The 112724-nt window shown below is 64.7% G+C and carries 98 protein-coding genes and 3 pseudogenes (2 of these 101 only partly in view); 55 read left to right on the top strand and 46 right to left on the bottom strand.

The genetic code is table 11. The annotated features are described in order from the left end of the window. Both ACYVB7_RS09480 and ACYVB7_RS09475 read right to left on the bottom strand, forming a co-directional pair. Positions 1-687: the 5' portion of a YecA/YgfB family protein gene (locus ACYVB7_RS09480; RefSeq protein ID WP_460506743.1), read on the bottom strand. Its footprint begins 9 nt before the window's first position; the window shows 687 of its 696 coding nt (coding positions 1-687); the start codon lies at positions 685-687; its stop codon lies off the left edge, out of view. A 16-nt stretch (positions 688-703) separates the two neighbouring features. Beyond that, positions 704-925 (bottom strand): DUF350 domain-containing protein, encoded by a 222-nt coding sequence (locus ACYVB7_RS09475; protein WP_460506740.1) that lies wholly within the window; start codon positions 923-925, stop codon positions 704-706. Between the two features lie 125 nt (positions 926-1050). On the opposite strand from ACYVB7_RS09475, the gene ACYVB7_RS09470 reads away from it, so the two are divergent. Then, positions 1051-2751 (top strand): alkaline phosphatase D family protein, encoded by a 1701-nt coding sequence (locus tag ACYVB7_RS09470; protein ID WP_460506737.1) that lies wholly within the window; start codon positions 1051-1053, stop codon positions 2749-2751. Positions 2752-2769: 18 nt separating this feature from the next. Here ACYVB7_RS09470 and ACYVB7_RS09465 read toward each other — a convergent pair whose 3' ends face one another. Both ACYVB7_RS09465 and ACYVB7_RS09460 read right to left on the bottom strand, forming a co-directional pair. Beyond that, positions 2770-4302 (bottom strand): DUF4178 domain-containing protein, encoded by a 1533-nt coding sequence (locus ACYVB7_RS09465; protein ID WP_460506734.1) that lies wholly within the window; start codon positions 4300-4302, stop codon positions 2770-2772. A 71-nt stretch (positions 4303-4373) separates the two neighbouring features. Continuing rightward, on the bottom strand, positions 4374-5438 hold the full coding sequence (locus ACYVB7_RS09460; RefSeq protein WP_460506732.1) for an SPFH domain-containing protein: 1065 nt from the start codon (positions 5436-5438) through the stop codon (positions 4374-4376). A 215-nt stretch (positions 5439-5653) separates the two neighbouring features. On the opposite strand from ACYVB7_RS09460, the gene ACYVB7_RS09455 reads away from it, so the two are divergent. The 3 genes and pseudogenes from ACYVB7_RS09455 to ACYVB7_RS09445 all read left to right on the top strand — a co-directional run. Continuing rightward, on the top strand, positions 5654-7975 hold the full coding sequence (locus ACYVB7_RS09455) for an NADP-dependent malic enzyme (RefSeq protein ID WP_460506729.1): 2322 nt from the start codon (positions 5654-5656) through the stop codon (positions 7973-7975). A 163-nt stretch (positions 7976-8138) separates the two neighbouring features. Continuing rightward, positions 8139-8540 (top strand): guanyl-specific ribonuclease, encoded by a 402-nt coding sequence (locus tag ACYVB7_RS09450; protein ID WP_460506727.1) that lies wholly within the window; start codon positions 8139-8141, stop codon positions 8538-8540. Between the two features lie 44 nt (positions 8541-8584). After that, positions 8585-8980: pseudogene (locus tag ACYVB7_RS09445) on the top strand (barstar family protein); the annotation flags it as partial. A 176-nt stretch (positions 8981-9156) separates the two neighbouring features. Here ACYVB7_RS09445 and rsmA read toward each other — a convergent pair. The 3 genes from rsmA to ACYVB7_RS09430 are packed head-to-tail and all read right to left on the bottom strand — an operon-like array spanning position 9157 to position 13798. After that, complete coding sequence (gene rsmA / locus ACYVB7_RS09440; protein ID WP_460506724.1) at positions 9157-9936, bottom strand: ribosomal RNA small subunit methyltransferase A; 780 nt, start codon at positions 9934-9936, stop codon at positions 9157-9159. Continuing rightward, positions 9933-11318, bottom strand: coding sequence for a peptidylprolyl isomerase (locus tag ACYVB7_RS09435; protein WP_460506721.1), 1386 nt, complete (start codon positions 11316-11318; stop codon positions 9933-9935). Before ACYVB7_RS09435 ends, rsmA begins: the two co-directional genes overlap by 4 nt. Positions 11319-11332: 14 nt before the next feature. Then, positions 11333-13798: an LPS-assembly protein LptD gene (locus ACYVB7_RS09430; protein WP_460506718.1), complete on the bottom strand. Its 2466-nt coding sequence runs from the start codon at positions 13796-13798 to the stop codon at positions 11333-11335. Positions 13799-13838: 40 nt separating this feature from the next. Between ACYVB7_RS09430 and ACYVB7_RS09425 the strand changes: the two genes are divergently transcribed. The 3 genes from ACYVB7_RS09425 to ACYVB7_RS09415 all read left to right on the top strand — a co-directional run bounded on the left by ACYVB7_RS09425 (position 13839) and on the right by ACYVB7_RS09415 (position 16993). Further along, a complete protein-coding gene (locus tag ACYVB7_RS09425) occupies positions 13839-14975 on the top strand; it encodes an aminoglycoside phosphotransferase family protein (protein WP_460506716.1) in 1137 nt (378 codons plus the stop codon). Positions 14976-15050: 75 nt separating this feature from the next. Further along, on the top strand, positions 15051-15806 hold the full coding sequence (locus ACYVB7_RS09420) for an RsmE family RNA methyltransferase (protein ID WP_460506713.1): 756 nt from the start codon (positions 15051-15053) through the stop codon (positions 15804-15806). 5 nt (positions 15807-15811) lie between these two features. Beyond that, complete coding sequence (locus ACYVB7_RS09415) at positions 15812-16993, top strand: MFS transporter (RefSeq protein WP_460506710.1); 1182 nt, start codon at positions 15812-15814, stop codon at positions 16991-16993. Between the two features lie 2 nt (positions 16994-16995). Here the strand turns inward: ACYVB7_RS09415 and ACYVB7_RS09410 are convergent, their stop codons facing one another. From ACYVB7_RS09410 to ACYVB7_RS09400, 3 genes are all read right to left on the bottom strand, one after another. Further along, positions 16996-17889: an alpha/beta hydrolase gene (locus ACYVB7_RS09410; protein ID WP_460506708.1), complete on the bottom strand. Its 894-nt coding sequence runs from the start codon at positions 17887-17889 to the stop codon at positions 16996-16998. A gap of 123 nt (positions 17890-18012) precedes the next feature. Further along, positions 18013-19530 carry a zinc-binding metallopeptidase family protein gene (locus tag ACYVB7_RS09405; RefSeq protein WP_460506705.1) on the bottom strand — a complete coding sequence of 506 codons (1518 nt, stop codon included), beginning with the start codon at positions 19528-19530 and terminating at the stop codon, positions 18013-18015. Positions 19531-19542: 12 nt separating this feature from the next. Next, complete coding sequence (locus ACYVB7_RS09400; protein WP_460506702.1) at positions 19543-22440, bottom strand: sensor domain-containing protein; 2898 nt, start codon at positions 22438-22440, stop codon at positions 19543-19545. A 169-nt stretch (positions 22441-22609) separates the two neighbouring features. Here ACYVB7_RS09400 and ACYVB7_RS09395 point away from each other — a divergent pair, with 169 nt between their 5' ends. Then, positions 22610-23536, top strand: coding sequence for a histone deacetylase family protein (locus ACYVB7_RS09395; protein WP_460506699.1), 927 nt, complete (start codon positions 22610-22612; stop codon positions 23534-23536). Between the two features lie 86 nt (positions 23537-23622). Next, positions 23623-26307, top strand: coding sequence for a bifunctional acetate--CoA ligase family protein/GNAT family N-acetyltransferase (locus tag ACYVB7_RS09390; protein ID WP_460506696.1), 2685 nt, complete (start codon positions 23623-23625; stop codon positions 26305-26307). Between the two features lie 27 nt (positions 26308-26334). Here ACYVB7_RS09390 and ACYVB7_RS09385 read toward each other — a convergent pair whose 3' ends face one another. The 5 genes from ACYVB7_RS09385 to metX form a co-directional block, all read right to left on the bottom strand. After that, positions 26335-28611 (bottom strand): methyl-accepting chemotaxis protein, encoded by a 2277-nt coding sequence (locus tag ACYVB7_RS09385; protein ID WP_460506693.1) that lies wholly within the window; start codon positions 28609-28611, stop codon positions 26335-26337. Between the two features lie 119 nt (positions 28612-28730). Then, positions 28731-29234, bottom strand: coding sequence for a chemotaxis protein CheW (locus tag ACYVB7_RS09380; RefSeq protein ID WP_460507029.1), 504 nt, complete (start codon positions 29232-29234; stop codon positions 28731-28733). A gap of 225 nt (positions 29235-29459) precedes the next feature. After that, entirely contained in the window at positions 29460-31028 is a 1569-nt protein-coding gene (locus tag ACYVB7_RS09375) for a methyl-accepting chemotaxis protein (RefSeq protein WP_460506691.1), read from the bottom strand. A 100-nt stretch (positions 31029-31128) separates the two neighbouring features. After that, positions 31129-31710, bottom strand: a complete 582-nt coding sequence (gene metW / locus ACYVB7_RS09370; RefSeq protein WP_460506689.1) for a class I SAM-dependent methyltransferase — start codon at positions 31708-31710, stop codon at positions 31129-31131. Continuing rightward, positions 31707-32903, bottom strand: a complete 1197-nt coding sequence (gene metX / locus ACYVB7_RS09365) for a homoserine O-acetyltransferase (RefSeq protein WP_460506687.1) — start codon at positions 32901-32903, stop codon at positions 31707-31709. Before metX ends, metW begins: the two co-directional genes overlap by 4 nt. A gap of 390 nt (positions 32904-33293) precedes the next feature. Between metX and ACYVB7_RS09360 the strand changes: the two genes are divergently transcribed. Then, positions 33294-33689: an RNA recognition motif domain-containing protein gene (locus tag ACYVB7_RS09360; RefSeq protein WP_460506684.1), complete on the top strand. Its 396-nt coding sequence runs from the start codon at positions 33294-33296 to the stop codon at positions 33687-33689. A gap of 96 nt (positions 33690-33785) precedes the next feature. On the opposite strand, the gene ACYVB7_RS09355 is transcribed toward ACYVB7_RS09360, so the two are convergent. The 4 genes from ACYVB7_RS09355 to ACYVB7_RS09340 are packed head-to-tail and all read right to left on the bottom strand — an operon-like array spanning position 33786 to position 36767. Next, positions 33786-34586, bottom strand: coding sequence for an SDR family oxidoreductase (locus ACYVB7_RS09355; RefSeq protein ID WP_460506682.1), 801 nt, complete (start codon positions 34584-34586; stop codon positions 33786-33788). Further along, the gene (gene lptC / locus ACYVB7_RS09350) at positions 34583-35227 is read right to left on the bottom strand and encodes an LPS export ABC transporter periplasmic protein LptC (RefSeq protein WP_460506680.1); all 645 of its coding nucleotides are present in this window, start codon (positions 35225-35227) and stop codon (positions 34583-34585) included. Before lptC ends, ACYVB7_RS09355 begins: the two co-directional genes overlap by 4 nt. 8 nt (positions 35228-35235) lie before the next feature. Continuing rightward, positions 35236-35781 carry a KdsC family phosphatase gene (locus ACYVB7_RS09345; protein ID WP_460506678.1) on the bottom strand — a complete coding sequence of 182 codons (546 nt, stop codon included), beginning with the start codon at positions 35779-35781 and terminating at the stop codon, positions 35236-35238. Then, positions 35781-36767 (bottom strand): KpsF/GutQ family sugar-phosphate isomerase, encoded by a 987-nt coding sequence (locus ACYVB7_RS09340; protein WP_460506676.1) that lies wholly within the window; start codon positions 36765-36767, stop codon positions 35781-35783. Before ACYVB7_RS09340 ends, ACYVB7_RS09345 begins: the two co-directional genes overlap by 1 nt. 58 nt (positions 36768-36825) lie before the next feature. Here ACYVB7_RS09340 and ACYVB7_RS09335 point away from each other — a divergent pair, with 58 nt between their 5' ends. Further along, complete coding sequence (locus ACYVB7_RS09335; RefSeq protein WP_460506674.1) at positions 36826-38811, top strand: cation:proton antiporter domain-containing protein; 1986 nt, start codon at positions 36826-36828, stop codon at positions 38809-38811. A 14-nt stretch (positions 38812-38825) separates the two neighbouring features. Next, entirely contained in the window at positions 38826-39371 is a 546-nt protein-coding gene (locus ACYVB7_RS09330; RefSeq protein ID WP_460506672.1) for a purine phosphoribosyltransferase family protein, read from the top strand. A 27-nt stretch (positions 39372-39398) separates the two neighbouring features. Here the strand turns inward: ACYVB7_RS09330 and ACYVB7_RS09325 are convergent, their stop codons facing one another. From ACYVB7_RS09325 to rpmH, 7 genes are all read right to left on the bottom strand, one after another. Then, the gene (locus ACYVB7_RS09325) at positions 39399-40259 is read right to left on the bottom strand and encodes a creatininase family protein (RefSeq protein ID WP_460506670.1); all 861 of its coding nucleotides are present in this window, start codon (positions 40257-40259) and stop codon (positions 39399-39401) included. Positions 40260-40267: 8 nt separating this feature from the next. Further along, the gene (locus ACYVB7_RS09320; protein WP_460506668.1) at positions 40268-41566 is read right to left on the bottom strand and encodes an anion transporter; all 1299 of its coding nucleotides are present in this window, start codon (positions 41564-41566) and stop codon (positions 40268-40270) included. A gap of 137 nt (positions 41567-41703) precedes the next feature. Further along, a complete protein-coding gene (locus ACYVB7_RS09315) occupies positions 41704-43167 on the bottom strand; it encodes a tRNA modification GTPase (RefSeq protein WP_460506666.1) in 1464 nt (487 codons plus the stop codon). Between the two features lie 15 nt (positions 43168-43182). Further along, on the bottom strand, positions 43183-44895 hold the full coding sequence (gene yidC, locus ACYVB7_RS09310) for a membrane protein insertase YidC (RefSeq protein ID WP_460506664.1): 1713 nt from the start codon (positions 44893-44895) through the stop codon (positions 43183-43185). Next, positions 44892-45164 carry a membrane protein insertion efficiency factor YidD gene (gene yidD, locus ACYVB7_RS09305; protein WP_460507027.1) on the bottom strand — a complete coding sequence of 91 codons (273 nt, stop codon included), beginning with the start codon at positions 45162-45164 and terminating at the stop codon, positions 44892-44894. Before yidD ends, yidC begins: the two co-directional genes overlap by 4 nt. A 13-nt stretch (positions 45165-45177) precedes the next feature. Further along, positions 45178-45594 carry a ribonuclease P protein component gene (gene rnpA, locus ACYVB7_RS09300; RefSeq protein WP_460507025.1) on the bottom strand — a complete coding sequence of 139 codons (417 nt, stop codon included), beginning with the start codon at positions 45592-45594 and terminating at the stop codon, positions 45178-45180. A 102-nt stretch (positions 45595-45696) separates the two neighbouring features. Then, a complete protein-coding gene (gene rpmH, locus ACYVB7_RS09295; protein ID WP_460506662.1) occupies positions 45697-45831 on the bottom strand; it encodes a 50S ribosomal protein L34 in 135 nt (44 codons plus the stop codon). A gap of 397 nt (positions 45832-46228) precedes the next feature. Between rpmH and dnaA the strand changes: the two genes are divergently transcribed. The 6 genes from dnaA to ACYVB7_RS09265 all read left to right on the top strand — a co-directional run bounded on the left by dnaA (position 46229) and on the right by ACYVB7_RS09265 (position 55686). Further along, positions 46229-47698, top strand: a complete 1470-nt coding sequence (gene dnaA / locus ACYVB7_RS09290) for a chromosomal replication initiator protein DnaA (RefSeq protein ID WP_460506660.1) — start codon at positions 46229-46231, stop codon at positions 47696-47698. A 32-nt stretch (positions 47699-47730) separates the two neighbouring features. Further along, complete coding sequence (dnaN, locus tag ACYVB7_RS09285; RefSeq protein WP_460506658.1) at positions 47731-48837, top strand: DNA polymerase III subunit beta; 1107 nt, start codon at positions 47731-47733, stop codon at positions 48835-48837. Positions 48838-48914: 77 nt separating this feature from the next. Then, complete coding sequence (gene gyrB / locus ACYVB7_RS09280; RefSeq protein WP_460506656.1) at positions 48915-51512, top strand: DNA gyrase subunit B; 2598 nt, start codon at positions 48915-48917, stop codon at positions 51510-51512. Between the two features lie 276 nt (positions 51513-51788). Continuing rightward, positions 51789-52763, top strand: coding sequence for a HamA C-terminal domain-containing protein (locus ACYVB7_RS09275; RefSeq protein ID WP_460507023.1), 975 nt, complete (start codon positions 51789-51791; stop codon positions 52761-52763). Beyond that, positions 52763-55366 (top strand): DEAD/DEAH box helicase, encoded by a 2604-nt coding sequence (locus ACYVB7_RS09270; RefSeq protein ID WP_460506653.1) that lies wholly within the window; start codon positions 52763-52765, stop codon positions 55364-55366. Before ACYVB7_RS09275 ends, ACYVB7_RS09270 begins: the two co-directional genes overlap by 1 nt. Before the next feature lie 23 nt (positions 55367-55389). Next, the gene (locus tag ACYVB7_RS09265) at positions 55390-55686 is read left to right on the top strand and encodes a DCL family protein (protein ID WP_460506651.1); all 297 of its coding nucleotides are present in this window, start codon (positions 55390-55392) and stop codon (positions 55684-55686) included. Between the two features lie 3 nt (positions 55687-55689). On the opposite strand, the gene ACYVB7_RS09260 is transcribed toward ACYVB7_RS09265, so the two are convergent. The 3 genes from ACYVB7_RS09260 to ACYVB7_RS09250 form a co-directional block, all read right to left on the bottom strand. Then, a complete protein-coding gene (locus ACYVB7_RS09260; protein ID WP_460506650.1) occupies positions 55690-56064 on the bottom strand; it encodes a C40 family peptidase in 375 nt (124 codons plus the stop codon). Between the two features lie 6 nt (positions 56065-56070). Next, positions 56071-56337, bottom strand: coding sequence for a helix-turn-helix domain-containing protein (locus ACYVB7_RS09255; protein WP_130969092.1), 267 nt, complete (start codon positions 56335-56337; stop codon positions 56071-56073). Positions 56338-56583: 246 nt separating this feature from the next. After that, positions 56584-56871, bottom strand: a complete 288-nt coding sequence (locus ACYVB7_RS09250) for a hypothetical protein (RefSeq protein WP_460506646.1) — start codon at positions 56869-56871, stop codon at positions 56584-56586. A 146-nt stretch (positions 56872-57017) separates the two neighbouring features. Between ACYVB7_RS09250 and ACYVB7_RS09245 the strand changes: the two genes are divergently transcribed. From ACYVB7_RS09245 to ACYVB7_RS09205, 9 genes and pseudogenes are all read left to right on the top strand, one after another. After that, a complete protein-coding gene (locus ACYVB7_RS09245) occupies positions 57018-57437 on the top strand; it encodes a helix-turn-helix domain-containing protein (RefSeq protein WP_460506644.1) in 420 nt (139 codons plus the stop codon). Between the two features lie 245 nt (positions 57438-57682). Further along, a complete protein-coding gene (locus ACYVB7_RS09240) occupies positions 57683-58405 on the top strand; it encodes a TnsA endonuclease N-terminal domain-containing protein (protein ID WP_460506642.1) in 723 nt (240 codons plus the stop codon). Then, the gene (locus ACYVB7_RS09235) at positions 58368-60377 is read left to right on the top strand and encodes a Mu transposase C-terminal domain-containing protein (protein ID WP_460506640.1); all 2010 of its coding nucleotides are present in this window, start codon (positions 58368-58370) and stop codon (positions 60375-60377) included. The genes ACYVB7_RS09240 and ACYVB7_RS09235 overlap by 38 nt, the downstream gene beginning before the upstream one ends. Further along, entirely contained in the window at positions 60364-61323 is a 960-nt protein-coding gene (locus ACYVB7_RS09230) for a P-loop NTPase family protein (RefSeq protein WP_460506638.1), read from the top strand. The genes ACYVB7_RS09235 and ACYVB7_RS09230 overlap by 14 nt, the downstream gene beginning before the upstream one ends. Then, positions 61320-61697: pseudogene (locus ACYVB7_RS09225) on the top strand (TniQ family protein); the annotation flags it as partial. The gene ACYVB7_RS09230 and the pseudogene ACYVB7_RS09225, both read left to right, overlap by 4 nt. 378 nt (positions 61698-62075) lie before the next feature. Beyond that, on the top strand, positions 62076-62726 hold the full coding sequence (locus tag ACYVB7_RS09220) for a hypothetical protein (protein ID WP_460507045.1): 651 nt from the start codon (positions 62076-62078) through the stop codon (positions 62724-62726). Beyond that, a pseudogene (locus ACYVB7_RS09215) lies at positions 62723-63088 on the top strand (TniQ family protein); the annotation flags it as partial. The gene ACYVB7_RS09220 and the pseudogene ACYVB7_RS09215, both read left to right, overlap by 4 nt. 444 nt (positions 63089-63532) lie before the next feature. Beyond that, positions 63533-64528 (top strand): helix-turn-helix domain-containing protein, encoded by a 996-nt coding sequence (locus tag ACYVB7_RS09210; RefSeq protein ID WP_460507043.1) that lies wholly within the window; start codon positions 63533-63535, stop codon positions 64526-64528. Positions 64529-64783: 255 nt separating this feature from the next. Next, positions 64784-65497 carry a histidine phosphatase family protein gene (locus ACYVB7_RS09205; protein ID WP_460506636.1) on the top strand — a complete coding sequence of 238 codons (714 nt, stop codon included), beginning with the start codon at positions 64784-64786 and terminating at the stop codon, positions 65495-65497. Between the two features lie 299 nt (positions 65498-65796). Here ACYVB7_RS09205 and ACYVB7_RS09200 read toward each other — a convergent pair whose 3' ends face one another. Then, on the bottom strand, positions 65797-71112 hold the full coding sequence (locus ACYVB7_RS09200; protein ID WP_460506634.1) for an NACHT domain-containing protein: 5316 nt from the start codon (positions 71110-71112) through the stop codon (positions 65797-65799). Positions 71113-71778: 666 nt separating this feature from the next. On the opposite strand from ACYVB7_RS09200, the gene ACYVB7_RS09195 reads away from it, so the two are divergent. The 5 genes from ACYVB7_RS09195 to ACYVB7_RS09175 all read left to right on the top strand — a co-directional run bounded on the left by ACYVB7_RS09195 (position 71779) and on the right by ACYVB7_RS09175 (position 76434). Further along, positions 71779-72972, top strand: coding sequence for an ATP-binding protein (locus tag ACYVB7_RS09195; protein WP_460506632.1), 1194 nt, complete (start codon positions 71779-71781; stop codon positions 72970-72972). 109 nt (positions 72973-73081) lie between these two features. Continuing rightward, complete coding sequence (locus tag ACYVB7_RS09190; protein ID WP_460507021.1) at positions 73082-73291, top strand: DUF3820 family protein; 210 nt, start codon at positions 73082-73084, stop codon at positions 73289-73291. 229 nt (positions 73292-73520) lie between these two features. Continuing rightward, positions 73521-74744, top strand: coding sequence for a PLP-dependent aminotransferase family protein (locus tag ACYVB7_RS09185; RefSeq protein WP_460506630.1), 1224 nt, complete (start codon positions 73521-73523; stop codon positions 74742-74744). 125 nt (positions 74745-74869) lie between these two features. After that, on the top strand, positions 74870-76018 hold the full coding sequence (locus ACYVB7_RS09180) for a Fic family protein (protein ID WP_460506628.1): 1149 nt from the start codon (positions 74870-74872) through the stop codon (positions 76016-76018). Positions 76019-76032: 14 nt separating this feature from the next. Beyond that, entirely contained in the window at positions 76033-76434 is a 402-nt protein-coding gene (locus ACYVB7_RS09175) for a YkgJ family cysteine cluster protein (RefSeq protein WP_460506626.1), read from the top strand. A 9-nt stretch (positions 76435-76443) separates the two neighbouring features. Here ACYVB7_RS09175 and ACYVB7_RS09170 read toward each other — a convergent pair whose 3' ends face one another. After that, a complete protein-coding gene (locus ACYVB7_RS09170; RefSeq protein WP_460506623.1) occupies positions 76444-76713 on the bottom strand; it encodes a hypothetical protein in 270 nt (89 codons plus the stop codon). A 167-nt stretch (positions 76714-76880) separates the two neighbouring features. Here ACYVB7_RS09170 and ACYVB7_RS09165 point away from each other — a divergent pair, with 167 nt between their 5' ends. Continuing rightward, positions 76881-77111, top strand: coding sequence for a VF530 family protein (locus ACYVB7_RS09165; protein WP_460506621.1), 231 nt, complete (start codon positions 76881-76883; stop codon positions 77109-77111). 5 nt (positions 77112-77116) lie between these two features. On the opposite strand, the gene ACYVB7_RS09160 is transcribed toward ACYVB7_RS09165, so the two are convergent. Then, entirely contained in the window at positions 77117-77422 is a 306-nt protein-coding gene (locus ACYVB7_RS09160; protein WP_460506619.1) for an acylphosphatase, read from the bottom strand. Further along, positions 77419-78108, bottom strand: coding sequence for a DUF4197 domain-containing protein (locus ACYVB7_RS09155; RefSeq protein WP_460506617.1), 690 nt, complete (start codon positions 78106-78108; stop codon positions 77419-77421). The genes ACYVB7_RS09160 and ACYVB7_RS09155 overlap by 4 nt, the downstream gene beginning before the upstream one ends. A gap of 175 nt (positions 78109-78283) precedes the next feature. On the opposite strand from ACYVB7_RS09155, the gene ACYVB7_RS09150 reads away from it, so the two are divergent. The 4 genes from ACYVB7_RS09150 to ACYVB7_RS09135 all read left to right on the top strand — a co-directional run bounded on the left by ACYVB7_RS09150 (position 78284) and on the right by ACYVB7_RS09135 (position 81560). Further along, positions 78284-79849 carry a methyl-accepting chemotaxis protein gene (locus tag ACYVB7_RS09150; RefSeq protein WP_460506615.1) on the top strand — a complete coding sequence of 522 codons (1566 nt, stop codon included), beginning with the start codon at positions 78284-78286 and terminating at the stop codon, positions 79847-79849. A gap of 87 nt (positions 79850-79936) precedes the next feature. Next, positions 79937-80794, top strand: coding sequence for a hypothetical protein (locus ACYVB7_RS09145; protein WP_460506613.1), 858 nt, complete (start codon positions 79937-79939; stop codon positions 80792-80794). Further along, entirely contained in the window at positions 80794-81048 is a 255-nt protein-coding gene (locus tag ACYVB7_RS09140) for an ATP-binding protein (protein ID WP_460506610.1), read from the top strand. The genes ACYVB7_RS09145 and ACYVB7_RS09140 overlap by 1 nt, the downstream gene beginning before the upstream one ends. Continuing rightward, entirely contained in the window at positions 81045-81560 is a 516-nt protein-coding gene (locus tag ACYVB7_RS09135; protein WP_460506608.1) for a GNAT family N-acetyltransferase, read from the top strand. The genes ACYVB7_RS09140 and ACYVB7_RS09135 overlap by 4 nt, the downstream gene beginning before the upstream one ends. Here ACYVB7_RS09135 and ACYVB7_RS09130 read toward each other — a convergent pair. Both ACYVB7_RS09130 and ACYVB7_RS09125 read right to left on the bottom strand, forming a co-directional pair. Beyond that, entirely contained in the window at positions 81525-82460 is a 936-nt protein-coding gene (locus tag ACYVB7_RS09130) for an SPFH domain-containing protein (protein WP_460506606.1), read from the bottom strand. The genes ACYVB7_RS09135 and ACYVB7_RS09130 overlap by 36 nt on opposite strands. A gap of 29 nt (positions 82461-82489) precedes the next feature. Continuing rightward, on the bottom strand, positions 82490-82918 hold the full coding sequence (locus ACYVB7_RS09125; protein WP_460506604.1) for an NfeD family protein: 429 nt from the start codon (positions 82916-82918) through the stop codon (positions 82490-82492). A gap of 34 nt (positions 82919-82952) precedes the next feature. On the opposite strand from ACYVB7_RS09125, the gene ACYVB7_RS09120 reads away from it, so the two are divergent. From ACYVB7_RS09120 to kefC, 4 genes are all read left to right on the top strand, one after another. Then, on the top strand, positions 82953-83306 hold the full coding sequence (locus ACYVB7_RS09120; RefSeq protein ID WP_460506602.1) for an alkylphosphonate utilization protein: 354 nt from the start codon (positions 82953-82955) through the stop codon (positions 83304-83306). A 75-nt stretch (positions 83307-83381) separates the two neighbouring features. Beyond that, positions 83382-84431, top strand: coding sequence for a patatin-like phospholipase family protein (locus tag ACYVB7_RS09115; protein WP_460506600.1), 1050 nt, complete (start codon positions 83382-83384; stop codon positions 84429-84431). A 233-nt stretch (positions 84432-84664) separates the two neighbouring features. Further along, complete coding sequence (locus ACYVB7_RS09110) at positions 84665-86062, top strand: homoserine dehydrogenase (protein WP_460506598.1); 1398 nt, start codon at positions 84665-84667, stop codon at positions 86060-86062. A gap of 8 nt (positions 86063-86070) precedes the next feature. Beyond that, positions 86071-87888 (top strand): glutathione-regulated potassium-efflux system protein KefC, encoded by a 1818-nt coding sequence (kefC, locus tag ACYVB7_RS09105; protein ID WP_460506595.1) that lies wholly within the window; start codon positions 86071-86073, stop codon positions 87886-87888. A 7-nt stretch (positions 87889-87895) separates the two neighbouring features. Here kefC and ACYVB7_RS09100 read toward each other — a convergent pair whose 3' ends face one another. Continuing rightward, complete coding sequence (locus tag ACYVB7_RS09100) at positions 87896-88375, bottom strand: nuclear transport factor 2 family protein (RefSeq protein WP_460506593.1); 480 nt, start codon at positions 88373-88375, stop codon at positions 87896-87898. Between the two features lie 48 nt (positions 88376-88423). Further along, entirely contained in the window at positions 88424-88672 is a 249-nt protein-coding gene (locus tag ACYVB7_RS09095; protein WP_460506591.1) for a hypothetical protein, read from the bottom strand. 421 nt (positions 88673-89093) lie between these two features. Here ACYVB7_RS09095 and ACYVB7_RS09090 point away from each other — a divergent pair, with 421 nt between their 5' ends. Next, positions 89094-90227, top strand: a complete 1134-nt coding sequence (locus ACYVB7_RS09090) for a Fic family protein (protein ID WP_460506589.1) — start codon at positions 89094-89096, stop codon at positions 90225-90227. A 33-nt stretch (positions 90228-90260) separates the two neighbouring features. Here ACYVB7_RS09090 and ACYVB7_RS09085 read toward each other — a convergent pair whose 3' ends face one another. Genes ACYVB7_RS09085 through ACYVB7_RS09070 form a run of 4 tightly spaced genes read right to left on the bottom strand, consistent with a single transcriptional unit; the run spans position 90261 to position 95558 of the window. Beyond that, entirely contained in the window at positions 90261-90521 is a 261-nt protein-coding gene (locus tag ACYVB7_RS09085) for a formate dehydrogenase subunit delta (RefSeq protein WP_460506587.1), read from the bottom strand. 8 nt (positions 90522-90529) lie between these two features. Further along, positions 90530-93472: a formate dehydrogenase subunit alpha gene (gene fdhF / locus ACYVB7_RS09080; protein ID WP_460506586.1), complete on the bottom strand. Its 2943-nt coding sequence runs from the start codon at positions 93470-93472 to the stop codon at positions 90530-90532. A 14-nt stretch (positions 93473-93486) separates the two neighbouring features. Next, positions 93487-95049 carry a formate dehydrogenase beta subunit gene (locus tag ACYVB7_RS09075; protein WP_460506584.1) on the bottom strand — a complete coding sequence of 521 codons (1563 nt, stop codon included), beginning with the start codon at positions 95047-95049 and terminating at the stop codon, positions 93487-93489. After that, positions 95046-95558, bottom strand: a complete 513-nt coding sequence (locus tag ACYVB7_RS09070) for a thioredoxin domain-containing protein (RefSeq protein WP_460506582.1) — start codon at positions 95556-95558, stop codon at positions 95046-95048. Before ACYVB7_RS09070 ends, ACYVB7_RS09075 begins: the two co-directional genes overlap by 4 nt. A 143-nt stretch (positions 95559-95701) precedes the next feature. Here ACYVB7_RS09070 and mobA point away from each other — a divergent pair, with 143 nt between their 5' ends. From mobA to ACYVB7_RS09040, 6 genes are all read left to right on the top strand, one after another. Continuing rightward, the gene (mobA, locus tag ACYVB7_RS09065) at positions 95702-97402 is read left to right on the top strand and encodes a molybdenum cofactor guanylyltransferase MobA (protein ID WP_460506580.1); all 1701 of its coding nucleotides are present in this window, start codon (positions 95702-95704) and stop codon (positions 97400-97402) included. A gap of 51 nt (positions 97403-97453) precedes the next feature. Next, positions 97454-98554 carry a 3-deoxy-7-phosphoheptulonate synthase gene (locus ACYVB7_RS09060; RefSeq protein ID WP_460506578.1) on the top strand — a complete coding sequence of 367 codons (1101 nt, stop codon included), beginning with the start codon at positions 97454-97456 and terminating at the stop codon, positions 98552-98554. A 164-nt stretch (positions 98555-98718) separates the two neighbouring features. Further along, entirely contained in the window at positions 98719-99363 is a 645-nt protein-coding gene (locus ACYVB7_RS09055) for an ABC transporter ATP-binding protein (RefSeq protein WP_460506576.1), read from the top strand. Positions 99364-99378: 15 nt separating this feature from the next. Beyond that, the gene (locus ACYVB7_RS09050) at positions 99379-101751 is read left to right on the top strand and encodes an ABC transporter permease (RefSeq protein ID WP_460506574.1); all 2373 of its coding nucleotides are present in this window, start codon (positions 99379-99381) and stop codon (positions 101749-101751) included. Between the two features lies 1 nt (position 101752). Next, positions 101753-102910, top strand: a complete 1158-nt coding sequence (locus ACYVB7_RS09045; protein WP_460506571.1) for an efflux RND transporter periplasmic adaptor subunit — start codon at positions 101753-101755, stop codon at positions 102908-102910. Between the two features lie 197 nt (positions 102911-103107). Beyond that, complete coding sequence (locus ACYVB7_RS09040; protein ID WP_460506569.1) at positions 103108-103695, top strand: hypothetical protein; 588 nt, start codon at positions 103108-103110, stop codon at positions 103693-103695. Between the two features lie 137 nt (positions 103696-103832). On the opposite strand, the gene ACYVB7_RS09035 is transcribed toward ACYVB7_RS09040, so the two are convergent. Then, positions 103833-104804 (bottom strand): IS481 family transposase, encoded by a 972-nt coding sequence (locus tag ACYVB7_RS09035; protein ID WP_460506567.1) that lies wholly within the window; start codon positions 104802-104804, stop codon positions 103833-103835. A gap of 138 nt (positions 104805-104942) precedes the next feature. On the opposite strand from ACYVB7_RS09035, the gene ACYVB7_RS09030 reads away from it, so the two are divergent. From ACYVB7_RS09030 to ACYVB7_RS09010, 5 genes are all read left to right on the top strand, one after another. Next, positions 104943-105938 carry a YiiX/YebB-like N1pC/P60 family cysteine hydrolase gene (locus ACYVB7_RS09030; RefSeq protein ID WP_460506565.1) on the top strand — a complete coding sequence of 332 codons (996 nt, stop codon included), beginning with the start codon at positions 104943-104945 and terminating at the stop codon, positions 105936-105938. A gap of 83 nt (positions 105939-106021) precedes the next feature. After that, positions 106022-106651, top strand: a complete 630-nt coding sequence (locus ACYVB7_RS09025; RefSeq protein WP_460506562.1) for a DUF1294 domain-containing protein — start codon at positions 106022-106024, stop codon at positions 106649-106651. Positions 106652-106796: 145 nt separating this feature from the next. Then, positions 106797-107159 (top strand): BRO family protein, encoded by a 363-nt coding sequence (locus ACYVB7_RS09020; RefSeq protein WP_460506559.1) that lies wholly within the window; start codon positions 106797-106799, stop codon positions 107157-107159. Further along, positions 107156-107461: a hypothetical protein gene (locus ACYVB7_RS09015; protein WP_460506556.1), complete on the top strand. Its 306-nt coding sequence runs from the start codon at positions 107156-107158 to the stop codon at positions 107459-107461. The genes ACYVB7_RS09020 and ACYVB7_RS09015 overlap by 4 nt, the downstream gene beginning before the upstream one ends. Positions 107462-107778: 317 nt before the next feature. Then, the gene (locus tag ACYVB7_RS09010) at positions 107779-108249 is read left to right on the top strand and encodes an FKBP-type peptidyl-prolyl cis-trans isomerase (RefSeq protein ID WP_460506554.1); all 471 of its coding nucleotides are present in this window, start codon (positions 107779-107781) and stop codon (positions 108247-108249) included. Positions 108250-108441: 192 nt separating this feature from the next. Here the strand turns inward: ACYVB7_RS09010 and ACYVB7_RS09005 are convergent, their stop codons facing one another. Next, positions 108442-109383, bottom strand: a complete 942-nt coding sequence (locus ACYVB7_RS09005; RefSeq protein ID WP_460506552.1) for a PALP domain-containing protein — start codon at positions 109381-109383, stop codon at positions 108442-108444. A 5-nt stretch (positions 109384-109388) separates the two neighbouring features. Next, positions 109389-110264 carry a formate dehydrogenase accessory sulfurtransferase FdhD gene (gene fdhD, locus ACYVB7_RS09000; RefSeq protein WP_460506549.1) on the bottom strand — a complete coding sequence of 292 codons (876 nt, stop codon included), beginning with the start codon at positions 110262-110264 and terminating at the stop codon, positions 109389-109391. A gap of 59 nt (positions 110265-110323) precedes the next feature. Here fdhD and ACYVB7_RS08995 point away from each other — a divergent pair, with 59 nt between their 5' ends. Next, on the top strand, positions 110324-110893 hold the full coding sequence (locus tag ACYVB7_RS08995; protein ID WP_460506546.1) for a TlpA family protein disulfide reductase: 570 nt from the start codon (positions 110324-110326) through the stop codon (positions 110891-110893). Positions 110894-110918: 25 nt separating this feature from the next. Next, positions 110919-112028: a transglutaminase-like domain-containing protein gene (locus ACYVB7_RS08990; protein WP_460506544.1), complete on the top strand. Its 1110-nt coding sequence runs from the start codon at positions 110919-110921 to the stop codon at positions 112026-112028. Positions 112029-112083: 55 nt separating this feature from the next. Here ACYVB7_RS08990 and minE read toward each other — a convergent pair whose 3' ends face one another. After that, positions 112084-112344 (bottom strand): cell division topological specificity factor MinE, encoded by a 261-nt coding sequence (gene minE / locus ACYVB7_RS08985; protein ID WP_460506542.1) that lies wholly within the window; start codon positions 112342-112344, stop codon positions 112084-112086. A gap of 3 nt (positions 112345-112347) precedes the next feature. Continuing rightward, a protein-coding gene (gene minD / locus ACYVB7_RS08980; protein WP_460506540.1) for a septum site-determining protein MinD crosses the window boundary here: on the bottom strand, positions 112348-112724 show its 3' portion. 439 nt of this gene lie beyond the right edge of the window; 377 of the gene's 816 nt are visible here — the last part of the coding sequence; its start codon lies off the right edge, out of view — the gene reads right to left on this strand; it ends in the stop codon at positions 112348-112350.

Genomic DNA, 112724 nt, shown 5'->3' with positions numbered 1-112724 from the left:
CGCGAGCGCCTGCTTGAAGTTGCGCCAGTAGGTACCGATGCGGTAGAGCGCACGGATCATGTCGCCCAACGCGTCGGGGTCGGTGTCGATCAGGTGGCCGGGGCGGGCGGGATCATGGCCCTGGAAGTACAGCAGCACCGGGGCCACCATGGCCCAGTGTTCCTCGTCTTCCAGCAGGTGCTTCCAGGTGTCGTCGTGCTGGATGGCGCTGAAAAACCCCACCGACCAGTCGCGGCCCAGCCACTCGCCCACGCGGCGGTCTTCCTCGTCCAGTTGCACGGGGTGAATGACGTCGTCCGGGTCCACCTCGCCAATGAGGGGGATGAACATGGCCTCGGTGCCCTGGTTCATCACCCGGTCGGTGGACTCGGGCGTGAACGCATGCTGGATGTCGCGCCAGCGGCGCAGCACCAGGCTGAGCAGGCGGTCGCGGGCCTCGGGGCTGCTGCACGGGGGCATGCTGGCTTGGCCAAACACCACCTCCAGCCAGGCGGCGGTGTCCACCGGGTTGGGGCTGAGCACGCAGCCCACCAGGAAGCCGTCGGCCATTTCGGCCGTCATGCAGTCGTCGGGCAAGTCGGGGTGGTTGAGTCCGTCGAACAGTTCGTCCTGCTCGTCTTCGCTCAGGGGTTGGTGGTCGGCCAGGATGGCCGGGTGATGAGCGATGTAGTCGACAAAGGGGTTCATGGCAATACCTTGACCGTTATCCGTGAATGGCCGCAGCCACGATGAGAGAGATGCCCAGGCTCATGGCCGCAACCACCATGCCCAGTGCCATGTTCTGTTTTTCCACCAGCTCCTCCCACAGGTTGTAGGGGGTGAGCTTGTCGATGACGATGAAGGCCAGCCAGAACACAACGACGCCCAACAGGGCAAACACCACCGATCCAAAGAAGGCGGCGGGCCTGAACCATTCGAGTTCCATGAGTTGCACTCCTGAGGGTTGTCCGTTGCGCCGTATTGTGAACCCTTGGCGGGGCCGTTCACACGGTGGTCACCAAGGTGAGGCACAACCGATGCTCCCCATGATTTTTCACCTCCTCTACTGCGATGACCACCCTGCAAACCCCTTCCCGTCGTGAGTTCGTCCTTCGTCTGGCCTCTGTGGCTGCGCTCTCCAGCGCGGGCGCGGCCCTGACCGCCTGCGGCGGCGACGGAGATCCCCCACAGTTCAACCACGGCGTGGCCAGCGGGGACCCGCTGAGTGACCGCGTCATGCTGTGGACGCACGCCCAATACCCCGGGCTCCATGAAGATGTACCCCTGACCTGGGAAGTGGCCACCGACGCAAGTTTTGCCACCGTGGTCGCCAGCGGTAACACCACGGCCACGGCCGCCACGGGGCACACCGTCAAGGTCGATGCCACGGGACTGAAAGCGGGCACGGAGTACCGCTTCCGCTTCCGCAATGGCACCCACGCGTCGCCCGTGGGCCTCACCCGGACCCTTCCCGCCGCCGGGGCCACCGAGGTCAAGCTGGCCGTGATGAGCTGCTCCAACTACCCGGCAGGCTACTTCCACGCCTATTCCGAGGTGGCGAAATCAGGGGCTCAGTTTGCCGTGCACCTGGGTGACTTCATCTACGAGTACCCCGCAGGGGGCTATGCCAGCGCCGATGCCGTCGCCCTGGGCCGCGTGGTCAACCCCACCCACGAGTGTGTGAACCTGGACGACTACCGCAAGCGCTACGCACAGTACCGGTCCGACCCCGACAGCAAAGTGCTGCACGCCAGCCTGCCGCTGATTGCCGTGTGGGACGACCACGAGATTGCCAACGACACCTACAAAGACGGCGCAGAAAACCACAGCGCCGCCACCGAGGGCTCATTTGCCGCACGCCGCGCCGCCGCACTTCAAGCCTGGCACGAATGGATGCCCGTGCGCACCCTGGACAAGACCGACCTGCGAAAGATCTACCGCAGCTTTGACTTTGGCGGCCTGGTCGCGCTGCACATGCTGGAAACACGGGTGCTGGCCCGCGACAAGCAGATCGAATTCTCCGAACTGCTTGACCCGGCCACCGCCAGCACGGCGGCTGCCACGCTGGCCTCGCCCACCCGCACGCTGATGGGCAGCCCTCAGTTGCAGTGGCTGCAAGGGCAATTGGCCGCGTCCAACGCCACCTGGCAGGTGCTGGGCCAGCAGATTCTGATGGGTCGCATGCAGTTCCCCGTGAGCGTGCTGAAACACCTCAACCCGAACAACACCACGCCCGCCGGACTGGCCGCGGGGCAAAAGGCCATCACCGACTTCATCACCGCCAAGACCGTGGCGGCACAAGCCCCCGCCACGCTGACAGCCGAACAGAAAGCCTTGCTGGACCCCACCCTGAATCCCCGCCTGGGCTACAACCTGGACGCCTGGGACGGCTACCCTGTGGAGCGTGAAGTGGTACTGCAAACGGCCCGCAAACTGGGCAAACGACTGGTGGTGCTGGCTGGCGACACCCACAATGCCTGGAGCAGCCGATTGACCCTGGCCGACGGCACGGTGGTGGGACAGGAGTTTGGCACTCCCGGCATCAGCTCGCCCGGGTTGGAGGAGTACCTGTCGGCGCTGACACCTGCGCAAATCCAGCAGATCTTTCTGGGCGTGGTGGACGACCTGCGCTACGCCGAGACCGCTCGCCGCGGTTTCGTGCTGATGCGCTTCACCCCCACCGAAGCCACCGGCACGTGGCACTTTGTCAGCACCGTCAAGTCCCGCACCTACACAGTGGACACCAGCGCATCGCTCACCTTCCGGGCCTGACCCGCGGCGGTGGCCGCATCACTTGTGCGAGCCACCGCTGGAATACCCGCCCCAAGACCCGCCCGAGCTGCGCGATGACGAGCCGCTGCTGTTGTAGCAGTTCTGGGTGTTGGGGTCGCAGTCGTTGCGGTCCAGCCAGCTGACGAGGACGATCAGCAGCAGGATGACCAGCACCAGGATGAGCTTGCCCTTCCAGCCCAGCTCGGAGGCGGGCTTGGCGTCCACCCGGGTCAGCAGGGCGGTGGCGTCCTTCAGGCCGAAGGCCGAGGCCACCAGTTCGGCCTTGATCTTGGCCCCGGCCGACCAGGTGACCTCCTTGCCCGCCTCTTCCTGGCTCAGCAGGTTGTTGCCCGAGGCAAAGTCGCGGTTGAAGCTGCGCTGGCCGCGCATCACCGGCCAGTAGAACTCGCCCGCCACGTAGGAGGTTTCGGCCTTGTAGGCGTATTGCAGCTGGTAGGTGGTGCCCAGGTATTTGGCGCTCTTGCCGCCCGGAGACAGCACCGGCGCCCCCGTGGTGGGTTTGACCAGGCTCCAACCCTCGGTGGTGTCCACCAGGAACTGGAAGCCGCGCTGGGCGTTGTACAGCAGGTACTCGCTCCAGCCAAAGTGTTCGTCGGGGTCGTCGGGCTCGGTGCCCATGCGGTGCTGAAAGCCCACCACCTGCCAGGTCTTGCCCTGGAACTGGCCCTGGCTGCCCAGCGCGATCAGGGGCTCCACGGGCTCGTCCTGCTTGGCGGCCACCACCTCCGCACCCACGCCCTGCGTGAGGTCGATGAGGCTGTGGCACGAGCCGCAGGTCATCCGCTGGGTGTTGTCCAGCGTGACGGTGACCGGCGCTCCGCACGACGGGCAGTTGAACTGGCGGCCTTTTTCGTCGCGGGCCGACTCGACCTTGAGCCCGGCCATGTGCAGGTCTTCCAGCCGCACCTCCTGGCCCAGGCTGACGGCCACCGGCTCCCCACGCAGCGTGGGCGAGTAGTCCAGCGTGAGCACATTGCCGGGGCCTTGGTCGGCATGCGAGCGCAGCTCCACCCAGGCAAAGCCATGGCCCGCCTCGGGCAGGCGAGGCAGTTCGCCCTCGGCGCTGCGCAAGGTGGCGGTGTCGTTCTGGCTGACGGCGTAGGTCTGCCCTTCGATGGCGGTGGTGGCCCCCAGGCGGAAGTGCTCGGCCCCCGGCAGTTCGCGCTTGACGGTGCGCGGGCGGCTGTAGACGTGGCTGCCGTTGTCTTCGCTCAAGCTGGCGGGCTGCCCGTCGTCCTGCACCAGCGCCCATTCGGTCCACGGCCCCTGGCTGGCCTGGTACTGCAGGCGGCCCACCACCACAAAGCCCATGCCCTTGTGCTTGCCGGTGGCCCCGATTTGCAGCGGCGAGTGGTCGTCGAACAGTTCGGCCAGCTTGCCCAGGCGCTGCAACACCTCGCCCTGGCGCACCACCGTGCTGTGGCAGTAGCCGCACACGGCGTGGGTGGACTGCGCGCTGCGAAACAGCACGGGCGCACCGCAGCCCGGGCAGGCCGCCCGGTAGGCGCGTTGGGGGGAGGGTTCGGCCATGGTCAGCTATTCAAAAATGATAGCTGCTCACGCTTTTAGAATAAGCGGTAGAGCCCAATTTATCTTGAAATTCAGACGAGTTTCTTCAGCAGCTCGGCCTTTTTGGCGGCAAATTCTTCGTCGGTCAGGATGCCCTTGGCCTTCAGGTCGGCCAGCTTTTCCAGCGTGGCCATCACCTGGTCGGGGGCCACACCTGCTGGGGCGGCTGCGGGCGCTGCGCCTGCTGCGGCGGCTTGTGCCACCGCGCCCTGCGGGTTGAGGCCCTGGGCCAAGTTCTGCGCCAGCACCTGGCCCAGGGCCACGCCCGCGCCCAGGCCCATGGCATCACCGGCAATGCCGCTCCCGCCACCCGCCCCCATGCCACCCACCATGCCGGGAATGGCTTGGGCCGTCTGGTACTGCATGAACTTGCCCATGTCGTTGCCGACCATGCCCATGCCGATCTTCTGGTCCAGGATTTTTTGCAGCTCTTCGGGCAGCGACAGGTTCTGCACCGTCAGCCCTTCCAGCTCCAGCCCGATGGCGGCAAAAGCGGGCGTCAGCTGGGCCGACAGGGCCTCGGCAAACTTGAGCTGGTTGGCCGCCAAGTCCAGGAAGGGGATGCCACTGCCCGCAATGGCCTGGCTGATGTTCTGCAGCACCAGACCGCGCAGCTGACCGTCCACATCGGCCACGGTGTAGCGCTCGCGCGTGCCCGACACCTCGGTGTGGAACAGCTTGGGGTCGGCCACGCGGAAGGCGTAGTTGCCGAAGGCGCGCAGGCGCACGGCACCGAAGTCGGCGTCGCGCACGGTGATGGGTTGCGGCGTGCCCCACTTCTGGTCCAGCTGCTGGCGGGTGCTGAAGAAGTAGACGTCGCTCTTGAACGGGGATTCGAACAGCTTGTCCCAGTTCTGCAGGTAGGTCAGCACCGGCAGCGTCTGGGTGGTGAGCTTGTACATGCCGGGGCCGAACACGTCGGCCACCTTGCCTTCGTTGACGAAGACGGCCATCTGCGATTCGCGCACCGTGAGCGAGGCGCCGTTCTGGATTTCCATGCCCGCCATGGGGAAACGCCAGGCCAGGGTACCGTCACCCTCCTCGGTCCACTGGATGACGTCAATGAACTGTTTCTTCAGGAAATCCATCAGGGCCATGGGCCACCTCCGTAAGGCTGAATGCAGGGGATCGACGGGGGCATGATACCCACGGCTGCACAGGTCGGCCACGCCGTGGCATCCTGCAGGCGCTGGCCTGGGGTGCGTAGTTTCCGCATTATGAATTTCCGCTTCGCATCCTACAATGCCCGACCTGCCCGCATGCCGCACGGCCCATCGCAGGCCCCCTCGGCCCGTTCATCAGAGGAGACACCATGTCACTGAGCCCCGAAGCCAAGCGCAAGGAACTGCGCACCGCCGCCCTCGAGTACCACGAGTTCCCCACCCCCGGAAAAATCGCCATCGCGGCCACCAAGCAGCTCACCAACCAGCGTGACCTGGCCCTGGCGTATTCACCAGGCGTGGCCGCGCCGTGCGAAGAGATCGTGAAGGACCCGGCGGCGGCCTTCAAGTACACCAGCCGCGGCAACCTGGTGGGCGTGGTGACCAACGGCACCGCCGTGCTGGGCCTGGGCGACATCGGCCCGCTGGCGGGCAAGCCGGTGATGGAAGGCAAGGGGGTGCTGTTCAAGAAGTTCGCGGGCATCGATGTGTTCGACATCGAGATCAACGAAAAGGACCCCGACAAGCTGGTGGAGATCATTGCCGCGCTGGAGCCCACCTTTGGCGGCATCAACCTCGAAGACATCAAGGCACCCGACTGTTTCTACGTCGAGCGCAAGCTGCGCGAGCGCATGAAGATCCCCGTCTTCCACGACGACCAGCACGGCACCGCCATCGTGGTGGGCGCAGCCATCATGAACGGGCTGAAGGTGGTGGGCAAAGACCCCAAAAAGGTCAAGCTGGTCACCTCCGGGGCCGGTGCCGCTGCTTTGGCTTGCCTGGGCCTGCTGGTCAAGCTGGGCATTCCGCGCGAGAACATCTACGTCACCGACCTGGCCGGCGTGGTCTACGAAGGCCGCACCGAGCTGATGGACGAGGACAAGATCCAATTCGCCCAGAAGACCGACGCCCGCACACTGGGCGAAATCATCGACGGGGCCGACATCTTCCTGGGCCTGTCCGCCGGGGGCGTGCTCAAGCAGGACATGGTGGCCAAGATGGCCGCCCAGCCGCTGATCTTCGCGCTGGCCAACCCCACGCCCGAAATCGCGCCCGAGCTGGTCAAGCAGGTGCGTGACGACGCCATCATGGCCACGGGCCGCACCGACTACCCCAACCAGGTCAACAACGTCCTGTGTTTCCCCTACATCTTCCGCGGGGCCTTGGATGCCGGAGCCTCCACCATCACCGACGAGATGGAGATTGCCGCGGTGCACGCCATCGCCGAGCTGGCCCAGGCCGAGCAGAACGAGGTGGTGGCCGCCGCCTATGTGGGTGAAAAACTGGCCTTCGGACCTGAGTACCTCATCCCCAAGCCGTTCGACCCACGGCTGATGATCAAGATCGCGCCCGCGGTGGCCCAGGCCGCCGCCGACAGCGGCGTGGCCCAGCGCCCCATCGCCGACATGGCCGCCTACCGCGAGAAGCTGCAAAGCTTCGTGTTCGCGTCGGGCACGCTGATGAAGCCCATCTACGCCGCCGCCAAGCAGGCCACGGCCAAACGCATCGCCTACGCCGAGGGTGAAGAAGAGCGCGTGCTGCGCGCCTGCCAGATCGTGGTGGACGAGGGCTTGGCCCGGCCCACGCTGATCGGCCGCCCCGCCGTCATCGCCCAACGCATCGAAAAGTTCGGCCTGCGCCTGCGCGAGGAGCTGGACTACGACGTGGTCAACGTCGAACAGGACGCGCGTTACCGCGACTTCTGGCAGACCTACCACCAGATGACCGAGCGCCGCGGCGTGACCGCCCAGCTGGCCAAGATCGAGATGCGCCGCCGCCTCACGCTCATCGGCTCCATGCTGCTGCACAAGGGCCATGTGGACGGCATGATCTGCGGCACCTGGGGCACCACGTCCAACCACCTGGAGTACATCGACCAGGTGATTGGCAAGGCCGCAGGCGGCAGCCCCAGCACGCCACAGGACGTGAACATCTACGCCTGCATGAACGGCCTCATGCTGCCAGGCCGCCAGGTCTTCCTGGTGGACACCCACGTCAACTACGACCCCACCGCCGAAGAGCTGTGCGAGATCACGGTGATGGCCGCCGAGGAAATGATGCGCTTCGGCCTCAAGCCCAAGGTGGCGCTGCTGTCGCACTCCAACTATGGCTCGTCCAACCAGCCCAGCGCCGTGAAGATGCGCCAGACCTTCCAGCTGCTGCGCCAGCAGGCCCCCTGGCTGGAGGTGGATGGCGAAATGCACGGCGACCTCGCCCTGGACGCCGAGGCCCGCACCAAGCTCATGCCCAACACCTTGCTGCACGGCGAGGCCAACCTGCTGGTCATGCCCAACATCGACGCGGCCAACATCGCCTACAACCTGCTCAAGACCGCCGCGGGCGGCAACATCGCCATTGGCCCGGTGCTTCTGGGGGCGGCCAAGCCGGTGCACATCCTCACGTCCAGCACCACGGTGCGCCGCATCGTCAACATGACGGCGCTGACGGTGGCAGACGCCAACGCGCAACGCTGAACCCCGTGGGGCATGGACGCCAAAAAGTGACACCAACATGAATTTCTCATGACGTCAACCATGTCCCTGTAACACGCCGTTACACCGCGTCAGACTTGCCTTTTGCCGCCAACTCAGGCAAACTTCTGCCCTCGCTTTTCAGGGTTTACCCGCAAAGGTGGGCATGATTTCAAAAGGGTTGGTGAATCGATTTTGGGTGGCTTTGGCGCTGGTGGGATCGGTGTGGGTGGCGTCACCTGCAGCGGCCTTTCAAGCCAATGAAGCCTCTCGGCCCACCGTGGCCGTGTCGGATCTTCCACCCCAAGGCCAAACGGTCATGAAGCTCATTGCCGCCGGAGGGCCCTTCCCTTACGAGAAAGACGGGAGCGTCTTTGGCAACCGTGAACGTGTGCTTCCCCCCCAGAAACGTGGCCACTACCGTGAATACACGGTCCCCACGCCAGGGCTCAAGCACCGGGGTGCCCGACGCATCGTCTGCGGGGGGAAACAACCCCGAACCCCTGAAGCCTGTTATTACACCGCAGACCATTACGCCAGCTTCCGACTGATTGTCCAGGATCAGTGAGCCGCTTTTTTTGCAAACCGCCAGCCATTTGAAAGAGAACGGAGATGGAAATGCCACTTCGTAACGTCCGCAGCAACATCGTCCAGTCCATCCGCGCCCACCGCGTGGAAGACTTGCAGGCTGCTGCCGAACAGATGGGTCATCACTTCCTGTACGCCAACCTGGCCCAGGCCCAGAGCAAGCAGGACGTGCTGGACCTGATCGCCGCGCAGTACACCTTCCCGTCGCACTTCGGCAAGAACTTCGACGCGCTGTACGACTGCCTGACCGACACCGTGCACAAGTCCGGCCCGCAAACCGGCTTCATCGTGGTCCTGGAGCACATCCCGGCCCACGCCAAGTTCGACAAGGAAGCCCGCGAGCAGCTGCTGGACATCTTCCGCGATGCCGCCGACTACTGGTCTGACCGCAAGATCCCGTTCCGCTGCTTCTACTCGTTCTCGGTGGCCCGCGCGCCCAAGGGCGAACAACCCGCCGAAGACGAAGCCACCGAAGCCATGCCCACCGACAAGCTGGTGGACGTGAGCCCGCTGGCGCTGCGCATGAGCAGCCCGTTCAACGCCGGCTACTGGACCGCAGCGGCCTGAGCAGGCGCTCAGCCCGCGCCCAGCCCGGCCTAGGCCGCTGGGGTGCGGGCAGCCACGGCCTGCACCAGGGCCACATAGTCGGCCACGGGCACTTCTTCGGCCCGGCGCTGGACGTCAAACAACCCGTCCAGGCCACGCTGTGAAAGCCACGCCCCCAGGGTGTGGCGCAGCAGCTTGCGACGCTGGCTGAAGGCCACCTTCACCACCTCGGACAAGAGAGCCGGGTTCAGCGCTGGTGGCTGGGCCAACGGCACCATGCGCACCACCGCACTGTCCACCCGGGGCGGGGGATCAAAGGCATCCGGGGGCACGAACAGCACATTCTCCATGGCATACCGCCACTGCAGCATGACCGTCAACCGTCCGTAATCGGCCGTTGCCGGGGCCGCCACCATGCGGTCAATGACCTCTTTTTGCAGCATGAAGTGCTGGTCTTCCACCGCGTCCACCGCATCCAGCAGATGGAACAGGATGGGCGACGAGATGTTGTAGGGCAGGTTGCCCACCACCCGCAGACGGGGCACGCCCAGGCGGGCCGCCAGGGCCGCAAAATCGACCTTCAACACGTCGGACTCGACCACATCCAGCTGCGGATGCTGGCGCAGGCGAACCGCCAAGTCCCGGTCCAGTTCAATGACCGTCAACCGCCCCAGGCGCTCGACCAGGGGCTGGGTGAGGGCCGCCAGCCCGGGGCCGATTTCCACCACCACCTGCCCCGGCTGCGGGCCAATGGCTTGGACGATGGATTCGATGATGCCGCCGTCACACAGAAAGTGCTGACCGAACCGCTTGCGCGCGATGTGCTTCATTGGGGCGGCTCACGCAGTTCGACATAGGCGCGTGCACGGATGTCTTCCAGCCACTTCTGGTAGGCCTCGTCGAGCTTGCTTTCGCGCACCAGCTGGCGCAGCTGTTCGCGCTGCTCACGCGCCCCCAGCTTGACCTCCCGGCGCTCCAGCACCTCGATCAAGTGCACCCCGAAGCGCGACACGATGGGCTGCGACACCTGATTCGGCTTGAGCTCGTTCATGGCCTCTTCGAACTCGGGCACAAAAACACCCGGCCCCACCCAGCCCAGGTTGCCGCCGTCGCTGGCCGATCCGTCCTGGCTGACCTCTCGCGCCAAGGCCGCAAAATCGGCTTGGCCCCCTAGGATGCGCTGGCGCAATTCGGCCAGCTTGGCCACGGCAGCCTGCTCGGACAAACTGGCCGAGGTGCGCAGCAGGATGTGCCGGGCACGGGTTTCGGTCATCACCGGATCGGGCAGACCGGCAATCCGTTTTTCCAGCACCTTCAGGATGTGGAACCCTGCCGGGCTGCGCACGGGCCCAGCCACCCCGCCCTCGGGCAAGGTGCGGGTGGCGTTGATGAACAGGATGGGGTAACGGTCGGCACCGCGCAGGCCCAGGGCACCGCCGCTGGCGCGCTCGGGCGCGTCCGAAAACTCGCGGGCCAGCTGGGCAAAGTTCTGCCCCGCACGGGCTTTTTCCGCCACCGACTGGGCGCGGGCCATCAAGGTGGCCAGGCGCTGGGCGTCGGCGTCTTCGGGCACGGCCACCAACACCTGGGCCAGGTTGATTTGCAGATCGGCCCCGGGGTTGTCCTGCTTTTGGATGATGAAGCGTTCGATGTCGGTTTCGGTGACCTTGACGCGCGACGCCACCTCCCGCTCACGCAGGCGCTGCAACAACAGCTGTTGCTTCAAGGTGTTTTGGAACTCGGCCACGGACACGCCCTGCCGCCCCAATTCGGCATGCAGCTGCTCCAGCGTGATGCGGTTCTGGCGCGCCACATTGCCTTCAGCCTCCTTCAGCGCCGCATCGTCGATCTTGATGCCCATTTCGGTCGCCAGCTGCACCTGGGCTTTTTCCAGGATGAGGGTCTCCAGCACCTGCCGCTGGAGCTCCGCGGCGGCAGGCACCGGCTGGTCATTGCGCTGGAACTGGCTGCGCAACCGTTCGGCCCGGGTGCGGACTTCCTGGTTGGTGATGGGCTCGCTGTTGACCACGGCCACGATGAAGTCCGCGGTCTGTGGCACCTCGGCTTGACGGGAGGCGGCCGCAGCGGCCCGCACATTCAGGCCACCGCTGGGTTTGAGCCCCTGGGACCAACCCGGCGCACACGCCAGGGCCGCCAGCCAGAAGACGCCCACGGCGGGGGCGCGGACACAACGTTGCATCAAGGAGGTCATGGGGTGGGCACCACTCATTCGTACTGGCCGAAACGGCTGGGGGTCTGGACTTGCTCGTTGAGCATCATGTACTTGGGAATGTTGTTCTTCAGCGTCTGAAGCGGATTGGCACCGATGCGCGTGAAGCCGTTGAACTCGATCTGGAACAGCACGCGCTGGCTGGTCGTGGTGGTGCTGGTTTGCAGGCGCTCCAGCACAAAGCGGCCAATCCAGCAGCCGGCATCATATTCAAAGCCCGCCACCAGATCGACCACCTTGCTGTCGGGCACGCTGTAGTTGATGCGCCCCACGCTGTACCAGCGCCCCGCACAGCGGCCAGGTGCGGAACGGCCACCCGGCGGCGGCACCGACGCCATGGCATCGCCAAGGGACGTCAGGGGCCACTGCCAGCCCACATCGAGCTGTTCGCTGGCGGGCAGCAAACCGCCCGCCCGCTGCAGGCGGTAGGCGGCACTGAACACATGGTAGGGCCTGGGGTGGTAGCGACCGGTCAGCGTGGTGCGCTGGGAGCGGCGCTCCTTGGGGTTGAACTGCACCGAACTGTCAAACGACCATCGCGGGTCCCAGTTGATGGACGAGCCCAACAGCATGTCGCTCACCCGGTCGGTGATGGCGGTGCCCCCCGGCAAGGTGACGTTCTGATCGGCAAAACGCAGGCGTTGGGCCAGGCTGAGGCGGGCCGCCTCCACCCCGGATGCCGGGTCGATGAAGCGTGAACTCACCCCCAGCGTGAGGGCATGGGTGTCGGAGATGCGGTCGTTGCCGCCGAACACGTTTTCGGTCCAGGCGGTGCCGGCATTGAAGTCCTTGGCCGCCGAGTCGTAGTTGGGCAGCGCACCCTGGTCGCGGTACGGCGTGTGCACGTAAAACGCACGGGGCTCCAGCGTTTGCAGCAGGTTGCGCCCCAGCCAATGGGTGTCACGCTCGAACACCAGTCCGCTGTCCAGGCTGAACGTGGGCACCGACCGGCTGGCGGTGCGCAGGCCCGTGGTCAAGGGCTGCTCCACCTCGTAGTGGGTCAGGTGCCATTGGGCCTTGGGCTTGATGAACCACCCCGGGGCCTGCCACAGGCGGCTGACCTGGGCAATGCCCATGAGGCGGTTGCCGTTGACGTCGGCCTGCGTGGCCGTGATGGTGGGCGTGCGTGCGGTGGTGAAGCGTGTGGCCTGCCCGGTCAGCGACCAATCCACCCCACCCAGCGAGCCCACCGTCCGGTTGAGTTGTTCCCAGCGCGCGTCCACCTGGGGCTTGCGGTCATAGGGGGCCACGATGGGGGAGGCCGTGTCCTGCAAGGTTTGCCAGGTGTAGACACCCGCGGTCACCCCCACGGGACCGATGCGCCCCGACACCGCGGCCTCGTTGGGCAGCAGGCGCTGGGTCAGCAGTGGCATGGTGCGCGGCAGGTCTTTCCAGTAGTTGTCGTCGCTGACGCGGTTGAGGTTGAGGCGCAAGCCGACGTCGGCCAAGCCGGGCAGTGCATTGCCCAGGGCGTGCTCGTGCCGGACCGCTTCGCTCCAGCGGGTGCGGCCCCGCAACCGATCACTGGGCAACACCGACACGCGGGTTTCGCCCTTGAAGGTGGGTTGCAGGTAACGGAACTCGGCCCCCAGGTCGATGCCGCGCTTGGTCATGAGCGTGGGGGTGAACGTGGCGTCCATCTCCGGCGCGATGTTCCAGTAGTACGGCACCGCCACCTCCAGGCCACTGAGGTTGGTCAGGTTGATGGTGGGTGGCAGCAGGCCGGACTTGCGCTTGTCCGACAATGGAAAACTGATGTAGGGTGCCGCGAGGATGGGCACCCCTTTGAAGTAAAGCGCCCCGCCGGTGGCACGGCCCGTGTCGGTGGCGGTGTCCAGCTCCAGCCGATCGGCCTTGACCCACCAATCGGGCTGCCACCCTTCGGGGGCCTGGCAGGTGGAGTAGGTGGCGTTGTAGGCGATGCTGAGGTCTTCGCCCTTGAAGTCCACCCGCGTCGCCTGCCCCCCGCCCTGCGTGACCAGCAGCTGGTAGCGCGGCTGGGAAAAAAAGCCTTCGTAGGTGTCCAGGTTGATCTGTAGCTCCGGCCCCATGTAGCGGTTGCCATTGCGCACGATGCTGACGTTGCCCGAGGCTTGGGCGTCGTTGGTCTGGTGCAGCAGCTCCAGCCGGTCGGCCTTGAGCAGCGTGTCGTGCCGCCGCAGTTCGGCGTGACCCTCCACCACCGTGCGCACACCGGTTTCGCCCGTGAAACGGTCACCCCAGACAAAGCTGGGCGCGTCGCGGCGCGCCTGTGGGGGCAAGCGGTCGGTCAGGAGGTCGGTGCCGCGCAGCGGCAGCGGGCTGTCCAGGTCCTGCGCCCGCGCCGGGGTGATGCACGCCAGCACACTGGCCCAGGCCACCACGCGCCAAAAGCCCATGCCTGGGCCGATGGGTCGTGACAGCACCCGCCCCGACAGCGGCCGGGACACCAGGGGGGTCGGAGGGGGGGGAAACAAGGCCATTTGTAGAATCCGGGCGCATTATCGTATGCCGGGTCAGACCATGTCCTTCACCTCCCCTTCCACGCCTGGCACGAGCGCCACCCCTGCTGCACCCACGGCCATCGCCTGGGCCGATCCGGCCCGCGAACAAGCCTTTCACGCCTGGTTGGCCGCGGTGGCCTCGGCCCACGCGCTTCAAACCGCCAGCGTGCGCCCGGCGTCGGCCGATGCGAGTTTCCGGCGCTACTTCCGCGTGGATGGTGCCCAGGGCCAGAGCTTCATCGTGATGGACGCGCCGCCCGACAAGGAAAACTGCCGCCCCTTTGTGCAGGTGGCCGAGCTGATGGCCACCGCCGGACTGCGCGTGCCCGCCATCCTGGCCTGGGACGAGGCCCAGGGCTTCATGCTGTTGAGTGACCTGGGCCACCAGACCCTGCTGGACGTGCTGGACCGCGACCACCCGCACGCCAACAGCATCCACTACCAGAACGCCTGCGCTGCGCTGCTGGCCTGGCAAGGGGCCAGCCGCCCTGGCGTGCTGCCCGCCTACGACGAAGCCCTGCTCCGGCGCGAGCTGCAGCTGTTCCCCGACTGGTACCTGACCCAGCACAAGGGCGTGGCCGTGCAGGGCAAGGTGGCCGAGACACTGCAACGCGCGTTCGACACCATCGTGGCCCGCAACCTGGCCGGCCCCAAGGTGTTTGTGCACCGCGACTTCATGCCACGCAACCTGATGATGCCGCCCGCAGGCTTCGTGGCCGACGAGGCCAAGCAGGCGCTGGGCGTGCTGGACTTCCAGGATGCGGTGTACGGACCCATCACCTACGACATTGCCTGCCTGATGCGCGACGCCTTCCTGACCTGGGAGGAAGACCTGGTGCTGGACATCACCATCCGCTACTGGGAACAGGCCCGCCGCCAGGGCCTGATGGACTTTGAAGGCTGGAGCGACGACTTCGGCGAGTTCTACCGCGCCGTGGAGTGGATGGGCCTGCAACGCCACCTCAAGGTGCTGGGCGTGTTTGCCCGCATCACGCTGCGCGACGGCAAGCCCAAGTACCTGGCGGACACCCCCCGCTTCATCCACTACGTGCGCAACACCGCCAGCCGCTACCGCGAGCTGACGCCCCTGCTGCGCCTGATCGACGAAGTGGAGGGTTTGCAGGCCGCCAGCGGGTTCGCATTCGGTCGGGTTTGAAGCCTTTTCAAATTCAAAGCCTTTTTGGCCTCTGGCGCTTTATATAAAAGCGCAAGCAGCTACAAGATAAATAGCATGCCACGCTTCCACTGCCCCACCCCGTTGGCCGAGGGCCAGACCCTGGACCTGGCCGCCACCGCCGCCCGGCACGTGCAGGTGCTGCGCATGCAGCCCGGCCACAGCCTCACGCTGTTCAACGGCGAGGGGGGCGAGCACCCCGCCACCGTGCTGCGCATGGGCCGCTCCGACGTGCAGGTGCAGGTGGGCCCCCGGCACCCCGTGGAACGTGAAGCCGCACGCCCGGTGCACCTGGCGGTGGGCATGCCCGCCAACGAGCGCATGGACTGGCTGGTGGAAAAAGCCACCGAGCTGGGTGTGGCCAGCATCCAACCGCTGATGACCGCCCACAGCGTGCTGCGCCTCAAGGGCGAACGCGCCGACAAAAAACAGGCCCACTGGCAGGCCATTGCCGTGGCCGCCTGCGAACAATGTGGCCGCAACCGCGTGCCCACCATCCACCCGGTGGCCGACCTGTCCGACTGGCTGGCCCAGCCCGGTACCCGCACCCCCGACGGTTTGCGGGCGGTGCTGTCCCTGGCCCCCGGCAGCCTGGGTTTGGGTGAGTGGCTCCAGCGGGCGCAGGGCAGCCCCGCCACCCCACCGGCCCTCGCCCCGCTGCACGTCCTCAGCGGGCCCGAGGGAGGACTGTCACCCCAAGAAGACGAGCACGCCCGGGCTCAAGGCTGGCAGCCGATCAGCCTGGGCGAGCGCGTGCTGCGCGCTGAAACGGCGGCCCTGGCCGCCCTGGTGTTGGCCACCCAACGGGGCTGAAGCGCATGAACAAAAACCTCTGGCTGCTGGCCTTGGCCCAAGGGCTGTTCCTCACCAACAACGTGACCTTCATCGCCATCAACGGGTTGGTGGGCCTGAGCCTGGCCCCGCTGGGCTGGATGGCCACGCTGCCGGTCATGGGTTACGTGGTGGGCGGGGCCCTGTCCACCGGGCTGGTGGCCCGCACCCAGTCACGCTGGGGCCGCAAGGTGTCGTTCCAGCTGGGGCTGCTGGTGGCCCTGTTGTCGGCCCTGCTGGGGGCCTGGGCGGTGGCCCACCAGAACTTCTGGCTGCTGGTCACGGCCACGGTGGTGGCGGGGTACTACAGCGCCAACGGCCAGCTCTACCGCTTTGCCGCCGCCGAACTGGCCGCCCCGGGTTTCAAGGAAAAGGCCGTGTCCCTGGTGCTGGCCGGGGGGTTGATGGGCGCGGTGCTGGGCCCCAACCTGGCCAGCCGCACGCGGGCGCTGGCCGACGTGCCCTTTCTGGCGGCCTACCTGGCGCTGGCGGGGGTGGCCCTGCTGTCCATGGCGGTGATGGCGGGTGTGCGCTTTCCCGATGCCGAAGGCCCCAAGGCCGCGCCCGCCAGCGACAGCACGGCGACCGCCCGCTCCTTGGCTGACATCATGAAACAGCCGGTGTTCATCGTGGCCGCGGGCGCTGCGGCCCTGAGCTACGGCGTGATGAACCTGCTGATGGCCGCCACCCCGCTGGCCATGCAGGTGTGCGGTTTCCCGTTTGAAGATGCGGCGCTGGTGCTGGAGTGGCACGTGATCGGCATGTTTGCACCGGGCTTTGTCACCGGCCACCTGATCAAGCGTTTTGGGGTGTTGCAGGTGATGGGCGTGGGCGTGGCGCTGAACGCGCTGTGCATTGGCGTGGCCTTGTCGGGCCAGGATTTGCACCAGTTTGTGGTGGCGCTGTTCCTGCTGGGCGTGGGCTGGAATTTCCTGTTCACCGGCAGCACCACGCTGTCGCTGCAAGCCTACCGGCCCCAGGAAAAGGACCGGGCGCAGGCGGCCATCAACTTCTGCGTGTTCGGGCTGATGGCCTTCACCTCGTTCGCCTCGGGAGCCCTGGTCACCACCCAGGGCTGGGCGCTGCTGAACTGGGGCTCGTTGCTGCCGGTGGCCCTGGCCGGGGCGGGGCTGGTGTGGTTGGCCAAGGTGCAACGCACCGCCGCCTGACCTCAGTAACGGCGCTCCAGCCAATGGAGCAGCATTTCCACCGCCTCCACGCGGTGGGTTTCGTTGAAGATTTCGTGGAAGAAGTCTTCAAAACAGTGCGCCTGGACCACGCCCGCGGGGGCCTGCTGCGCAAACCGCCGACTGCCCAGGGGGTTGACCAGTGCGTCCATGCCCGCGTACATCAACAGCGTGGGCACCCGCCAGCGCGAGGCATGCGCCAGCACCTCGGGCCCGCCATCGGCAATGAACTTGCCCAGCCGGGGCGAGAAGCGGTCGTGCACCAGAGGGTCGGCCAGGTAGGTGGACACCACCTCGGGGTCGTGTGACAGGGCGCGGGGGTTCAGCCCGTTGGAGACCACCAGGTTGGGCAACCAGTCGGGCAAGGTGGCCAGCATGGCCCGCTGCCACGGACCCAGACCGACATCGAACGCCGGGGACGACAGCACCAGGCCGTCCACGGGCATGCGGTTGAAGGGCTCCCGGTCTTGCCAGTGGGCCAGCCACAGCGCCGCCACCAACCCGCCCATGCTGTGGCCCAGCAACACCAGCGGGGTGTTGAAGCGGGCACACAGGTTGGTTCGGGTGTCCTCGACCAGTTCGCCCAGGTCTTGCAACAGCGTGTCGTACTGGGGCAGGCAGCCCCGCTTGCCCGCGGAGTCGCCATGGCCCCGCTGGTCGTAGGCGCGCACGGCAAAACCGGCGCTGTTGAGCTGGTAGGCCAAGGCGTCGTAACGCCAGGCGTGTTCACCCAGGCCGTGGACGATGAGCACCTGAGCCCTTGGCACCATGCGCGCAGGCAACGCCCAATCCAGCAACGCCAGATGCTGGCCATCGGCGGTGATGAAAGGCGACTGAAAGACGTCTGACCCCCGCTCCATGGTGGCTGTTGCCTGCATGTGACTCCCTGTGAACAATCGGATGCATTTTTGAGGACGCGAAGGGGGATTTTGACCAAACCCCTGGTGCAACGCCATCCCTCAAATGGGGGAACCCGACACAGGGCACGCCGACGCGGTCGCTCAGGGCATGCGGGCAATCACCTGGGCCACCGCGCCCGTGAGCTTGCGGGCATAGGGCAGGTGCAGGAACTCATTGGGACCGTGGGCATTGCTGCGCGGGCCCAGCACGCCGCACACCATCATCTGCGCCTGAGGGAACCCCTGGCTGAGCATGTTCATCAGCGGGATGGTGCCGCCCTGGCCGATGTTGCCGTAACCCACACCGTAACTGGCCAGCGACGCGGCCTGCACCGCGTCGTGGAACCAGGGTGCGGTGTCGGGGGCGTTCCAGCCCGAGGCAAAGCTGGCGGCCTGGAAGGTCACGCGGGCCTGGTAGGGGGCGTTGTCTTCCAGCAGGGTCTTGAGCTGCTGCACGGCGGTGGCGGCATCGACCAGCGGGGGCAGGCGCAGGCTGAGCTTGAAGGCGGTGTAGGGCCGCAGCACGTTGCCGGCGTTTTGCAGCGACGGGAAGCCATCCACCCCAGTGACCGACAGCGTGGGCCGCCAGGTGCGGTTGAGCAGGGCCTCCACCGGGTCGGTGGTGGTGGGCAGGGCAAAGGTGCTGCTGCCGCCGCAGTCGGCATGGGCCCAGGGGAAGCGCTTGTACAGCTCGTCGCCCAGGATGGCCGCGGTTTCGTGGGCCTGGGTCAGGCGCGGGGCCGGAACGTCGCAATGGAAGACCTCGGGCAACAGGCGACCGGTGGCGCTGTCTTCCAGGCGGTCCAGCACATGCCGCAGGATGCGAAAGCTCGATGGCACCAGGCCCGAGGCGTCGCCCGAATGCACGCCCTCGGTCAGGATGTCCACCCGCAGCGTGCCGCTGACCATGCCGCGCAGGCTGGTGGTGAGCCAGAGCTGGTCGTAGTTGCCCGCGCCGCTGTCCAGGCAGACCACCAGGCCCACGTCGCCCAGCCGGGGGCGCAGGGCGTCGATGGTGGGCAGCAGGTCGGGCGAGCCGCTTTCTTCACCGGTCTCGATCAGGCCCACGATGCGCGGGTGCGCCGCCCCTTGCGCTTGCAGGGCCTGAACGGCGGCAATGGCCGCATACACCGCATAACCGTCGTCGGCACCGCCGCGGCCATAGAGCTTGTCGTCCTCGATGACCGGGGTCCACGGCCCCAGGTGGCTGCGCCAGCCGTCGAACTCGGGTTGCTTGTCCAGGTGGCCGTACATCAGCACGGTCTGCCCGCTGGCCGGGGCGGTTTGCCGTCCGTCGTCGCTGCCCCGGGCGGGAATTTCAAACAACAAAACGGGTGTCCGCGCTTTTCCCTGCTGGTCTTTCAGCTCCACTATCTCTAGCACCAAACCGGGCAGCTTTTGCGCCAGCACCCAGTCGGCGGCGCTGCGCAGCACGGTGTGCAGGTGGCCATGGGCCACCCAGTCGGGGTCGAACAGGGGGGACTTGGCGGGCACCTCGATGTAACGCTGCAAGGCCGGGGTGATGTGCTGCTGCCAGCTCGCATCCACATGCCGGGACAAGGCTTGGGTGTCCAGCGCAGCAAGTGGGGCGGCGGCGTCGGGGTGGAGGCGGTCGTTCATGGGAAAGTCCTGTCAGATGGGTTGGGGGCGGCCGAACAAGTAGCCCTGGAAGGCCTTGCAGCCCATGACTTGCAGCAGCTGCATCTGGCCTTGGTTCTCCACGCCCTCGGCCACCACCTCCAAGCCCAGGCTGTCGGCCAGTTGGAGGATGGTGTGGGCAATGATGGCGTCGTTGGGGTCGGTCAGCAGGTCGTGCACAAAGCTCTGGTCGATCTTGAGCACGCTCAACGGCAGGCGCTTGAGGTAGCTGAGCGACGAGTAGCCGGTGCCAAAGTCGTCCAGCGAGAAGCGGATGCCGTCGGTGGCCAGGTCGGTCATCTTGACGATGGTGTCTTCCACGTCGTGCAGCAGCAGGCTCTCGGTGAGTTCGAGCTTGAGGAGAGCCGCCGGGGCCCGGGTTTCGGTGACGATGCTGCGCACCCGTTGCACAAAGTCGGGCAAGCGGAGCTGACGGGCGCTGAGGTTGACGGCCAACGTCCAGTCGCAGCGCTCGGGGTCGCTGGCCCAGTGCGCCAGCGTCTGGCAGGCCTGGCGCAGCACCCAGTCGCCAATGGCCACGATCAGCCCACTCTGCTCGGCCACGGGAATGAATTCCCCCGGGGACACCATGCCCCGCTCGGGATGTTGCCAGCGCAGCAGGGCTTCGTGCCCGCGCACCGAGCGGTCGGTGTTGACCACCGGCTGGCTGTACAACCGCAGCTCGTTTTTGCCCAGGGCCTCGCGCAGGTCGCGGGCCAACTCCGAGCGGCGCTGCACGGCGGCCTGCATGTCGGGGTCGAAAAACCGCACGGCATTGCGGCCCGCGGATTTGGACTGGTACATGGCCACGTCGGCGCGTTTGAGCACGTCTTCGATGCGCTCGTGGTGCTCACGGAACAGGGTGATGCCAATGCTGGGCGTGTTGTGGTGCTCGCCACGCTGCAGCTCGTAAGAGCGGTTGAGCACTTCCAGCAGCTTTTCGCCCACGCCATTGGCGTACATGGCGGCCTGGGCCTCGTCAAAGCCCAGGTCTTCCAGCAGCACCACGAATTCGTCGCCGCCCAGGCGGGCCACCGTGTCCTGCTCGCGCACGGCCCCGAGCAAACGCTGGGCCACTTGCTTGAGCAGCAGGTCGCCCTGGTCATGTCCCTGGGTGTCGTTGAGGTCCTTGAAGTTGTCGAGGTCGATGAAACACACCGCGCCCCACTGTTGGCTGCGCATGCTGGCCGCCTGGGCCTGGTCCAGGCGGTCATGGAACAGGCGGCGGTTGCACAGGCCGGTGAGGGGGTCGTAGAAGGCCAGCCGCTCGATCTGGGCTTCGGCCTGCTTGCGCCCGCTCACGTCACGCGCCATGCCCAACACGCCGTACACCTGCCCCCGGTGGTCGAACACGGCGCGCTTGACCACCTCGAACACCGCCGTGTCCTCCGGGTCTCCGGCCTTGGGCAGGGCCTGCTCGTACATCACCGGGGCCTGGCTGCGCAGGGCCCGCAAGTCGGTGTCGCGGTAGCTGGCCACCACGGCGGGATCCTCGCCCAGATCGGTTTCGGTGCGGCCCACGATCTGCTCCACCGAACGCCCGTAGCCCTGGGCCGTGGCCGGGTTGCACATGACGAACACGCCCTCGGGGTTCTTGAACCACACCCGGTCGGGGATGGCATCGAACAAGGTGCGCAGGTGCAGTTCGCTGCGCTCCAGCGCTTCGCGGGCCTTGAAGTGTTCGGTCACGTCGGCGAAGGTGCGCACCCAGCCCCCGCTGTCGAGCTGGCGGGTCTTGACGTCGAGCACCCGTCCGTCGTGTGTGGTGCGCACGTACTCCAGGGGGCTGGCCATGCGCCCCTCATCCGCCAGGTACTCGCCCCAGCGGCTGGCGAGGTCGCGCGGGCGCTCAGGCCCCAGGTGCCCATGCTCAAACTGCCAGTCCACCAGCTCCTGGTGGGTGGGCTGGCGCGCCAGCAGGCTGTCGGGCATGTCCAGCAGCTCCAGCAAACGCTTGTTGTAGTAGGTCACCCGCCCTTCGGTCGAGATCATCATCACCCCCTGGCTGAGGCTCTCCAGGGTGGTGTCCATCAGGTTGGTGCGTGCCCGCAGCTGCTCGTGCGCACGGCGCAGGCGCTCGTCCGCTTCCACCCGTTCGGTGATGTCGGTGGTGAAGCCGTACCAGACCATGCCGCCGTCCGGCTGCCGGTAGGGCACAGCATTGGCGGCATGCCACAGCACACGCCCATCCGGCAGGCGCACGCGGTAGTTCTGGGTCCAAGGCGTCAGGGTCTCTTCCGACAGCTCCAGGGCCGCCCGGCTCTGGACGTAGTCCACCGGAAACACGCGGGCAAACACCGGGCCCGCGTCGTGCCGGGCCTCCTCGGGGGCCACCTCGAACAGGTCTTGCATGGCCGCGCTGGCGTAAGGAAAGCTGAACCAGCCACGGGGGTTCTTGCGCAACTGGAACAGCAGCCCCGGCACCCGGCGGGTGAGTTCCCGCAGCAGCGACTGCTGGTCGATCAGCGCCTGCTGGGAGGTTTTCTGCTGCGTGATGTCGCGCCCCACCCCGCGGTAGCCCTCGAACACCCCGTTTGCGTTGTGCCGGGGCTGGCCAGTCAGTTGCAGCCATTGGACGCTGGCATCGCGGGTCACGCGGGCCAGCTCCATGTCGCGCAGCACCTGCTGCTGCTCCATGGCCTGACGCAGCACGGCCACCGCGGGCGCCGAGAGGTGCGCGTCCGCCCACTGCCACAAGGGTTGCCCCAGCATGCCGGAAACCTCCGCGGGGTCGAGTGCGGCCCCCTCCAGGCAGGTGACGCAAGCTTGTGCATCGGTCTCCCAATACAGCTCGTGCGACAACAGCAGCAGTGCGCGAAAGTCGTGCCCCGCCGCCCGAGCGGCCACAGATTCCGCAGCGGAATCGGAAGGTGGCCGAACATTGGAGGTCATGGGAGACGGGTCAACAGCAGGGGGCAACAGAGAAAAAAGCCCCCCGCCCTGAAGCAGGGAAGAGAGCGTCTTGGCGTATCGAACCATTGTGGCAGATCAATGCAATACACCTCTGCAGATTGACAATGACATCAGGACCACGATCACGACCACAACATCGGAGACACGCTTGCTCAGCGCCTACATCACCCACCCCGATTGCGCCCGCCACGAAATGGGACCCCACCACCCCGAATGCCCCGAGCGTCTCGCGGCCATCCAGGACCACCTGCTGGTCAAAGGACTGCTGGATTACATGGTGCCGCACGACGCCCCCCAGGCCACTGAAGAACAGTTGGGTCGCGCCCACAACATCCTGTACATCAAGGAAATCCTGGCGGCCTCGCCCACCGAGGGCTATTTCGCCCTGGACCCTGACACCAACATGAACCCTTACACCGTGCCCGCCGCCTTGCGCGCCGCCGGTGCAGCGGTCCACGCCACCAACTTGGTCATCAACGGCGACGCGCCCACCGCCTTTTGCAGCGTTCGCCCGCCGGGTCACCACGCCGAACACGCGGCGGCCATGGGCTTTTGCTTTTTCAACAACGTGGCCGTGGGTGCACGCCATGCACTGGATGCCCGGGGCTTGCAACGCGTGGCCGTCATCGACTTTGACGTGCACCACGGCAACGGCACCGAGGACATCTTCAGAGGCGATGAACGGGTGCTGATGTGCTCCATTTTTGAAAAAGGCCTGTACCCCTTCAATGGCGAGCAGGCCGTGGGCCCCAACATGGTCAACGTGGGCCTGCCGCCCCGCTCGGGCAGTGACGCGTTCCGTGCGGCGGTCACCGACCACTGGATGCCCGCCCTGCACGCCTTCAAGCCGCAGATGCTGTTCATCTCGGCCGGGTTCGACGCCCACCGCGAAGACGACATGGGCAACCTCGGCCTGGTGGAAGCGGACTACGCATGGGTCACCCAGCAAGTGATGGCCGTGGCGCGTGAGCATGCCCAAGGCCGTGTCGTGTCGTGCCTGGAAGGCGGCTACGTCATGAGCCCCCTGGCCCGCAGCGTGGCCGCCCACGTCAAGGTGCTGATCGGTGCCGACTGAAACTTAGACCCGTCCCTCTACTGACAGGCGGGCGACAGCCGCCATCTCATGCTGCAGTGCACAATAAGGGAAAACCCTAGACCATCATGGACAAACACTACCTCACCCCCCTGTTTTCTCCGCAGAGCGTGCTGGTGTTTGCGGCCACCGCAGAACAGGCCGAACAAGCCACCGCGTACATGCAGGCGCTGGGCCTGCGCGAGAACATCACCGCCCAACGGTTCACGGGCGAGTTGACCTTTCTCGACATCCACACCAGCGGCACCCTGGCCGACCTGGCGCATGCGGTGGCCGACTTGGCCATCATCGCGCTGCCCCACGAAGAGGCCGCCTCCGCGCTGGAAATCGCGGGCCGCATGAAGTGCAAGGCCGCCCTGGTCATCTCCGCCGGCATGAGCGCGGAGCTGGCCGCCAACCTCAAGCGCATTGCACGCCGCTCGGGCATGCTCCTGCTGGGCCCCAACTGCCTGGGATTCCAACGGCCTCACACCGGGCTGAACGCCAGCATTGCCGGCCCCTTGGCCAGCAAGGGCCCGCTGGCGCTGGTCAGCCAGTCGGGGGCGCTGACCTCGTCCATCCTGGATTGGGGCCTGAAAAACGGTGTCGGCTTCTCTGCCGTGGTGTCCCTGGGCCCCAACACCGTGGTGGACCTGGCCGAGGTGCTGGATTTCCTGGCCGCCGACCCTCAGACCCAGAGCATCGTGGTCTACATGGAGGGCATTGCCAACGCCCGCCGCTTCATGAGCGCCCTGCGCGCCGCGGCCAATGCCAAACCGGTGGTGGTGCTCAAGGCCGGGCGAAAGCCCGCGGGCAATGCCGCCGCGCAAACCCACAGCGGCACCATCGTGGGCAGTGACGACGTGTTCGACGCCGCCTTGCGCCGGGCGGGGGCCGTGCGCGTGCGTTCGTTCGTGGAGCTGTTCTCCGCGGCCAAATGCCTGGCCTCCCGCTACCGCCCGGTGGGCAAGCGCCTGGCCATCGTCACCAATGGCGGGGGGCCCGGTGTGCTGGCGGCCGACTGGATTTCCGAAATGGGCCTGGAGCTGGGTCGCCTGACGCCTCAGGTGGCCGAAGAACTCAAGGCCAAGCTGTCCCCCTTGGCCTCCACCTGCGACCTGGTGGACCTGGGCGAAGACGCCAGCCCCGAGCATTTCGCCGCCGCACTGGAGGCCGCAGGCAAGGACAGCGCCGTGGATGGCCTGCTGGCCGTGTACTCCCCCAAACCCGGCAGCAATGCCGACGCGGTGGCCCAGGCCGTGGCCGACATCAAGCCCAAGCTGCGCAAGCCCCTGCTGGCCTGCTGGATGGGGGACGCCTCCGTCAGCACCGCCCGCCAGACGCTGGGCAGCGCCAGCATCCCCAACTTCCGCACCCCGGAGGCGGCGGTGGGTGCGTTCAACAACATCGCCTCGTTCTATCAGAACCAGCAGATGTTGCAGCAGACCCCGCCCCCCCTGTCGGCACTGGCCAAACCCGACATCGAAGGGGCGCGCCTGCTCATTGAAGGCGTGCTGGCCGAACGCCGCAAGATCCTCACCGAGATGGAGTCCAAGGCCCTGCTGTCGGCCTTCCACATCCCGGTCACCCAGACCATCCTGGCACGCTCGGCCAACGAGGCCATGATGATCGCCACCCAGCTGGGCTACCCGGTGGCACTCAAGATCGACTCGCCCGACATCGCCCACAAGTCGGACGTGGACGGCGTGGCCCTGAACATCGTCAACGCCACCCAGGTGCGTGACACCTTCAACGACATGATGCAGTCGGTGGCCCGCATCCGGCCCGACGCCCACATCAACGGCGTGACCATCCAGAAAATGGCCCCCACGCGTCGGGGACGCGAAATCTGCATCGGCCTGGTCACCGACGACCCGTTCGGCCCCGTCATCACCTTCGGGGCGGGGGGCACCATGATCGAACTGATCAACGACCGCGCCATGGAGCTGCCGCCGCTCAACCAGTTCCTGGCCCACCGACTGATCGAACGCTCCCGCGTGGCAGAAACCCTGGGGGAATGGCGCGGCGCGGCCGCAGTGGACATGGTGGCGCTGGAGCGCATCCTGCTGCGCGTGTCGGAAATGGTGTGTGAGCTGCCCCAGCTGCGCGAGATGGACATCAACCCCATCATCGTGGACGAGCGCGGTGCCGTGGCGGTGGACGCCCGCATCGTGGTCGAACAGGCCCCACACACCGCCACGCACTACAACCACCTGTCCATCCTGCCCTACCCGGCCCAGCACGAGCAGGTGTGGCCCATGCGCGGCGGCGGCCAGTACACCATCCGCCCGGTGCGCCCCGACGACGCACAAATGCTGCAGGAGCTGGTGCGCAGCCTGTCGCCGGAAAGCCGTTACTTCCGCTACGTGTCTTCGCTGACCGAGCTGCCGCCCAGCATGCTGTCGCGTTTCACGCTGATCGACTACGACCGCGAAATGGCCCTGGTGGCCATCCACCAGACGCGGCAAGCCCAACCGGATGGCAGCCTGGTCACCCAGGAGCGCATCGTGGGCGTGTCGCGCTACGTCACCAACGTCGACGGCACCACCTGCGAATTTGCCCTGGTGGTGGCCGATGACTTCGGCGGCAAGGGTCTGGGGTCGCGGCTGATGCTCAGCATCATGGAGGTGGCGCGGGAAAAGGGCCTGAGCGAGATCGAAGGCCTGGTGCTGACCAACAACCCCGGCATGCTGCGCCTGATGAAGAGCCTGGGCTTCACCATCAAGCCTTATGCCGAGGACGCCGACTTCCGGCTGGTGACCCACCCGCTGTGACGCCCTCCGGGCGACTGTGGGGGCCCGTCAGAAGGACTCCCAGTCGCCCCCCAACGGCACCGCAGGCCGCCCAGGACCCTTGGGGGCCACGGCTGGCGGGGATGCGGAAGCCGCCTTAGACTCCGAGCCTTTTTGGCCTCCAGCGCTTTTTACAGATGGCTTTTTAGCTACAGTTTTCGCAGCATGCGAATCCCCCCCGCCCAACCGAGGAACTTGGGCCTGCGGATGACGCTTGGGCGCAGGCAGCCCTGCCGGGGCTGGCGCACTGGCCTTGAGGGCGGCTTGGCCAATTTGTTTGGCAGGCCGCTGCACCAGGGCCGAATCGGGAACGCCGTCGTTGCCCGTTCGGAAATGCGCCAGGGCCTCACGCAACCGCATGGTCTGGTGGGACAGGCTGTCTGCGGCGGCGGCCACTTCCTCCACCAAAGACGCGTTCTGCTGGGTCATGTGGTCCAGCTGTCCCACGGCGGTGTTGACCTGCCCAATGCCGGTGCTTTGCTCCCCGGCCGCGGCCGTGATTTCGGCAATGATGTCCGTCACCCGCTGCACGCTGGCCACAATCTCCTGCATGGTCTGGCCAGCGTTCTGCACCTGCTGGGTGCCACTTTGCACCCGTTCCACACTGGCGGTGATGAGGGCCTTGATTTCCTTGGCCGCCTGAGCGCTGCGCCCGGCCAGCGAACGCACTTCGCTGGCCACCACCGCAAACCCTCGCCCGGCCTCTCCCGCCCGCGCCGCTTCCACCGCGGCGTTGAGCGCCAGGATGTTGGTCTGGAACGCAATGCCATCGATCACGCCAATGATGTCGGCAATCTTCTGGCTGCTGCGCTGGATGTCGTCCATGGTGGACACCACCTGGTGCACCGCTTGCCCGCCTTTGGCCGCCACGTCCGCGGCGGTGGTGGCCAACTGGTTGGCCTGACGGGCGGCGTCGGCGCTGTGGGCCACGGCATCGGTCAGGTGCCCCATGCTGGACGCGGTCTGCTGCAGGCTGCTGGCGGCGTTCTCGGTGCGCCCCCCCAGTTCCATGTTGCCCTTGGCCACTTCCCGGGCCACGGCATCGATGTCCACCGCGGACTGCTCCATCTGCCGCATGTTGACGCTGAGCTGGCGGCGCATTTCCTCCAGCGCCAGCAGAAAGCGCCCCAGCTCGTCGCGGCTGCGAGGCACCAGCGGGCGGGAATAGTCGTTCTGCCGCAGTTGCTCCACATCGGCCAGCAGGCTGCGCAGGGGAAACAGCACCATCCGGCGCAAGGCCACCCAAACGCCACCCGCGGCCAGCAGCGCACCCACCAGCATCAACGACCACAGCAGCATCAGGTCGGAACGGGCCATGGCCACCGTGTCCCGGTCGCGTTGCGCCTGAAGCACCACCCAGCCCCACGGCTCATACAAGGCCCACCCCACATGGGTGACGCCTTCTCCTGCCAACGTGGGCGCTCCCGCCAAGTCTGACAGGACACCGCTTTTCTGCCCCGCCTGAACCGCGGCACGGAGGGTTTGCAGCAAGCTGTCGTTGGCATCCAACTTGAGCGCCTGGTCCCGGGCCAAGGCCTGGCCCAACCGGGGGCCGTCCTTGACCTCCACCGCCAAGGTGGCCACCGTTGAATCGCCCGCCAGCTGGAACGCCTTTTGCAGCGTTTCGATCTGCTGGTCCATCACGTGGCCAATGAACAGGATGCCGATCGTCTTGCCATCCTGCACCACGGGCTCGTACTTGGTCATGTAGGTCTTGCCGAACAACACCGCACGCCCCACGTAGGGCTTGCCCGCCTGCATCAAGGCATATGCGGGGTGGTTGCGATCCAGCAAGGTGTTGAGGGCCCGACTGCCGTCTTCCTTTTTCAGGCTGGTGGAAATGCGGCGGAAATCCTCCCCTTCGCGCTGAAACACCGTGGCCACCCCACCGGTCAGCTGGGCAAACGCATCCACGGCTTCGAAGTTGCCCTCCAGCGGAAAGCCCGCATGCTGCAACTGCACCTTGCCGTCCCCAAGGTCAGCAAGGCTGAAGACCACCGTGGGCAAGCGGTCGCTGAGGATGCTGAAGGACTGCTCCGCCGACTTGCGGCTGCCTTCGTCAATCTGCTTGAGGCTGGCCACCAGCCCCTCTGAACGGCTCACCAGAGCCTGCGTTCCTTCGTCCCGGGCGTGGCGGATCAACTGGACGGAAAACAGCAGCAAGCCCAGCAAGATGAGCGCCATCGCCGCCCCGACCACCACGAGCAACTTGGAGGCCAACCCCATCCCAGGCCGCCAGGACGAGGAAGAACCCACGGGATTCAGTGCAGGCACGGTGTCAGTCATGTGAGGGTCATCCAGATCAAGGCACCGCCCCGATCAGGCGCTGCCAACATGCCGAAGTTGGGGGCCAACAGCGTGCAGAGCCGCAGGCCACACACGCTCAGAAACACCGCGGAAGACGCTCAGTCCGCGCCGTCCATCAACCCCATGTCGGGGCTGGACATCAGGGCCTGAATGTCCATCAGGATCAACATGCGTTCACCCACGCTGGCAATGCCGGTGACGTAGGCGTTGTCAGCTGCCGTGCTGCCCATTTCCGGAGACGGTTTGAGGTCTTCCTCGGGCAGTTCCAGCACATCCGACACCGAATCCACCACCGCCCCCACCACACGTCCCTTGACGTTGAGCACGATGACCACGGTGAAGTCGTTGTACTCCACCTTCTCGCAGCCCAGTTTCACGCGCAAATCCACCACCGGCACGATCACGCCACGCAGGTTGACCACGCCCTTGAGGAAGTGCGGGGCATTGGCGATGCGCGTCGGAACCTCATAGGACCGGATTTCCTGCACACGCAGGATGTCGATCCCATACTCTTCCGCGCCCAGGCGGAACGTCAGAAATTCCTTGGTCGGCCCGGTGGGCTTGCCTTTGCGCTCAGCGTCCGTGGTCCCTGAACCCAACATTTGTTTGACCGACGTGGCAGACACCGCACCTTGCGCTGTGTTGCCGCGGGGCGATGTTGCTGTTGCTTGTGCCATGTTCATAAATGCTCCTTATAGCGGCCTTCACCCGAGGTTTTAACACCAGTCCGGGAAGTATGAGTCACGCCCGATCAAAAACTCCCCCAATCGTGCGCCGCCCACAGCGGTGTGGACCGGGCAGCGGACCGTCGGCTCCCCGCCCCTCTTTCAGACGAGTGCCACGTCGCGCGTTCCCGTGTGAAAGGCGCTGACGGCCTCGGTGAGCCTGAGCGCCTGGTCCCTCAGGCTCTGCGCCGCCGCCGCACTCTCCTCCACCAGCGCCGCATTTTGCTGCGTCATGTGGTCCAGCTGCGCCACCGCCGTGTTCACCTGCGCGATGCCGTTGCTTTGCTCTTGCGCCGCCGCCGTGATTTCCCCAATGATGTCGTTGACCCTCTTCACACTGGCCACGATTTCTTCCATCGTCGCCCCCGCGTCTTGCACCAGCGCACTGCCCGTCTGCACTTTGTCCACGCTGGCGTTGATGAGGTCTTTGATTTCCTTGGCTGCCTGCGCACTCCTTTGCGCCAGGTTTCTCACCTCCCCCGCCACCACCGCAAATCCTCGCCCTTGTTCTCCCGCCCGCGCCGCCTCCACCGCCGCATTCAGCGCCAGGATGTTGGTCTGGAACGCAATGCCGTCGATCACGCCGATGATGTCAGCGATCTTTTGGCTGCTGTGGGAGATGTCCTGCATGGTGCCCACCACTTGGCCCACCACTTCCCCGCCTTTGGCCGCCACGTTGGCTGCGGTGCTCGCCAGTTGGTTGGCCTGACGCGCCGCGTCTGCACTTTGCTTGACCGTGGCGGTGATTTCTTCCATGCTGGACGCGGTCTGCTCCAGGTTGCTGGCCGCAGCTTCTGTCCGCGCCGACAGGTCTTGGTTGCCCGTGGCCACTTCCGTGGCAGCCACGTCGATCTGGCCCACGGTCTGCGTGACGTTTTGGATCATCTTTTGCAGAGCCGTCTGCATGTCGTTGAGGGATTGCAGCAGCACCCCAATTTCGTCGCTTCGGTCCACCTCGATGGCCTGGTCCAGTCGCCCCGCCGCAATCCCCTTGGCAAATCCCACCGCCCTCTCCAGCGGCTGCGTGATCGAACGCATCAGCGCCCATGCCATCAGCAGGCTCAGCAGCACCCCCACGACCGCCAAGCCATCCAGCACCCACAACCGAGCCTGTTGACGTGCCAGCCGCTGGCCGCTCTCCACCGTCACTGCGTCGTGTTGATACTTGACCAGCTTGCGCTGGCTGGCAACGTAGGCATCGGCCGCGGGCAACACGCCGGATGCCAGCAACTCCTCGGCCTTGGCCATGTCACCGCCCTTGAGCGTGTCGAAGTAGGTTTTGCGCACATCGATGTAGGCCTTGCGCTTGGCCGCGATGTCAGACAACAGGGCCTTGCCCTCGGGCTCGGTCACCTGCGCTTCCAGCTGTTTTTGCAACTCGTTGATGCGCTCGGTGGTCTGCGCAATCAGGGGTTTGAAATAGGCGTCCACATTCGGGTCGGCCTTGGACTTGGCCACCGCCAGCACCCGCGTGACGTTGAGCTGGGTGTTGGACATCCACTCGTCGGCCAGATAGGCCTCACGTTCCAACACAAGGAGCTCGCGAGTGTCTCCTTCACTTTGTCGCAAGTTGATGGTGGCAATGACCGCCATCAACAACATGATGGCAAACACCCCCCCAAACACCAACACCAGTCGAACGCTGATGCGAATCCGGTTGAAACGGTCCATACGGCCTCCAGCCTAGGCGTCGTCAAGGACACCTCAGTGTTTTGGATGCCTCCCCAGCTCCGAAAGCATACATCCATGCGCCGTCAGCATAAAGTCAGGTTCAACCCAAAAACCGAAAGATGGCCGTACTGGCCAGCAAGTTGGGCAGCACCCGGACTTCCCGCCCTTCTTGCAGACCAAAGGCATCTTCAATCGTCAGGCCATTTCGCCTGGCCAGCACCTCGAAGTCGGCAAACGTGCCCACCCGGATGTTGGGGGTGTCGTACCACTGGTAGGGCAGGCGCTTGGTGACTGGCATGCGTCCTTGCATGACGCTCAGCCGGTTGGGCCAATGCGCAAAGTTGGGGAACGCCACCACGCCCATGCGCCCCACCCGCGCCGTTTCCATGAGCATGGTTTGCGCGTTGCGCAGGTGCTGCAAGGTGTCGATCTGCAACACCACATCGAAGCTCTGGTCTTCAAACACACTCAACCCTTCTTCCAAGTTGAGTTGCAACACGTTCACACCACGCTTGAGGCACGCGTGGACCTTGTCATCGTCAATTTCCACGCCATAACCCGTGCAACCGCGATGGGCCATCAGATGCGCCAACAGCTCTCCACCGCCGCACCCCAGGTCGAGCACGCGAGAGCCCGGGGGAACCAGACGGGCCACCGTGTGAATGAGGTTCAGGTCGCTCATGCGTTCAACTCCCGGGCCACATGGTGGTCAAAGTAGGCTCGGACGGCGGCGAGGTAGCGCGAATCGTCCAGCAGGAAGGCGTCGTGCCCGTGGGGGGCGTCGATTTCGGCATAACTCACCGGGCGGCGGTTGTGCAGCAGGGCCCGCACGATCTCGCGGCTGCGTGCGGGCGAAAAACGCCAGTCGGTGGTGAAGCTGATCACCAAAAAGGAGGCCTTGGCCACCGCCAAGGCCTTGGCCAACTGGCCGCCATGGGCCAGTGCGGGATCGAAGTAATCCAGCGCACGGGTGATCAGCAGGTAGGTGTTGGCGTCGAAGTACTCGCTGAACTTGTCGCCCTGGTGCCTCAAGTAGCTCTCGATCTGGAACTCGATGCCCTGGGTGGTGTACTGGTATTCGAGTCGTTCCAACGGTGCCAAGTCACCCGTCTGGGCAGCTTCGGACACCGCATCGACCACCGGCCTGAGCTGACGCCCGAACTTCTCGTTCATCACGTCATCGCTGAGGTAGGTGATGTGCCCGATCATCCGCGCAATGCGCAAGCCCCGCTTGGGCACGGTGCCATGCCGAAGGTAATGCCCGGCGTGAAAGTCGGGATCGGTGACGATGGCGCGGCGGGCCACCTCGTTGAATGCGATGTTCTCGGCCGTGAGGTTGGGGGCACTGGCCACCACCACCGCATGGCGAACCCGGTCCGGGTATTGCAGCGTCCAGCTCAAGGTTTGCATGCCCCCCAGACTGCCCCCCATGACCGCCGCCAGTTGCCGAATGCCCAGCGCATCCAGCAAGCGGGCCTGAGCGTCCACCCAGTCTTCCACCGTGACCACGGGAAAATCAGCCCCCCAGGCCATCCCGGTGGCCGGGTTGGTGTGGGTCGGGCCGGTGCTGCCAAAACACGAGCCCAGGTTGTTCACCCCGATCACGAAATAGCGGTTGGTGTCCAGGGGCTTGCCGGGGCCGATCATGTTGTCCCACCACCCTTCGCTGCGGGGAATGGGCTGGCCATGGGCATCGGCATGAACGCCGGCCACGTGGTGCGACGCATTGAGCGCATGGCAGATCAGCACCGCGTTGCTGCACTCGGCGTTGAGCGTGCCGTAGGTCTCGTAGACCAGCTCATACGCGGGCAACACTGCGCCGCTGCGCAAACGCAGGGGCTCGGAAAAGTGGTGGGTGCGTGGCGTGACGATCACGGTGGGCCTTGAAATTCCAGCAAAAACACATGCCACCGGTCCAAGAGGCTCAGACGAGCCTCCCTCTTTAGCGGCATTTCTTGAGCGCCCGCAATCTGGTTCAAATCGGCGCTGTGGAACCAAGTATAGCCATCCACGTGGCGTTGACAGCGCCACGCACACTTGGCCATGCCTCGCGGAATGTGTTGTTATTCCGCATCGCCTCCCACCCTCCCACCCAGCGATTTCGAAAAAAATCCCCGCAAGGACCGCTCCAGCGCATAATGGATCAGGCAAACGGGCTGCGGCCCGCTTGCCAATCGGGTGATCGGTCGGTTTCGCGTGCTACAGGTTTTGTGCCATCGGGGCTCCATCGCTTCAAATTTCCCTTGTGTTTTCAGGAGTCCCTCGATGGGCAACAAACTTTACGTCGGCAACCTGCCTTATACCGTTCGTGACGACGATCTGCTTCAGTCCTTCAGCGCTTTTGGTTCCGTGACCAGCGCCAAGGTCATGATGGAACGTGACACCGGCCGCTCCAAAGGCTTCGGTTTCGTCGAAATGGGCAACGATGCAGAAGCCCAGCAAGCCATTCAAGGCATGAACGGCCAGTCCCTGGGCGGTCGCAGCCTGGTGGTGAACGAAGCCCGCCCCATGGAACCCCGCCCCCCCCGTTCGGGTGGTTTCGGCGGTGGCCGTCGTGAAGGCGGTGGCGGCGGCTACGGCGGTGGCAACGAAGGCGGTTTCCGCAGCCCCTACGGCGGCGGTGGCCGTCGCGAAGGCGGCGGTGGCCGTGGCGGTTACTGATCGCTCCTGCCCCTGAAACCCGGTTTCTGACCGGGTCGCTCAAAACCCCTGAGGTGCAAATCCAGGGGTTTTTTGTTGCCTGCTTGAACCGCGGGCTTACTCGCCTTCCCGCCGTTTGCGAGGCCGTCCGGCAAAAATGCGGTCGAACCATGCATTGGGCAACAGGCGCAGCAGCTTGGCCACCCAGCCCATCTGCCACGGGATCACGCGGTAGCTGGTTTGGCGGGCAATGGCGGCTGCCGCCTGCCGGGCAAAGTCGGTCGGCTGCATCAGGAAGGGCATGGGGTAGCGGTTGCGCTGGGTCAGCGGTGTGTTGATGTAGCCCGGCAGCAGCGTGACCACCTTGACCCCGGTGCCACGCAGCTCCCCCCGAAGGCTTTCGCAATAGCTGATGACCGCGGCCTTGCTCGCGCAATAGGCCCCATGCCCGGGCATGCCCCGGATACCGCCCACGCTGGCCACCCCCACCAGGGTGCCTCGCCCCCGCGCCACCATGGCCGACACAAAGGGGTGAAACGTGGCCGCCGCCCCCACGTTGTTGGTGGCCAAGGTGCGTGCCATCACGTCCAGGTCGCTGCGGATGGCCGTGTCCATGCCCACGCTGATGCCCGCATTGGCAATCACCACATCGGGCACGCCCTGCAGGGCCAGCACCGCCTGCCCCACCGCCACCATGACGTCGATGTCGGCCACATCAGCAATGTAAATTTGATAGCTGCTCTCGCTTACAGAATAAGCACCAAGCCATGTTTTTGTTTCAAGTTCTTTGCGAACCACCAGCGCGAGGCGCCACCCGGTTCGGGCGTAATGCAAAGCCAGCGCCTGCCCAATGCCGCTGGACGCACCCGTGATCACCACCAACGGTCGGGCATCAGGCAAGGGTTGGGAAGCCTTCATGGTTTGGACCTTGGCATGAGCGTCGCACGCACCCGGCCCGTGAGCACGGCCAGCCGTTCGGTTTCGCGGTAGTCGAGCTGATTGGCCGTCACGCGGCTGCTGCCGCGCCACAGCTCCACGGGCTGGTCAGAGGTCACGCGGTGCTGGTCGGACCACACATTCAGAGACTCCCCCCGAAACTCCAAACGTTCCAGCCGCTCGCCGGAGGGCAGCGTGGCGGCATCGCGCACCACGATGGCATTGCCCCGCAGGGTGAACTCGGTCTGCGCGGCATTGGCCCAGGCGCGGCGGGCCGTGGCCGTCACCAGCACGCCGCGCTCGTCGGTGTGGCGAATGCGGGGGCTGTCGATTTCCATGCTGCCGTCATCGGGGAAATGGCGGGCCTCCTCGCCAAACACCTCGGTGCGCAAGGCACCGCCCTCGTCAAACGTGCGCACCGCAAACTGGCGCATCACGTCGGTGGGGTCGTGGCGTGCCGCCTGTGCGGGGGCGGGCGTGGCCGCTTCGGGCGTGGCCCGCAGCAGCCAATACGACGCCAGCGCCAGCAAGGCCATCAGCACCATGGGGGCGTAGACCATCAGCGACTCCAGCCGTCGCCGCAACAACAGCCAGGGAGATGGGGCAGATGCCAAGGTGGCCATGGCAGGGGTCAGGCCGAAAAGTCGCGCCACAGGGTTTCGTACAACCCGGTGGCCACCATCAACAGGTCACACACCTCGCGCACCGCACCATTGCCCGCGGGCCGGGACGGCACAAAGTGCGCCAGCCGCAGCACTTCAGGGTGTGCGGTCTGCGGGGCGCAGGCCAGGGCCACGCGGCGCAGCACAGGGGCGTCGGGCCAGTCGTCACCCACCGCGGCGGCCTGGGACCAATCCAGGCCCAACTCGGCCAGGATGGACTCGACCGCGGGGCGCTTGTCCTCGGTGCCCAGGCGGATGTGGTGGATGCCCAGCACCTCCAGGCGCTTGCGCAGGGTGGGAATGTCCCCCCCGCTGACCACCGCCGGGGTGATGCCCACTTTTTTCAGCAGCTTGATGCCGTAGCCGTCGAAGACATGGAAGCGCTTGAGCGTTTCGCCCGCTTCGGTGTAGTACAGACTGCCGTCGGTCATGACGCCGTCGATGTCGAAAAACACCACCTTGACGTTTTGCGCCCGCAGCAGCAGTTCGGGAGGGAAATTCAGGATGGGTGGCATCAGATCACCTTGGCCCGCATCAGGTCGTGGGTGTTGACGGCCCCCACCAGTTGGCCTTGCCCATCAACCACCAGCAGGCTGGAGATGCGGTGCGTTTCCATCAGGTCCGCCGCTTCGACCGCCAGCGCATCGGCCCACACGGTGCGGGGTTGCGGGCGCATGACGTCGCCCGCCCGCATGCTGCGCAAATCGGCCCCTTTTTCCAGCAGGCGGCGCAAGTCACCGTCGGTGAAGATGCCCACCAGCGCGCCCTGCTCGTCCATCACGGCGGACGCCCCCAGCCCCTTGGCGCTCATTTCCTGCATCAAGGCCATGACGGTGGCCTGGGCGGGCACGCGGGGCACGGCGTCGCCGCTGCGCATCACGTCGCGCACATGGGTCAGCAGCTTGCGGCCCAGCGAACCGCCGGGGTGGCTGCGGGCAAAGTCCTCGGCCTTGAAGCCGCGGGCGTCCAGCAAGGCCACGGCCAGGGCATCGCCCACCGCCAGTTGCACCGTGGTGCTGGCCGTGGGGGCCAGGTTGAGCGGGCAGGCCTCCTTGTCCACGCTGGTGTCCAGCCACACGGTGGCATGCCGCCCCAGCGACGACTCGCGCCGCGAGGTCATGGCCAGCAGGGGCACGTTCATGCGCTTGAGCACGGGCAACAGGGTGGTGAGCTCATCGCTTTCGCCGCTGTTGCTGATGGCCAGCACCACATCGGCGGCAGTGATCATGCCCAGGTCGCCATGGCTGGCTTCTGCCGGGTGCACAAACAGGGCCGGGGTGCCGGTAGAGGCCAGCGTGGCCGCCACCTTGCGGCCCACATGGCCGCTTTTGCCCATGCCCATCACCACCACACGCCCGGTGCTGGACAGCACCAATGAAACAGCCTGCACAAAGGCTGGCGTCAAACGTTCGGCCGCGGCACTGACCGCCTCGGCTTCGATGCGCAAGGCCTCGCGGGCCAGCGACAGGGTGTGTTCAGCGTTCAGGGGGGCAACGGTCATGCAGCGATTATCGGCCAGCCCCCGCAGCCACGCGGGCCGCCTTGGGTACGATCCAGGCATGAATGCCCTCGACATCACCCTGCTGTACCTGCTGGCCGCTGTGCTGGGGGTGGTGGCCTGCCGCTCGCTGAAGTTGCCCCCCATGCTGGGTTATCTGTTTGTGGGTGTGGTCATCGGCCCGCACACCCTGGCCCTGGCGCAGAACTCGGCGGGCATCCGCTACTTGGCCGAGTTTGGCGTGGTGTTCCTGATGTTTGTCATCGGCTTGGAGTTCAGCCTGCCCAAGCTGCGGGCCATGCGCAAGCTGGTGTTCGGCCTGGGCCTGTCGCAGGTGGTGACCACCATCGTGCTGACCACCTTGGGTTCGCTGACGCTGGACTGGTTGTTCCCCGTCTGGTGGAAGATGGACTGGCAAACCGCGCTGGCCCTGGGTGGCGTGATGGCCATGAGCAGCACCGCCATCGTCATCAAGCTGGTGGCGGAACGCCTGGAGCTGGACTCCGAACACGGCAAGCGGGTGGTGGGCGTGCTGCTGTTCCAGGACTTGGCCGTGGTGCCGCTGCTGGTGCTCATCCCGGCCCTGGGTTCGCCCCCGCAGGAACTGGCCCGCGAACTGGGTGTGGCCCTGCTCAAGGCCGCCGTGCTGCTGGGCGTGCTGCTCACCGGCGGCCAGAAGCTGCTGCGCTGGTGGCTCAAGCTGGTGGCCATGCGCAAGAGCGAAGAGCTGTTCATGCTCAACCTGCTGCTCATCACCCTGGGCCTGGCCTGGTTGACCGAACACGCGGGCCTGAGCCTGGCCCTGGGGGCCTTCGTGGCGGGCATGCTGATCTCGGAAACCGAATTCAAGCACCAGGTGGAGACCGACATCCGCCCCTTCCACGACGTGCTGCTGGGGCTGTTTTTCATCACCATCGGCATGATGTTGGATTGGCGGCTGGTGCTGGAGCGCTGGCCGCTGGTGCTGCTGCTCATCACCTTGTCCATGGGGTTCAAGCTGGTGGTGGTGTCTGCCCTCACCAAAGCCATGGGGGCGGGCCTGGGCACCGCGCTGCGCACCGGGCTGTACCTGGCACAGGCGGGGGAGTTCGGCTTTGTGCTGCTGTCTCTCGCGGGGCAGAACAACCTGGTACCGCCTTCGCTGTTCAACCCCATTTTGGCCAGCATGGTGCTGTCCATGCTGGCCACACCGCTGGTCATCATGAAGGCCGATTGGGTGGTGATGCGTTTTGTGGGCAGCGACTGGTTGATGCAGTCGGTCGCCATGACCACCATTGCCAAACACTCCATCGGCAAGTCAGGCCACGTGGTCATCTGCGGCTACGGACGCTGCGGCCAGAACCTGGCCCGCCTGCTGGACAAGGCCCAGATGCCCTACATGGCCCTGGACCTGGACCCCGACCGTGTGCAAAAGGCCCAGCAGGCCGGTGACTCGGTGGTGTATGGCGACGCCGCCCGCGCCCAGGCGCTGGTGGCCGCCGGGCTGACCCGGGCCAAGGCCGTGGCCATCACCTACGTGGACCCGGGCAGCGCCATGAAGGTGCTGGCCCAGATCAAGCACCTGGCCCCCGACGTGCCGGTGGTGGTGCGCACCCTGGACGACGCCCACCTCGAAAAGCTCCAGGCAGCCGGGGCCACCGAGGTGGTGCCCGAAGCCATCGAAGCCAGCCTGATGCTGGCCAGCCACGCCCTGGCCCTGGTGGGCGTGCCCATGCGCAAGGTGCTGCGTCTCATCCAGGAACAGCGCGAGGCCCGCTACAGCCTGCTGCGCGGCTACTTCCACGGCGACGACGACAACACCGTGGACGACCTGGACAACGTGCGCCTGGGCACCTTCACCGTGCACCGCGGCAGCCATGCCGTGGGCAAGTCGGTGGACAGCCTGCACCTGGACCGCCTGGGCGTGCGGGTGGTCAGCCTGCGATGTGTCGGTGCCAAAGCCACCGATTGCACCCCCGACACCGTGCTGCACGAAGGCGACACCCTGGTGCTGTCCGGCACCTCGGTGGAACTGGCCAGCGCCGAAGACACCCTCACCCGCGGCTAAGCCCCTGTTTTGCCATGAACACCTCTGCCTTCCTCAAAAGCCACATCCGCACCGTGCCCGACTGGCCCGCACCGGGCGTGCAGTTCCGCGACATCACCCCCCTGCTGCAAGACCCGCTGGTGTTCCGCGTGCTGGTCGACGCCTTTGTGCACCGCTACATGGAACCCCAGCGCAAGCCCACCGTGGTGGCCGGGTTGGACGCCCGCGGCTTCATCATTGGCTCCGCCGTGGCCTACTGCCTGGGCCTGGGCTTTGTGCCCATCCGCAAGAAGGGCAAGCTGCCCTTCACCACCGTGGAGGAAACCTACGAACTGGAGTACGGCAGCGCCACCGTGGAGCTGCACACCGACGCTGTCCAACCCGGTGACCGCGTGCTGCTGATCGACGACCTCATCGCCACCGGCGGCACCATGATGGCAGGCAAGAAGCTGCTGGAGCGGCTGGGCGCCACCGTCACCGAGGGGGCCGCCATCGTAGACCTGCCCGAACTGGGCGGTTCCCAACGCCTGCGGGACAGCGGCCTGCCGCTGTTCACCCTGGTGGATTTCGAAGGGCACTGAGCCCGGGAACAGCCGTGCTCGCCCGCGTCAAGCGCGGGGTCCTTCCACCAGCGTGGTGTCGGGCAAGGCCACCACCTCGTGCAGCAGCTGCGCCAGTTGGCGGCCTGCGGCCTGCAGCAGGGCCTGGCCCTTGTCGGCGGTGGCGGCCGCGGCGTTGCCCACCGCGCCGCTGGGGTTGTAGTCCTGCATCTGCCAGCCCAGCTTGGCGCTGCGCCCGTTGCCCAGCACGGCACACTGCGCCGCCCGCTGTTCGGACTGGCTGTGGAAGTGCCGCGCCTGGCCCATGTCCACCAGGCCGGGCCGCAGGGCCAGCATCAGCGAGGTTTCGATGTCGCCCGCGTGGATGCCGAAGCGGTGTTCCTCGGGCGGGAACAGGCCGGTCACCTCGTCGCCCAGCGGCAGGTTGAACCAGCTGGCGTGCCACACCATCATCCCCAGCCGGGTGCGCAGGTCGCGGGCCACCAGGTCCATCAGGCTGACGTTGCCGCCGTGGCTGTTGAACAGCACCAGCCGGTGGACCCCGGCGCGGTGGACCGACTCGCCCAACTCGGTCCACACCCGCAGCACCGTCTCGGTGGACAGGGTGAGGGTGCCGGCAAACGCCTGGTGTTCATTGCTCAGGCACACGGCCTGCGTGGGCAGGAACAGCACCGGTGCCTCGGGCTGCAAGTGGGGCAAGGCGGCCTGCACCATTCCATCCACCAGCGTGGTGTCCACGTTCAGCGGCAGGTGGGGGCCGTGTTGCTCGGTGGCCGCCAGCGGCAGCACCGCCACCGTGCGCGCGGCCAGCCCGCAGCGGCGTCGGCCCTCGAACTGGGCGGTGGAAAGATCGGCCCAGAAGCGGGTGGGGGCAAAGGCGGAAGGATTCGGGGAGGGGTTCGCGTCCATGGTCCGCATCATGACACCAGGCCCCGGGCCCAGGCCCCACCGCCCAGCCAAACAGCCACCACCACCAGCGTGGCCAGGGTCACCGGCACGCCCACACGGGCGTGGGTGCGCCAGTCGATGGCCACGCCTTCACGGGCGGCCAGGTCAGCCACGATCAGGTTGGCGATGGAACCCACCAGCAGCAGGTTGCCCGCAAAGGTGCTGACCAGGGCCAGCGTGAGCCCGGCGGACACCGGGTCCTGCCCGCCCAGGTGAGGCAGCAGCAGCATGACCGCGGGCACGTTGCTGACCAGGTTGGACAACACCAGGCTGGCCGCAAACAGCGGCCCGGTGTCGCCCAGCACCACCCCGTGCTGCGCCAGGGCGGCCACCGCCGCCGCGGCCAAACCGGTGTGGGCAAACGCGGCGTTGACCACGAACAACCCCATGAACAGCACCAGCAGCTCCCAGTCCACAAAGCCCATCACCTGCGAGGAATGGAACCGCTGGCTGAGCAACAACACCCCGGCAGCCACCAACGCCACCACCTCGTGCGGCCAGCTGCTGAACAAAAAGGCCACCAGCACCGCCGCCGACACCGCCAGGCCCTTGGCGGTCTGCCAGCGGTCCAGCGCGGGCTCGTCGTCTGTGGGGTCTTCGGCCACGCGCTGGCCGTTGGCACCGGCCCCCACCGGCCCCAGCCCACGCCACGCCAGCCAGGCCCACAACACCGCCAGCGACACCCCCACCGGCGCGGCGGCACCGCGCAGGTGCTCGGCAAACGACAGGTGCAGCACCGAGCCGATGAGCATGTTCTGCGGGTTGCCGATGAGGGTGGCCGCCGACCCGATGTTGGCCGCACACGCCAGCGCCAGCAGGAAGGGCACCGGGGGCAGCCCCCGGCGCAGGCACAGCCGCACCAGCACCGGCGTCATGGCCAGGCAGACCACGTCGTTGGAGAACACCGCTGACAACCCCGCCGACACCGCGATCAGCGCGCCCAGCAGCACCACCGGCGGCAGGGGCTGCCCCCCCACCCAACGCGCAACGGCGGCGTAAAAGCCGCCCAGGCGCATCTGCGCGGACACCACCATGAACGCGAACAGCAGCAGGATGGTGGGCAGGTCGATGGCGCGGGCCGCCTCGTCCACCGTCAACACGCCCATGCCCACCACCGCAATGGCCCCCAGCAAGGCCACCCCGGCGCGGTTGAGGGCCAACCGGGGCAGGCCGCCCAGGAACATGCCCAGGTAGACGGCGGCAAACACCGCCACCACACCCCAATCCTGCGCGGACAGCGCGGCGGGGGAAAATGCTTCATGAGTCATAGCTGAAAGTCCAATAAAGGAAAGCGCTGGAGGTCATTTTCCTTTGAAATTCATGAGCCGCCACTGAGGACGGTCCGCCTCAGCAAGCCCCATGCGCCTGGTCCCTTCCCCCGTGACCGCAGACCCCGGTCGGGCCCTCACTTGCCAATGCAGAAGCGGGTGAAGATTTCGCCCAGCAGGTCGTCGGCGGTGAACTCGCCGGTGATGTCGCCCAGCGCCACCTGGGCCAGGCGCAGTTCCTCGGCCAGCAGGTCCAGGTGTTCGGCGTCGCGGGCCAGCCAGGCGGCGGCCTGTTCCAGGTGCTCACCCGTGCGGGCCAAGGCACGCAAATGGCGCTCGCGGGCCATGTAGATGCCTTCGGGGGCCGCCTGCCAGCCCACGGCGTGCAGCAGCCGCTGGCGCAGCGCCTGCAAGCCCTGGCCGCCTTTGGCGGAAATGCTCAGGTCGTCTGGCCCCACGTGGCGCAGCGCCTCGGGCGGGCAGGCGTCGGCCTTGTTCCAGACGTGAATTTTTTGAATATTTTGGGCGATCTCGCTTTCAATGAAAGCGTCAGCAGCTACATATTCAGGAGCATCGGCCCGCGTGAGATCGTGGAGCAGCAGCACGGCGTCGGCGGCGTGGATCTCGTTCCAGGCGCGTTCGATGCCGATGCGCTCCACCTCGTCGGTGCTGTCGCGCAGGCCCGCGGTGTCCACCACGTGCAGTGGCACGCCTTCAATCTGGATGGTCTGCTCCACCTTGTCGCGGGTGGTGCCCGCGATGGGGGTGACGATGGCCAGCTCAGCCCCGGCCAGTGCGTTGAGCAGCGAGCTTTTGCCCGCGTTGGGCTGCCCGGCAATCACCACCCGGATGCCCTCGCGCAGCAGCGCCCCTTGGCGGGCCCGGTCACGCACCACGGCCAGGCGTTGCTGCAATTTTTGCAGCTGCCCATGCGCATCGGCCTTGCGCAAGAAGTCAATTTCTTCTTCAGGAAAATCCAGCGTGGCTTCCACCAGCATGCGCAGGTGCACCAGCGCATCGCGCAGGCCGCCCACCTCGCGCGAGAACTCGCCCGACAGGCTTCGGCTGGCACTGCGGGCCGCCGCTTCGGTGCTGGCGTCGATCAGGTCGGCCACGGCCTCGGCCTGGGCCAGGTCCATCTTGTCGTTGAGGAAGGCGCGCTGGGTGAACTCGCCCGGCTCGGCCAGGCGCAGCCGGGGCAGCACGGGCAGTGCAACGTCAGCGCCACGGGCGCGGTCGGGGGCCGTGTTGGAGGGCGCGTTGGGGGAAACGTCGTCCTTTGCAGGCTGGGCCGCCACCGCCAGACAGCGGGCCAGCAGCAGTTGCAGCACCACGGGGCCGCCGTGGGCTTGCAGCTCCAGCACGTCTTCACCGGTGAAGGAATGCGGTCCGGGAAACCACAGCGCCAGGCCGTGGTCGATGGGGTGGCCGTGCGCGTCGGGAAACGGCAGGTAGGTGGCCTCACGCGCCCGGGGCAAGCGCCCCAGCAAGGTCTGGACGAACGGGGCCAGACCCTTGCCCGACACCCGGACGATGCCCACCGCCCCACGCCCGGGGGCCGTGGCGATGGCCACGATGGGGTCCTGGTGTCGCGCTGGCACGGGCCCCGGCCCCGATCAGGACTTGAAGTTGGGCAGGGTGAACTTCACCGGCACGCCCATGCGGTGGTTGATGAAGGCCTGCTGGGCAATGGTCAGCGTGTTGTTGGTGATCCAGTACAGCACCAGACCCGCGGGGAAGAAGAAGAACATCACCGAGAACACCAACGGCATGATCCACATCATCTTGGCCTGCATGGGGTCGGGCGGCAGCGGGTTCAGGCCGGTCTGGATGACGGTGGTCAGCGTCATCACCAGCGGCAGGATGTAGTAGGGGTCGGGCGAGGACATGTCGGAAATCCACAGCGCCCAGGGGGCGTTGCGCATTTCCACGCTGGACAGCAGCACCCAGTACAGGGCAATGAACACCGGCATCTGGATCATGATGGGGAAGCAGCCCCCCATGGGGTTGACCTTTTCCTCGCGGTAGATCTTCATCATCTCCATCTGCATCTGCTGCGGGTTGTCCTTGAGACGCTCGCGCATGTCCTGGATGCGGGGGTTGATGGCCTTCATCTTGGCCATGCTGCGGTATGCCTGGGCGTTGAGCCAATAGAACGCCGCCTTCAGCAGCACCACCAGCAACACGATGGCCCAACCCCAGTTGGCCACCACGCTGTGGATCTGCTCCAGCAACCAGTACAGCGGCTTGGCCAACATGGTCAACCAGCCATAGTCCTTGACCAGCACCAAGCCGGGGGCCACCGCCTCCAGCACCGGCTCTTCCTGCGGGCCGATGAACAGGCGCGACTCGATGGCCTTGGCCTGACCCGGGGCCACGCCCCCCACCGAGGTGATGAGGCCGGCGGAGTACAGCTTGTTGTCCAGCTTGCGGGCAAAGTGCTCACGTTCGATGCCGTCCCCCAGCAACCAGGCGCTGGCAAAGTAGTGCTGCACCATGGCCACATAACCATCGGGGGCGGTCTTCAGGAAATCGGCGTTGCCCTTGTCGATGGCGGTGAACTCGATCTTCTGGTACTTCTTCTCGTTGGTGTAGACCGCCGGGCCGGTGAAGGTGGAGTAGAACGGCGTTTCGCTGGCGGTGGTGCTGCCATCGCGCACCAGCTGCAGGTAGAGCTGGGGCTGGACTTCGGCGGCCCCCGTGTTGATGACCTCGTGTTTCACGGCGATGTCGTAGGCACCGCGGCGCACGGTGTAGGTCTTGGCCAGCTTGATGCCCTGGGCGTTGGCGGCAGACTCGTAGCGCACGGTCAGCGTGTCCTGGCCGTCTTTCAGCTCGGTGTCGGCCTTGACCAGGGTCATGGGCGTCTTGTGGGTGGGCAGCGAGCCATCAGCCGCACCGATCAGGCCGGTCTGGGCCACGTAGGTGTGCTCGGGTGTGTCGGCCAGCAAGGTCAGCGGGCCTTCGGTCTTGACCTTGCTCGACAGGGTGGCCGCCTTGTGCTTGAGGATGTCAGCCCCCACCACCGAACCGCCTTCCGAGTCGAAGGTGAGGCGCAGCACGTCGGTGGTCACCACGGTTTTCACGCGGGGGGCCGTGGGCGCAGCGGCCGGTTCGGCCGAAGGCACGGCTGCCGCACCAGCCTGGACAGGCGCGGGCACCGAGGCATTGGCCCCGGTGGTGGCGGACTGTCCGTCCGCCGCCTTCTGGGCGGTGGCCTGGGGGAAGAAGGTGGCGGGCTTGCCGTTGTGCACCTGCCAACGGTCCCACAGCATCACCATGGAAAAGCCAAAGATCACCCAGAGGATGGAGCGGCGAATGTCAGTCATGACGGGGTTCTCTCGGAAGACTTCGAAACAAGCGAGCGAAACAGCCGGGGCGCATGCGCCGGCACCGGGTCGTCACCACCCTGGCACCAGGGCTGGCACCGAAGGATGCGGTGAGCGGCCAGGTAAGAGCCTGCCACAGCCCCGTGACGCTCCAGTGCCTGCAAGGCGTACACGGAACAGGTGGGGGTGAAGCGGCAGGACGAGCCCAACCAGGGGCTCAGCAGCAAGCGATACGCCTTGACCAGACCGATCAGCCCTTGGCGGGGCAGGCTCAGCAGCGCCTCAAGCACGGGCCACCCCCTGCGCATGGGCAGGCTGCGCCAGGCGGGCGGCCTTGGCCAGCAGTTGCACCAGCTCGGCGCGCACGGCCGCCTTCAGCACGTCAGACGTGGCGCTGACAAACTGTTTTCGACTGAATTCGCTGCGCAGGCGCACCACCATGGCCGCATCGGGCAATGGCGGGTGTTGCAGGCGGGCCAGCTCGTGGATCTGGCGACGGATGGTGTTGCGCGTCACCGCGCGCTTGGCCCAGCGTTTGGGCACGACCACGCCCAACCAGGGCGCTTGCACCGGAAACGACGAATTCGCACCCCCCTCCTGCGGCAAGCGCAGAAGGTGCAGTGCGAAATGGGGGGTTTTACCCACCGGGGGCCCGGCCATGACGGCCTGGAACTGGGTGGGGTGCTTGAGCCTGTGCAGGCGCACCACCCGGGTTTCGGGTGCGGGCGATTGCTCGGTGCTCACACAGCACGCACGGCGTTCATCCGGCCCAGCCCGGCTGACATGGAAAACCCGGCTGAATTACAGGCCCAGACGCTTGCGGCCCTTGGCACGGCGTGCAGCGATCACGGCACGACCACCACGGGTCTTCATGCGGACCAGGAAACCGTGGGTACGGGCACGACGGGTCTTGGAGGGTTGGTAAGTGCGCTTCATGGTGTATCCGAAACTGGTTCGCTCAAAATGGCTCGGGTGAGGGTGCTCACACTCAGACCTGTTCAGGCCCGATCGGAGCGACCGAAGGTTTGCCAAGGGCCTGCAAAACAGTGGCAAACCAACGGCAAAGCCCGCGATTATCCCAAATTTGGAACCAACAGGCAAACATTGAGCGCTTGTCAAGCAAATAAGTGCACTCAAACCGCCTGGATGTCCCCCCTCCACAACACACCGACAGGGGTTTGCCCGGCTGTGGATAACTTTGCGGCTGCGCCTACAATCCAGGGTTTGGTCAGCGCCTGTGGCTGCGGCCTTCTACGCCTCACGCCTCCGGGTTTCGCCTCTGAGTTCTCGCCTTTTGACAACAACGATTTTCTCCGCGCCTCCGGCAGCCTCCATGTCCCAGGGACACCCCGACACCCTTCAACACGAACTGTGGCAAGCCTGCGTCGAACGACTCGCGCAGGACATGCCCGAGCAGCAGTTCAACACCTGGATCAAGCCGCTGTCGGCCCGGGTGGCCGATGACCTGAGCAAGGTCACGCTGCTGGTGGGCAACCGGTTCAAGATGGACTGGATCCGCACCCAGTACGCCGCCCGCATCGCCGCCGTGCTGGCCGAGCTGGCCGAAGGCGAAGTGGCCATTGAACTGGCCCTGGTGCCCCGTGGCCGAGCCGCAGCTGCCACCGCCGTCCGCCCGGGCGACGAGGCCGCTGGCGCCAACAGCCCCAGCGTCGTGACCGAGCGCGGCCTGGCCCCGCTGGCCGACGCCATGGCCGCCGCGGGCCTGTCGCCACAAGCGGCCCCGGCCAATGGGGGTTTTGGCAACGACAAGCAACCCCTGCCCAACCACCGACTCAGCCCCGCGTTGACCTTTGCCACCCTGGTGGAAGGTTCGGCCAACCGCATGGCCCGCGCCGCGGCCATGCACGTGGCGGGCAGCCCCGGGCAGCTGTACAACCCGCTGTTCATCTACGGCGGCGTGGGCCTGGGCAAGACCCACCTGATGCACGCCATCGGCAACCAGCTGCTGGCCGACCACCCGCGGGCCAAGGTGCTGTACATCCACGCCGAGCAGTTCGTGACCGACGTGGTCAAGTCCTACCAGCGCAAGACCTTTGACGAATTCAAGGAGCGCTACCACTCGCTGGACCTGCTGCTGATCGACGACGTGCAGTTCTTCGCCAACAAGGACCGCACGCAGGAAGAGTTCTTCAACGCCTTCGAGGCCCTGCTGGCCAAGAAGAGCCACATCGTGATGACCAGCGACACCTACCCCAAGGGTCTGACGGACATCCACGAGCGCCTGGTGTCGCGCTTCGACTCGGGGCTGACCGTGGCCATCGAGCCGCCCGAGCTGGAAATGCGCGTGGCCATCCTGATCAACAAGGCCGAGGCCGAAGGCGCGGTCATGCCCGAAGAGGTGGCGTTTTTCGTGGCCAAGAACGTGCGCAGCAACGTGCGCGAATTGGAAGGTGCGCTGCGCAAGGTGCTGGCCTTCTCGCGCTTCAACCAGAAGGATGTGTCCATCCAGCTGGCGCGCGACGCCCTGAAAGACCTGCTGTCCATCCAGAACCGGCAGATCAGCGTGGAAAACATCCAGAAGACGGTGGCCGACTACTACAAGATCAAGGTCGCCGACATGTACAGCAAGAAGCGCCCGGCCAACATCGCCCGCCCGCGCCAGATTGCCATGTACCTGGCCAAGGAACTCACCCAGAAGAGCCTGCCCGAAATTGGCGAACTGTTCGGCGGACGCGACCACACCACCGTGTTGCACGCCGTGCGCAAAATCGGGGCCGAACGGGCCCAACTCACCGAGCTCAACCAGCAGCTGCACGTGCTGGAGCAAACCCTCAAAGGCTGATTCGAATCCATCGTTTGGAAGGCACGACAACCATGATCGTTCTGAAATCGACCCAAGACCACCTGCTGGCCGCGCTGCAATCGGTGTCGGGCATCGTCGAGCGGCGGCACACGCTGCCCATCCTCGCCAACGTGCTCATCCGCAAGACCGGGCCGCAGCTGCAACTGACCACCAGCGACCTGGAAATCCAGATCCGCACCACCGCCGAGCTGGGCGGTGACGACGGCAGCTACGCCATCACCGTGGGCGCACGCAAGGTCATCGACATCCTGCGCACCCTGCCCGGCGACCAGAACGTGAGCCTGGAGGCCACCGGCGGCAAGCTCATCCTGAAAGGCGGCAAGAGCCGCTTCACCCTGCAAAGCCTGCCTGCCGAGGACTTCCCGCTGGTGCAGGAATCGGCCAGCTTCGGCCCCACCTTTGCCGTGCCGCAAAAGACCCTCAAAGGGTTGATGAACCAGGTGGCCTTTGCCATGGCGGTGCACGACATCCGCTACTACCTCAACGGCATCTTGTTCGTGGCCGAAGGCAACCGCCTGAGCCTGGTGGCCACCGACGGCCACCGCCTGGCCTACGCCAGCGCCACGCTGGACGTGGAAGTGCCCAAGCAAGAGGTGATCCTGCCGCGCAAGACCGTGCTGGAGTTGCAACGCCTGCTGTCCGACAAGGAAGGCGACATTGCCATGCAGTTCGCCAACAACCAGGCCAAGTTCAGCTTTGACGGCATGGAGTTCGTCACCAAGCTGGTGGAAGGCAAGTTCCCCGACTACAACCGCGTCATCCCCAAGAACCACAAGAACAGCATCACCCTGGGCCGGACCCCGCTGCTGCAAACCCTGCAGCGCACCGCCATCATGACCAGCGACAAGTTCAAGGGCGTGCGCCTCAACCTGGAGCCGGGCCTGCTGCGCGTGGCCTCCACCAACGCCGAACAGGAAGAGGCGGTGGACGAGCTCGACATCGACTACGGTGGCGACGCCATCGAAATCGGCTTCAACGTCAGCTACCTGATCGACGCCCTGACCAACATGAGCCAGGACATGATCAAGATCGAACTGTCCGACGGCAACAGCTCGGCCCTGATCACCAACCCCGAAAACGAACACTTCAAATACGTGGTGATGCCCATGCGGATTTGATGGACTGCATCAAGTTCAATAGCATTCAAGCCTTATCAACCGTGCGGTAAGCACGGTTTTTGCATTAAGAAATCATCATGAGCCAAGACCTCCCGACGCCCGACAACACCCCGGATGCCAACCCCGCCAGCGGCAGCGGCTCCTACGGTGCCGACTCCATCCAGATCCTGGAAGGGCTGGAGGCCGTGCGCAAGCGCCCCGGCATGTACATCGGTGACACCAGTGATGGCACCGGCCTGCACCACCTGGTGTTCGAGGTGGTGGACAACTCCATCGACGAAGCGCTGGCCGGGCATTGCGACGACATCGTGGTCACCATCCACGCCGACAACTCGCTCAGCGTCACCGACAACGGCCGCGGTATCCCCACCGGCGTGAAGATGGACGACAAGAACGAGCCCAAGCGCAGCGCGGCCGAAATCGCCCTGACCGAGCTGCACGCCGGCGGCAAGTTCAACCAGAACAGCTACAAGGTGTCGGGCGGCTTGCACGGCGTGGGCGTGAGCTGCGTGAACGCCCTGTCCAAATGGCTGCGCCTGACCGTGCGCCGCGACGGCAAGGTGCACGCCATTGAATTCGCCAAGGGTTTTGTGCAAAACCGCCTGCTGGAGCAGCAGGACGGCGTGGAAGTGAGCCCCATGCGCGTGCTGGGTGCCACCGACAAGCGCGGCACCGAAGTGCACTTTCTGCCCGACACCGAAATCTTCACGCAGAACAACGAGTTCCACTACGACATCCTGGCCAAGCGCCTGCGCGAACTCAGCTTCCTGAACAACGGCGTGCGCATCCGCCTGAAGGACGAGCGCGATGGCCGTGAAGACGACTTCTCGGGCGCAGGCGGCGTCAAAGGTTTTGTGGACTACGTCAACGCCAACAAGAAGGTGCTGCACCCCACCGCCTTCCACGCCACCGGCAGCCGCCCTGCCGACAGCTACGGCGGCATTCCCGGCACCGAAATCGGTGTGGAAGTGGCCATGCAGTGGAACGACGGCTACAGCGAACAGGTGCTGTGCTTCACCAACAACATCCCCCAGCGGGACGGCGGCACCCACCTCACCGGCCTGCGCGCCGCCATGACCCGCGTCATTGGCAAATACATCGAGCAAAACGAATTTGCCAAAAAAGCCAAGGTGGAAGTCAGCGGCGACGACATGCGCGAAGGCCTGTGCTGCGTGCTGTCGGTCAAGGTGCCCGAGCCCAAGTTCAGCAGCCAGACCAAGGACAAGCTGGTGTCCAGCGAAGTGCGCGCCCCGGTGGAAGACATCGTGGCCAAGGCCCTCACCGACTACCTGGAAGAGCGCCCCAACGACGCCAAGATTTTGTGCAGCAAGATCGTGGACGCCGCCCGCGCCCGCGAAGCCGCCCGCAAAGCCCGTGAAATGACCCGCCGCAAGGGCGTGCTGGACGGCATGGGCCTGCCCGGCAAACTGGCCGACTGCCAGGAAAAAGACCCCGCGCTGTGCGAAATCTACATCGTGGAGGGTGACTCCGCCGGGGGCAGCGCCAAGCAAGGGCGCGACCGCAAATTCCAGGCCATCCTGCCCCTGCGCGGCAAGATCCTCAACGTGGAAAAAGCCCGCTACGAAAAGCTGCTGTCCAGCAACGAAATCATCACCCTCATCACCGCCCTGGGCACCGGCATCGGCAAGGCCAGCACCGACGATTTCGACCCCAAGGGCAAGAGCGGCGCGGACGATTTCAACATCGACAAACTCCGCTACCACCGCATCATCATCATGACCGACGCCGACGTGGACGGCGCCCACATCCGCACCCTGCTGCTCACCTTCTTCTACCGCCAAATGCCCGAGCTGGTGGAGCGCGGCCACATCTACATTGCCCAGCCCCCGCTGTACAAGGTGAAAAACGGCAAGGAAGAGCTGTACCTGAAAGACGGCCCGGCGCTGGACGGCTACCTGCTGAAGATTGCGCTGCGCGACGCCCGCATCGTCACCAGCGGCCAGCCCGGTGCCCCCGTGCTGGAAGGGGCCACGCTCGAAGAGCTGGCCCGCAAGCACCAGGTGGCCGAAGCCGTCATCGAACGCCTGTCCAACTTCATGGACGCCGAGGCCCTGCGGGCCATGGCCGACGGCGTCAGCCTCAACCTGGACACCCTGGAAGACGCCGCCGCCTGCGCCCCGGCGCTGCAAGCCAAGCTGCGCGAGCTGAACGCCGCGGGCGTGCCCGCCGAGGTGAGCGCCGAGTTTGACGTGCGCACCGACAAACCCATTCTGCGCATCAGCCGCCGCCACCACGGCAACATCAAGAGCAGCCTGATCACGCAAGACTTTGTGCACGGCGCCGACTACGCCGCCCTGGCCGAAGCCGCCAACACCTTCCGCGGCCTGCTGGGCGAGGGTGCCAAGGCCCAGCGCGGTGAAGGCGACCGCCAGCGCGAAGACAAGGTGGCCGACTTCCGCCAGGCCATGAAGTGGCTCATCAGCGAAGCCGAACGCACCACCGCCCGCCAGCGCTACAAAGGCCTGGGCGAAATGAACCCCGAGCAGCTGTGGGAAACCACCATGGACCCCACCGTGCGCCGCCTGCTGCGCGTGCAGATTGATGACGCCATCGAAGCCGACCGCGTGTTCACCATGCTGATGGGCGACGAGGTGGAACCGCGTCGGGATTTCATCGAGACGAATGCGCTGCGGGCGGGGAATATTGACGTTTGAGCTGTCGGATGACATGACAAGTGAAAACTGTGCCAAGTTGGTGAAAAACTGCTGACACGGTTGATGAAAACGCCCGGCATCGTCCGGGCGTTTTGCATCTCGTTGTTGATGCTGTGAGCGCTTTGTCATGCACCTTGGACAAACGACAAGATTGCACTGCAATTTGAACGGTCGCGATGCTGCAACAGTGAGCATTGCACTTTGGCCGGTGGGATCGACTTGAGATTCGAGGGTCCGAGCGAGTACAGTACGTCCATTAAACTGTCTGAAAACAGATTGGAAAAGAATATAAGAGGAGGCTGTCTGTCAACTATCACCGCCACCGAACTTACGTCTGCGCTGACAGGTGACCCTGATGCACTCGAAGTTCACCTCACGCTCGTAGCGCGAGATGTGCTCATTGAGGGGCATTCAGTCAAAATTCACTGCCACTGCCTTACGGTAGACGGAAATGGCCGTGTTCAACCGCATCGGCTGGCGGAGTTCATGCGAAACGCAGTAGCTGACTACGCCATACCGCGCTCGAAGCTAGCCGCGGCAAAGGAGCGCGACAAGAAGTTCAACAGTACCGAGGCGGTCACTGAACTTGTTGAGCGGGCAAAGCGATCGTTCACCGATCTTGCGAAGACGGGCGAAGGTGGCGAGATGCTGCTATTCCTGCTTGCTGAGCGCTTTCTCAAGCTGCCGCAGATTCTGTGCAAAATGGATCTCAAGACGGATACACGTATGCACTATCACGGAGCAGATGGTGTATATGCTGGTGTGACGCCCGATGGCACGCTGAAACTCTACTGGGGTGAATCAAAAATCTACAAGGATGCGAGTACTGCGATTCGCGATTGCCTCACCTCGCTTGCTCCGTTCCTGATTGAACCAGAACACGAGGAAGCAGAGCGAGAACGAGATCTGATACTCTTGAGCGACAAAGCCGACCTTAGTGATCCAATACTTACGGACGCACTTAAAAAGTATTTTGACAAGTCGTCGGTTAAATCCAAGCGGGTTCAATATTGCGGCGTAGCACTCGTAGGATTCGACGCACCTTTTTATCCAAAAGACGAAGCTAAAGCGGTCGCCGACGAAATCGTCGGCGCCTCTCGTGCCCAACTGTCCGGATGGAGCAATAGGATCGGCGATCGACTCAAGGTGGAAAAGCTTGACCAAATGGAAATCGAGCTATTTTGCATACCCCTGCCGTCGGCTGACGGCTTCCGGGCAGCCTTTCTCAAGGCGATGGGGATAAAGGAATAATGAGCCTATCCGATCTCCAGTCGTGGCTACTTAAGGAAGGCATTCGGGATGATCTCGATGCAATCACCAAACTCATTGTTCGCATCGAACTCGACAACCTACTTCCCGATCCAGCCGCCCCCAGCGTGGCTGCGATTGATTGGTCAAGGTTATTGCTCGCTGGTAGTATTTTGGCGCGATCCGATCAACGGATCTATCAGGAGGCTGCGCTTCGAATCGCAACTGCGGCGATTTCTCTGACAGACGAACAAGCACTCAAAGACGCGGGTGCTGTTCTGTTAAGCAAGCTCTCCAACTTTCGAGCAATCACTCTTGCCAGTGACCGCGACTTGCTTGCAAGCGGGCTCGATGAGCGGCTAGGCGTCGCATTGCGCCTCGAAGCTCAACGCCGCGAGATGGATAGTTCTATCTTGGTGCAATCGAGCGGTGTCTGGCTACAAGTAAACGATTTTCAGCAACGCTTCTGGACAAATGCTGCAGGGGAATGCTGGCTTTCAGCATCCGCGCCCACCGCATCTGGCAAGACGTTTCTCGTACTTCAATGGCTAATTGATCAGCTAGTTGCGGGTGAATCCCGCATGGCGGTATACCTTGCTCCGACCCGTGCCTTGGTTTCGGAGATAGAGGCCAATCTCCAACAGCTTCTTGGTAAGTCAGAACTGATCGAAGTTTCGTCTCTTCCCCTTCCCGACAAATACAGAGTCGCGCGTGCTGGCGGATCGCGACTGATTCTGGTCTTTACGCAGGAGCGGCTGCACCTTCTCGCCAATTTGATTGGCGATGGATTCTTCATCGACTTGCTCATAGTGGACGAGGCGCACAAGATTGGTGACAACCAGCGTGGCGTGATTCTGCAAGACGCAATAGAGCGGGTCACCCGTGGCAACCCGAAGCTCAAAGCTGTGTTTATCAGCCCGGCTACTCAGAATCCAGAAGAGTTACTTGCAGATGCACCTGATGGTGTGCAGACCATTGCCGTTGATAGTGATGCCTCCACCGTCCTTCAGAATCTGATGGTCGCGACCCAGGAGCCGCGAAAAGCTAGGCTTTGGAAGCTTGCCCTTAGACAGCAAAGCTCGGACCTTCCCGTAGGGATTCTGCAGCTGGCGAGCACACCAACAGGACTCAAAAAGCGCCTCGCATTTATTGCGGCCGCTGTCGGCGAGAGAGGCGGAACGCTCGTGTACACGAACGGCGCCGGAGAGGCTGAGGAGGTTGCTGATCTGATCAGTCAACTCTTGCCCAAGCTAGAGTCCATCGATTTAGAACTTTCACAACTTGCTGAGCTTGCTCGAAAGGGCGTGCACCAGGATTTTCGACTGGCACCGTTAGTTGAGCGCGGGGTGGCATTCCATTACGGAAATATGCCATCGCTGATCAGATTGGAGATAGAACGACTTTTCCGGTCCGGCAAGATTCGCTTCCTGGTGTGCACCTCAACCCTGATCGAGGGCGTAAATCTGTCCTGTCGCACGATCGTGGTTCGCGGTCCACGCAAAGGGAAGGGCCATCCGATGGAGCCTCATGACTTCTGGAACCTTGCCGGTCGAGCAGGTCGGTGGGGTGATGAGTTCCAAGGAAACATCATCTGCATCGACCCAGCAGATCCGAGTGCTTGGCCTAGCGGCGTTCCTGGCCGATCACGCTATCCCATTAAGCGCGAAAGTGACGTAGTTCTTGACCTTGGTGACGGCATGGCCGATTATCTATATGCCCGTGGGCAGTCGGACCTGTCAAGTATAGAAAACAGAGACCAATTCGAGCACGTTGGCGCCTATTTGCTCACCACCTTCATGCGGCTTGGCTCCATATCGGCGGCTAGTCTTTCGAACCGCCATGAAGCTGCATCGATTGCGAAACTCGACGAAACTCTCGGAGCATTGGTGTCGAAGATTGAAATTGATGTCAATCTCGCCACGCGGCACCCAGGGGTTAGTGCGATTGGTCTTCAGCGTCTTCTTGAGGCGTTCCGTGCGTATGCTGGTGACGTTGAAAACTTGCTGCCGGCAGAGGTCGCAAGTAACGACAGCTTTGATCGATTCGTTACGATCATGGGACGGATCAACCAGCACTTGTTTCTTGCTTTCACCCCAGATAGTCGCCTTAGGCTATATGCGTTGATCGTTGTCAAATGGCTAAAGGGGTACTCTCTGGCCAGGATCATCCGCGATAGCATTGATTGGCATAAGGAAGCCGGGAGGTCTTTCAGACTGCCGGAACTAATACGCGGCACCATGGAACTAGTGGAGCAAGTCGCGCGGTTCAAGGCGCCAAAGTACCTTTCAGCCTATATGGACGTGCTGAACCTGCATCTTCGCGAGATTGGTCGCGAGGATTTGATTGAAGAAGGTTTGGATATCGGCACGCAACTTGAATTCGGGGTATCGTCAACAACACTTCTCTCGCTCATGGAGCTTGGCCTTTCACGTATGAGCGCAGTTGCTTTATACGAGAAGATTGCCCGCCATGATCTCAGCAAAGAAGGATGCGTTGTGTGGATTGCTGAGCGCGTTAGTCAGCTCCAATCAATGGATATTCCAGCCCTCATTATCCGCGAGGTGCGCGAGCGGCTCACTCTGCCCAGCGACCTTGGTACGCAATAACACAACTAAATTGAAGGTTAAAAATGCCCGCGAAGCCCATTAGCCTTGGTCCTATGCACTTCAACAAGAGGGGGGACGCTGTTGCGTATTTGAAGGAGATGCTCTACCGGTATAACGTGGGAGACCGAGTCAGTGCTGAAGATTCTGTAATCTTGCGAGCGGCGCTAGAACATCATCCAAATGCCGCTGCGAAAATTGGTTGTGGCATTGTCGATTTTAGCGTTCGAACGGCGGACTTTGGCACCCAGTGTTTCTGGGTGAACCGTCCAGATGGAACGACAGAAAAGTTTTCTATTACAGGGTCCATCCACGGTAGCTAGCCTTCAACCGAATGCTGCGAAACCGGCGAAGATTAGGCCAATAATCGCGAGGCCGTTGATTTGTCGGCTTTCCTTCTTCTCCCCCAGGATTTCGCTGACAAAGTGTTCGCAGTTGCTATCAAAGAGCCGGTAAGGCGGAGGGCTACTCAGCAACGATTGGATCCTCTGGAGGATCTGCCATTGCTTGCTCCGATCTGTTGTCCGCACAACCTTCACAGGCCTGCCTTGCGAAAACGCTTCGAGCGTGTCGATACGTGGTCCCCCTTGGTCATGGTGGACGACTTGCCCGTTGGGCAGGAATACGCCCGCATGCTCGCCGATGCCTGACAGCTTGGGCCGCGTGATCTCACAGATCACGCCTGGGTTGATGAACGTCATCTGGTTTTACTTTCCTGCATTGAGAAGCCAAACCAGAGCTGCCACGACACCCGCACCGATCAGCAGGTTCTTCAATTCTTGCTTGGCCTTTTCTTCCTTCACATCAGCGGTACGCTTGAACTGCTGGAGCAGAGCGTGCTGATATGCGCTGGGGACAAGTACACCCCTCTCCCACTTGCTCACTGTCATGGAATGAGCGTCAAACAGTTGTCCGAACTCTGCTTGTGAAAGCCCGAGAGACTTGCGAAGTGCTGCGATTTGTTCCTTGTCCATCAGGTGATTGTAAGCCAAAAGGTAAGCCTACGCTTAATCATAGGCGCAGTACGTATAGCTCTTGGACTGATCTGTGCTGGGCAAGCAATAGGATTGACGGGCCTGTCAGTTTGGTTTTCGCTGAGCCCGTAAGCCGTTAGAGGCACTTGGTACATCACCCCTTGAGGGATCCGCAAAAGCCCAGTTCTGCTGGGCTTTTGCCTTTCTGATGCGGAACGACTCGGCGCGTGCAGTCTGCATTCCGACTTACTTGGGCTCTCGACGATGTCCTCGTCTGCCAATGAGAAGAACGTTCCCCACCGACTCGTCGTCTGACGCAGCCGCACGCTCGAACTCGCCGTCCCATTCAGCACAAAGCGTCTGGCGGGCGGCATGGTTCGGTTCAATCGAGACCAGGGTGTCCCAGCCGTTTTCATAGCCTTCCACCAAGACAATGTGATCAGACGGTAGTTGCCGCAGTTGGTCGATCAGTTCTTGCACGGTCATGGTGACGTCCTTCTTGCGCTCGTTGTCAGTGTCGCTTGCAGGTGTCATGTTGCGTCTCGATCTCTGTGGCTGCAAGACATGCAAGTTTGAAAAACAAAACACCCTATTTGGTACTGACAAAATATAACGTATTGATTTCAAAAGACTTTTTGTATTGCCAAGAGCTGTCATGAAGTCCAGAATGACGGGTCATCATGAGCCCGTTTTCCCAGCTTCTGCATGACCTTCGAGTGCGCCACGGCCTGCGACAAGCAGACCTGGCTGCGCTCATTGGATACGAGCAGAGCTACATCTCGGCGCTTGAGGTTGGCCTCAAAGGTCCGCCGAACATGGAGTTCTTGGATCGTGTGGCAAACGCGATGTCGCTGGGCGATGACGAGCGGCATCAACTATGGGTGACCGCGCAGGCTTCCCAGCGCAAGTTTGTCATCAGCTCCAATGCGCCACCGGACCTTTACTGGATGTTCAATGACCTGCGCAGCGAAATGGATCAGTTGAACCCTGTCCAAATTCGCATGATCCGGGAGATCGTCGCCATGCGAAGGGCCATGAGCGAGAGCCGGGAGCCTGAGCACCGAATGAAGCGCCGCCGCAAAGAGGAGGCTCCCATGTAGAAAACGGGACAAACCTTTCGGCTTGCCCCGTCGTCTGGGTGAAGCATCTGTCGATACCTCGGTTGGCACCTCCAGTATCGCGGACGCACTCCCCCAGCGTCAAGACCGCAAGCCTCCAACGACACCTGTTTTGACTGGTTGACATCACCCAGTCTGGGTATTCCTACGCCCAAAAGCAGGCATATCCAACTGTCATACCCAGGACAGCGGGCGCTGTGTTGCCCGCGTCATGGTGAGGAGCGCAAATGACCACCAATCTGTGGAACGGTCGATGGAATGGGCGCGCGCCAGCAGGCGAGGCCCATAGCCGAGCCCGCCAGGTGATCAGCCCATCGGGCGGGATCATGCGAGGCAAGTTCCCAAGCCGCAAGAATGGCCGCATGGTCCACCACGAGGGCCTGCTGGAACTCGACGCCATCTATCTGTTGGAGGCGTCGCCCCTGGTGGCAGGGTATCGAGAGCAGCCCACCACCATCACCTACCCCGATGGAGATCGCGTGCGAAGGTACACACCAGACCTGGAAGTCACGCTGTGCAGCGGCCAGCTCGTCTGGGTTGAGGTCAAGCCAGCCATCTTCCTTCAGAAAGAAGACGTGCAGCACAAGCTGGCATGCGTGGCCAGCCACCTCAAGCGAAGCGACCAAGCCTTTGTCATCTTGACCGATGAGGTGCTGTGCCAGGAGCCCCGGCAGGCCAATGTGCGAACGATCTGCCACCGCGCCATGCGCGTTCAGCATTCCGTTGGCCATGCGAGATCAGCCTTGAACCGATGCGCTGAAGAACTCCCGGCGACATTGGCACGCACAACCCAGTTGTTGGCAACCCACGGTGCAGAGCCGTATAGCTTGCTCATGGCGGGGTTGCTTCGGTGTTCCCTTGATGAACCCCTGTCACCTGACACGCAATTGACCAAGACAAGGGAGGCGGACGATGGCTGGTTTTGGCTTGCGCAAAAACATGGTTTTTGACTGGAAAGGCGAGACCTTCCGGATCGAACGCCTGCAGCCAAACGGCGAGGTGCTGCTGGAAACCCTCAATGGGGGCGTACTCTCGCTCGTGAAGCGCCAGCAATTGCTGGACGACTTCGCACTGGGCTTGGTGTCTGCCGCCAAGGCGACCGAATCTGTCGGCCTCGCCAGGGTCACCTACTCCAGGCCATTGGATCAGTTGCCTGAAGAAGCGCAGAGGGAAGTCACCCGCCGCCGCCGATATCTGGAAGCCATCACAGCAGATGGCCCCCCCGTTTTCACGCCGGACTATCTTCGGCCCATTCTCCAGGAGGTGGCAACTGGACTGGGTGAATCCAAGCCACCCGGCGTCACCACGGTTTACCGCTGGTACCGCCGCTTCACTCAAAGCAGTGACCCCCGGGCGCTGATTCCCCGTTATGACCTGCGTGGGCAAAAGACCGGACGCCAAAGCCCTCGCATGCTGGAGTTGTTGGCTGAAGCCATGGTCGAAGCGTTTAAAACAACGCCATTGGCCACCGGTCAGAACATCTACTCGCGCCTGTTGAGCAAGATCGACTCAGAAAACAAGCGGTCACTGAACAGCACGCCGCAGGTCGCTCCGAGCATCCGCACGGTGTATCGCATGCTGGCCAATGCCGACCTCTATGAGATGACTGCACTCAAGGAGGGCAAGGCCAGCGCAGACAGGCGATTTCGGGTGGGCAAAGCAGGGATCAAGACCACGCGCATCCTGGAGCGAGTGGAGATCGACCACACACCACTGGACTTGTTCTTGGTGGATGAGCGGACTTGGTTGCCACTTGGACGTCCCACGTTGACGGTAGCCATTGATCACTTCTGCCGCATGCCGCATGGGTACTACCTGAGCTACGGCAGCCCTTCCGCTGCAGCGGTGGTTGGAGCTTTGCGGCATGGCATCTTGCCCAAGCCAGCGACTGATACCGCCCTCAAAGACTTGATCGTGGAAAACCGTTGGCCCACCTATGGCATTCCTGAAACCGTGGTGACAGACAACGGCTTGGAGTTTCACGGCATTGACCTGGACGGCCTGGCCTTCGACCTGGGCTTTGCTCTTGTGTTCTGCCCCAAACGCCAGCCACGCTTCAAGGGGGTGATCGAGCGGTACCTCAAGACCATCAACTACTCCTTTGCTCACCAGTTGCCCGGCACCAGCTACGCGCGCTTTCATTTGCGAGGCGACTATGACCCGCAGCAATGCGCCTTGATGACACTGGCCGAGTTCAAGCACCTGTTCGAAAAGTGGGTGGTGGATATTTACGCCCAGACCATGCATTCGGGTCTTGGCACCACCCCCTGGCAACGTTGGCATGACGGAGTCGCTGCACATGAACCCCAACTTCCAGCCAACCTCCAGTTGCTTCAACAGCGCATTGGTCAGAGCGCCGCGAGAAAGCTGCGCCGGGACGGCTTTGAGCTCAATGGCATCCGATACAACAGCGATGTCCTGGCGCCGGTCTTGAGGCGGTACGGCGAGGGGGTGGAGGTCCGCGTGGTGTTCGACCCTGAGGATCTGGGTGATGTCCATGTGTGGGGCCCAGACGATGCAGAACCGCATTTGGTTCAGGCGCTTGACCTGACCTATGCGCGTGGTATGACGCTCAGGCAAAACGCCTTGATCCGGCAGATCCTGCGCGAAGATGGCACCAACGCCGAAGACCGTGTCGCCCTTCAACGGGCGCGCAACGACATCGCTCAGTCCGTCGCGGAGCTGATGACCAGCAGAAAGCAAAAGGCCAGGCAGCGATCAGCGGCCATCCGTGGCATCAGCAGCAGCAAACCGCAAGGAGTGCCCGTGCAGCCGGTTCAGGCCTCGGGCATCAAAGCCAAGCCCGGGCCTGACAAGGCCAAGGTGGTGGCAAAGGAAGACTCGTCCGACGAAGCACTTCCAAAGGTCCTCCCTGCATTTCAGATGACGCCACCCAAGCGAGGCCGTGATGGAGGCCGATGACATCTATGCTCGGCTGCGGACCTTTGACGAGCAATACATCCCCTTCCCACCGTTCGTGGCAGCCAAAAACGCCATTGAAGCGAACCTGAAGCTGTACAGGGAAACCGGGGTGGCAACACACATGCTGGTGACAGGAGAAGCAGGTACCGGCAAGAGCAGCCTGTGCCGATGGTTGGCACTTCAACATCCCCGCCGAGTCTTGCCAGAGCGAGATCTGGTTGAAGTGCTGATCACGTCGGTCCCCCCCGCGGCATCCATCGCAGGTGTGGCCAGCGCCATGCTCACGGCACTTGGGGATCCTTTCCCTGACAGAGGCACAGTCACGGTAATGAGCAGTCGCGTCGTCACCCTGTGCCGCAATTGCGGCGTGGACATGCTGCTGTTCGATGAATCGCAGCATCTGCATGACAGGGGAGACACCAAGACGCACTACATGGTGGGTGACTGGCTGAAGCACCTGATCGATGAACTGGGAGTACCCACAGTCCTGCTGGGGCTGCCTCGGGTCGAGAAGATGCTTCAGATCAACGACCAACTGCGGCGGCGGTTCTCAAGTCGGCGTCGTTTGGCGGTAGGCCAAAGTGACACAGACAGCATCGAGACCGAGTGTCTTCAGTTGTTCTTGTCGCTCGTGTCACTCATCGACATCCCGGTTTCTTCCTCGCCTTACAGCGCCCAGGAAATGGGGGAACGGCTTTACTACGCCAGCGATGGCCGGGTGGCCTACATCAAAAAGCTGCTGTTTGCGACTTTGAAGCAAGCCCTTGAGCTTGACATGGACGTGATCGATGCGTCCATGTTGGAGAAAGCCTTCACCGACGAAATCTGGTGGGAGGGCATTGGCAAGCTGAACCCCTTCAACCCGGCCTTTGAATGTCGAAGACTTGACCGTGGCGGCGAGCCCTTCCAGGTTGCCCGTGAGCGGCTGCGAAGGAGGTCAGCATGAGCGATCAATTGGCGCTGGCTGACTTTCCAGTGCGGCCACAGCTACGCGAAGGCGAGAGCTTGGCCAGCTGGTGCTGGCGGATCTATCTGGCCAATGGCCACCTCGTACCCCCAGGTGTGCGCTCCGCAACACGGAAGTTGAGGGCGGAGCCAAAAATGGAAGTTGATCAGGTGCTGTCCAACCTGATTGGCATAGACACGTTGACGTCGTTTCGCGCACGCGAAAACAGCCTTCTTGAGCGCTGGAATCCGCAATGTTCACCAGGGTGGTACGTGTGGGCACCCTTCCCTAGGCTGTGCCCTCTGTGTGTGGCCGAGAACGGTCACCACCTACTTTATTGGGATCTTCCGCTCGTATCCGCATGTGCCGTGCATGGTTGCCCGTTGAGCGATAGGTGTCACGCTTGTGATCGGAAATGGAGCTGGGCGACCCTGCGCCAAGGGTGGCAGTGTGTTTGTGGCGCGAGGGTGCCGGAGGCCGCCTACCGTTTGGCGCCACAGATTGCCATTCGGCTCAGCAGGATCCTGTGTGCAGCCTCTGATGCACAGATACCTCAGGTCGTCCGACAGTGCCGTGCTTCCGTTCAAACAGTCCGCGCGACTTACCGGACACGCGATGTCTACGAGGTCCTTTGGTGGCTTTTGAAGGTGCGCAGAGCATTGACCGAAAGGAACTACTACCCGTTGCCAGAATCTTGGCCCATGGTGCCGAGAAAGGGTTCACGCATGGTACCGAGTTCGTGGGAGGTCGCCGTGATAGCAGATCTTCCCTCGACGGTAGTGATCAAAGCACGGCATGCGCTGCGCTGGTTTTTTCGGGATGTCAATGCAACCCTCGTTGATCTAGACCAGGTCAGATGTTGGCACGCAGCAAAGAAGCTGATGGACGAGTTGGATGGCCGTCGCAACCCGCTGGCTGGGTTGATTCGTGAATCCATTGAACGGGAGCGGAAGGAAGCCGGTGCCGGTATCCCAGGCCTGACTGGAACATTGTTCAACCCCCGTTTCACTACTGCCCAACGCCGAGAGCGCGTTGTCGAATTGGATATGTGGTGGCACCAGCTTTCCGGGGACATCCCAGACCTGGATGCGCGTGATCGCCTTGACCAGCAATGCAACCTTTTTGACCATCACTACCCTTGTAATAGGGTTGATTCTGGGGTGGCCAAAGCGCTCTTGAATGTTTTCTTTGACGCTGCGCACTGCGGCGTGCCGCCGAAGGCGTTTGAGGTATTGACCCGACGGTGGCAACTGCCCATCGAACTACGACAACCTCGTGACGTTATGGCTCACCTTGGCGCTTATTTGGCGGGGCTGCACAGCGGTGAACTGCTATTCGTGCTGGCACTCGCGGTATCGGCTCTCAATCGGCATGGCAATCAAGGGCGGGGGAGGCCTGCATGACACCTCGGACGAAACGCACCCTTGCTGTCAGGCCCAGGCCTACGCCAGGGGAAAGTACCCCCGGGTATTTGATGAGGGTGTCGGGTGCCAACGGGTTCCACTCAGTTCGCCAGCTTTTCACTTCTCTTCAGACAAGAAGCCAAGGGGCCTTTGATGAACTTTGCGAGCGTTTATTGCTGACGGATGAGGATCGAGGCCATCTGTTTGGGCCTCTGCCCAGTCATTGGGAATGCAACAGCAGACCTCTTGGCCTTGGTGTCTCGGACTTCAATCAAACCTATCGGCGCTGGTGTCCTGCATGCATGAAAGAAGGGAGCGTATTGAAAGGACTATGGGGCCTGAAGTTGGTCTGCGCATGTCCGGTGCATGGCACCTGGCTGCGCGATACCTGCCCACGCTGCGATGCCTGCTGTAGTTGGACGGACGCAGTTCAAACGCATTGCCTGTGTGGAACAAGCCTTGCAGAAGCTGATTCGGAAATCGCAGAAGGAGCTGTGCTGGCATTCACACAGTTACTGTGTGGCGAAGCAGCAAGCCCATGCACGGAGCCTGCCCTTATCGAGCTGACGACACCAGAGGTTCACAGGCTGGCTCGGTATCTCGGGGCATTCCACGCGAGTGTCAGACCAGCGCATCCTGGCCAAATCCAGAACGTGCATTGCCTCCAGGTGGCACGAAGCCTGGTTGAGGGTGTATCTGCCTTATTGACCAACTGGCCTGTTCGTTTGCATGAACGCATTTCGGAAATCCAGGCTACAGCACCGAGAGGCCCCAGCGTGCGCAGAACTTTTGCCCCACTCTACCGTGTGCTCTACAACGACCTTCCTGGCCCAAGCTATCAATTCCTGCGCACTGCTTTTGAGGGCTATTTGAACGAAAACTGGTGGGGGTTGGTTTGCAGACGCAACAAGCGGTTCGAATGCGAAACCGTCAAAAAGCACCCGCGAATCACTCTCCCGCAAATGGCAACTGCTGCCGGTGTTCCCGAGTCTGTCTTGCGCCACTTGGTTCAGGCTGAGCTGATCCCCGCAACGTCTGCAGCCTTGCCATCGGGACGCCATTCGCTGTCGATCCATTCGAACGAGCTGCTTCGGATCAAGATGACCACACACGGCGCTTATTCGTTGGGTCAGGCCGCCTGCGCCCTTGCTCTGCCAAAAGGGCGATTGCGTGACCTTATTGCAGCGGGAGTGGTAACTCCCTTAATCTCGCGTCAGACGAACCGTGAAGCGGCTGCTTGGCTCATCCCTCAGGTGGAAGTTGAACGCCTGCATGTTTCCCCCGACTACGTAATGGCAACGCCTGATGCGGTGTCACTGCGCGAAACGTTGAAGCACTGGCGGTGGAGAGAACACGAGGCCGTGGCCTTGGTAAAGGCCGTAGTTGACGGCGAAGTGCCTGTTCTCGGGCGTGCCCAGGACAGGGTACCCATTGGTCATGCAATGTTGAGTGCATCCGCTACGCGAGCGTGGAGGATAAAGCACCGTATGCAATCAGGAGAGGGGCTGTCTGTTGTCCACGCGGCCAAGGAGCTGGGCTTGAAGCAACAGGTGGCGTATGACTTGGTCCATTCAGGGCTATTGAAGAGCTCCGGAGCCGGAGTGCTTGGCCGTCGCATCAAGCCCGAAGACATTGAGTCCTTTCGTGCACGGTATGTGTCCTTGGCTGAGCTGGCAAAAAAAATGTGCTGCTCCCCGCGTGCCTTGTTAGCTCAAATCAGTGCGACTCCAGTGTGTGGACCTTCCGTTGATGGTGCAAGGCAGTACTTTTTTCTCAGGGAAGGACTGTTTTCCACCCACTAACAACGACGATCCCATGCTGATGCTCAAAGTAGAGAGATCGACGTTGTCGAATGGAAAGAAGCATAGCCAAACAGTCAACAAGTACCGACCTCTGCTGCCTCATGGCGCGGTCGACCAGCCCGATAAACCATGCCAACATTCAAGTAGCTTGGCGTCTGCCGTGCGGCTCGCATCCACGGAAGTGGGTACAGATCACAACATGTGGCCCCCCTATTTCTCGGGGCGACTCAAGTTCAGAACACCAAGGACTCTGTCATGCCGCCCTCAGGTGGCCAGAAAGGATGCAAGGGAGTGCAAAACGCAGTGAAAACAATTCATTTGATCCGTCATGGCGAGAGCGCCGCGAATGCAGGCTTGCCTACGAGTGACCCTGGCCTCATCCCGTTGACAGTACGCGGACACGAACAGGCTGTACGGCTATCTGAATTGTGGCCTTCCACCCCGTCAGCGATTGTGACTTCTCAATACCAGCGGGCGATGGACACGGCCCAACCGCTCTGCACCCGCTTTGAGTTGAGCCCGACAACCAATCCGCTTCTTCACGAGTTCCTGATGCTGGACCCCGAACAGGTTGTAGGAACTACCGTGCATGAACGACGCCCGATGGTCGATGACTATTGGACCCGAAGTGACCCGACCTGCAGGATGGGTGATGGCGCAGAGACGTTCAAAGAGTTTGCTGCGCGAGTGGACGGTTACCTACCGTTTCTTGACGCACTACCCCATGAGACGGTCGTCGTGGGGCACGGCATGTGGTTTGCAATGCTCGTGTGGCGTGTCATGAAATTCCCAGTCGACGACCACGCTGCCATGAAGTCATTTCGAGCCTTCCAGATCGGCTTGCCCATGCCGAACTGTGGTGTTTACGAACTCCACGGAAGTGAAATCTCCCCTTGGCGCGTAGCGTTCAACGCAAAGATTTCAAGACAGATGCCAATTGTCGGGGACCCTGGCCTTACCATCCAATAGCGTCTTCCGAGGGTAGGCTACCTTTGTAGAATTTTTCACCTTATGTGGCGAAGAATCGGGTTCTTTCCATGTTCTCTGTCACGACCACCTCGACCGCATGGCACATAAAGTGAAAAAGTGCTTTGAAATCAATGAGTCTCCTTTCACTTTCTGTGTCATCCGACATGAGCCGACCCTAACATAGACAGCAAAGGCCCTGCGCGGTGAAGGCGACCGCCAGACGGAAGTGAATCGTCCCAAAGAAGGAAGCGAGCCCGAAGTGCTGGCGCTGAGAACGATGCTTCGTGAGCAGTGCGCGTTCAGGTAGTGACCCGAACAGAGCGGAAGACCTCGCTAAGCTGCACAGCAGCAGCACGCCTGTCGCCCATGTCAACGAGCCTGTCGAGTGCTCGCAAAAGCTTCTCGGCCATCGCCAAGGGCATGGGTTGCTGCCGCTCGCTGAAGCGCTGAATCAGCCCCGATAGTCGCGCCGGCAATTGCGTGCCGCGCCATCCTGGCGGTGTTCCCTCTCCAACCAGGAGATGCTCAAGGTTGTCGACGAAGTGCTGAACAGGGTAGTGCTCGAAGCTGCTTTCGCATAGGCTCATCCAGGCGCGAGCAACGAAGTTGACAGAGCCATGGGCGCGCAGTATCGGCTCGAAAATTGGAATCACAGCTCCAACTTCGGTCCAGTTTCGGTTGGCAAAGCGAATCGCCCCACCTGCGTATCCGAGGTCGGCGAAGAACAGGTGCTTGACGATGTCGACGAAGTCTTGCTCTGAGTGCCCGCCGTGACCAGCGTAGCGCCAGTCCCGATAGGCCAGAACGCGCTGCGTTACTACAGAGAGCAACTCCAAGGCGGGTTGAGGAATCTCTGGGCTGTCCGCTACCTGGGCCATCAGACTCCATGTGAAGCACTCAACAAGACTCGGAAAGGTCTCGTCATTGGTGGTCATGGCAGGTTGCAGAAACCGCCGTATGCCTTCCTCTACGGGCAGTTTCAGCGCAATCCGGGACAGGAAACGATACAGATGACGACGCCACTTGAAGTAGTCAGGTCCGTGAGTGTCATCAAGGTCTCTTCGGCTTTTCGCCCAGGCAGGTGCGATTCGCTTGACGGTCCATTTGGCCAAGCCTTCGCACCAGTCCAGGAACAACGCTGCGTGCGCTTGGTCCGCCAATGCAGCCTCCAGCGGGATGACCTGCAATACCTTATCGAGGAACGAGGTGTCGACGTGCAATGGGTTGACCCGCCATTCGGCATCAACAGTACGGCCACGTCGACGGCGCGCGTTAACCGCCTCGCCATCAGTCATCGGCACCCAGGGCTCAGGCCAAGTAGGCAGAGAGCCGACGACAGATGCGCCACTTTGTAGACGCTGAAGTTCCTCGGCGACGACACCCTGGATTCGCGCATAGTGTCGTGCCTCTGCGTCTCCGGGACCATACTGCACCTTGAAGATTGCTAATACCATCGCCAGCCGCATCGCTGCCCACGCGATGTCCGGATACCGAGACCAGGCACCCAGCAAGGCGGCCAATGCCGCGACTGCGATTTCCTCATAGGGATATGCACACAGCTCTGTGAGAAGCGACTGCAGCGGCTTGACATCCTCGCTGTCTTCAACAACCGCAAACAATGCGCCCAGCCCTTTGGTTGCATAGAGCACCGGATGGTGCATTAGCTTCGCGGTGCGCGTGAAGAACGGTTGCGGCACCTCCGGTGTCTGCGTCGCCCGGACGCACACTTCAATGGCCCATTGCAGGTGCGCTTCAACCTTCTCAAGCAAGAGGATTGCAGCTACACCCGCAACGGCGGCTTGTCGTTGGTGTGCCAGCTCCGTGTATTCATGTCCGGTTGCAAAGAGGTCTTCGGAGTCAAGCTCTTTGGCTGCTGTTGCAGCTGCTTCGAGCGTAAGTGACCCCTTCAGCTTGCCGCCATCGAAGTACGAGTAGGCCCAGTTCAGGAGAGTGAGGTAACGGCCCATCTCGCTGTGCCGGGCTTGCATCGCCTGGATGTCATCGCCCGTTGCCTTGGGATTCTCGTGGGAGATGACCACCTTGGATTCATCCTGGCTGAGCTCTGCGTGGTAGTTCTCTGGCTTACCAAGCTCCGCCCATATCTCCGCGGTCCTTGCGAGGTCCGAACGCACTTCAGAGTTCAATCGTTGCTCTGCATAGTCAAACGGCAGGTCTTTCGAAAACTCTTGGATGGCCGCCGCCGCTTCCGCCCCTAGTGCCCCTCCCCTGAGCACCATAAGAGTGCCAAGCGAGCGGACGTCTGCACGGCGTACCGGCCGTTCGTTGCCTTCCTTCACCGCCAAGCCGTGAGGCCTGTCCTCCGGCTTGTCGAACCCGATAAGGTTCGCTATCTGTCCCATCTCCTGCACCTGACGCCGAATGTCCCAGTGCCAGAGGCGTTGGTTCGTCGCGATCGGCAGAGTTACTGCTGAGGTGTGTTGTGCCTGCAGAGAAATGGCAGCAGCAACAGCGAGGGCTCCCACGGACTGATGCTCTGCTAACACCGCTTCGAGGATGTCATCAACGGGGGTGCCTTTCTCAAGCTCACTGAACGCCCACGCTTCAAGAGCCATCCAGCCTGAGTTGACGGTCGAAGGCCCGAAGCATCCACGTGCCCCTAAGTAGAGACGGCTGTCACCCCAGAACACTTGCCTACCCCACGGAAACTGCAAGACAAACGGAATAGGCGTTCCATCTTTCTCGTACGAGAGTCGATGCAGCTGCCGCCATGATCGAATGGCGTGGTTGGCGACCTCCCGAACCAGTCTTCTACCCTGGTCCGGAGATTGCAGCAGCAGCGAGTGGAACGGCTCCCTCGTCGGAGCCGCCGGGAAGAAGGAGAAGTGGTCGTCGATGGAGAGATCGTCCCAATCGGAGTTACTGAAACTGTATCGCCCTAAGAAGTCCTTTCCTCTCAGCTCTTTCTGCACAACGACTGGAAGGCGCTGGCACACGACAGAAATCGTGAAATCGACCAACTCCGCAGGGCAAGCAAGCGAGAGAAATGGGGCATGTGTGAATACGGACTGGACGGCCTGATGTGGAATCCGTTCCAGGCGGCGCAAATCGCGGAGGTACTGAGCGGCCAAAGACCTCTGGGTGATCGAAGCGTTCAGCACCAATGTGCGCAGTGCGGACTCAAGCTCGTTCAAACCATCCCGCCTGTCCTCAATCTCGGCCCAGACCCCGCGATCCGTCGAGAACCCCCTTTGATGTTGTTGATGCTGGATGTGGTACAGCCAGGCGAGGCAGGTCTGAACGATGCGCTCGGATACCCGGTTTCGGTAGTGGGAAAACCTGTTCTGCCACACCTCGAACGCCGAGACCATGTCTGGAATCACCCGGGCGGGGATGTCTGAAGCGTGGTCCAGAAGCCAGTCGCAGAAGCGAGCCCAGGCTGCGATGTCCGAAGGATGCCCCCACATGTCCGCGTACAGCATACGCTTGGCAAGGTCGAGGTCAGGTTCATCCAAGCGCTCGAGCATGGCCGTATTCGGCTTGGTCTTTTCAGCTTGGTACCAAACGACCGCCTTGCGGACGCGCGAGTGAGCAGTGTCGAGCATCGCTAGGTCGAAGGCGGCGGAGTACTGCGGGAACGTCTCCAGGGAGAACGGCCCGGCCATCCACGCGCGCAGCCACTGAGAGCGAAGTCTCTGATCTCCCTCCAAGATGGCCAAGTGGTTGGCCCAGTTCTCGCCGTGGGCAAGCTCCGCCTGGGAGAGCAGTTCGACAACCCGCCCAAGCGCTGGCGGCTCCCCAACTTCGCGAATGACCTCTGGCCAGGCGTCATCCGCCCGGACCAGGTGCTGCAGGAACGCCCATTCGAAGAAGATGTCGTGGGAGAACTGCACGGTATGTCCGCGTCTCACAGGTCGAACGATGCCATCCGCCTCGAGTTCGGCGAGCGCCTGAGCATCGACATCGGCTATGGGGACGCGCCTGCCAAGTTGATGTGCGCCTGTCTTGGCCAACTGCACCAGGGCATTTCGCCGGTAGCCTACCCGCGTGGGGTCAGCACCGTAGCCGCCGCGCTCCCACCACAGAGCCGCAAGGTCGACCTCAGAGGTGGCCTGCGCGCTCGACGAGTCGACCTCCTTGGCAAGCACGGCCGCGAAAAAGGGCCTACGAACGACCGCGCGAACCGAATCACTGCCGAAAAGCAGAGATCGAAGGGCAGGCTTGGCGCGCGCGAGCGCCTCAGCTTCCCCGTCGTCGAAAGAGTCGATGGTCAGCGTCCGCACTCCGCTTGAGAACAGACACGCAGGCAACCAAGTGCGCAACGGCTCCATTCCTGTGTCGCGCACGGTGGCCACGACGCACCATCCTGACAGTAGCGGCGAGGAGTGGATGGTGTTCAGCAGGTCCAGGAGGATGCCTCGGTGTTCGACCTCTACACGGTCAATACCGTCGACGAACAGCACGCTGGAGCCGGACGCAGCAAGCTCCACCAGCAGTTCCTCCAAGTTGCCGTGCGTCATGCCCGCGGCGGCGGCGTACTGCGCCCACGTACTCCCCCGCAGACGGTCGGACTTTAGGAAGAGGACAGTCCCAGAGGCGGCAAGTTGTTCGACCGCCGCGCGGAGAACAACCGACTTGCCAGCACCGGGCATGCCGCCAATCTGCACAAAGCCAGGCGACTTTGCAGCCTCGACCACCGCTTGAACGCTGGTGTCACGCGGCACACTCAGCCCAGAGATGCTGTTCGTGATTTCGGCAGCGGCAAGTCGACTTTCCTGCTGTATGGCTTGCAATGCTCCTTGCGCACTCGACGCCCCGGCAAGCCGGAATGCGCCGTTCAGCCGAGCGACGAGCGTCTTACGGTCGTACCCTGCAGCGCGCCCCTGCGAAACGCGCACCAACGCCAGCAAACGGCGCCACAGGTCGTCAGCGCGGGGACGGTCCACTGGAGCCAGGGTGTTGGCAAGGCCAGCAACTGTCTGCGCCTCGGTCGGCGAACCGTCGGTCAGCAAGTCCAGGCGTATGAGGACAAAGTGACTCAGTAGTTTGTGGGTGGCCGCATCAAGCTCGCCGGGCGCCGCCTTGGACGAGAGGATGTCGCGAACCGCCTCGAACTGCGATAGCTTGCCTCCGGCGGCGCCGTCGGTCTGCAACTTACGGACGAACTGTTCCGAGGAGCTCTCTGCCCGCGCCCACTCACAGAGCGTCTCGAAACTCCGCTTGGCTGCGTCCGATACTTCGCCGACTATGGTGCCCACCCTGTCCAACGAAACCCGAAAACCCGGGTCCGAGAGCGTCGCGTAAGCGCGCTCAATCGTCTCTCGGAAGTCAGTGTTCGTGCTGGCCGCACTGATGACCAGCTTGCGCTTGACCTGGGCGCTGAAGGTAATCGAGACCTGGTCGGCGCCTTCTGCCCGAACGATGAGGTCGTCGAGCGGCTGTCCGAACGAACCTTGCTGCACGGAGACATGTCTGACGACGCGGCCCGGCAGGCCTGGCGCTGTCGTCTCGCAGAGCAACGCTGCGGCGTATATAGATGAAACTGCGTCCTCGAAGCTGAAGCCTTGGCCGCCAGTGAGCTCGGGCGACGTCCCGCTTGGTGCTGCTTGCGTGGTGCCTGCGGTCTGCTGACCGTCACTGCCCTGATCTATTGTCATAGTCGGCTACACGGATGGATACATGAACTGAACCGCCCCGGAAATCGTGAGGTCTGGCCGGTTTAAGTCAGACATCCCCCCTGGCTACCTGACTGCCTGACCAGCAAGTGCGGATGGTAGTTGGCCTCGGCATCTCCCAATCGAAGTCCAGCGCCGCCGTGCTGTGCCTGCGCTCCATTTTGGTGGACGTGAAGATGGCCAGGACGAAGGAACAAGGCATGCAAACCTCAAGCATCAGGCCATCTCAGGAATTCAATGGACTTTTGGCCCCTACCGCTTTCATAACAAGCACAAGCAGCTACAAATTTCGAATCATCTAACCCCATAAACCCGTCACCGAAAACGCCCGGACTCACCCCGTCAGGGAGCGCGCCACTGCTTCACGGGCTGTTCAAGACAGCAGGTCTTGGACTCGAGCGCCCACGGTCTCGAAAGCACGCACACCGGCTGTCCCGTTGCGGGCTGATAAGAATTTCAGCCTCTACCGCTTTTACATAAAGCGTAAGCAGCTACACATTTCAAAGCATCCCACCATGGACCACTACGCCCCGCGCGACCTGCTGCGCCCGCTGCGGGCACCGCCTGCGTCAAACCGTGGCGGTTGCGGATGATTTGCCCAGCCCCATCAACCGTGTATTTTCTCCATAAACTGGATAAAATGCACCCATGTTTTCCCGCCTCGCCCACACCCAACTGACCGATCTGCTGGCTCAATTCCCGGCGGTGGTGCTGTTGGGGCCACGGCAGGTGGGCAAGACCACCCTGGCCTTTGCGGCGCAAAGCCAGCACCCCAATGCGTTTTACCTGGACTTGGAGTTGCCCTCGGCCCAGCGCCAGTTGGACGACCCGGAGGCTTTTTTGCAAGCCCATCGCCATCAGTTGGTGATCCTGGACGAGGTGCAGCGCCAGCCCGAGTTGTTTGCTGTGCTGCGCGCCGTCATCGACCAGCGCCGCCGCGATGGGGAAATGGCGGGCCAGTACCTGCTGCTGGGCTCTGCCTCTGGGGTGCTGCTGCGCCAAAGCAGCGAGAGTTTGGCGGGCCGCATGGCCCAACTGGAGCTGCCCCCGTTTCAATTGCGCGAGGTGATGCCCCCCACGGCCCCCCCGGCTGACATGAACAGCCTGTGGATACGGGGCGGGTTTCCGCTGTCGTGGTTGGCCGCAGACGACGCCGCCAGCCTGCGCTGGCGCGAGATGTTCATCGCCACCTATTTGGACAAGGACATTCCCGCCCTGGGGCCGCGCATCCCCAGCACCACGTTGCGCCGCCTGTGGACCATGCTGGCCCACAACCAAGGCGAACTGCTGGATGCCTCCCGGCTGGCGGCGGCGCTGGCCGTCAGCGGCCAGACCGTGGCCCGTTACATCGACCTGCTGTGCGACCTGATGCTGGTGCGCCGCCTGCCCGCATGGAGCGGCAACGTGGGCAAGCGGCTGGTGCGCTCGCCCAAGGTGTATGTGCGCGACAGCGGCCTGGTGCACGCCCTCTTGGGTCTGCAAACGCTGGACGATGTGCTGGGCCACCCGGTGGCGGGTCACAGCTGGGAAGGCTTTGTCATCGAGCAACTGCTGGCCGCCCTGCCCAACCCCTCTGGATCGGCCCAGGCCAGCTTCTACCGCACCAGCCATGGGGCCGAGGCCGACTTGGTGCTGCCCCTGCGCAATGGCCAAACCTGGGTGGTGGAAATCAAACGCTCCTCGGCCCCCACCGTGTCCAAAGGCTTCCATTTGGCGGCGGCTGATGTGGGTGCCACACGCAAGCTGCTGGTGGCCCCGGTCAGTGACACCTACCCCATGCGCGATGGCATCGAAGTCATGTCCCCCCTGGCCGCAGCCCAGCTGCTGGCCGCGCAGGGCTGAAAATCCGGCCCATCCACGCCCCAGGAATTCAATAAAATTTTGGCCTTTACCGCTTTTATATAAAGCATATGCAGCTACACATTTCGAAGCACCCCACCCCATGAACCCCATGGACCCCGCCCTGTTGCTCAAGCTGGTCACCGTGCAAATGCCCTATGGCAAACACGCGGGCCGTTTGCTGGCCGACTTGCCGGGCAACTACCTCAACTGGTTTGCCCGCGAGGGTTTTCCGCCCGGCGAGCTGGGCCGCCTGTTGGCGCTGATGCAGACCATTGACCACAACGGCCTGCGCGACCTGCTGCGCCCGCTGCGGGCTTGAGTTACCATGGCCCGCATGTTCACCCTGTCCCGTTCCGTCTCCGCCGCCCGAGCTGCACGTTCTGCACGAGCCCGTCGCTCGCTGCCGTGCCCTGCGCGTGAGACCCGGACCCTGAGGCGATAGCCCCTCCCCCCAGTTCCAGTTTCCCCCGCAAAGGCCACGGCTCACCCCCGTGGCCTTTTTCTTTGTCCCCGCCGCTTTTTGGCACCGTTTTGAAAGGCCCTTGACCATGTCGAACCCCACCCAGCCCCCCAACCCGCAGCCGCCCCACAGCCAGCACCTGATGGCCATCACCCCCCGGCCCGACACCGTGTTTGTGCGCGGCGAAGGCGCGTGGCTGTGGGACCAGGCGGGCACCCGCTACCTGGACTGGCTGCAGGGCTGGGCCGTCAACGCGCTGGGCCACAGCCCGGCGGTGGTGCGCCAGGCGCTGCACGAGCAGTCGGCCCTGCTGCTCACGCCCAGCCCGGCGCTGTACAACGCGCCCGCCCTGGCACTGGCGCAGCGGCTGTGTGGGTTGAGCGGGTTTGAGCAGGTGTTTTTCGGCAGCACGGGGGCGGAGGCGAACGAGGGGGCCATCAAGCTGGCGCGAAAGTGGGGGAGGATGAAGCGAGCGGGGGCGTTCGAGATCGTGACCTTTCACAACGGTTTTCACGGGCGCAACCTGGCCACCATGGCCGCCAGCGGCAAGCCGGGGTGGGACCAGCTGTTCCCGCCCACGGTGCCGGGGTTTGTGAAGGCGCGGCTGAACGACATCGAATCGGTCCGCGCGGTGTTGAGCGAGCGCACCGTGGCCATCATGCTGGAGCCCGTGCAGGGCGAAGCCGGGGTGCACCCCGCCCGCCCCGCCTTCCTGCGCGCCCTGCGCGAGCTGTGCGACCAGCACGGCCTGCTGCTCATCTTTGACGAGGTGCAGACCGGCTGTGGCCGCCTGGGCGAGCTGTTTGCGTTTGAGCACTTTGGCGTGAAGCCCGACATCCTCACCCTGGGCAAGGGTCTGGGCGGCGGCGTGCCCATTTCCGCCGTGCTGGCCCAGGCACATTGCAGCGTGTTCGAACACGGCGACCAGGGCGGCACCTACGCCGGCAACCCGCTGATGTGCGCCGTGGCGCTGGCGGTGCTGAACGAGCTGAGCCAACCCACCTTTCTGGCCAACGTCCGCCTGCGCGGGCGCGAGCTGCGCGAAGGGCTGCAAGATCTGTCGACCCGCCTGGGCCTGGGCGAGGTGCGCGGCGAGGGCCTGCTGCTGGCCCTGGAGCTGGGGCAGGACATCGCCGCCGACGTGGTGCACACCTGCCGCACCCTTGGCCTGCTGGTCAACGCGGCGCGGCCCCACAACCTGCGCTTCATGCCGCGCCTCAACACCACGGCGGCGGAGGTGCAGCAGGGCCTGGCGCTGCTGGAGCAGGCGCTGGCCGTGCACCTGGAGCCCGCGGCGGCCTTGGAAAGCTGAAGGCAAAAGCAGGGCAGTAACCCGTGGCGGTTGACGTGCAAAGCCTGTGCGTCAACTTTTTTTGACAAGATTCGTCTTTTTCACAAAAATTCAAACACTTAGCTTGATTGAATTTTTGTCATTCCATGGCCCAGCCCGAACCTGACCGCATCCTGGCCCTGCTGTCCCAAGCCGGACCCGCAGGGCTTGCGCCAGCCGATTTGACGGCGGCGCTGGCCCCTGCCAGCCGCTCCACCGTCAACCGCCGCCTGGCCGGGTTGGCGGCCCAAGGGCTGATTGGGGTCAAGGGGCAGGGCCGCGCCACCCGCTATGTGCAAACCGAGCGCTGGACACGGGAACAGGTGGACGCCTTCTTTGCACAGCCCTGGCAAAGCCGCCCCGTGGCCCGGTTTGACGAAGCCCTGCTGCACACCGAGCCCGGTCTCCCCCTGGACAAGGCCATGCGGTTGACCCACCTGCAAGCGCGGGTGCCGCCCATGGATGCGGCCTTCCTGGCCAGCTTTGTGGTGGACTTCTCGTGGGGCTCTTCGGTGCTGGAAGGCAGCACCTACTCCATGCTGGACACCGAGGCCCTGCTGGCCTACGGGCAACGCCACCCCGACAAACCCGCGGCCGAAGCCGTGTTGGCCCTCAACCACCGACAGGCGGCGGAACACCAATGGCAGCACCGGGCACTGACGGTGGACAACGTCTGCGCCTGGCACGCCTTGCTGACGTCCGACCATGGCTTGCCCGATGTGGCCGAATCCGACCATTTCCTGCCCGAACACCAGCGCGGACGCCCACGCGAATACGAGGAGGTGAACCTGGGCGCATCGGCCTACCTGCCCCCATTCCGGCCCGGCACACGCTATGTGGCCGGGGCCCTGGCCACCCTCGTGGAGCGGGCCAATGGCTTGCACCCCTTGCAGGCGGCGCTGTACCTCATGACACGCATTCCCTACCTGCAAGCCTTTGCCAACGGCAACAAGCGAACCTCCCGCATCGCGGCCAACGCCCTGTTGCTGTCCCACGGGCTGGCCCCGCTGTCGTTTGCCGACATGGACAAGGCCAGCTACATCCGGGGCATGGCGGCGTTCTACGAGCTGGGCAGCACCGACCTCATGGAACAGGTGCTGGTGCGCGGGTGCGTACAGTCCGTGGTGCGCAGCAGCGTGCTGCCCTTGTCCTTGCGCGGCCCGGGGTTTGACGTGCCACGCACCGTCGAGCTGTTGAGTGCGTATGTGCACACCGGCAAAAGACCCACCGATCGGCATGCCGCGGCCTTTTTTTGAACCACACTCCCCCCATGCGCTCATCCATCCACATCGTCAACGTCGACAGCAGCGACACCTGGACCCGTTACAAACCCGGCCTGTGCGACCTGTGCCAGGCCAACTGCTGCACCATGCCCCTGGAGGTGCGGGTGAGCGACCTGGTGCGCCTGGGGCTGGTGGACGAGTTCGAGGCTGAAAACGAAGACCCCGCCCGCATTGCCAAGCGCCTGCAAAAGGCACGGGTGGTGGAGCGTTACAACACCAAAGCCGAGGTGTTCACCATGATGCGCCGGGCCGACGGCGACTGCACCTGGCTGGACGCCAAGACCCGCCGCTGCACGGTGTACGAGCAGCGGCCCGACACCTGCCGCCTGCACCCGCAGAAGAAGAGCCCACGGGTGGGTTACTGCGCTTTTGGGGCCAAGGGGCTCTGAGCGTTTTCGTCACAGGGACAGGTCACCCACCGCCAGCGTGCGCTTCAGCAGCGCTTCGCGCCCCTGGGCGCGGATGTCGGCGCGGCGCAGGTCCTGCACCGGCACCTCGGGCGGAATTTCCCCGTTCACGCGGTGCGCCGCGTCAGCCCCGGCCACACGGGGGCTGTGCAGCACCGGGTCTGCGGGGGCGGCCCAGGCGGACGCGGTGGTCATCAGCAAGGTCAACGAGGCCAGCGACGCTGCGCGCAAGACCAGGGGACGGCGGGAGGGGTGGGACATGGTGCATTTCCTTTCAGTGAGGCCGCGGTGGCCGCGGGGTTGAACATCCCGTTGGGGATGACTGAATGGTCTTGCAGCCGCCTGTTTCAAGGGTTTCGGGTGGGTGTCGAAGCGTCGCGGCGCGTGTCGTTTTGTTTCAGCGTCGGGCCGCCTACACTGCACCCCCCATGGACACTCAACCCAACAACCCCCTGCACGGCGTCACGCTGGAAGCCATGCTCACCGCCCTGGTGGCCCACCACGGCTGGGAAGGGCTGGCGCAGCGCGTGCCCATCCGCTGCTTCTCGCTGGACCCCAGCATCAAGTCCAGCCTCACGTTCCTGCGCAAAACGCCCTGGGCTCGGGCCAAGGTGGAAACGGCCTATGTGTTCATGCTGCGCAACCAGCGCAGACGCTGAGCGTCTCAGGCGGTGGCCACCTGCTGAAACTCGGTGAACGGCCCGCCCCAGTCGGCAGGCTCCACCGCGGTCACCTGCACCGCATCCACCCGGGCGGCGATGGGTCCCTGGTGGGCCCAGTGCACCAGGCGATGAACCGCCTGGGCCGGGCCGCACACCACGGCCTCCACACGACCATCGTGCCGGTTGCGCACCCAGCCGGTCAGGCCCAGCTCCCGGGCCACCTGCACGGTGGAGGCGCGGTAGTACACCCCTTGCACTCGCCCCTGCACCCACAGGTGGCGGCAGATCACCTCGCTCTCACCCGTCACCCGCCAAACACCTTGCGCAGCAGGGCACTGCCCGCGGCGGCAGGGTTCTGGCGGATCTTGCGTTCCTCCTCGCCGATGACGAGGTACAGGCCATCCAGCGCCCGCCCGGTGACGTAGCCGGGCAGGTCGGCGTCCTGGGCCTTGAGCAGGCCCATCTTGGCCGCACGCCCGGCCACGGCCTGGTACTTGTCGGCCAGCTTCACGTGTTGGGTGTGCTGGCGCACCACGGGCAGGAACTGCGCGGTCAGCGGCTCGCGGGTCTTGTCGGCAAAGAAGTCGGTCACCGCCGTGTCGCCCCCACGCACGATGTGCAGGGCATCGTCCACGCTGAGGTGCTGGATGGCGTTGGCCAGCAGGTCGGCGGCCAGCGGCACGGCCTGTTCGGCGGCCTGGTTCATGGCGGCCACCAGTTCATCGAGCCGCTTGCCCTGGCCCATGCCGCGCAGCAGGGGAGCGGCATCTTCCAGCACGCCGGGCAGGCCGATGCGCACCTTGGCGTTGCCCGAAAACCCCCCTTGCCGCCCCAGTTGCTGCACCGCCACCTTGGCCCCGGTGGACAGGGCCGCGCGGATGCCGCCCAGGGCGTCGGCGGAAGACAGGTTTTGCGCCCCTGCGGGCAAGGCGTTGAGGCCACCAAGAGAGGCCATCCACACGCCGATGCGTTGGTTGAATTGACGTCGTTGCATGGGGGCACTGTAGCCGCTGCGCACCACCGGCTGGCTGCGGGAATTGATGTTCGTCAAAGGCCAGGGCTTCTCCGCCGCGCAGACGCACACCTGACAGCGCTACGTCAGCCCCCCCGCCAGACAATCCTTGAGTGACTGAATTATGAATATTGCATACACACCAGAGAGGCTCCACGTGTTCAGCTCATTCACCATTTCTCAGCGGCTGTGGCTTCTGATCGGCACCGGCTTGCTGGCCATTGCCGTCATTGCGGGCCTGTCGGTGGCCGAAGGCCGCCGGTTGGCCCTGGCCGAACGCGAAGTGGGCGTGCGCCAGACCGTGGAGGCGGTGCACGGCCTGTTCCAGACGCTGCACGCGCAGGTGCAGTCCGGGGCCTTGACCGAGCCCGAGGCCAAGCAACGCGCCATCGACGCCATCCGCCCGTTGCGCTACAGCGGCAACGAGTATTTCTGGATCAACGATCTGGACACCCGCATGGTGATGCACCCCATCAAGCCCGAGCTGGACGGCACCGACCTCCGCGCCATCAAGGACCCCACGGGCAAGGCGCTGTTCACCGAGTTTGTCCGCACCGTCCAACGCCAGGGCGAAGGCATGGTGTCTTACCTGTGGCCCAAGCCGGGCAGCGAGGACCCGGTGGCCAAGGTGTCCTACGTGAAAGGCTTTGCGCCTTGGGGCTGGGTGCTGGGCTCGGGGGTGTACATCGACACGGTGGAGGCGGTGGTGCGCCAGCAGGCCATGGCCACCGCGCTGGAGTTGCTGGTCGCGGGGGCCTTGCTGCTGCTGGTGGGCATGCTGATTCGCCACAGCCTGCTGCGCCAGTTGGGCGGCGAGCCCCAGCACGCACTGGCCATCGCCCAGCGGGTGGCCCAGGGGGACCTGGCCTCGCCCATCGTGCTGCGGCCGGGGGACAACAGCAGCCTGCTGCACGCCTTGTCGGCCATGCGCCAGCGTTTGGCCCAGACCGTGGCGCAGGTGCGCCAATCGGCCTCGCGCGTGGCCGAGGCCAGTGCCGAGCTGGCCGCTGGCAGCCACCAACTGACCGAGCGCACCGAAAACCAGGCCAGCGCGTTGGAGCAAACCGTGGCGTCCATGGGCCAACTCAGCGCCAGCGTGAACCACAACGCCGAAAGCGCCGCCCAAGGCAACACCCTGGCCCAGCAAACAGCCCAGGTGGCCCACAACGGCGGCACCGTGGTGGGTCAAGCGGTGCACAGCATGCAGGACATCACCGCATCGTCGGGCCGCATGGCCGAAATCATCGGGGTCATTGACGGCATTGCGTTCCAGACCAACATCCTGGCGCTCAACGCAGCCGTGGAAGCGGCCCGCGCAGGCGAAGCCGGGCGCGGGTTTGCCGTGGTGGCAAGTGAAGTGCGCTCGCTGGCCGGGCGCAGTGCGCAGGCGGCCAAGGAAATCAAGGCGCTGATCGACGCCAGCGTGGGCCAGGTGGCCCACGGCACGGGGCTGGTGGCCGACGCTGGCCACACCATGACCGATGTGGTGGCCAGCATCCAGCGGGTCAACGCCATCGTGCGCAACATCAGCACCGCCAGCGCCGAACAAAGCCTGGGCGTGGCCCAGGTGAGCGAAGCCTTGTCCCACATCGACCAGGCCACCCAGCAAAACGCCGCCATGGTGGAAGAAATGAGCACCGCCGCCGACGCGCTGCAGGCCCTGTCCACCGAACTGGTGGCCGCGGTCGACGTGTTCCAGCTGGATCGCCACACCGCCGCCTGAAGCCCCCAGGCACCCGGTGGATTTGGTTCGGCAGGCTGGGGGGCGCCGCCTACACTGGTCGGCCCATTCCCCTCTGTGGAGCCGAACATGAGCCTCTCATTGCCCCTGCGCGCTGCATGGCGGGCAACACGACATCACGCACGGGTGTGCACACTGGGCTTGGCCTGGGCCGTGGCCTGCTGGCCCTTGCAAGGGAGTGCCGCCCCGGTGGTGGCCCCGGCCGACTTGCAGCCCCGACTCCAGCAGGCGGCGCGGGCGTTCACCGTGGTCGAGCCCCACCTGTCGGTCAAGGGCCAGCACACCCAGGTGCAGTACCTGGGCTGGCCCGCCAACGCGGTGTTCGACGTGCTGCTGGGCCCAGGCTGGCAGGCACCGGGGCACGACGTGGTGTTCCAGGCGCTGGATGGGTATGTGTCGCGCATCCCCACCGAGCGCTTCAGCCAGTACACCGCCTACCTGGTGCACCAGCGCGTGGGGCAGGCCCAGTTCACCGTGGACAACCTGGCGCAGAACCAGCCCAACGTGCCGCTGGGCCCGTACTACCTGGTGTGGGACAACGTGAAGTCGCCCGAGCTGCTGCCCGAGGGCGGGAGCTTCTGGCCCTACCAGGTCAACGACATTTCGGTGCAGCCCTCGCGGTTGCAGGCGCTGTTGCCCGGCAACCTGGCCGAGCGTTACCAGGGCGTGGCCACCGACGTGCAAAAGCTCTGCCTGAGCTGCCACCAGATCAACGGTTTTGGCGGCAACAAATGGCCGGGCAACCTGGCGCAGCTGGCCCGTTCGCTGGGGGATGACACCTTCCTGCGCTGGGTGCTGGCACCCAGCAGCCTCAAGCCCGGCACCCAGATGCCCCCCATCGCCGACCAGCGCCCCCAGGCCGAGCGCGAAGTCCTGGCCCGCCAGATCCTGGACTACCTGAAAGCCCTGCCGCCCAGCACGCCCTGATGGCCGAGTCTCCCTCCCGCCCGGTGGTCCGGCCCGGGGCCGTGGCCCTGCCGGTGGTGTCGCCGCAGCGCTGCACCGGCTGCGGCTGGTGTGTGGGCGTGTGTGCGCCGCATGTGCTGTCGCTGAGCACGCCCAGCCCCGGCGCGCGCAAGCAGTCGGTGTTGCACGACGCCAGCGGCTGCACCGGTTGTGCGCTGTGTGTGCTGCGCTGTCCGTTCAACGCCATTGAAATGGTGCGAAAGTCACGCCCATGACCTCCACACCCTTGCCCCACCCCTACCACCTGCGCCCCGCCACCGAGGCCGATGCGCCCGCCATCGTGGGCCTGATCCGCGAGCTGGCCGAGTTCGAACACCTCACCCACCTGATGCAGGCCACGCCCGAGCGGCTGGCACAGCACCTGTTCGGGCCCCGGCCCATGGCCGAGGCAGTGGTGGTGACCGCCGCCGACACCGTGGTGGCCTTTGCGCTGTTCTTCCACAACTACTCCACCTTCCTGACCCAGCCCGGCCTGTACCTGGAAGACCTGTATGTGCAGCCCGCGCACCGCGGCGCGGGCCTGGGCAAGGTGTTGCTGCAGCACCTGGCGCAGCTGGCGGTGGCGCGGGACTGTGGCCGCTTTGAATGGAGCGTGCTGGACTGGAACGCCAACGCCATTGCGTTTTACGAACGCATGGGGGCCACCGTCATGCCCGACTGGCGCATCTGCCGGGTGACCGGCCCCAGCCTGTCAACCCTGGCTGCCGGGGGTGCTGGCACCTCGTGAGGCGCCCACCATCTTCATGGCCGAGGTGATGAGCGTGGACACCTCGGTCATGTTGCTGGGCACGATGAGGGTGGTGGTGGCATCCTGCGCCACCTTGCCGTAGGCCTCCACGGCCTTTTCGGCCACCTTGAGCTGCACGGCCTGTTCGCCCCCGGGCTCGCAGATGGCCTGGGCCACCTTGCGGATGGCGGAGGCCGTGGCGTCGGCCACTTCGAGAATGGCCGCCGCCTGCCCCTGGGCGTTGTTGATCTGCGATTGCTTTTCGCCCTCGGACTTGGCGATGTAGGCCTGCCGCTGGCCGTCGGCCAAGTTGATCTGCTCCTGCCGCTTGCCTTCGGACGCGGCAATCAGGGCGCGCTTGCCCCGCTCGGCGGTGATCTGCGCCTGCATGGCGTGCAGGATTTCGGCGGGGGGCGTGAGGTCCTTGATTTCGTAACGCAGCACCTTCACACCCCAGTTCAGCGCCGCCTCGTCGATGGCCGCCACCACCTGGGCGTTGATCATGTCGCGTTCTTCAAAGGTCTTGTCCAGCTCCAACCGGCCAATGACACTGCGCAGCGACGTTTGCGCCAGCTGGGTGATGGCCAGCACGTAGTTGGACGAGCCGTAGCTGGCACGCATGGGGTCGGTCACCTGGAAGTACAGGATGCCGTCCACCTTGAGCTGGGTGTTGTCGCGGGTGATGCACACCTGTTCGGGCACATCCAGCGGGATTTCCTTCAGGCTGTGCTTGTAAGGCACCCGGTCGATGAAGGGGAAGATGAAGTTCAGCCCGGGCGTGAGTGTTCCTGCGTACTTGCCCAGCCGCTCCTTGACCCACGCGTTTTGCTGCGGCACCACGTGGATGGATTTGATGATGAAGACGACTGCAATGACCAGCAGCACAAGCGCGATTTCCATGGTGTTTTCCTCCTGAAGTTCAAAGCCAATCAATTGCTGGCCGGTTGCAAGGCCAGCTGGTTGCCCTGCACCGCCACGATGCGGTGCGGCCCGGGTTGCCGGGGTGCGCCGGGCGCGGCCACCGCCTGCCAGGCCACGCCACGGTGGCGAACAGACGTGGTGCCATCGGGCTGCCAAGCCTCCACCACCACGGTCTGACCCACGTCCAGCAGCACGTCGGGGTTGGCCTGGGCGTCCACCTGCGGCTGGCGCTTGCGCCACTGCGCCCACACCGCCACCGCGCCGCCGCCCACCAGGGCCGCGCTGATCAATTGGCCGGTGAGCCCCAGGCCCGCGTGGGCGGCCAGCGCCGCCGCCACCGGCCCCAGCGCCAGCACCAACAGAAAGAAGCCCCCGGTCAGCAACTCAGCCGCCGCCAGGGCACCTGCGAGAATCCACCACGCATTTGCTGCATTCATGTCCCCATTGTGGACCTTTTCCCCTCTTCATTCCATGTCCAACACCGCTCCCGCCTGCCCCGTCTGTGGCCTTGAAAACACCTACCCCGATGGCACCCAATGGGTCTGCCCCGATTGCAGCCACGAATGGCCCATGGCCGCCGCGGGCGACGATGCCGACGCCGCCGAAGACACCGTGGTGCGCGACAGCAACGGCACGCCGCTGGCCACGGGTGACGCGGTCATCGTCATCAAGGACCTGAAGGTCAAGGGCTCGTCCATCGTGCTGAAAAAGGGCACCAAGATCAAAAGCATCCGCCTGCCCGACGGCGCGGGCGACCACGAGGTGGACTGCAAGACCGACCAGGGCGCCTTCATGCTGAAGGCCGAATTCCTCAAGAAAGCCTGAACACCCGCGTTGACCCCGTTGCCCCACGGGGGTCACAGACACGGTCAATAATGGTCCTTCCATTGCGGAGGCCCTGTGGACCCTGATCTTTCCAAGCCAGATTGGCCCGCTCGTCCCCGCCACATCAGCCTGGCCCTGCAAGGCGGCGGTGCCCATGGTGCGTTCACATGGGGGGTGCTGGACGCTTTGCTGGAAAGCGGCCGACTGCACGTGGACAGCGTCAGCGGCACCAGCGCCGGGGCCATGAATGCCGTGGCGTTGGCCCACGGGCTGTTGCAGGGCGGCCCCACTGGTGCGCGGGAAGCCTTGGATGCATTCTGGACCGCGGTGGCCGCGAGCGTGCCCTTCGACATGGCCACCCTGTCGGCCGATGGTCAGCGGGTGGCGCTGGCCCCGCCCGTGTGGCTGATGCTCCAGTGGGCCGACCTGCTGTCGCCCGAGCAGCTCAACCCCTTTGACGCCAACCCGCTGCGGGACGTGCTGCAAAGCCAGATCGACTTCGAGGCCATTCGCCGCCACTCGCCCGTGCGCCTGTTCATTGCGGCCACCCATGCCTTGACGGGCCAGCTGCGGCTGTTTCGCGAGCACGAGCTCCATGTCGAAGCGGTCCTGGCCTCGGCCTGCCTGCCCGCATTGCACCGCCCGGTGTCCATCGACGGCCATCCGCACTGGGACGGCGGGTACGCCGCCAATCCCCCCGTGTGGCCCTTGGTTCAACACGCCCCGGGGCGCGATGTGATGCTGGTGCTGTTGACCCCCTTGCAGCACGCGGACATGCCCGTCACCGCGCACGACATCCGGCTGCGCACCGTTGAAATGGCTTTTTCGGGGGCGTTCTTGCGCGAAATGCGCCTGCTGAGCACCCTGCGGCAACAGGCGCAACGGCGGTGGATCCGCTGGAGCCGCCTGGAGCGCCGCTTGGCCAACACCCGGTTTCATGTGATGGAGGCCCCGCACGCCCTGGTCTCGCTGGGCACCGGCAGCAAGCTGGCCACCTCCATGCCGATCTTTCAGCACCTGAAAACACTGGGGCGGGCACACGCGCAAGACTGGCTCATGCGGCACGGCCACGCCCTGGGGCGGCACGACACGGTGGACCTGCCCACGCTGTTCGGCACGGATTGACACGCTACACTGAGCCCCATGGTCTTCATTGGCATCCCTTCACAAACCCGCCCTGCCGTGTCCACGGCAGGTGGCGCTGTGCTGTGCGCCCGAATGACCATGACCACCATGACCACCGCGGCCCCCTGATCGCGCAGGTGGCCGTTCCAACGGCCACTGGTGTGACGCTCTCCCCCGCCACAAAACACCCAGCCAGGCCGCTGGGTTTGTTTTTTGTCCAGGAGATGCTTCACATGTCACACCGCCCCGCCCCTCATCCCGCCCGCTGTTCCGCGGCCCCTGCCGCGCAGCCGCCTCACCCTCACCACCCGGTTCATCCGCCCAGCGCATTGGCCTTGCCGCCGCTGCCCGCCTTGCGCATCGGCCTGCTGGGCCTGGGCACCGTGGGTGCGGGCACGCTGGCCGTGCTGCGGCGCAACCACCACGCCATTGCCCGGCGCACCGGGCGGCACCTGGTGGTGACCCACGTGGCCGCACGCAACGTGGCCCGCGCCCAGGCCCTGGCGGGCCCTGACGTGCAGGTGCTGGCCGACGCCCACGCCGTGGCCACCCACCCCGAGGTGGACGTGGTGGTGGAGGCCGTGGGCGGCACCGGCGCGGCGCTGGACTGGGTGCTGGCCGCCCTGGCCAGCGGCAAACACGTGGTGACGGCCAACAAGGCGCTGCTGGCCGAGAAGGGGCACATCGTGTTCGAGGCCGCGCAGCGCCACGGGCGGGTGGTGGCGTTCGAAGGGGCGGTGGCCGTCAGCACCCCCATCATCAAGGCGCTGCGCGAGGGGCTGGGCGGCAACCACATCGGGTGGCTGGCGGGCATCATCAACGGCACCAGCAACTTCATCCTCAGCGCCATGCGCACGCAGGGCCTGTCGTTCGACGCCGCGCTGGCCCAGGCCCAGGCGCTGGGGTATGCCGAGGCCGACCCGGCCTTCGACATCCACGGCCACGACGCTGCGCACAAGCTCACCCTGCTGGCGGCGGTGGCGTTTGGCATGCCGCTGCGCCACGCCCAGGTGCACACCGAGGGCATTGCCTCCCTCACCGCCGCCGACCACCTGTGTGCCCAGGCGCTGGGCTACCGCATCAAGCTGCTGGGGCTGGCGCGGCGGCAGCCGGGCGGGGTGGAGCTGCGCGTGCACCCCACGCTCATCCCCGCCGACCACCTGCTGGCCCAGGTGGAGGGCTCGCTCAACGGCATCGTGGTGCAGGGCGACGCCAGCGGCCCCACCGTGCACTGCGGCGCCGGGGCGGGGGGCGAGCAAACGGCCTCGGCCATCGTGGCCGACCTGATCGACATCGCCCGCGCCCACGCCGTGCCCCTGCTGGGCGTGTTGCCCTGGGCCACCGAAGACCTGCCCGTGCTGCCCCTGGCCGAGGTGGTGACGCGGCACTGCCTGCGCATCCCGTCCGCCACCGCCGGGGCCTTGCTGGCCCCGGTGTTGGACGCCCTGCATGCCGCCGGGCTGGAGGCCGAGGTGCTGACCCCCGTGCCCGACGCCGCCCAGGCCCCCGGCCTGCTGGTGCTGACCCGCGCCGCCAGCGAACGCGCCGCCCGGCAGGCGGTGGACGCCATCCAGGCGATGCCCGGGGTCAGCGCCCCGGTGATGCGCCTGCGGGTGGAAAGCCTGACATGATGCCCGGCATGTCCGGCGCCGTCCTCCCCACCCTCCCCGACTGGCTGAGCAGCAGCCTGGTGTACCTGAGCGCCGCCGTGGTGGCGGTGCCCCTGGCGCGTGCCGCGGGGCTGGGGGCCATCCTGGGCTATTTGGCGGCGGGCATGGCCATTGGCCCCTGGGGCCTGAAGCTGGTGACCGAGGTGGAACACATCCTGCACTTTGCCGAGTTCGGTGTGGTGCTGATGCTGTTTTTGGTGGGGCTGGAGTTGGAGCCGCGCCGCCTTTGGACGCTGCGCCGCCCCATCTTCGGCTGGGGCAGTGCCCAGGTGCTGGGCTGTGCCGCGGTGCTCACCGGCGCGGCGGTGCTGGCCGGGGTGCCGCCCACGCTGGCGGTGGTGGCCGCGCTGGGGCTGGCCCTGTCGTCCACGGCCATTGCCTTGCAGGTCATGCAGGAGCGCAACCTGCTGGGCACCGCCAGCGGGCAGGCGGGGTTTGCCATCCTGCTGTTCCAGGACGTGGCGGCCATTCCCATCCTGGCGCTGCTGCCCTTGCTGGCCGTGGACTCAGCACAAAATATGCCTCTACCGCTTTCATACAAAGCGTGGGAAGCTATCAAAACCATTGCAGTGGTGGGCGGTGTGGTGCTGGGCGGGCGCACCGTGTTGCGCCCCCTCATGCGCGCCGTGGCCAAGAACGGCACGCCCGAAATCTTCACCGCCGGGGCCTTGCTGCTGGTGGTGGCGGTGGCCGCGCTGATGCAGGTGGTGGGCCTGTCCATGGCGCTGGGGGCCTTCCTGGCCGGGGTGCTGCTGGCCGACAGCGAATACCGCCACGAGCTGGAAACCGACATCGAACCCTTCAAGGGCCTGCTGCTGGGGCTGTTTTTCATGGCCGTGGGCATGAGCATCGACTTCGGCGTGCTGCTGGCCCGTCCCTGGCACATGCTGGGCGTGGTGCTGGGGTTCCTGGCCGTCAAGGGCGTGGTCATCTGGCTGCTGGCGCGGGCCATGGGCATCCCGGTGGCCGAACGGCCGGTGCTGGTGCTGCTGCTGGCCCAGGGTGGCGAGTTTGCGTTTGTGGTGTTCCAGGCGGCGGCGGGGGTGCACGCCATCGAGGCCGAAACCGCCTCGCTGCTGGTGGGCGCGGTGGCCTTGTCCATGCTGCTCAGCCCGCTGCTGCTGGCCGCCCTGAGCCGCTGGCTGCTGCCGCGCTTTGCCCACTGCGAAACCAACACCCTGGAGGAGCTGGCCGAGCCGCAGACGGCGCCCACCATCATCGCGGGCTTCGGGCGCTACGGGCAGATCGTGGCGCGTGTGCTCAGCGCCCAGGGCCTGCCCGCCACGGTGCTGGAGCACGACGCCGGCATGGTGGAAAGCGCCCGCGCCTTCGGCTACGAGGTGTTTTTTGGCGACGCCACCCGGCTGGACCTGCTGCGCACCGCCGGGGCCGAACAGGCCCGGGTGCTGGTGGTGGCGGTGGACGGCGTGGCCCAGTCGCTGGCGCTGGTGGACCTGGCGCGCCAGCACTTCCCGCACTTGACGGTGGTGGCCCGCGCCCGCGACGTGACCCACTGGAACGCGCTGCGCGACCGCGGCGTGACCGAGCTGGACCGCGAGCTGTTCGACAGCAGCCTGCACACCGCCCAGCGGGTGCTGCAGGCGCTGGGGCAGAGCGAGGACCAGGCCGCGGCCATGGCCGGGCGTTTTCGGCAGCACAACCTGCAACTGCTGGAGGCCATGCACCCCCACCACAAGGACCGCTCCAAGCTGATCGCCGTGTCCAAACAGGGGCGGCAGCAGCTGGAGGAGCAGATGGCGCGGGAGCGGGCCGAGGCCCAGCGCTGACGCCCCCTCAAAGCCCCAATGCGCTCAGGCCCGGGTGGTCGTCCGGGCGGCGGCCCAGCGGCCAGTGGAACAGGCGGTCGGCCTGGGCGATGGGCCGGTCGTTGATGCTGGCAAAGCGCCGCGCCATGTAGCCCTCGGGGGTGAATTCCCAGTTCTCGTTGCCGTAGGAGCGGTACCACTGGCCCGAATCGTCGTGCCATTCGTAGGCAAAACGCACGGCAATGCGGTTGTCGGTGAAGGCCCACAGCTCCTTGATGAGGCGGTAGTCCAGCTCGCGCGCCCATTTGCGCACCAGGAACTGGTGCACCTGCTCGCGCCCCACCGGAAACTCGGCGCGGTTGCGCCACACGGTGTCGGGGGTGTAGACCTGCACCACGCGGTCGGGGTCGCGGGAGTTCCAGGCGTCTTCAGCCAGGCGCACCTTCTGGGCGGCGGTGTCGGCGGTGAACGGGGGCAGGGGTGGTTTGGGTGTTGCGGGGGCGGTCATGGTGGCTCCAAGGGGTGGTGTGGGGCAATCCCCACTCAGGGGGTCCAATCAGCAGGCCCAATCGCGGCACACGTCTTCGGGCAGGGCCTTGGGTGAGCGCGGGGGCTTGGGGGGTTGCACGGGATCGGCGGTGCCAGGGGTGAGAGGGGCGCGAGGAGTGTCCAGCACCCTCCAGCCCACCAGGGTTTCGCCGGGGGCGCAGAAGGCGACCTGCAGGGCCGGATCGCGCACCTTGGAGCCCGACAGCATCTTGCCGCCCAGCCCCAGGGCGTGGGCCGCGGCCAGGAAGTGGGCCATGGCCGCGCCTCGCCCCTCACCACCGCCAGGCGGAAAGGCACCAGCTCGGCATGGTCGGAGGCGTGCAAGGCGGCCTCCACCATGCGGCGCAACTGGGCGTCGGACGGGCCAGGGTCGGTCAGCTGCCGGGGACCGTGGGAATGGCGGGTGCACAGGACGGTGGTCGCATCCATGGGATCGCTACACTTTCAATTGCTGCTTGCGCTTGCACATAAAGCGCCAATCGCCAAAATTACTCGCAACACTGACACTCCCAACGTACCCAAATCAAAAGGCTCGCCGCATGGGTGACCGGTCTCCCCGTTGCCGGAGGCGGTCCGCCTGGGTTCAGCCGACCAACGTTGTTATCCTGACCCTCACCGTGCGGCGCATCATGATGCATGCAGACCGCATGGTCACCCACCCTCATCGACGTCATGCCATGAAATTCGAGACCTTCAAGGCTGGGCATTGGCAGCCACGCTACCAATACAAGAGTTTTGAGCCTGTGCCCGTCAACCACGATTGGGTGTGGGAAGACCCCTCCATCAACACCTTGCTGGAACAGGCCACGCGAGCGCTGGGGGAGCTCAATGCGTTTTCCCTGATCGTGCCGGACATTGACCTGTTCATTGAAATGCATGTGGTCAAAGAGGCTCAGACCTCCAGCAAGATCGAGGGCACACAAACCGGCATGGACGAGGCGTTGATGCCTGAAGACCAGGTCAAGCCCGAAAAGCGTGATGACTGGCGTGAGGTTCGCAATTACATCGACGCGGTGAACACCGCTGTGGCCGAGCTGAAAACACTGCCGCTGTCCAACCGCCTGCTCAAACAAACACATGCCGTGCTGATGCGCGGCGTGCGCGGAGAGCACAAGCAGCCAGGGGAATTTCGCAGCAGCCAGAATTGGATCGGCGGCTCCAGTTTGGCGGATGCCACGTTCATCCCGCCCCACCAAGACGGCGTGCCCGACCTGATGAGCGACTTGGAGAAGTTCTGGCACAACGATCAAATTTTGGTGCCGCACCTGGTGCGTGTGGCCATCAGCCACTATCAGTTTGAAACCGTGCACCCGTTTTTGGACGGGAATGGACGCATTGGCCGTCTCCTGATTCCGCTGTACCTCATCAGCCATGGCTTGCTGTCCAAGCCGTCTTTGTATTTGTCAGATTTTTTTGAGCGCAACCGTGCCAGCTACTACGACGCCCTGATGCAGGTGCGCGTGTCCAACAACCTGATCCACTGGGTGCGGTTCTTCTTGAATGGTGTGGCTCAGACCGCCACCAAGGGTCGCGACACGTTTCAACAAATTTTGGCGCTTCGCACCCAAGCAGAGCAACACATATTGCAACTGGGAAAGCGCACCCCCAACGCACGCCAAGCCCTGAATGTGTTGTATCGCAAGCCCATGGTGACAGCGGCAGACCTTGAGCTGGCCCTTGGGCTGTCACACCCCACCGTGAACGCCTTGCTGCGCGACTTCATGCGCCTGGGTCTGCTGCGCGAAGTCACTGGCGCAGCACGCAACCGCCTGTATGTGTTTGAAACTTACCTTGAGCTGTTTGTTAAGTAAGGAAACGCTGTTTTCCTTACCCAGCAAGACGCGCTAGGTAAAGTTGCTGAACTCGCTGGGCGTCAGCCGCTGGCGGTGCGCGCGCAGGGCGTCGGCCACCAGCGGCGACAGGGCGTGGGGCGTGCCGGGGTCGCTGGCGGCGTCCAGCTGTTGCAGCAGCAGGCGGCGCATGCGCGGGTCCCAGAACTTGTGGATGTGGGTGGCAATGCCCTCCAGCGCCTCGGTGCGGTCGCTGAAGGACTCGAAAAACTGGCCAATGCGGTTGGCCATGTGGGTGAGGTTCTGCGTGTCCATCGGGGCGCTCAGGCTTGGGGGGCCGCGGTGCGGGCCTGGGCCAGCAGGTCCAGCTGTTGGGTGTGGAAGGCCTGGTGCTGGCGCTGCCAGTCGGCCTGCGGTTGCATGACCTTGGTGACCTGCACCGCCGTCACCTTGTACTCGGGGCAGTTGGTGGCCCAGTCCGAGCTGTCGGTGGTGATGACGTTGGCCCCGCTTTCGGGGAAGTGGAAGGTGGTCCACACCACGCCGGGCTGCATGCGCTCGGTCACCCGGGCGCGCAGCACCGTCTGCCCGGCGCGGCTGGTGATGCCCACCCAGTCGCCGTCGGCAATGCCGCGCTCCTGCGCGTCGTGGGGGTGGAGGTCCAGCCGGTCCTCGCTGTGCCACAGGCTGTTGGGGGTGCGCCGGGTCTGCGCGCCCACGTTGTACTGGCTCAAGGTGCGCCCTGTGGTCAGCAGCAGCGGGAACACGCGGGTGACCTTTTCGTCGGTGGGCACGTACTGCGTGTTGAAGAACTTGCCCTTGCCGCGCACAAACTGCTGCTGGTGCATGAGGGCGGTGCCGGCCTCATCGGTGTGCTCGTTGCACGGCCACTGCACGCTGCCCAGGCGCTCGATCTTCTCGTAGCTCACACCCTGGAACGAGGGGGTGAGTGACGCGATTTCTTGCATGATCTGCTCGGGGTGGCGGTAGTGCATGGGGTAGCCCAGCGCGTTGGCCAGCTTCAGCGTGGCCTCCCAGTCGCCCACGCCCGACAGCGGCGGCATGGCCTGGCGCACGCGGCTGATGCGGCGCTCGGCGTTGGTGAAGGTGCCGTCCTTTTCCAGGAAGCTGCTGCCGGGCAGCAGCACATGGGCGTATTGGGCGGTTTCGTTCAGGAACAGGTCCTGCACCACCACACACTCCATGGCTTGCAGGGCGGCGATCACGTGCTGGGTGTTGGGGTCGCTTTGCACGATGTCCTCGCCCACGCAGTACAGCCCCTTGAAGCTGCCGCCCAGCGCGGCTTCGAACATGTTGGGGATGCGCAGGCCGGGCTCGGGGTTGAGCTCCACACCCCAGGCCGCCTCGAACTGGCTGCGCACCGTGGTGTCGGCAATGTGGCGGTAGCCCGGCAGCTCGTGCGGGAAGCTGCCCATGTCGCAACTGCCTTGCACGTTGTTCTGGCCGCGCAGGGGGTTCACGCCCACGCCTTCACGCCCCACCATGCCGCAGGCCATGGCCAGGTTGCAGATGCCGATGACGGTGGTGGAGCCCTGGGCATGTTCGGTCACGCCCAGCCCGTAGTAGATGGCCGAGTTGGGCCCGCTGGCGTACAGCCGGGCGGCGGCCCGCACCTCGGCGGCGGGCACGCCGGTGACGGCCTCGAAGGCCTCGGGCGAGTTCTCGGGCCGGGCCACGAAGGCCCGCCATTCGTTGAAGCTCTTGGTGTCGCAACGCTCGGCCACATAGGCCTCGTTAACCCGACCTTCGGTCACCACCACATGGGCCAGCGCGGTGATCAGGGCCACGTTGGTGCCGGGCTTCAAAGCCAGGTGGTGCTGGGCGCGGACGTGGGGGCTGTCCACCAGCTCGATGCGGCGGGGGTCGATGACGATGAGCTTGGCTCCCTCGCGAATGCGCCGCTTCAGGCGCGAGCCGAACACCGGGTGCGCGTCGGTGGGGTTGGCCCCCATGACCACGATCACGTCGGCCTGCTCGACCGACTTGAACGTCTGCGTGCCTGCCGAGGTGCCAAAGGTCTGGCCCATGCCGTAGCCGGTGGGCGAGTGGCACACGCGGGCGCAGGTGTCCACGTTGTTGTTGCCGAAGGCGGCGCGCACCAGCTTTTGCACCAGGTACACCTCTTCGTTGGTGCAGCGGCTGGAGGTGATGCCACCCACCGCATCCCGCCCGTGGCGGGCCTGGATGGCCTTGAAGCGGCTGGCGGCAAAGTCAATGGCCTCGTCCCAGCCCACCGGACGCCAGGGGTCGGTGATGCGCTCGCGCACCATGGGTTGGGTGATGCGGTCCTTGTGCGTGGCGTAGCCCCAGGCAAAGCGGCCTTTCACGCAGCTGTGCCCCTCGTTGGCCTTGCCGTCCTTCCACGGCACCATGCGGACCACGGTTGAACCTTTCATGTCCGCTTTGAAGCCGCAGCCCACGCCGCAGTAGGCGCAGGTGGTGATGAGGCTGTGGGTGGGCTGGCCCAGCTCGATCACGCTTTTTTCCTGCAGCGTGGCGGTGGGGCAGGCCTGCACGCAGGCACCGCAGCTGACGCAGTCGCTGTCCATGAAGGGCTGGTCCTGCCCGGCGGACACACGGCTCTCGAACCCCCGGCCCGAGATGGTGAGGGCGAAGCTGCCCTGGGTTTCCTCGCAGGCGCGCACGCAGCGGTTGCAGACGATGCACTTGGACGGGTCGTAGCTGAAGTAGGGGTTGGACTCGTCCTTGGGCTTGAACAGCGGGTTGGGCTGCGCCTCAGCCCCCACGGGGGTGTGGCGGCTGCAATGGTGGGCACCGGCCACGCCCGCCACCGTTTCGCCGCCCACGCCGTAGCGCACGTTGCGCAGGCCCACCACGCCGGCCTGGGTTTGCAGCTCGCAGTCGCCGTTGGCGCTGCAGGTCAGGCAGTCCAACGGGTGGTCGCTGATGGTCAGCTCCATGATGTTGCGCCGCAGGGCCTGGAGCTTGGGCGTCTGGGTGTGGACCACCATGCCCGGCTGGGCCGGGGTGGTGCACGAGGCGGGGCAGCCTTTCATGGGGCCGTTGGGTCCATCCACCTCCACCAGGCACAAACGGCAGGAACCGAAGGGCTCCAGGCTGTCGGTGGCGCACAGCTTGGGCACCTGAATGCCCACCTGCGCCGCGGCCCGCATCAGCGAGGTGCCCTGGGGCACGCGGACCGCGTGGCCGTCGATGGTGAGGTCCACGGTCTGGTCGGAATGGCGGGCAGGGGTGCCCATGTCGATGTCGGGGGTGATGGACATGGCGGCGTCTTTCTTCACAGACCGAAGTCCTGCGGGTAATGGTCCAGGGCCGAGAGCACGGGGTAGGGCGTCATGCCGCCCATGGCGCACAGGCTGCCGTGGACCATGGTGTGGCACAGGTCGCGCAGCAGGTACACCTGCTGCTCACGCTGCGGGGGCTGGTGGGCGGAGGCGACGATGCGGTCCACCACCTCCACGCCGCGGGTGGAGCCGATGCGGCAGGGCGTGCACTTGCCGCAGCTCTCCAGCGCGCAGAACTCGAAGGCGTAGCGGGCCAGGGCGGCCATGTCGGCGGTGTCGTCGTGCACCACGATGCCGCCGTGCCCCAGCACCGCACCCATGGCGGCATAGGCTTCGTAGTCCAGCGGCACGTCCCATTGCGATTCGGGCACATAGGCCCCCAGCGGCCCGCCCACCTGCACGGCCTTGATGGGCCGCCCGCTGCGCGTGCCGCCGCCAAAGCCGTACAGCAGCTCGCGCAGGGTCAGGCCGAATGCCTTTTCCACCAACCCGCCGTGCCGGATGTTGCCCGCCAGCTGGAAGGGCAGGGTGCCGTGCGAGCGGCCCACGCCGTGGTCGCGGTAGAACTGCGCCCCCCGCGCCAGGATGAGCGGCACCGTGGCCAGGGTGATGACGTTGTTGATGACCGTGGGCTGGCCGAACAGCCCTTGCAGCGCAGGCAGCGGCGGCTTGGCGCGCACGATGCCGCGCTTGCCTTCCAGGCTTTCCAGCAGCGCGGTTTCCTCGCCGCACACATAGGCCCCGGCGGCCTTGCGCACCTCCACATGGAAGGCCCGTCCGCTGCCACAGACGTTGTCGCCCAGGTAGCCCGCGGCGGTGGCTCGGGCCACGGCCTCGGTGAGGGTGGCGACGGCGTGCGGGTATTCGCTGCGGATGTACACATACCCCCGCGTGGCCCCCACGGCCAGCCCGGCAATGGCCATGCCTTCCAGCAGCATGTAGGGGTCGCCCTCCAGCGTCATGCGGTCGGAGAAGGTGCCGGAGTCGCCCTCGTCGGCGTTGCACACCACGACCTTCTGCGCGGCCTCGGCCTGCTGCACGGTGCGCCATTTGATGCCCGCGGGAAACGCCGCCCCGCCGCGCCCGCGCAGGCCCGAGTGGGTGACCTCGTGCACCAGCGCCTCGGGCGTGAGCGACACGGCGCGTTTCAGGCCCGCCCAGCCTTCGTGGGCCTCGTAGTCGGCCAGGCTGAGCGGCTGGATGATGCCCATGCGGCGGAAGGTGAGCCGCTCCTGCAAGGCCAGGTAGGGCATGTGTTCGGTGATGCCATGGCACAGCGGGTGGGCCGCGCCCTGCAGCAGGCCCGCGTCCAGCAGGCCGGGCACGTCTTCGGGGGCCACCGGGCCGTAGGCCATGCGCCCGGACGGTGTGACCACCTCCACCAGCGGCTCCAGCCAGAACAGGCCGCGCGAGCTGTTGCGCAGCACCTGCACGGCCCAGCCGCGCTGGGCGCAGCCCTGGGCCAGCGCGTGGGCCACCTCGTCGGCCCCGGCGGCCAGGGCCGCGGAGTCGCAGGGCACGTAGACGGTGGCGGGAAGGTGAAGGGAGGTGTTCATGCGGCCTCTCCGGTGGGGGCGGCACCCAGGCTCACACCCAGCGTGTGCATGAGCTGGCGCAGCTTGTCGGGCGTGGCGCGGGCCACCAGCCGCGCATCCACCTGCACCGCGGGGGACGAGGCGCACAGGCCCAGGCAGTACACGGGCTCCAGGGTCACCGCGCCGTCGGCGCGGGTGCTGTGGCGCTCGCAGCCCAGCAGGGCCTCGGCCTGGGCCATCAGGGCGTCGGCCCCGCAGGCCTTGCAGGCTTCGGCCTGGCACACCTGCACCACATGACGGCCCGGGGGTTGGCTGCGGAAGAAGTGGTAGTAGCTCAACACCCCGTGCACCTCGGCCCGCGACAGGCCCAGGGCCTGGGCAATGGCGGGCACGCTCTCGGCGGGCACATGGCCCAGCGCGTCCTGCACGGCGTGCAGCAGGGGCAGCAGGCCGCCGGGCTGGAGGCGGTGGCGGGCCAGCAGCGGGGGCAGAACAGCCGTCCAGTCGGCAGAAACATCGGCTTGGGTCATGGGCACGCGGTGGGTTTGGCCCCATCGGCGGGGCGGGCGGCGAATAATGCGGGCTTTGAGGGGCGGCTGCAATATGAGCCCCACTGCACGCCCCATATGCTGTCGGGCGCTTATAGGGTTTCCACCGAAGGTTGTTTTTCCGGATGCACAACATCGCCATCAAGCCCGTGTGGACCATTCAGAACACCACGGGGCAAAGCCTGTCACCGCGGCTGATCGAGTTGCTGGTCAGCGTGCAACGCACCGGCAGCCTGCAAGCGGCCTGCCAGGCGCTGGACATGTCGTACCGCCATGGGTGGGACCTGGTGCGCCAGGCCGAAGCCCTGTTCGGCGCACCGCTGCTGGTCATGGCCCGTGGCAAGGGCTCCAGCCTGACCCCACTGGGCGACAAGCTGGTGTGGGCCGACCACCGCATTGCCGCACGGCTCAACCCCATCCTGGACACGCTGGCCTCGGAGCTGTCGGCCGAAATCAACCGGGCGTTGGCCCTGCCTGCGCAGCCCTTGCGCATCCACGCCAGCCATGGGTTTTCCATCGAAAAGCTCATCGACACCCTCACCCGCAACGGCCATGCGGTGGAGCGCCGCTACGGCAGCAGCATTGCCGCGGTGGCGGCCCTGCACGACGGCCAGTGCGACGTGTGCGGCCTGCACCTGCCCACCGGCCCCTTGCAGGCCCCGGCGCTGGCGCACTACGCCCCGTGGCTGGGCGGGGACGACTGGTGCGTGATCGACATCGCCACGCGCCGCCAGGGCCTGATGGTGGCCCCCGGCAACCCCAAGAAGATTTACGACCTGCACGACCTGCTGCGCGACGACGTGCACTTCATCAACCGGCCCGGCGACTCGGGCACGCGCCACCTGCTGCACCTGATGCTGGCCAGCGAACAGGTCCCCGAACACCGCATCAAAGGCTTCGAGCAGAGCGAGGCCACCCACTCGGCAGTGGCCACCTGTGTGGCCAGCGGCATGGCCGACGTGGGCTTTGGCCTGGAAACCCCGGCCCGGCAGTTCGGCCTGGACTTCATCCCCCTGGCCAAAGAGCGCTACTTCCTGCTGTGCCGCACCCCCACCCTGGCCCAGCCCGCTGTGCAGGCGCTGGTGGACATCCTGCACAGCCAGGCCTTCCAGCAGGCGGTCAACACCCTGCCCGGCTACGACCCGCGCCACGCGGGCACCGTCACGCCGCTGGCCCAGGCGTTTGCAAGCCCCTCAGCCCCCATCGGCGGCGCGGCCATCCCCCGCACCGACATCACCGGCCTGTTGCTGGCCGGGGGCCTGGGGCGGCGCATGGGCGGGCAGGACAAGGGCCTGGTGGTGTTTGACGGCCAGCCCATGGCCCACCGTGTGCTGGCGCGGCTGCGGCCCCAGGTGGGGCCACTGCTCATCAACGCCAACCGCAACCTCGACCAATGGCAGGCCCTGGGCGTGCCCGTGGTCAGCGACGTGGTGGGCGGCTTTTCGGGGCCGCTGGCGGGCCTGCACGCGGGCTTGACCGCCTGCACCACGCCCTGGCTGGTCAGCGCCCCGTGCGACAGCCCCTTCCTGCCCACCGACCTGGTGGACCGGCTGGCCGACGCGGCCATGCGCCACCAGGCCGACGTGGCCGTGGCACGCTGCGACGGCCAGTTGCACCCGGTGTTTGCGCTGCTGCGCGCCACGCTGCACACCTCGCTGGCGCAGCAGCTGGCGCAGGGAAATTTCAAGATCCAGGCCTGGCTGGACCGCGTGAACACGGTGGTGGTGAATTTCCCCGACCCCCACGCCTTCGCCAACATCAACACCCCCGAAGAGCTGGACAGCCTGCGCCCGGCACCACCCGACACGGCACTACCAAAACAATAGCTGTTCACGCTTTTAAAATAAGCGCGAGAGCCCACTTTTCCTTAAAACACCATGCCCGCCCACGTCCCCCGCACCCCGCCCCTGAGCACCCACGACACCACCCGCATTGACGACGTTCGCATCGGCGCGGTGCGCCCCCTGGTCACCCCCGCCCTGCTGCAAGAGTGGCTGCCGGTGCCCGACGCCGCGCAGGCGCTGGTCGAATCCAGCCGCGCCGCCATCAGCCGCGTGCTGCACGGCCTGGACGACCGGCTGCTGGTGGTGGTGGGCCCCTGCTCCATCCACGACCACGACCAGGCCATCGAATACGCCCGCCGCCTCAAGGCCGAGGCCGACAAGCACCAGGGCGAGCTGCTGGTGGTCATGCGCACCTATTTCGAAAAACCCCGCACCACCGTGGGCTGGAAGGGCTACATCAACGACCCCCACCTGGACGGCAGCTTTGCCATCAACGAAGGGCTGGAGCTGGCCCGCCAACTGCTGCTGGACGTGCTGGCCCTGGGCCTGCCCGTGGGCACCGAATTCCTGGACCTGCTGTCCCCCCAGTTCATTGCCGACTTGGTGAGCTGGGGCGCCATCGGCGCACGCACCACCGAGAGCCAGAGCCACCGCCAACTGGCCAGCGGCCTGAGCTGCCCGGTGGGCTTCAAGAACGGCACCGACGGTGGCGTGAAGGTGGCCGCCGACGCCATCGTGGCCGCGCAATCGGGCCACGCCTTCCTGGGCCTGAACAAGATGGGCACCGCCGCCATTTTTGAAACCCGCGGCAACCCCGACTGCCACGTCATCCTGCGCGGCGGCAAGGCCCCCAACTACAGCGCCGCCGACGTGCAGGCCGCCTGCCAGCTGCTGGAGTCCAACACGCTGCGGCCCCAGGTCATGATCGACCTGTCGCACGCCAACAGCAGCAAGCAGCACCGCCGCCAGATCGACGTGGCCGCCGACGTGGCCGCACAAATCACGGCGGGCGAGCGGCGCATCACCGGCGTGATGATCGAAAGCCACATCAACGAAGGCCGCCAGGACATCGTGGCCAGCCAGCCCTTGGCCCACGGCGTGAGCGTGACCGACGCCTGCATCAGTTTCGAGCAAACGGTGCCCGTGCTCGACGGGCTGGCCGCGGCGGTGAAGGCCCGCCGCCACCATGCATGAAAATGCAAATTTGATAGCATAAAAACCATGCAAATCAAGCGGAGGATGTCATTTTTTCTGAGAATTCCGACACACAAACTCCGCTGACCCCTCCGCCCGAGCCCGCAGCCCCCCTGCTGCGCATCCAGCAGCTGACCAAGGTCTACGGCAGCGGACCCAGCGCGGTGCATGCGCTGCGGGGCATCGACCTCACGCTGCTGCGCGGCGAGGTGGTGGTGTTGCTGGGGCCGTCGGGCTCGGGCAAGTCCACCCTGCTCAACATCCTGGGCGGGTTGGATGCGGCCACATCGGGCAGCGTGCATTGGGGTGACGTGGACATCTGCACCCTGCGCCCCAACGCCCTCACGCAGTACCGGCGCGACAAGGTCGGTTTTGTGTTCCAGTTCTACAACCTCATCCCCAGCCTGACCGCACGCGAGAACATCGACGTGGTGGCCGAGCTGAGCCCCGGTGCGTTGAGCGCCGACGAGGTGCTGGGCCTGGTGGGGCTGGCCGCGCGGGCTTCGCACTTTCCGTCCGAGCTGTCGGGTGGCGAGCAGCAGCGTGTGGCCATTGCCCGTGCCCTGGTCAAGCGCCCCCCGCTGTTGCTGTGCGACGAACCCACCGGCGCGTTGGACCTGCACACCGGCATCCTCACGCTGCAAGCGCTGCTGGACGCCAACCGGCGCTTTGGCACCACGCTGCTGATCGTGACGCACAACGTCGACATCGCCCGCATCGCCGACCGGGTGATCCACTTTGCCGACGGGGCCATCCGCTCCATTGAGCGCAACGCCCAGCGGCAGGACCCGGCCCAACTGCACTGGTGAGCCCCACCCCCGACCATGACGCCACTGCACCGCAAACTGTTCCGCGACCTGTGGCGCATGAAGTCCCAGGCGGTGGCGGTGGCGCTGGTGCTGGCCTGCGGCATTGGCATGCTGGTCATGTCGGTGGGCATGCAAGGTTCGCTGGAGCGTGCCCGCGACCGCTACTACCTGAACAACGGCATGGCCGACGTGCAGGCCCAGGCCGTGCGTGCGCCCCGCCGCCTGGGGGCCGAGGTGGCCACCTGGCCGGGGGTGCGCGCCTTCGAGCTGCGGGCCGTGGGCCAGGCCCGCATCCAGCTGCCCGGCGTCAGCGACCCGCTGGCCGCACAACTGGTGTCGCTGCCCGACGACCGGCTGCCCGCCGTCAACACCCCGCTGCTGGTGGCCGGGCGCTGGCCCGAGCGCTTGGCCGAAGGCGAGGCCGTGGTGAACGAAGCCTTTGCCCAGGCCAACGGGCTGGTGCCGGGCAGCCGGTTGGACGTGATCATCAAAGGCCAGCGCCAGCGGCTGCACCTGGTGGGCGTGGGCAACTCGCCCGAATTCGTGTTTGTCAGCGCCCCGGGCGAGCCCTTTCCGCAGCCCGCGCGCTTTGGCGTGTTGTGGATGCGCCAGGGCCAGGTGGAGCGGGCGCTGGACCTGCATGGCGCCTTCAACGACGTGGTGCTGACCCTGTCCGACCCCCGCCAAGACGCGACCGTGCGCCAGGCGCTGCAGACGCGGCTGGCCGCTTACGGCGGGATGGAGCCGTTCGGGCGTGAACGCATGGTGTCGGCCCGGTTCCTCAGCGAAGAGCTGGCCCAGCTGGGCAACATGGCCACCACGCTGCCCCCCATCTTCCTGGCGGTGGCGGCCTTTCTGCTGAACGTGACGCTGTCACGGCTGGTGGCCACCGAGCGCGCCAACATCGGGCTGCTCAAGGCCTTTGGCCACAGCAATGTGGCCGTGGCCCGCCACCATGCCGACATGGCGCTGCTGCTGGGCGGGCTGGGCCTGCTGTTCGGGCTGGGGCTGGGCCAGGCCTTCGGGCAGTGGATGTCCAGCATCTACCGCGCGGTGTACCGGCTGCCGTCGTTGCCCTTCCAGACCGATGCCACCACCTGGGCCCTGGCCGTGGGCGTGGCCCTGGCGGCGGCGCTGGCCGGGGCGTTGTCGGCGGTGGCGCAGGCCGTGCGGCTGACGCCGGCCGCTGCGCTGGCCCCACCCTCGCCACCGCATTTCCGCAGCCGCGCGCCCGGTCAGGGGCGGTGGCCCAACCCACTGAACGGGCTGGACCCGCTGACCCGCATCATCCTGCGGCGGGTGGTCAGCTCGCCCCGGCGTTCGCTGAGCACCTTGGTGGGCGTGTCGCTGGCCCTGTCGGTGCTGGTGGTGTCGCAGCATTTCCCGGCAGGCATTGAACGCTTCTTGGAAGTGACCTTCCGCGTGGCCAAGACGCAGGACGCCACCCTGACCCTCACCGAGGCGCAGGGCCCCGCGGCCCTTCACGCGCTGGCGCACCTGCCCGGCGTGCAGGCGGTGGAGCCGTTCCGGGCGGTGGGGGTGAGCTACCGGTTGGGCCCGCACACGGTGCAGGACGCGCTGATGGGCCTGCCCGAACAGCCCCGGCTGGAACGGCTGGTGCAGACCGGCTCGCAACCCGTCACCCTGCGCGGCGACGGGCTGGTGGCCTCGCGCGGGCTGGCCCGGCAGTTGCACGCCCAGGTGGGCGATGTGGTGCACGTGCAGGTCACGCAGGGGCGGCGGCAGGCGGTGGACCTGACCATCGTGCAGATTGCCGACCTGTGGGTGGGCTCCAGCGGCTACATGGAGCAACAGGCCCTGGGCCGGCTGCTGCAGGAGCCCAACCGCTTTTCCGGCGCACACGTGCGCCTCCAGCCCGGCAGCGAAGAGGCGTTCAACGCCGCCGTCAACCGCAGCCCGGCGCTGGCCGGGGTGAGCCACGTGCGCCAGGCCGAGGCGTCCATGCGCCAGACCTTCTCGCAGGGCTCGGGCTTCATGTCCACGCTGTTCCTGAGCTTTGCCGGCATCATGGCCGCGGGGGTGGCCTATGCCACCGCCAGCGTGACGCTGGCCGAGCAATTGCGCGACCTGGCCACGCTGCAGGTGCTGGGCTACACGCGCTGGCAGGCGTCGTACGTGATGCTGGGCGAACTGGCCCTGCTGGCCCTGCTGTCCCTGCCCCTGGGCCTGTGGCTGGGCTATGGTTTTGCCAGCTGGCTGATGGCCACCATGAGCAACGAGCTGTTCACCTTCCCCATGGTGGTGGACCCGGCGGCCTATGCCCGGTCGGCCCTGTTCGTGCTGGCGGCCGTCCTGCTGTCGGCCGCCTGGGTGCGCCGCGGGGTGGACCACATCGACCTGGTGGCCAGCCTGAAATCGAGAGAGTGACATGACCCACACACAAAGAAGCATGGCCCTGTGGGCCGCACTGGGTGGCACGCTGGTGGCTGCCGCCGCCTGGGGGCTGTGGCCCCGCCCCATGACGCTGGACGTGGTGCACCCCCACCGCGACACCCTGCGCGTGCAGCTCACCGACCAGGGCACCACCCGCGTGCGCGACCTGTACACCGTCAGCGCCCCCACCTCGGGCCTGCTGGAACGCCTCAACCTGGAGGCGGGCGATGCCGTCACCGCCGGGCAAACGCTGGCCAGCCTGCGCGCCGCCCTGCCCGTGCCGCTGGACCCCCGCCGCCAGGCCGAAACCAAAGCCGCCGAAGCCGCCGCCCGCGCCCGGCTGGACGAAGCCCAACTGCGCACCCGCCAAGCCCTGAGCGAGCTGGAACGCCAGCAAAAGCTGGCCGCGCAGCAAATGGTGTCGGACAGCGCCCTGACCGCCGCCCGCTCCGCCTGGGCCGAAGCCAGCGCCCGCCAAGCCGCGGCCCAGGCCGACTGGGCCGCCGCACAGGCCACCAACCAAAGCGGATGGGTGGCACCGGGGCGGCAGGCCCTGGCCATCAAGGCCCCCGTGGGTGGCATGGTGCTGCGCACCCTGGTGCGCAGCGAAACCAGCGTGGCCGCGGGCACCCCGCTGCTGGAGCTGGGCGACCTGTCCACCCTGGAGGTGGTGGCCGAATTCATCTCGGAAGACGCCGTGCAAATGGCCCCTGGCGCACCCGCCAGCATCGAAAACTGGGGCGGCCCACCCGTGCCCGCCAAGGTGCTGCGCGTGGAGCCGCTGGGCGAACGCAAGGTGTCGGCCCTGGGCGTGGAAGAACAGCGGGTGAAAGTGGTGCTGAGCCTGCAAAACCCACCCAAAGCCCTGGGCCACGGCTACCGGGTGGATGCCCGCGTGACCGTGCTGGAACGCCCCAACGCCCTGCTGCTGCCGGTGGAGTCCCTCACCCGCACAGCCGAGGGCTGGCGCGCCTGGGTGCTGGAACAAGGCCAGGCCCAACCCCGCACCGTGACCGTGGGCGACAGCGACGGCCAGCACCGTGTGGTGACTGAGGGGTTGAGTGAAAGCGACGCGGTGGTGCTGCGGCCACCGACGGGATTGGTGGCGGGGCAGAGGGTGAAGGCGGAGGCTGCGGCAACGGTGGGGAAGTGAGCGGTGGTGCCCGTTGGAGATGGGCAGAATGAGGGGCGGGGTTTGCGGGGGAATTTATCCGGGGTGGGGAATGGATGAATTGACCGCAGGCTGTTGATTTGAAATAAATTTCAGGAGGAAATGTGATCAGAATACTTTGCAGTGTTTGTTTGATTCCGCAGGGTTTGCGGGATGCATTAAATTAGGAGCCAGAACATATGCCTACAGAACTCGATAAATTTGAACTGACCTGGTATATGCAAGAAATCTGCATGCATGGATTAGGAGCGCGCATCGAATACAGTCATCTCGTTTCCACTCTTGAAAATCCTGATACCCGTCAAACACGCATAGTGTGGTTTCACCTCACATCTTTTCTATCGCACGCAGCGATGATCTCAAAATACTTGTCGCCAATCAAAAACAATGAGGTCGCACTCGCACGAAAGAATGTGCTTAGAGAAATCCTCGGAATTGCCGCTGATTCAGAAGTATTACCAAGAGACACGAGAGACAATGTCGAACATTTTGACGAACGAATAGACAATTGGGTTGGAAGCGAAAACCAAAACATACTTGAAATCGTCCTTCCAGATCGGGCTGGTTACCACTTCATGCGCGTGGACGAAAAGCGAGTAAAGCGAGTACTAATTTTGGATGAATTTGTTTTCGTATCTGAGAAAAGAGATGCGACCAAGTTTGAACTCCCGCTTCACCCCCTACACCAAGAAGTCAGTCGTATCGAATTAGAGGCTGAAAAGTGGATCAGAAAAAAATCTCCATATCATTTCATTTTCCCCCGCTGATGTTTGCTAACCATTCCGTCGAGAGGGATGTCCCAAAGCTGCGCGTTAGGTTTCATTTGCACATGGTTCCGGCCACCCCTCACGTCAAACGTTAGTATTTCTAACACAAACCGTTCAACAATCGATGATGATATTGCTTATGTGTCACATCCCGGACGATCATAAGGACGCTTATGAAAGAGATGAGGATGAGAAGCGTACCAGTCTTTCATGGTCTGCATCGGCGTTTTGCTCTTGAGGGCTGACTGGGGTAATTGATGGTTGTACAAGGCCACATACCGCATCAACGTCTGCCCCATGTCCTCGGCGCTGTTGAAGCGGTGGGTCTTGAGGACATCCGCAATGCGGCCATTGAAGCGCTCCACCATACCGTTGGTTTTGGGCGTTCTGGGTTTGGTCAGTCGGTGTTCAATGCCCAGCGCCTGGCACAGCTGATCAAACTCGTGCTCCCCGCTGGGTTCACGCTCTTTGCTGGCAAACAAGCGGTCGGTGAACTCCTTGCCGTTGTCCGTCAGCAGCTTTTGGATCTTGATCGGACACGCCTTGTGCAATGCCTTCAAAAAGCTGCTGGCACTGCGAGCACTCTTGTCGGACCTGATCTGCACAAACACCCAGCGCGTGGCGCGGTCGATGGCCACAAACAGGTAGCTGCGCTTTTGCTCATCGGCCATCTGCGGCAGGTACTTCACATCCATGTGCAAGTAGCCCGGCTCATAGGCTTTGAACACCTTGTGTGGCTCTTTGGGGGTGGCGGGCTTCAAGTCATGCAAGTTGCCCACACCGTGGCGGCGCAAGCACCTGTCCAGGCCAGAGCGGGAGACATCGGCACACAGAAATTCACGTGTCACGGCCAGCAGGTCATCCAGGGGCAGAAACAGGGTTTTGCGCAACTCGACCACGATGGCTTCCTGTGCCGGGCTCAGCGTGGTTTGCAGTCGATCCGCAGTGTGGGATTTGTCCGCAAAGCTGTCACGCTTTTTCCATTTGTAGATGATGGCCTCGGTCACACCATAGCGGGCGGCCAGCACGCAGGCTCGCTCGGTGCTGGCGGCAATCTCTGCGCGAACTGCGGGCGTGGTGCGTGCGTTCTTGTGCAGCTTGATGTTCATGACTTCGAACCCCCGGAAGCTTTGAGTTGCTCAATCAACCCCGCCATGACCTCGCGGGCCATGAACAATGGGTAGCGCTTTTCATCAATACAATGATCCGGGACTCTACACTTATGAAATGCATAAAGAAGGCAATCAATGGACTTCAAAGAAGTTACTAGAAATGCCGCTGCAGCGGAAATTTTTTCCGTAATGGCATCTGAGGAAAAGAGCAAACAGGCTATCGATGAAATTCGATCAATGTCAGACACTGACATCGAATTTATGGGGAAACTGAGTAATGTGCCCGATGCCCAGTTACCTCTTTTTCGCATGATTGTGCGCGGAGAGAAAAATCCACTCTTTGAAAAGCTTGAGGGATTCGAGCATGAATTGAAGACTGGTGATCTCATCTTGGTAACCGGCAAAACGACCTCATCCAAGGCGCTCGTGGCTTCACAGAAACCGTTCTATTTCAAAGCAAAGTCGAGTCATGTCGCCGTGGTGCACGCCGACTTTATTTGCGTCGATGCAATGCCAGAACTAGGTGTATCCAATCGACTTGTCTCAGAAGTTTTGGCTGATGTCGAGGATCACTGGCGAGTCATTCGATTTGACAAGCTCACTCAAACACAAGTCGAACCCTTGCAGCAGCGATGTGCTCACTACATTGCGCAGCCATACAAGATCACTTTGAAGAGAAAAAGGGGCAAGGACTATTCTTATTGCTCTGAATTGGCGCGCAAGGTCTTCGAGGACTGTGCAATTTCTAATACAGGAATACCGCAGCATATTGTTGTGAAGCCCTGTGACTTTGACCGGATTGCTGACGGCGGCGAAGGGTGGACTGATGTCACTGAGAAATTAAGACCATACATCGAATTCGCCATTGAGTACGCCCCGTTGCTAAAGGTCATCTCTAAGCTCTTCATTGATGGATTGAAGCTGAATAGAGCCCGTTACGAGCAGCGTCGCAATTTTCTGAGAATAATTGAAGCGGCTGAAAAGAAAGGAAAGATGAGTCCCGAAAAGTCAGCGGAATTGACCGCGAAGATTCGAGAGATTGAGGAATCTATGCACTTCACTTTTTGGGACTTTCGGAAATTCGGAGCGAACACTACAAACGCAAAAGTACCTCCAGCACAGTCGGCCTAATGTCATCTACATGGGGAGGCAACCCCCGCCATGGGCAACAGAGTGCCTTCTCTCCCCAGCCCAACCGTTGCGTTGATCCCACCATGCCATTCACAGGCACCATCCAATCCTGGCAAGACGACCGGGGCTTTGGCTTCATTGAGCCCGCGCAAGGCGGGCAGGCCGTCTTTGTCCACATCAAATCGTTCACATCGCGCGGTGGCAGCAGGCCACAGGTTGGCCAGCGGGTCACGTTTGAAGTCGAGCTGAACGCCCAGGGCAAGAAGCGGGCGAAGAACGTGGCTGTGGTCAGCGCCGCAGCCGCCACCTCCGCAGCGCCGCGTCAGCGGCGGGCTGCCAACTCCCCGGCGCAGTGGGGCACGGCCAGCCTGTTTGCCCTGCCTGCTTTCCTGCTGGTTTACCTGGCGGTGGCCGCCATCTGGCGTGTGCCGGGCTGGGTGGCGGCGCTGTATGGGGGTGCCAGCGTGGTGTGTGCGCTGGTCTATGCCATCGACAAGTCGGCTGCCGTGGCCGGGCGGTGGCGGGTGTCGGAAAGCACGCTGCACACGCTGAGTCTGGTGGGCGGGTGGCCGGGCGCACTGGTCGCGCAGCAGGTGCTGCACCACAAGTCGAACAAGGCGTCGTTCCGGGCGATGTTCTGGGCAACGGTGGTGGCCAACGTGGCGGGCTTTGTCGCCATCCATTCGCCGTTGGCTGCGGGTTGGCGGGTTTGACAGCGGGTGTGGTGGCGGTGGCCGCACGTATTTGAGAACAAAAATAAGCTTCCTCGCTTGCGTTACAAGAACAGTTTGCTATAACTTATTTATCATATAACCACGCCACACAGGAGGAACCCACATGAAAACAGAACAGGTGCAGATGCTGACCGAGACCTTTGAAGGCCATGCCCAGCAAACCGATGGCGGTGTGGATTACTGGCTGGCGCGTGATGTGCAACACCTGTTGGGCTATGCAGAGTGGCGCAACTTTGGGCTGGTGGTCAGCAAAGCAAAAACCGCTTGTGAGGTGAGTGGCCACCGGGTTGGAGACCATTTTGTTGACGTCAACAAAATGGTTCAACTGGGCTCAGGCAGCCAGCGCGACATCGACGACATCATGCTCACGCGCTACGCCTGCTACCTCATCGCCCAAAACGGCGACCCGCGCAAGCCCGAGATCGCGTTTGCCCAAATCGCAGCAAAGGCGACCAAGCCCTGTTTGGCAAAAGCACCCAGGCCATGAAAGCCCAATGGAAGGTGCCCGAAAGCCGCCCGCTGGCCGACTTTGCCCCCACCATCCTGCTCAAGGCCAAAGACTTCGCCACGGAAATCACCATCTTCAATGCCCGCCAACATCAAATGGACAGCGAGCGCGCCATCTCCAGCGAGCACATCACCAACAACCAGGCCGTGCGCAACACCCTGCTGCAACGGGGCATACGCCCCGAAAGCCTGCCGCCCGCAGAAGACGTGAAGAAAGTGGAGCGCCGGATTCAGTCAGACGACAAAAAAGCCCTCAACAAACCCGACACGCTGGACCACTGACAAAGAAAGCGCCAGCGCCGAGGCGCGGCCAACCGACAGGCCACATCAGCAGGGCTTTGTCGCCATCCATTCGCTGTGGGCTGTGGGCTGTGGGCTGGCGGGTTTGACAGCCGGTTTTGTGACGGCGGTTGTGCACATTTGAGAACAAAAACCGACGTCCCCGCTTGATGGTCAAGAACAGCTTGCCATAGATTAAATTTGATAGCAAACAACCATTGCCAATCATGCGCGGAACTCATTTTTTCTTTGCATTCCCGTCGAGCCGCTGACCGCTTCACCGACAATGCCCGCCTTTGCAGCACGGACGCCACCCGCACATGAACATCACCAAAGACGCCGCCGTCACCATCAGCTACAAGGTGACCTCGCCCCAAGGCAAACCGCTGGACCATGGCGACATGGCCTACCTCCACGGGGGTTATGAAAACATCTTCCCCAAGGTGGAAGCCGCGCTCGACGGCCAGGCCGTGGGTTACAGCACCACGTTGCAACTGTCGGTGGAAGACGCTTTTGGCCCCCGCGACGAGGGCCTGGTGTGCACCATCCCCAAAAGCGAGTTCCCGCCCGGCGTGAAGGTGGGTGGCCAATTGCAGGGCATGGGCAGCGACGGTCAGCCCGCCGTGTTCAATGTGGTCAAGATCAAGGGCCCCACGGTGCACCTGGACGGCAACCACCCCCTGGCGGGCCAGGCGCTGACGTTCAGCTGCAAGGTCATGGCCGTGCGTGCGGCCAGCGCCGAGGAAATTGCACACCAGCATGTGCACGGGGTGCACGGGCACCAGCACTGAGGCCTGCGCGAACACTCACCCTGCCGCATGCTTGGCGGCGGGTGCACAGGCATGCGGCACAGCGCTTGCAAAAGGTGGCCCATGCCGGACGCGGGGCCCTCTGCGGCCTTCTACCCGAAGCTGAAATCTCAAGCCATCAAAATTGATAGCGCACTTTTCAATCAGAAAAAGCGCTAAAAGCAGTTTTCTTCATCAACCCTGCACCGCTCCACGCGGCGCGGCGGCCCACAGGTCGGTCGCCGTGGCGGTGACGCCGCCACACACCACCACCAGCACGCGCCGGGCCTGGGGCAGCACGGTGGGCAGCGCCTCCAACGCAGCCAGGGCCGCGCCACAGGCGGGCTCGACCACCAGGCGCTGGTCGTCCATGAACTGCACACACGCGGCCAGGGCCTGCGCGTCGCTCACCACGGCGGGGTGAATGGCGTGGCGAGTGGTCCAGGCCCAGGCCTGTTCACACACCTGCCGGGCACCCAATGTGGTGGCCACGCTGGTGATGGCGGGCAAAGTCACCCGCTGCCCTGCGGCCACGGCCTGCGCCAGCGAATCCGCGCCCCGGGTTTCGGCGGCCAGCACGGGCACCCCCGCCCAACCGTTGCGGTGCAAACCCTGCACCACGCCACACAACAGGCCGCCACCGCCCACCGACAACAGCACGGCGTCGGGCTCGAACCCGGTGGCCGCACGGGCCTGGGCCACCTCGTCCACCAGCGTGGCATGGCCCTCCCACAGCAGCGGATCGTCAAAGGGGTGGATGAAGGCGTCGGCCTCGCCCACCATGGACTGGGCCAGCTCGTTGGCCTCGTGCCACGACGCGCCATGCACCGTCAGGCGGGCACCGTGCAGCGTTATCAGCTCGCGGGCGCGGGCCGAGGTGGTCTGGGGCACCACCACCTCCACCGGCAGCCCCAGGCTGCGGCCCGCACAGGCCACGGCAATGCCGGCGTTGCCGCCGGACGAGGAAATGAAGCGCTTCGCTCCACGCCGGGCGTGGGTTTCGCACGCCAGGCCCACGCCCCGCAGCTTGAACGAGCCCGAGGGCTGCAAGGCCTCCAGCTTGAGCCACACCTCCAGGCCGGTGCGGGCCGACAAGGCCAGGGAAGGGATGAGCGGGGTGGCAATGTGCAGGGGCATGGGGGTCAGACGTAACGTTGGGCATGGGAGGGGCGACACAGGCCCCACAACTGCATGCGGGATTCCTGCGCCAGCTGGACGGCCAGGCTGGTGGGGGCGGAAATGGTGGCCAGCAGCGGAATGGACATGCGGGCGCATTTGCGCACCAGCTCGAAGCTGGTGCGGCTGGTGATGACCACAAACCCCGGCTCGCCCAGCCGACCGTCCAGCGCCAGCTGGCCCACCAGTTTGTCCAGCGCATTGTGGCGGCCCACGTCTTCGCGGACCAGGCGCAGCTGGCCCTCGGGGCTCACCCAGCCGGCGGCGTGCAGCGACCCCACCCGGGCATTGAGCGGCTGCTGCGCGGCCAGCCCTTCAAACGCCCGGAACACCGCGGCGGCGGCCACCGTCGCCAGCCAGTCGGGGGTGGGCATGGCGGGCGGGTGCAGGTCCAGCGCCTGCAGGCTGTCGATGCCGCACACGCCGCAACCGGTTCGGCCCTCCAGGGAGCGGCGGCGGTCTTTGAGGCGGTGGAAGCGCTCGGGCGAAATGTCGAGGTGCACGCTGCACGCCTGCTGGGCCGTGCAGTCCAGCGGGGCCTGCACCTCCAGGTCGCGCAGCTCGGAGGGGTGTTCCACAATGCCCTCGGTCAGCGCAAAACCCACGGCCATGGCGGCGAGGTCGGCGGGGGTGGCCATCATCACCGCGTGTGAAATGCCGTTGAACACCAGGGCCACGGGCACCTCGGCGGCCACCTCGTCGTCGCGGGGTTCGGGCTGGGGCCGGTCATGGCCCTGGCTCTTGTGCCAGCGGGTCACCGCGGTGGGGACCAGCGGCGGCAGCGTCGCGGGGTCGGCGGCGGTCAAAAACGTTGCTCGAGAGCCGCGATCAGGATGAGGCATGCTCGGAAGTTATCAGAATCGCCACCCCGACCCACCCTCCATGACCCAAGCCCCCTCCCATGGCACCCCCCTGGCCTGAACCCGACCTGACCCCACCCCGCCGCCGACGCGACGTGTTGCGGTCTGCCCTCTCCGTCGCGCTGTGCTGCGGCACGGGGCTGCCCGCCTTCGCCACCCCAGGCCCCCAACCCGTGCCCTGGCCCCGCCACCGCCCCACGCCCGCCCTGGCGCTGCCCAGCTGGGGCGGCAGTTCGTGGAGCCTGGCCCAAGCCAAGCGACAGGTGGTGCTGCTCAACTTCTGGGCCAGCTGGTGCCAGCCGTGCCGCGCCGAAATGCCGTCCATGGAGCTGCTGGCCCAACGGCATGCCGACCAGAGTTTTCAGGTGGTGGCGGTCAACTTCCGGGAAACCGATGGCGCGATCCAGCGCTTCATCGACGAAACCGGGTTGGACCTGCCCATCCTGCGCGACCGCGACGGGGCCGCGGCCAAGGCCTTCGGGGTGCGCGTGTTCCCCAGCACCATCGTCATCGGTCGCGATGGCCAAGCCGTTTTTTCCGTGACGGGTGAAGTCGACTGGACGGGGACCGACGCCCGCCGGTGGCTGGCCCCCGTGTTGTCCGCCCACTGACCTCTTTTTCCCAAAGGACTTTTCCATGCAACACCCCTTCCAACGCCGACGCCTGCTCCAAGCCGGTTTGGCCGCTGCCCTGCCCATGGCCCTGCCGCTGGGCGCACACGCGCAAGAGCGCCGTTTTGCCCCTCAAGCCAGTGCCTGGCGTCGCTTCGAGCTGACCACCACCGTGCAGGTGGCCGAACCCCAGGGCACCACCCAGCTGTGGCTGCCCGTGCCCGACCTGGACACCGACTGGCAACGCAGCGTGGACCACAGCTGGCAGGGCAACGCCACCCGGGCCAAGCTGGTGGCCGACCCCCGCCAAGGCGTGCGCATGCTGCACGCCGAGTTCGCCCCCGGTGTCACCGCGCCCACGATCAGCCTGACCAGCGTGGTGGAGACCCGCAACCGCAGCATCGACTGGCAGGCCAAGACCGCCGCCCAGGAAGACCCTGCCGTGCTCAAGGCGGAACTGAGCGCCACCGAGCTGCAGCCCGTGGACGGCATCGTGCGCCAGACGGCGCTGGCCGCCACCCGGGGAGCCCGCACCGACGTGCAAAAGGTCCGCGCCCTGTACGACTGGGTGATTGCCAACGCCCATCGCGAACCCAAGACCCGCGGCTGCGGCACCGGCGACATCAAGGCCATGCTGGAAACCGGCAACCTGAGCGGCAAATGCGCTGACCTGAACGCCTTGTTCGTGGGCCTGTGCCGCGCCGTGGGTGTGCCCGCCCGCGACGTGTACGGCATCCGCGTGGCCCCATCGGCCTTTGGCTACAAGGAGCTGGGGGCCAACAGCGCCAGCCTGAAGGGTGCCCAGCATTGCCGCGCCGAGGTCCACCTGGCCGGACACGGCTGGGTGGCCATGGACCCGGCGGACGTGCTCAAGGTCATGCGCCAGGAAACGGCGGAGTGGATCAAGGACCCCCGCCACAGCGTGGTGGCCCCGGTCAACGCCGGGCTGTTCGGCCACTGGGAAGGCAACTGGGTGGGCTGGAACACGGCGCACGACATCCGCCTGCCCGGCAGCGCAGCCGCGTCCACCCTGCCGTTCCTGATGTACCCCAACGGCGAAAGCGCCAGCGGTCAGTTCGACTCGCTCTCGCCCGACACCTTCAAGTACACCATTGCGGCGCGGGAAGTGGCCTGAGAACTCACAAATTCATAGCAAATTTTGCTGATGAATCAAGCGGCGGGGCAGCTTTTTATTTGCTGTCCGGCAGCTCGATCTTCACCTCCAGCACTTCCAGGTTGTCCTGGCGTTCGAGCTGGACCTTGATGTCGTCCGGGTTGATCTTGATGTACTTGCTGATCACGGCCACCAGGTCGCGCTGCAGCGCGGGCAGGTAGTCGGGTTCGGCGGCGTTGCGGCCCGAGCGCTCGTGCGCCAGGATGATTTGCAGCCGCTCCTTGGCGACGCTGGCGGTCTTCTTCTTTTCGCCAATCAAAAATGACAAGAAGGACATGGCTCAGCGTCCTCCGAACAGGCGCTTGAAGAAGCCGGGCTTTTCAGCGTCGATGAAGCGCAGGGGCTTTTCTTCCCCCAGGAAGCGGGCCACCACGTCCTTGTAGGCCTCGGACACGTCGGTGCCCTCCAGGTGCACGGCGGGCGTGCCCTGGTTGGACGCTTGCAGCACGCTTTCGCTTTCGGGGACGACACCAATGAGCTTGATGCGCAGGATGTCCTGGATGTCTTCCAGCGACAGCATGTGCCCGTCCTGCACGCGCCCCGGGTTGTAACGGGTGATGAGCAGGTGCTCTTTCACCGGTTCGGCCCCTTCAATGGCACGCTTGGTCTTGCTGCCCAGCATGCCCAAAATGCGGTCGGAGTCGCGCACGCTGGACA

This window comes from Hydrogenophaga soli (assembly GCF_054777695.1).
The sequence above is the reverse complement of the archived record's forward strand: the minus strand, read 5'-3'. Positions and strand labels throughout refer to the sequence as shown.

Excerpts from the sequence above, each read along its gene's own strand:
- ACYVB7_RS09475 (WP_460506740.1), bottom strand. The coding sequence starts at position 925 with ATGGAACTCGAATGGTTCAGGCCCGCCGCCTTCTTTGGATCGGTGGTG.
- ACYVB7_RS09470 (WP_460506737.1), top strand. The coding sequence starts at position 1,051 with ATGACCACCCTGCAAACCCCTTCCCGTCGTGAGTTCGTCCTTCGTCTG.
- ACYVB7_RS09465 (WP_460506734.1), bottom strand. The coding sequence starts at position 4,302 with ATGGCCGAACCCTCCCCCCAACGCGCCTACCGGGCGGCCTGCCCGGGC.
- ACYVB7_RS09460 (WP_460506732.1), bottom strand. The coding sequence starts at position 5,438 with ATGGCCCTGATGGATTTCCTGAAGAAACAGTTCATTGACGTCATCCAG.
- ACYVB7_RS09455 (WP_460506729.1), top strand. The coding sequence starts at position 5,654 with ATGTCACTGAGCCCCGAAGCCAAGCGCAAGGAACTGCGCACCGCCGCC.
- ACYVB7_RS09450 (WP_460506727.1), top strand. The coding sequence starts at position 8,139 with ATGATTTCAAAAGGGTTGGTGAATCGATTTTGGGTGGCTTTGGCGCTG.
- rsmA (WP_460506724.1), bottom strand. The coding sequence starts at position 9,936 with ATGAAGCACATCGCGCGCAAGCGGTTCGGTCAGCACTTTCTGTGTGAC.
- ACYVB7_RS09435 (WP_460506721.1), bottom strand. The coding sequence starts at position 11,318 with ATGACCTCCTTGATGCAACGTTGTGTCCGCGCCCCCGCCGTGGGCGTC.
- ACYVB7_RS09430 (WP_460506718.1), bottom strand. The coding sequence starts at position 13,798 with ATGGCCTTGTTTCCCCCCCCTCCGACCCCCCTGGTGTCCCGGCCGCTG.
- ACYVB7_RS09425 (WP_460506716.1), top strand. The coding sequence starts at position 13,839 with ATGTCCTTCACCTCCCCTTCCACGCCTGGCACGAGCGCCACCCCTGCT.
- ACYVB7_RS09420 (WP_460506713.1), top strand. The coding sequence starts at position 15,051 with ATGCCACGCTTCCACTGCCCCACCCCGTTGGCCGAGGGCCAGACCCTG.
- ACYVB7_RS09415 (WP_460506710.1), top strand. The coding sequence starts at position 15,812 with ATGAACAAAAACCTCTGGCTGCTGGCCTTGGCCCAAGGGCTGTTCCTC.
- ACYVB7_RS09410 (WP_460506708.1), bottom strand. The coding sequence starts at position 17,889 with ATGCAGGCAACAGCCACCATGGAGCGGGGGTCAGACGTCTTTCAGTCG.
- ACYVB7_RS09405 (WP_460506705.1), bottom strand. The coding sequence starts at position 19,530 with ATGAACGACCGCCTCCACCCCGACGCCGCCGCCCCACTTGCTGCGCTG.
- ACYVB7_RS09400 (WP_460506702.1), bottom strand. The coding sequence starts at position 22,440 with ATGACCTCCAATGTTCGGCCACCTTCCGATTCCGCTGCGGAATCTGTG.
- ACYVB7_RS09390 (WP_460506696.1), top strand. The coding sequence starts at position 23,623 with ATGGACAAACACTACCTCACCCCCCTGTTTTCTCCGCAGAGCGTGCTG.
- ACYVB7_RS09385 (WP_460506693.1), bottom strand. The coding sequence starts at position 28,611 with ATGACTGACACCGTGCCTGCACTGAATCCCGTGGGTTCTTCCTCGTCC.
- ACYVB7_RS09380 (WP_460507029.1), bottom strand. The coding sequence starts at position 29,234 with ATGTTGGGTTCAGGGACCACGGACGCTGAGCGCAAAGGCAAGCCCACC.
- ACYVB7_RS09375 (WP_460506691.1), bottom strand. The coding sequence starts at position 31,028 with ATGGACCGTTTCAACCGGATTCGCATCAGCGTTCGACTGGTGTTGGTG.
- metW (WP_460506689.1), bottom strand. The coding sequence starts at position 31,710 with ATGAGCGACCTGAACCTCATTCACACGGTGGCCCGTCTGGTTCCCCCG.
- ACYVB7_RS09360 (WP_460506684.1), top strand. The coding sequence starts at position 33,294 with ATGGGCAACAAACTTTACGTCGGCAACCTGCCTTATACCGTTCGTGAC.
- ACYVB7_RS09355 (WP_460506682.1), bottom strand. The coding sequence starts at position 34,586 with ATGAAGGCTTCCCAACCCTTGCCTGATGCCCGACCGTTGGTGGTGATC.
- lptC (WP_460506680.1), bottom strand. The coding sequence starts at position 35,227 with ATGGCCACCTTGGCATCTGCCCCATCTCCCTGGCTGTTGTTGCGGCGA.
- ACYVB7_RS09345 (WP_460506678.1), bottom strand. The coding sequence starts at position 35,781 with ATGCCACCCATCCTGAATTTCCCTCCCGAACTGCTGCTGCGGGCGCAA.
- ACYVB7_RS09340 (WP_460506676.1), bottom strand. The coding sequence starts at position 36,767 with ATGACCGTTGCCCCCCTGAACGCTGAACACACCCTGTCGCTGGCCCGC.
- ACYVB7_RS09335 (WP_460506674.1), top strand. The coding sequence starts at position 36,826 with ATGAATGCCCTCGACATCACCCTGCTGTACCTGCTGGCCGCTGTGCTG.
- ACYVB7_RS09330 (WP_460506672.1), top strand. The coding sequence starts at position 38,826 with ATGAACACCTCTGCCTTCCTCAAAAGCCACATCCGCACCGTGCCCGAC.
- ACYVB7_RS09325 (WP_460506670.1), bottom strand. The coding sequence starts at position 40,259 with ATGGACGCGAACCCCTCCCCGAATCCTTCCGCCTTTGCCCCCACCCGC.
- ACYVB7_RS09320 (WP_460506668.1), bottom strand. The coding sequence starts at position 41,566 with ATGACTCATGAAGCATTTTCCCCCGCCGCGCTGTCCGCGCAGGATTGG.
- yidC (WP_460506664.1), bottom strand. The coding sequence starts at position 44,895 with ATGACTGACATTCGCCGCTCCATCCTCTGGGTGATCTTTGGCTTTTCC.
- rpmH (WP_460506662.1), bottom strand. The coding sequence starts at position 45,831 with ATGAAGCGCACTTACCAACCCTCCAAGACCCGTCGTGCCCGTACCCAC.
- dnaA (WP_460506660.1), top strand. The coding sequence starts at position 46,229 with ATGTCCCAGGGACACCCCGACACCCTTCAACACGAACTGTGGCAAGCC.
- dnaN (WP_460506658.1), top strand. The coding sequence starts at position 47,731 with ATGATCGTTCTGAAATCGACCCAAGACCACCTGCTGGCCGCGCTGCAA.
- gyrB (WP_460506656.1), top strand. The coding sequence starts at position 48,915 with ATGAGCCAAGACCTCCCGACGCCCGACAACACCCCGGATGCCAACCCC.
- ACYVB7_RS09270 (WP_460506653.1), top strand. The coding sequence starts at position 52,763 with ATGAGCCTATCCGATCTCCAGTCGTGGCTACTTAAGGAAGGCATTCGG.
- ACYVB7_RS09265 (WP_460506651.1), top strand. The coding sequence starts at position 55,390 with ATGCCCGCGAAGCCCATTAGCCTTGGTCCTATGCACTTCAACAAGAGG.
- ACYVB7_RS09260 (WP_460506650.1), bottom strand. The coding sequence starts at position 56,064 with ATGACGTTCATCAACCCAGGCGTGATCTGTGAGATCACGCGGCCCAAG.
- ACYVB7_RS09255 (WP_130969092.1), bottom strand. The coding sequence starts at position 56,337 with ATGGACAAGGAACAAATCGCAGCACTTCGCAAGTCTCTCGGGCTTTCA.
- ACYVB7_RS09250 (WP_460506646.1), bottom strand. The coding sequence starts at position 56,871 with ATGACACCTGCAAGCGACACTGACAACGAGCGCAAGAAGGACGTCACC.
- ACYVB7_RS09245 (WP_460506644.1), top strand. The coding sequence starts at position 57,018 with ATGAGCCCGTTTTCCCAGCTTCTGCATGACCTTCGAGTGCGCCACGGC.
- ACYVB7_RS09240 (WP_460506642.1), top strand. The coding sequence starts at position 57,683 with ATGACCACCAATCTGTGGAACGGTCGATGGAATGGGCGCGCGCCAGCA.
- ACYVB7_RS09235 (WP_460506640.1), top strand. The coding sequence starts at position 58,368 with ATGGCTGGTTTTGGCTTGCGCAAAAACATGGTTTTTGACTGGAAAGGC.
- ACYVB7_RS09230 (WP_460506638.1), top strand. The coding sequence starts at position 60,364 with ATGGAGGCCGATGACATCTATGCTCGGCTGCGGACCTTTGACGAGCAA.
- ACYVB7_RS09205 (WP_460506636.1), top strand. The coding sequence starts at position 64,784 with ATGCCGCCCTCAGGTGGCCAGAAAGGATGCAAGGGAGTGCAAAACGCA.
- ACYVB7_RS09200 (WP_460506634.1), bottom strand. The coding sequence starts at position 71,112 with ATGACAATAGATCAGGGCAGTGACGGTCAGCAGACCGCAGGCACCACG.
- ACYVB7_RS09195 (WP_460506632.1), top strand. The coding sequence starts at position 71,779 with ATGTTTTCCCGCCTCGCCCACACCCAACTGACCGATCTGCTGGCTCAA.
- ACYVB7_RS09190 (WP_460507021.1), top strand. The coding sequence starts at position 73,082 with ATGGACCCCGCCCTGTTGCTCAAGCTGGTCACCGTGCAAATGCCCTAT.
- ACYVB7_RS09185 (WP_460506630.1), top strand. The coding sequence starts at position 73,521 with ATGTCGAACCCCACCCAGCCCCCCAACCCGCAGCCGCCCCACAGCCAG.
- ACYVB7_RS09180 (WP_460506628.1), top strand. The coding sequence starts at position 74,870 with ATGGCCCAGCCCGAACCTGACCGCATCCTGGCCCTGCTGTCCCAAGCC.
- ACYVB7_RS09175 (WP_460506626.1), top strand. The coding sequence starts at position 76,033 with ATGCGCTCATCCATCCACATCGTCAACGTCGACAGCAGCGACACCTGG.
- ACYVB7_RS09170 (WP_460506623.1), bottom strand. The coding sequence starts at position 76,713 with ATGTCCCACCCCTCCCGCCGTCCCCTGGTCTTGCGCGCAGCGTCGCTG.
- ACYVB7_RS09165 (WP_460506621.1), top strand. The coding sequence starts at position 76,881 with ATGGACACTCAACCCAACAACCCCCTGCACGGCGTCACGCTGGAAGCC.
- ACYVB7_RS09155 (WP_460506617.1), bottom strand. The coding sequence starts at position 78,108 with ATGCAACGACGTCAATTCAACCAACGCATCGGCGTGTGGATGGCCTCT.
- ACYVB7_RS09145 (WP_460506613.1), top strand. The coding sequence starts at position 79,937 with ATGAGCCTCTCATTGCCCCTGCGCGCTGCATGGCGGGCAACACGACAT.
- ACYVB7_RS09140 (WP_460506610.1), top strand. The coding sequence starts at position 80,794 with ATGGCCGAGTCTCCCTCCCGCCCGGTGGTCCGGCCCGGGGCCGTGGCC.
- ACYVB7_RS09135 (WP_460506608.1), top strand. The coding sequence starts at position 81,045 with ATGACCTCCACACCCTTGCCCCACCCCTACCACCTGCGCCCCGCCACC.
- ACYVB7_RS09130 (WP_460506606.1), bottom strand. The coding sequence starts at position 82,460 with ATGGAAATCGCGCTTGTGCTGCTGGTCATTGCAGTCGTCTTCATCATC.
- ACYVB7_RS09125 (WP_460506604.1), bottom strand. The coding sequence starts at position 82,918 with ATGAATGCAGCAAATGCGTGGTGGATTCTCGCAGGTGCCCTGGCGGCG.
- ACYVB7_RS09120 (WP_460506602.1), top strand. The coding sequence starts at position 82,953 with ATGTCCAACACCGCTCCCGCCTGCCCCGTCTGTGGCCTTGAAAACACC.
- ACYVB7_RS09110 (WP_460506598.1), top strand. The coding sequence starts at position 84,665 with ATGTCACACCGCCCCGCCCCTCATCCCGCCCGCTGTTCCGCGGCCCCT.
- kefC (WP_460506595.1), top strand. The coding sequence starts at position 86,071 with ATGTCCGGCGCCGTCCTCCCCACCCTCCCCGACTGGCTGAGCAGCAGC.
- ACYVB7_RS09100 (WP_460506593.1), bottom strand. The coding sequence starts at position 88,375 with ATGACCGCCCCCGCAACACCCAAACCACCCCTGCCCCCGTTCACCGCC.
- ACYVB7_RS09095 (WP_460506591.1), bottom strand. The coding sequence starts at position 88,672 with ATGGCCCACTTCCTGGCCGCGGCCCACGCCCTGGGGCTGGGCGGCAAG.
- ACYVB7_RS09090 (WP_460506589.1), top strand. The coding sequence starts at position 89,094 with ATGAAATTCGAGACCTTCAAGGCTGGGCATTGGCAGCCACGCTACCAA.
- ACYVB7_RS09085 (WP_460506587.1), bottom strand. The coding sequence starts at position 90,521 with ATGGACACGCAGAACCTCACCCACATGGCCAACCGCATTGGCCAGTTT.
- fdhF (WP_460506586.1), bottom strand. The coding sequence starts at position 93,472 with ATGTCCATCACCCCCGACATCGACATGGGCACCCCTGCCCGCCATTCC.
- ACYVB7_RS09075 (WP_460506584.1), bottom strand. The coding sequence starts at position 95,049 with ATGAACACCTCCCTTCACCTTCCCGCCACCGTCTACGTGCCCTGCGAC.
- ACYVB7_RS09070 (WP_460506582.1), bottom strand. The coding sequence starts at position 95,558 with ATGACCCAAGCCGATGTTTCTGCCGACTGGACGGCTGTTCTGCCCCCG.
- mobA (WP_460506580.1), top strand. The coding sequence starts at position 95,702 with ATGCACAACATCGCCATCAAGCCCGTGTGGACCATTCAGAACACCACG.
- ACYVB7_RS09060 (WP_460506578.1), top strand. The coding sequence starts at position 97,454 with ATGCCCGCCCACGTCCCCCGCACCCCGCCCCTGAGCACCCACGACACC.
- ACYVB7_RS09050 (WP_460506574.1), top strand. The coding sequence starts at position 99,379 with ATGACGCCACTGCACCGCAAACTGTTCCGCGACCTGTGGCGCATGAAG.
- ACYVB7_RS09045 (WP_460506571.1), top strand. The coding sequence starts at position 101,753 with ATGACCCACACACAAAGAAGCATGGCCCTGTGGGCCGCACTGGGTGGC.
- ACYVB7_RS09040 (WP_460506569.1), top strand. The coding sequence starts at position 103,108 with ATGCCTACAGAACTCGATAAATTTGAACTGACCTGGTATATGCAAGAA.
- ACYVB7_RS09035 (WP_460506567.1), bottom strand. The coding sequence starts at position 104,804 with ATGAACATCAAGCTGCACAAGAACGCACGCACCACGCCCGCAGTTCGC.
- ACYVB7_RS09030 (WP_460506565.1), top strand. The coding sequence starts at position 104,943 with ATGGACTTCAAAGAAGTTACTAGAAATGCCGCTGCAGCGGAAATTTTT.
- ACYVB7_RS09025 (WP_460506562.1), top strand. The coding sequence starts at position 106,022 with ATGCCATTCACAGGCACCATCCAATCCTGGCAAGACGACCGGGGCTTT.
- ACYVB7_RS09020 (WP_460506559.1), top strand. The coding sequence starts at position 106,797 with ATGCTGACCGAGACCTTTGAAGGCCATGCCCAGCAAACCGATGGCGGT.
- ACYVB7_RS09015 (WP_460506556.1), top strand. The coding sequence starts at position 107,156 with ATGAAAGCCCAATGGAAGGTGCCCGAAAGCCGCCCGCTGGCCGACTTT.
- ACYVB7_RS09010 (WP_460506554.1), top strand. The coding sequence starts at position 107,779 with ATGAACATCACCAAAGACGCCGCCGTCACCATCAGCTACAAGGTGACC.
- ACYVB7_RS09005 (WP_460506552.1), bottom strand. The coding sequence starts at position 109,383 with ATGCCCCTGCACATTGCCACCCCGCTCATCCCTTCCCTGGCCTTGTCG.
- fdhD (WP_460506549.1), bottom strand. The coding sequence starts at position 110,264 with ATGCCTCATCCTGATCGCGGCTCTCGAGCAACGTTTTTGACCGCCGCC.
- ACYVB7_RS08995 (WP_460506546.1), top strand. The coding sequence starts at position 110,324 with ATGGCACCCCCCTGGCCTGAACCCGACCTGACCCCACCCCGCCGCCGA.
- ACYVB7_RS08990 (WP_460506544.1), top strand. The coding sequence starts at position 110,919 with ATGCAACACCCCTTCCAACGCCGACGCCTGCTCCAAGCCGGTTTGGCC.
- minE (WP_460506542.1), bottom strand. The coding sequence starts at position 112,344 with ATGTCCTTCTTGTCATTTTTGATTGGCGAAAAGAAGAAGACCGCCAGC.